102 protein-coding genes and 1 pseudogene (1 of these 103 running past the window's edge) are annotated in these 114,953 nt (G+C 60.3%); 63 read left to right on the top strand and 40 right to left on the bottom strand.

The window, feature by feature from the left end; translation table 11 throughout:
- Positions 1 to 95, bottom strand: the 5' end (the start) of a protein-coding gene (locus KGB07_RS29110) for an antibiotic biosynthesis monooxygenase (protein ID WP_223467469.1). It extends 475 nt beyond the left edge of the window; only the first 95 of its 570 coding nucleotides appear in the window; the start codon lies at positions 93 to 95; its stop codon lies beyond the left edge, outside the window.
- 223 nt (positions 96 to 318) lie between these two features.
- Between KGB07_RS29110 and KGB07_RS29105 the strand changes: the two genes are divergently transcribed.
- Positions 319 to 1,278 carry a MerR family transcriptional regulator gene (locus KGB07_RS29105; protein WP_046040098.1) on the top strand — a complete coding sequence of 320 codons (960 nt, stop codon included), beginning with the start codon at positions 319 to 321 and terminating at the stop codon, positions 1,276 to 1,278.
- Between the two features lie 3 nt (positions 1,279 to 1,281).
- On the opposite strand, the gene KGB07_RS29100 is transcribed toward KGB07_RS29105, so the two are convergent.
- Positions 1,282 to 1,887: a hypothetical protein gene (locus KGB07_RS29100; protein ID WP_223467468.1), complete on the bottom strand. Its 606-nt coding sequence runs from the start codon at positions 1,885 to 1,887 to the stop codon at positions 1,282 to 1,284.
- Between the two features lie 54 nt (positions 1,888 to 1,941).
- The gene (locus tag KGB07_RS29095; RefSeq protein ID WP_046040100.1) at positions 1,942 to 2,418 is read right to left on the bottom strand and encodes a PAS domain S-box protein; all 477 of its coding nucleotides are present in this window, start codon (positions 2,416 to 2,418) and stop codon (positions 1,942 to 1,944) included.
- Positions 2,419 to 2,520: 102 nt separating this feature from the next.
- On the opposite strand from KGB07_RS29095, the gene KGB07_RS29090 reads away from it, so the two are divergent.
- The 4 genes from KGB07_RS29090 (at position 2,521) to KGB07_RS29075 (ending at position 6,100) form a co-directional block, all read left to right on the top strand.
- Positions 2,521 to 2,976: a flavodoxin gene (locus KGB07_RS29090; RefSeq protein WP_046040103.1), complete on the top strand. Its 456-nt coding sequence runs from the start codon at positions 2,521 to 2,523 to the stop codon at positions 2,974 to 2,976.
- Between the two features lie 225 nt (positions 2,977 to 3,201).
- Positions 3,202 to 3,984, top strand: coding sequence for a class II aldolase/adducin family protein (locus KGB07_RS29085; protein ID WP_046040106.1), 783 nt, complete (start codon positions 3,202 to 3,204; stop codon positions 3,982 to 3,984).
- Positions 3,984 to 4,886, top strand: a complete 903-nt coding sequence (locus KGB07_RS29080) for an alpha/beta fold hydrolase (RefSeq protein ID WP_046040109.1) — start codon at positions 3,984 to 3,986, stop codon at positions 4,884 to 4,886. Before KGB07_RS29085 ends, KGB07_RS29080 begins: the two co-directional genes overlap by 1 nt.
- A 302-nt stretch (positions 4,887 to 5,188) precedes the next feature.
- Complete coding sequence (locus KGB07_RS29075) at positions 5,189 to 6,100, top strand: SDR family oxidoreductase (protein ID WP_223467466.1); 912 nt, start codon at positions 5,189 to 5,191, stop codon at positions 6,098 to 6,100.
- 73 nt (positions 6,101 to 6,173) lie between these two features.
- Here KGB07_RS29075 and KGB07_RS29070 read toward each other — a convergent pair whose 3' ends face one another.
- Positions 6,174 to 6,944 (bottom strand): N-acetylmuramoyl-L-alanine amidase, encoded by a 771-nt coding sequence (locus KGB07_RS29070; protein ID WP_223467465.1) that lies wholly within the window; start codon positions 6,942 to 6,944, stop codon positions 6,174 to 6,176.
- 591 nt (positions 6,945 to 7,535) lie between these two features.
- On the opposite strand from KGB07_RS29070, the gene KGB07_RS29065 reads away from it, so the two are divergent.
- From KGB07_RS29065 to KGB07_RS29050, 4 genes are all read left to right on the top strand, one after another.
- A complete protein-coding gene (locus KGB07_RS29065; RefSeq protein ID WP_223467463.1) occupies positions 7,536 to 9,329 on the top strand; it encodes a DUF1302 domain-containing protein in 1,794 nt (597 codons plus the stop codon).
- A gap of 23 nt (positions 9,330 to 9,352) precedes the next feature.
- Positions 9,353 to 10,723, top strand: coding sequence for a DUF1329 domain-containing protein (locus KGB07_RS29060; RefSeq protein WP_046040116.1), 1,371 nt, complete (start codon positions 9,353 to 9,355; stop codon positions 10,721 to 10,723).
- A 141-nt stretch (positions 10,724 to 10,864) separates the two neighbouring features.
- Positions 10,865 to 13,408 carry a LuxR C-terminal-related transcriptional regulator gene (locus tag KGB07_RS29055; RefSeq protein WP_046040117.1) on the top strand — a complete coding sequence of 848 codons (2,544 nt, stop codon included), beginning with the start codon at positions 10,865 to 10,867 and terminating at the stop codon, positions 13,406 to 13,408.
- 173 nt (positions 13,409 to 13,581) lie between these two features.
- Positions 13,582 to 14,271 (top strand): hypothetical protein, encoded by a 690-nt coding sequence (locus KGB07_RS29050; protein WP_046040118.1) that lies wholly within the window; start codon positions 13,582 to 13,584, stop codon positions 14,269 to 14,271.
- Between the two features lie 3 nt (positions 14,272 to 14,274).
- Here KGB07_RS29050 and KGB07_RS29045 read toward each other — a convergent pair whose 3' ends face one another.
- Positions 14,275 to 15,060, bottom strand: a complete 786-nt coding sequence (locus tag KGB07_RS29045; protein WP_046040119.1) for an IclR family transcriptional regulator — start codon at positions 15,058 to 15,060, stop codon at positions 14,275 to 14,277.
- Between the two features lie 165 nt (positions 15,061 to 15,225).
- Between KGB07_RS29045 and hmgA the strand changes: the two genes are divergently transcribed.
- From hmgA to maiA, 3 genes are read left to right on the top strand one after another with little or no spacing between them, the layout of a single operon-like run.
- Positions 15,226 to 16,530 (top strand): homogentisate 1,2-dioxygenase, encoded by a 1,305-nt coding sequence (hmgA, locus tag KGB07_RS29040; RefSeq protein ID WP_223467461.1) that lies wholly within the window; start codon positions 15,226 to 15,228, stop codon positions 16,528 to 16,530.
- Between the two features lie 3 nt (positions 16,531 to 16,533).
- The gene (gene fahA, locus KGB07_RS29035) at positions 16,534 to 17,838 is read left to right on the top strand and encodes a fumarylacetoacetase (RefSeq protein ID WP_046040121.1); all 1,305 of its coding nucleotides are present in this window, start codon (positions 16,534 to 16,536) and stop codon (positions 17,836 to 17,838) included.
- A 12-nt stretch (positions 17,839 to 17,850) separates the two neighbouring features.
- Positions 17,851 to 18,486 carry a maleylacetoacetate isomerase gene (maiA, locus tag KGB07_RS29030; RefSeq protein ID WP_223467460.1) on the top strand — a complete coding sequence of 212 codons (636 nt, stop codon included), beginning with the start codon at positions 17,851 to 17,853 and terminating at the stop codon, positions 18,484 to 18,486.
- Between the two features lie 84 nt (positions 18,487 to 18,570).
- On the opposite strand, the gene KGB07_RS29025 is transcribed toward maiA, so the two are convergent.
- The gene (locus KGB07_RS29025) at positions 18,571 to 19,374 is read right to left on the bottom strand and encodes a SirB1 family protein (RefSeq protein ID WP_046040124.1); all 804 of its coding nucleotides are present in this window, start codon (positions 19,372 to 19,374) and stop codon (positions 18,571 to 18,573) included.
- Between the two features lie 183 nt (positions 19,375 to 19,557).
- Here KGB07_RS29025 and KGB07_RS29020 point away from each other — a divergent pair, with 183 nt between their 5' ends.
- The gene (locus tag KGB07_RS29020; protein ID WP_046040126.1) at positions 19,558 to 20,577 is read left to right on the top strand and encodes a Glu/Leu/Phe/Val dehydrogenase family protein; all 1,020 of its coding nucleotides are present in this window, start codon (positions 19,558 to 19,560) and stop codon (positions 20,575 to 20,577) included.
- Between the two features lie 188 nt (positions 20,578 to 20,765).
- On the opposite strand, the pseudogene KGB07_RS29015 reads toward KGB07_RS29020, so the two are convergent.
- Positions 20,766 to 21,005, bottom strand: a pseudogene (locus KGB07_RS29015) (YebG family protein); the annotation flags it as partial.
- A 276-nt stretch (positions 21,006 to 21,281) separates the two neighbouring features.
- Between KGB07_RS29015 and KGB07_RS29010 the strand changes: the two are divergent.
- The gene (locus KGB07_RS29010; protein ID WP_046040131.1) at positions 21,282 to 21,782 is read left to right on the top strand and encodes a phosphate-starvation-inducible protein PsiE; all 501 of its coding nucleotides are present in this window, start codon (positions 21,282 to 21,284) and stop codon (positions 21,780 to 21,782) included.
- On the opposite strand, the gene KGB07_RS29005 is transcribed toward KGB07_RS29010, so the two are convergent.
- Both KGB07_RS29005 and KGB07_RS29000 read right to left on the bottom strand, forming a co-directional pair.
- Positions 21,779 to 22,096: a DUF3509 domain-containing protein gene (locus KGB07_RS29005; RefSeq protein WP_046040134.1), complete on the bottom strand. Its 318-nt coding sequence runs from the start codon at positions 22,094 to 22,096 to the stop codon at positions 21,779 to 21,781. The genes KGB07_RS29010 and KGB07_RS29005 overlap by 4 nt on opposite strands.
- Positions 22,097 to 22,338: 242 nt before the next feature.
- On the bottom strand, positions 22,339 to 23,715 hold the full coding sequence (locus tag KGB07_RS29000; protein ID WP_223467458.1) for an L-serine ammonia-lyase: 1,377 nt from the start codon (positions 23,713 to 23,715) through the stop codon (positions 22,339 to 22,341).
- A 135-nt stretch (positions 23,716 to 23,850) separates the two neighbouring features.
- Here KGB07_RS29000 and KGB07_RS28995 point away from each other — a divergent pair, with 135 nt between their 5' ends.
- The 5 genes from KGB07_RS28995 (at position 23,851) to KGB07_RS28975 (ending at position 29,914) form a co-directional block, all read left to right on the top strand.
- Entirely contained in the window at positions 23,851 to 24,798 is a 948-nt protein-coding gene (locus KGB07_RS28995; protein ID WP_008046773.1) for a LysR substrate-binding domain-containing protein, read from the top strand.
- 214 nt (positions 24,799 to 25,012) lie between these two features.
- Positions 25,013 to 25,420, top strand: a complete 408-nt coding sequence (locus KGB07_RS28990; RefSeq protein ID WP_223467456.1) for an HPF/RaiA family ribosome-associated protein — start codon at positions 25,013 to 25,015, stop codon at positions 25,418 to 25,420.
- Positions 25,421 to 25,672: 252 nt separating this feature from the next.
- Positions 25,673 to 26,245, top strand: coding sequence for an RNA polymerase sigma factor (locus tag KGB07_RS28985; RefSeq protein ID WP_046040141.1), 573 nt, complete (start codon positions 25,673 to 25,675; stop codon positions 26,243 to 26,245).
- Positions 26,242 to 27,231, top strand: a complete 990-nt coding sequence (locus KGB07_RS28980) for a FecR family protein (RefSeq protein WP_223467454.1) — start codon at positions 26,242 to 26,244, stop codon at positions 27,229 to 27,231. The genes KGB07_RS28985 and KGB07_RS28980 overlap by 4 nt, the downstream gene beginning before the upstream one ends.
- 253 nt (positions 27,232 to 27,484) lie before the next feature.
- Positions 27,485 to 29,914, top strand: coding sequence for a TonB-dependent siderophore receptor (locus KGB07_RS28975; protein WP_223467453.1), 2,430 nt, complete (start codon positions 27,485 to 27,487; stop codon positions 29,912 to 29,914).
- A gap of 72 nt (positions 29,915 to 29,986) precedes the next feature.
- Here KGB07_RS28975 and KGB07_RS28970 read toward each other — a convergent pair whose 3' ends face one another.
- Positions 29,987 to 30,862 carry a helix-turn-helix domain-containing protein gene (locus KGB07_RS28970; protein WP_223467451.1) on the bottom strand — a complete coding sequence of 292 codons (876 nt, stop codon included), beginning with the start codon at positions 30,860 to 30,862 and terminating at the stop codon, positions 29,987 to 29,989.
- Positions 30,863 to 30,999: 137 nt separating this feature from the next.
- Between KGB07_RS28970 and KGB07_RS28965 the strand changes: the two genes are divergently transcribed.
- Positions 31,000 to 31,902 (top strand): DMT family transporter, encoded by a 903-nt coding sequence (locus tag KGB07_RS28965; protein WP_223467449.1) that lies wholly within the window; start codon positions 31,000 to 31,002, stop codon positions 31,900 to 31,902.
- Between the two features lie 27 nt (positions 31,903 to 31,929).
- Here the strand turns inward: KGB07_RS28965 and KGB07_RS28960 are convergent, their stop codons facing one another.
- Together KGB07_RS28960 and KGB07_RS28955 are read right to left on the bottom strand one after the other, a co-directional pair.
- On the bottom strand, positions 31,930 to 32,439 hold the full coding sequence (locus tag KGB07_RS28960; RefSeq protein ID WP_046040149.1) for a DUF2165 domain-containing protein: 510 nt from the start codon (positions 32,437 to 32,439) through the stop codon (positions 31,930 to 31,932).
- 186 nt (positions 32,440 to 32,625) lie between these two features.
- A complete protein-coding gene (locus KGB07_RS28955; protein WP_046040150.1) occupies positions 32,626 to 33,600 on the bottom strand; it encodes a 2-hydroxyacid dehydrogenase in 975 nt (324 codons plus the stop codon).
- Positions 33,601 to 33,792: 192 nt separating this feature from the next.
- Here KGB07_RS28955 and KGB07_RS28950 point away from each other — a divergent pair, with 192 nt between their 5' ends.
- On the top strand, positions 33,793 to 34,050 hold the full coding sequence (locus tag KGB07_RS28950; protein WP_046040152.1) for a hypothetical protein: 258 nt from the start codon (positions 33,793 to 33,795) through the stop codon (positions 34,048 to 34,050).
- A gap of 85 nt (positions 34,051 to 34,135) precedes the next feature.
- Here KGB07_RS28950 and KGB07_RS28945 read toward each other — a convergent pair whose 3' ends face one another.
- The 5 genes from KGB07_RS28945 to norR form a co-directional block, all read right to left on the bottom strand.
- A complete protein-coding gene (locus KGB07_RS28945) occupies positions 34,136 to 34,885 on the bottom strand; it encodes a YkgJ family cysteine cluster protein (protein ID WP_046040154.1) in 750 nt (249 codons plus the stop codon).
- Between the two features lie 83 nt (positions 34,886 to 34,968).
- Positions 34,969 to 35,295 carry a hypothetical protein gene (locus tag KGB07_RS28940; RefSeq protein WP_046040157.1) on the bottom strand — a complete coding sequence of 109 codons (327 nt, stop codon included), beginning with the start codon at positions 35,293 to 35,295 and terminating at the stop codon, positions 34,969 to 34,971.
- A gap of 147 nt (positions 35,296 to 35,442) precedes the next feature.
- Positions 35,443 to 35,928: a GNAT family N-acetyltransferase gene (locus KGB07_RS28935; RefSeq protein WP_046040159.1), complete on the bottom strand. Its 486-nt coding sequence runs from the start codon at positions 35,926 to 35,928 to the stop codon at positions 35,443 to 35,445.
- Positions 35,929 to 36,831 carry a chemotaxis protein CheV gene (locus KGB07_RS28930; protein ID WP_046040162.1) on the bottom strand — a complete coding sequence of 301 codons (903 nt, stop codon included), beginning with the start codon at positions 36,829 to 36,831 and terminating at the stop codon, positions 35,929 to 35,931.
- Positions 36,832 to 37,032: 201 nt separating this feature from the next.
- Complete coding sequence (norR, locus tag KGB07_RS28925; RefSeq protein ID WP_046040163.1) at positions 37,033 to 38,583, bottom strand: nitric oxide reductase transcriptional regulator NorR; 1,551 nt, start codon at positions 38,581 to 38,583, stop codon at positions 37,033 to 37,035.
- Positions 38,584 to 38,739: 156 nt separating this feature from the next.
- Here norR and hmpA point away from each other — a divergent pair, with 156 nt between their 5' ends.
- Together hmpA and KGB07_RS28915 are read left to right on the top strand one after the other, a co-directional pair.
- A complete protein-coding gene (gene hmpA, locus KGB07_RS28920; protein WP_223467447.1) occupies positions 38,740 to 39,921 on the top strand; it encodes an NO-inducible flavohemoprotein in 1,182 nt (393 codons plus the stop codon).
- A gap of 290 nt (positions 39,922 to 40,211) precedes the next feature.
- Entirely contained in the window at positions 40,212 to 40,721 is a 510-nt protein-coding gene (locus KGB07_RS28915) for a disulfide bond formation protein B (RefSeq protein WP_046040167.1), read from the top strand.
- 551 nt (positions 40,722 to 41,272) lie between these two features.
- On the opposite strand, the gene KGB07_RS28910 is transcribed toward KGB07_RS28915, so the two are convergent.
- Positions 41,273 to 41,533, bottom strand: coding sequence for a hypothetical protein (locus tag KGB07_RS28910; RefSeq protein ID WP_046040168.1), 261 nt, complete (start codon positions 41,531 to 41,533; stop codon positions 41,273 to 41,275).
- Positions 41,534 to 41,560: 27 nt separating this feature from the next.
- Between KGB07_RS28910 and cyoA the strand changes: the two genes are divergently transcribed.
- The 7 genes from cyoA (at position 41,561) to KGB07_RS28875 (ending at position 47,996) form a co-directional block, all read left to right on the top strand.
- Positions 41,561 to 42,505, top strand: a complete 945-nt coding sequence (gene cyoA, locus KGB07_RS28905; protein WP_046040169.1) for a ubiquinol oxidase subunit II — start codon at positions 41,561 to 41,563, stop codon at positions 42,503 to 42,505.
- Positions 42,506 to 42,508: 3 nt separating this feature from the next.
- Positions 42,509 to 44,539 carry a cytochrome o ubiquinol oxidase subunit I gene (gene cyoB / locus KGB07_RS28900; RefSeq protein WP_046040170.1) on the top strand — a complete coding sequence of 677 codons (2,031 nt, stop codon included), beginning with the start codon at positions 42,509 to 42,511 and terminating at the stop codon, positions 44,537 to 44,539.
- A 3-nt stretch (positions 44,540 to 44,542) separates the two neighbouring features.
- Complete coding sequence (locus tag KGB07_RS28895; RefSeq protein WP_046040171.1) at positions 44,543 to 45,169, top strand: cytochrome o ubiquinol oxidase subunit III; 627 nt, start codon at positions 44,543 to 44,545, stop codon at positions 45,167 to 45,169.
- The gene (cyoD, locus tag KGB07_RS28890) at positions 45,170 to 45,505 is read left to right on the top strand and encodes a cytochrome o ubiquinol oxidase subunit IV (protein WP_008046747.1); all 336 of its coding nucleotides are present in this window, start codon (positions 45,170 to 45,172) and stop codon (positions 45,503 to 45,505) included.
- Between the two features lie 11 nt (positions 45,506 to 45,516).
- Positions 45,517 to 46,404 (top strand): heme o synthase, encoded by an 888-nt coding sequence (gene cyoE, locus KGB07_RS28885; RefSeq protein WP_046040173.1) that lies wholly within the window; start codon positions 45,517 to 45,519, stop codon positions 46,402 to 46,404.
- Between the two features lie 517 nt (positions 46,405 to 46,921).
- The gene (locus tag KGB07_RS28880) at positions 46,922 to 47,560 is read left to right on the top strand and encodes a DUF6036 family nucleotidyltransferase (protein WP_223467445.1); all 639 of its coding nucleotides are present in this window, start codon (positions 46,922 to 46,924) and stop codon (positions 47,558 to 47,560) included.
- On the top strand, positions 47,544 to 47,996 hold the full coding sequence (locus KGB07_RS28875) for a hypothetical protein (protein ID WP_046040178.1): 453 nt from the start codon (positions 47,544 to 47,546) through the stop codon (positions 47,994 to 47,996). Before KGB07_RS28880 ends, KGB07_RS28875 begins: the two co-directional genes overlap by 17 nt.
- A 100-nt stretch (positions 47,997 to 48,096) precedes the next feature.
- Here the strand turns inward: KGB07_RS28875 and KGB07_RS28870 are convergent, their stop codons facing one another.
- Both KGB07_RS28870 and KGB07_RS28865 read right to left on the bottom strand, forming a co-directional pair.
- Positions 48,097 to 48,375, bottom strand: coding sequence for a DUF3077 domain-containing protein (locus KGB07_RS28870; RefSeq protein ID WP_046040181.1), 279 nt, complete (start codon positions 48,373 to 48,375; stop codon positions 48,097 to 48,099).
- A 499-nt stretch (positions 48,376 to 48,874) separates the two neighbouring features.
- A complete protein-coding gene (locus KGB07_RS28865) occupies positions 48,875 to 50,293 on the bottom strand; it encodes a PLP-dependent aminotransferase family protein (protein WP_046040183.1) in 1,419 nt (472 codons plus the stop codon).
- Positions 50,294 to 50,441: 148 nt separating this feature from the next.
- Here KGB07_RS28865 and KGB07_RS28860 point away from each other — a divergent pair, with 148 nt between their 5' ends.
- The 10 genes from KGB07_RS28860 to KGB07_RS28815 all read left to right on the top strand — a co-directional run bounded on the left by KGB07_RS28860 (position 50,442) and on the right by KGB07_RS28815 (position 59,763).
- Positions 50,442 to 51,542, top strand: a complete 1,101-nt coding sequence (locus KGB07_RS28860) for a hypothetical protein (protein WP_046040185.1) — start codon at positions 50,442 to 50,444, stop codon at positions 51,540 to 51,542.
- A gap of 42 nt (positions 51,543 to 51,584) precedes the next feature.
- On the top strand, positions 51,585 to 52,865 hold the full coding sequence (locus KGB07_RS28855) for a biotin carboxylase (RefSeq protein ID WP_046040188.1): 1,281 nt from the start codon (positions 51,585 to 51,587) through the stop codon (positions 52,863 to 52,865).
- 48 nt (positions 52,866 to 52,913) lie between these two features.
- Positions 52,914 to 53,408 (top strand): RidA family protein, encoded by a 495-nt coding sequence (locus KGB07_RS28850; protein ID WP_046040191.1) that lies wholly within the window; start codon positions 52,914 to 52,916, stop codon positions 53,406 to 53,408.
- Between the two features lie 83 nt (positions 53,409 to 53,491).
- The gene (locus KGB07_RS28845) at positions 53,492 to 53,977 is read left to right on the top strand and encodes a cupin domain-containing protein (RefSeq protein ID WP_223467443.1); all 486 of its coding nucleotides are present in this window, start codon (positions 53,492 to 53,494) and stop codon (positions 53,975 to 53,977) included.
- Positions 53,978 to 54,219: 242 nt separating this feature from the next.
- Positions 54,220 to 54,864, top strand: coding sequence for a glutathione transferase (gene yfcF, locus KGB07_RS28840; protein WP_046040196.1), 645 nt, complete (start codon positions 54,220 to 54,222; stop codon positions 54,862 to 54,864).
- 32 nt (positions 54,865 to 54,896) lie between these two features.
- Complete coding sequence (locus tag KGB07_RS28835) at positions 54,897 to 56,237, top strand: KamA family radical SAM protein (RefSeq protein WP_223467441.1); 1,341 nt, start codon at positions 54,897 to 54,899, stop codon at positions 56,235 to 56,237.
- Positions 56,238 to 56,268: 31 nt separating this feature from the next.
- The gene (locus KGB07_RS28830; RefSeq protein WP_223467439.1) at positions 56,269 to 57,144 is read left to right on the top strand and encodes a branched-chain amino acid aminotransferase; all 876 of its coding nucleotides are present in this window, start codon (positions 56,269 to 56,271) and stop codon (positions 57,142 to 57,144) included.
- A gap of 18 nt (positions 57,145 to 57,162) precedes the next feature.
- On the top strand, positions 57,163 to 57,921 hold the full coding sequence (locus KGB07_RS28825) for a TauD/TfdA family dioxygenase (RefSeq protein WP_223467437.1): 759 nt from the start codon (positions 57,163 to 57,165) through the stop codon (positions 57,919 to 57,921).
- A 67-nt stretch (positions 57,922 to 57,988) separates the two neighbouring features.
- Entirely contained in the window at positions 57,989 to 58,948 is a 960-nt protein-coding gene (locus tag KGB07_RS28820; protein WP_223467435.1) for a diiron oxygenase, read from the top strand.
- A 14-nt stretch (positions 58,949 to 58,962) separates the two neighbouring features.
- Positions 58,963 to 59,763 carry an N-acyl homoserine lactonase family protein gene (locus tag KGB07_RS28815; RefSeq protein WP_223467434.1) on the top strand — a complete coding sequence of 267 codons (801 nt, stop codon included), beginning with the start codon at positions 58,963 to 58,965 and terminating at the stop codon, positions 59,761 to 59,763.
- A gap of 27 nt (positions 59,764 to 59,790) precedes the next feature.
- On the opposite strand, the gene KGB07_RS28810 is transcribed toward KGB07_RS28815, so the two are convergent.
- The 7 genes from KGB07_RS28810 to KGB07_RS28780 form a co-directional block, all read right to left on the bottom strand.
- Entirely contained in the window at positions 59,791 to 61,218 is a 1,428-nt protein-coding gene (locus tag KGB07_RS28810; RefSeq protein WP_223467432.1) for a PLP-dependent aminotransferase family protein, read from the bottom strand.
- A gap of 1,028 nt (positions 61,219 to 62,246) precedes the next feature.
- Positions 62,247 to 62,951: a hypothetical protein gene (locus KGB07_RS28805; RefSeq protein ID WP_223467430.1), complete on the bottom strand. Its 705-nt coding sequence runs from the start codon at positions 62,949 to 62,951 to the stop codon at positions 62,247 to 62,249.
- Positions 62,952 to 63,187: 236 nt separating this feature from the next.
- Positions 63,188 to 64,015 (bottom strand): ABC transporter permease, encoded by an 828-nt coding sequence (locus KGB07_RS28800; RefSeq protein WP_046040210.1) that lies wholly within the window; start codon positions 64,013 to 64,015, stop codon positions 63,188 to 63,190.
- 7 nt (positions 64,016 to 64,022) lie between these two features.
- Entirely contained in the window at positions 64,023 to 64,895 is an 873-nt protein-coding gene (locus KGB07_RS28795; RefSeq protein ID WP_046040211.1) for an ABC transporter permease, read from the bottom strand.
- 10 nt (positions 64,896 to 64,905) lie between these two features.
- Positions 64,906 to 66,018 carry an ABC transporter substrate-binding protein gene (locus tag KGB07_RS28790; RefSeq protein ID WP_046040213.1) on the bottom strand — a complete coding sequence of 371 codons (1,113 nt, stop codon included), beginning with the start codon at positions 66,016 to 66,018 and terminating at the stop codon, positions 64,906 to 64,908.
- Between the two features lie 89 nt (positions 66,019 to 66,107).
- Positions 66,108 to 67,199, bottom strand: coding sequence for an ABC transporter ATP-binding protein (locus KGB07_RS28785; RefSeq protein WP_223467428.1), 1,092 nt, complete (start codon positions 67,197 to 67,199; stop codon positions 66,108 to 66,110).
- 208 nt (positions 67,200 to 67,407) lie between these two features.
- Positions 67,408 to 68,313, bottom strand: coding sequence for a LysR substrate-binding domain-containing protein (locus tag KGB07_RS28780; RefSeq protein ID WP_046040217.1), 906 nt, complete (start codon positions 68,311 to 68,313; stop codon positions 67,408 to 67,410).
- 402 nt (positions 68,314 to 68,715) lie between these two features.
- Between KGB07_RS28780 and KGB07_RS28775 the strand changes: the two genes are divergently transcribed.
- The 3 genes from KGB07_RS28775 to KGB07_RS28765 are packed head-to-tail and all read left to right on the top strand — an operon-like array spanning position 68,716 to position 72,157.
- The gene (locus KGB07_RS28775; protein WP_046040219.1) at positions 68,716 to 70,464 is read left to right on the top strand and encodes an amidohydrolase; all 1,749 of its coding nucleotides are present in this window, start codon (positions 68,716 to 68,718) and stop codon (positions 70,462 to 70,464) included.
- A complete protein-coding gene (locus KGB07_RS28770) occupies positions 70,461 to 71,405 on the top strand; it encodes a CobW family GTP-binding protein (protein WP_223467427.1) in 945 nt (314 codons plus the stop codon). Before KGB07_RS28775 ends, KGB07_RS28770 begins: the two co-directional genes overlap by 4 nt.
- Entirely contained in the window at positions 71,402 to 72,157 is a 756-nt protein-coding gene (locus KGB07_RS28765; RefSeq protein ID WP_223467424.1) for a class II aldolase/adducin family protein, read from the top strand. Before KGB07_RS28770 ends, KGB07_RS28765 begins: the two co-directional genes overlap by 4 nt.
- Positions 72,158 to 72,310: 153 nt before the next feature.
- Here KGB07_RS28765 and KGB07_RS28760 read toward each other — a convergent pair whose 3' ends face one another.
- Entirely contained in the window at positions 72,311 to 73,831 is a 1,521-nt protein-coding gene (locus KGB07_RS28760; RefSeq protein WP_223467423.1) for a sensor histidine kinase, read from the bottom strand.
- Positions 73,828 to 74,547 (bottom strand): response regulator transcription factor, encoded by a 720-nt coding sequence (locus tag KGB07_RS28755; protein ID WP_223467421.1) that lies wholly within the window; start codon positions 74,545 to 74,547, stop codon positions 73,828 to 73,830. Before KGB07_RS28755 ends, KGB07_RS28760 begins: the two co-directional genes overlap by 4 nt.
- A gap of 151 nt (positions 74,548 to 74,698) precedes the next feature.
- Between KGB07_RS28755 and msrB the strand changes: the two genes are divergently transcribed.
- From msrB to msrA, 3 genes are read left to right on the top strand one after another with little or no spacing between them, the layout of a single operon-like run.
- On the top strand, positions 74,699 to 75,217 hold the full coding sequence (gene msrB, locus KGB07_RS28750; RefSeq protein ID WP_223467419.1) for a peptide-methionine (R)-S-oxide reductase MsrB: 519 nt from the start codon (positions 74,699 to 74,701) through the stop codon (positions 75,215 to 75,217).
- 33 nt (positions 75,218 to 75,250) lie between these two features.
- Positions 75,251 to 77,017, top strand: a complete 1,767-nt coding sequence (locus tag KGB07_RS28745; protein WP_223467417.1) for a cytochrome c biogenesis protein DipZ — start codon at positions 75,251 to 75,253, stop codon at positions 77,015 to 77,017.
- Positions 77,018 to 77,047: 30 nt separating this feature from the next.
- Complete coding sequence (gene msrA / locus KGB07_RS28740; RefSeq protein WP_223467415.1) at positions 77,048 to 77,755, top strand: peptide-methionine (S)-S-oxide reductase MsrA; 708 nt, start codon at positions 77,048 to 77,050, stop codon at positions 77,753 to 77,755.
- A 9-nt stretch (positions 77,756 to 77,764) separates the two neighbouring features.
- Here msrA and KGB07_RS28735 read toward each other — a convergent pair whose 3' ends face one another.
- Positions 77,765 to 78,682, bottom strand: a complete 918-nt coding sequence (locus KGB07_RS28735; RefSeq protein ID WP_223467413.1) for a LysR family transcriptional regulator — start codon at positions 78,680 to 78,682, stop codon at positions 77,765 to 77,767.
- Between the two features lie 102 nt (positions 78,683 to 78,784).
- On the opposite strand from KGB07_RS28735, the gene KGB07_RS28730 reads away from it, so the two are divergent.
- Positions 78,785 to 79,960: an aspartate aminotransferase family protein gene (locus KGB07_RS28730; RefSeq protein ID WP_223467411.1), complete on the top strand. Its 1,176-nt coding sequence runs from the start codon at positions 78,785 to 78,787 to the stop codon at positions 79,958 to 79,960.
- Positions 79,961 to 80,087: 127 nt separating this feature from the next.
- Here the strand turns inward: KGB07_RS28730 and KGB07_RS28725 are convergent, their stop codons facing one another.
- Complete coding sequence (locus tag KGB07_RS28725) at positions 80,088 to 80,588, bottom strand: adenylate kinase (protein ID WP_046040287.1); 501 nt, start codon at positions 80,586 to 80,588, stop codon at positions 80,088 to 80,090.
- Positions 80,589 to 80,720: 132 nt separating this feature from the next.
- Between KGB07_RS28725 and KGB07_RS28720 the strand changes: the two genes are divergently transcribed.
- Positions 80,721 to 81,773, top strand: a complete 1,053-nt coding sequence (locus KGB07_RS28720) for a copper resistance protein NlpE (RefSeq protein WP_223467408.1) — start codon at positions 80,721 to 80,723, stop codon at positions 81,771 to 81,773.
- Positions 81,774 to 81,775: 2 nt separating this feature from the next.
- On the opposite strand, the gene KGB07_RS28715 is transcribed toward KGB07_RS28720, so the two are convergent.
- Positions 81,776 to 83,698 (bottom strand): alkaline phosphatase D family protein, encoded by a 1,923-nt coding sequence (locus KGB07_RS28715; protein WP_223467406.1) that lies wholly within the window; start codon positions 83,696 to 83,698, stop codon positions 81,776 to 81,778.
- Positions 83,699 to 83,902: 204 nt separating this feature from the next.
- Here KGB07_RS28715 and KGB07_RS28710 point away from each other — a divergent pair, with 204 nt between their 5' ends.
- The 7 genes from KGB07_RS28710 (at position 83,903) to KGB07_RS28680 (ending at position 90,310) form a co-directional block, all read left to right on the top strand.
- Positions 83,903 to 84,883: a quinone oxidoreductase family protein gene (locus KGB07_RS28710; protein ID WP_046040234.1), complete on the top strand. Its 981-nt coding sequence runs from the start codon at positions 83,903 to 83,905 to the stop codon at positions 84,881 to 84,883.
- A 13-nt stretch (positions 84,884 to 84,896) separates the two neighbouring features.
- A complete protein-coding gene (locus KGB07_RS28705; protein ID WP_223467404.1) occupies positions 84,897 to 85,745 on the top strand; it encodes a TauD/TfdA dioxygenase family protein in 849 nt (282 codons plus the stop codon).
- 99 nt (positions 85,746 to 85,844) lie between these two features.
- On the top strand, positions 85,845 to 86,897 hold the full coding sequence (locus KGB07_RS28700) for a 3-keto-5-aminohexanoate cleavage protein (protein WP_046040235.1): 1,053 nt from the start codon (positions 85,845 to 85,847) through the stop codon (positions 86,895 to 86,897).
- Positions 86,898 to 86,989: 92 nt separating this feature from the next.
- A complete protein-coding gene (locus KGB07_RS28695; protein WP_046040237.1) occupies positions 86,990 to 88,321 on the top strand; it encodes an MFS transporter in 1,332 nt (443 codons plus the stop codon).
- Positions 88,318 to 88,980, top strand: a complete 663-nt coding sequence (locus KGB07_RS28690; protein WP_046040238.1) for a DsbA family oxidoreductase — start codon at positions 88,318 to 88,320, stop codon at positions 88,978 to 88,980. Before KGB07_RS28695 ends, KGB07_RS28690 begins: the two co-directional genes overlap by 4 nt.
- Positions 88,977 to 89,303 carry a Rieske (2Fe-2S) protein gene (locus KGB07_RS28685; RefSeq protein ID WP_046040240.1) on the top strand — a complete coding sequence of 109 codons (327 nt, stop codon included), beginning with the start codon at positions 88,977 to 88,979 and terminating at the stop codon, positions 89,301 to 89,303. Before KGB07_RS28690 ends, KGB07_RS28685 begins: the two co-directional genes overlap by 4 nt.
- On the top strand, positions 89,300 to 90,310 hold the full coding sequence (locus KGB07_RS28680; protein ID WP_223467403.1) for a YeiH family protein: 1,011 nt from the start codon (positions 89,300 to 89,302) through the stop codon (positions 90,308 to 90,310). The genes KGB07_RS28685 and KGB07_RS28680 overlap by 4 nt, the downstream gene beginning before the upstream one ends.
- A gap of 199 nt (positions 90,311 to 90,509) precedes the next feature.
- Here the strand turns inward: KGB07_RS28680 and KGB07_RS28675 are convergent, their stop codons facing one another.
- From KGB07_RS28675 to KGB07_RS28665, 3 genes are all read right to left on the bottom strand, one after another.
- Positions 90,510 to 91,295, bottom strand: coding sequence for a hypothetical protein (locus KGB07_RS28675; RefSeq protein ID WP_223467401.1), 786 nt, complete (start codon positions 91,293 to 91,295; stop codon positions 90,510 to 90,512).
- Between the two features lie 37 nt (positions 91,296 to 91,332).
- A complete protein-coding gene (locus KGB07_RS28670) occupies positions 91,333 to 94,068 on the bottom strand; it encodes a hypothetical protein (RefSeq protein ID WP_223467399.1) in 2,736 nt (911 codons plus the stop codon).
- Between the two features lie 520 nt (positions 94,069 to 94,588).
- On the bottom strand, positions 94,589 to 95,644 hold the full coding sequence (locus KGB07_RS28665) for an AraC family transcriptional regulator (protein WP_223467397.1): 1,056 nt from the start codon (positions 95,642 to 95,644) through the stop codon (positions 94,589 to 94,591).
- Between the two features lie 355 nt (positions 95,645 to 95,999).
- On the opposite strand from KGB07_RS28665, the gene KGB07_RS28660 reads away from it, so the two are divergent.
- The 8 genes from KGB07_RS28660 to KGB07_RS28625 all read left to right on the top strand — a co-directional run bounded on the left by KGB07_RS28660 (position 96,000) and on the right by KGB07_RS28625 (position 107,977).
- Entirely contained in the window at positions 96,000 to 96,566 is a 567-nt protein-coding gene (locus tag KGB07_RS28660; RefSeq protein WP_223467395.1) for an RBBP9/YdeN family alpha/beta hydrolase, read from the top strand.
- A gap of 124 nt (positions 96,567 to 96,690) precedes the next feature.
- The gene (locus KGB07_RS28655; RefSeq protein ID WP_223467393.1) at positions 96,691 to 98,694 is read left to right on the top strand and encodes a DUF1302 domain-containing protein; all 2,004 of its coding nucleotides are present in this window, start codon (positions 96,691 to 96,693) and stop codon (positions 98,692 to 98,694) included.
- Positions 98,695 to 98,735: 41 nt separating this feature from the next.
- A complete protein-coding gene (locus KGB07_RS28650) occupies positions 98,736 to 100,094 on the top strand; it encodes a DUF1329 domain-containing protein (RefSeq protein ID WP_223467391.1) in 1,359 nt (452 codons plus the stop codon).
- Positions 100,095 to 100,249: 155 nt separating this feature from the next.
- Positions 100,250 to 101,341: a WD40/YVTN/BNR-like repeat-containing protein gene (locus tag KGB07_RS28645; protein WP_046040249.1), complete on the top strand. Its 1,092-nt coding sequence runs from the start codon at positions 100,250 to 100,252 to the stop codon at positions 101,339 to 101,341.
- Between the two features lie 16 nt (positions 101,342 to 101,357).
- A complete protein-coding gene (locus tag KGB07_RS28640; RefSeq protein ID WP_223467389.1) occupies positions 101,358 to 103,877 on the top strand; it encodes an efflux RND transporter permease subunit in 2,520 nt (839 codons plus the stop codon).
- A 6-nt stretch (positions 103,878 to 103,883) separates the two neighbouring features.
- Positions 103,884 to 105,662, top strand: a complete 1,779-nt coding sequence (locus KGB07_RS28635) for an acyl-CoA dehydrogenase C-terminal domain-containing protein (protein WP_223467387.1) — start codon at positions 103,884 to 103,886, stop codon at positions 105,660 to 105,662.
- Between the two features lie 24 nt (positions 105,663 to 105,686).
- Positions 105,687 to 107,330 (top strand): fatty acid--CoA ligase, encoded by a 1,644-nt coding sequence (locus KGB07_RS28630; RefSeq protein ID WP_046040254.1) that lies wholly within the window; start codon positions 105,687 to 105,689, stop codon positions 107,328 to 107,330.
- Positions 107,331 to 107,629: 299 nt separating this feature from the next.
- The gene (locus tag KGB07_RS28625) at positions 107,630 to 107,977 is read left to right on the top strand and encodes a potassium channel family protein (RefSeq protein ID WP_046040256.1); all 348 of its coding nucleotides are present in this window, start codon (positions 107,630 to 107,632) and stop codon (positions 107,975 to 107,977) included.
- A 45-nt stretch (positions 107,978 to 108,022) separates the two neighbouring features.
- Here the strand turns inward: KGB07_RS28625 and KGB07_RS28620 are convergent, their stop codons facing one another.
- From KGB07_RS28620 to KGB07_RS28600, 5 genes are all read right to left on the bottom strand, one after another.
- Positions 108,023 to 109,063 carry a DMT family transporter gene (locus tag KGB07_RS28620; RefSeq protein ID WP_046040258.1) on the bottom strand — a complete coding sequence of 347 codons (1,041 nt, stop codon included), beginning with the start codon at positions 109,061 to 109,063 and terminating at the stop codon, positions 108,023 to 108,025.
- A gap of 259 nt (positions 109,064 to 109,322) precedes the next feature.
- A complete protein-coding gene (locus KGB07_RS28615) occupies positions 109,323 to 109,544 on the bottom strand; it encodes a formate dehydrogenase subunit delta (RefSeq protein WP_223467385.1) in 222 nt (73 codons plus the stop codon).
- Positions 109,541 to 112,423 carry a formate dehydrogenase subunit alpha gene (gene fdhF, locus KGB07_RS28610; RefSeq protein ID WP_223467383.1) on the bottom strand — a complete coding sequence of 961 codons (2,883 nt, stop codon included), beginning with the start codon at positions 112,421 to 112,423 and terminating at the stop codon, positions 109,541 to 109,543. The genes KGB07_RS28615 and fdhF overlap by 4 nt, the downstream gene beginning before the upstream one ends.
- Positions 112,420 to 113,979, bottom strand: coding sequence for a formate dehydrogenase beta subunit (locus KGB07_RS28605; protein WP_223467381.1), 1,560 nt, complete (start codon positions 113,977 to 113,979; stop codon positions 112,420 to 112,422). The genes fdhF and KGB07_RS28605 overlap by 4 nt, the downstream gene beginning before the upstream one ends.
- Positions 113,979 to 114,455 (bottom strand): formate dehydrogenase subunit gamma, encoded by a 477-nt coding sequence (locus KGB07_RS28600; RefSeq protein WP_046040265.1) that lies wholly within the window; start codon positions 114,453 to 114,455, stop codon positions 113,979 to 113,981. Before KGB07_RS28600 ends, KGB07_RS28605 begins: the two co-directional genes overlap by 1 nt.
- Between the last annotated feature and the right edge of the window lie 498 nt (positions 114,456 to 114,953).

Raw genomic sequence — 114,953 nt, 5'->3', positions numbered from 1 at the left:
AGTTGTTCGCCTTCGCGCAGCCAGGCGATCAGGTCTTGATAGCGTCCATTGGCAACGCGGCGCGCAACCATCAGCGTGACGGGTGGGGTAGACATTGTGTATCTCCGTAAGGCATTTGCGTCGCTCCGGATAGGAACTTCGCCAGGCACAGCGCCGGGGTGGTGGGCTGCGACTCGAAACAAGCAAGGATTATTCCTGATTCTGCCCGTGGCGTCTGTGACGTTTATCCGCTCATTCGCGGCATCGATTTTTTACGGAAACTTTACGGGGCAGGGGCGTTAGAATAACGCTCGGACGATACAGGGATGTTTCAACAGGATGCCCATACTTACAGACGTCGCTTCAGGCTCCACGCAGGCCGTCGCTCTTGAACAGGAAGAACTCTTCCCTATTCGCGAGGTGGCGCGACTGACAGGTGTCAACCCGGTCACGCTTCGAGCCTGGGAACGACGATATGGCCTGATTGTTCCAACACGCACCGATAGTGGGCATCGCCTCTATTCGATGTCCGATATCGAGCGTGTCCACAGCATCCTCGGCTGGATCGAGCGCGGGGTTGCCGTCAGCAAGATCGGCAAGATCCTGGCCAGGACCGAGCCGCTCCAGCCGTTGTCGCACATCATCCCCAACAGTCTTGTGGAAGCCGATTACGCGCAGTGGCGGCAGCAGGTGCTTGCTGCGGTCAACGGGTTTGACGACATTCGGCTGGAGCAGGTCTACGGTCAGATCTTTTCCAGTTACTCCCTGCCGGTGGTGTTTCAGGACATTCTGATGCCCATCTGGAAGCAGTTATTGCAACGCCAGGACCAGTTCGGTGGAACCAGCGAGTGGCTGTTCCTGGATGGCTTTCTGCGTTCCCGGGTGGTGCAGCGTTTGTTGTTGATTCGCGAAAAACAGCCGCGTCGCGTGGTCATCTGTGCCCTGGTTGGCCAGTGCCGGGAACTGGAACTGCTGGTCGCCGCCCTGTTCCTGAGTTCCGGGCCAGTGGCCGTTCGCGTGCTGAACATGGGCCAGCCATTCGAGGAACTGGCGCTGATGTGTGAAAGGATCAAACCCTTGGCGCTGGTGCTGTTTTCCAATCATGTGCCGGCTCCCGAGTTGCCGCGGCGCCTGAATCGCCTGGCCACGAGTCTGGAGTGCCGATTGTTGTTGGCCGGCGATGCTTGCGACCTGGTACAGGAAAGCCTGGCCGGGTCATCGATCGGTTGCCTGGGCAATGAAGGGGAGGTTATGAGCCAGCGTCTGAAGCAGTTCCTGGCGGGTACTCTGGATACTTGAGGTTCAGAGATGCAGCGCAGGATGAGTCAAACGATGCTGTTGCAGGATGAACTGGCGCAGGCGCTCGGTTTCGTCCGTATCGCTCTGGCTCAGTTGATAGGCGTAGAAGCCCTTTTCGTTTTCTTTCTCGAAGGTGCCGCGCAAGGCAATCCGCTCGTAGCCTGAGGGGCTGAACCACAAGGCGAAATGCTTCGGCGGTTTGGTCTTGTTGCGAGCTTCCAGCAAAACCCCTTTACACGACACTTCGTGTACCCACAGGGTGCCGGGTTGACCCTTGGCGTTTTCCAGGGCTACCGGTTCGTCCAGCACCAGGCGCCAAGGCCGGACCATCGGCCCGTCTTCATAGATGCTTGGCACGCCGAGACGCAAATGCAGCGCATGGAACTCGTCTTCCACCAGGTGCAGGGGGAAGGTCATTTGCTGGTTTTCGAAGCTGGCTTGAATGGTGACCTGCTCATGGGCCGCCAGGCGGGTGAGCAGGTCACGGATTTGCGAACCACCGTTGACGAGCAGGCTCGACGTCGCGTCCCGCACATTGAGTTGCGGGTTGTGTTGCATGGTCTGGATGAAATCCAGCTCATCCTGGGTCAGGAGCGCGTCGCGTTGCATGGCCAGCTCGAAAGATATAGTTACAAAGTCATTGGTGATTGTAGTTACTGACCATTAATTCTGAATTTCGTTTGCGCCGTTCGTCGCCTTGAGCGCGGCAAGCTCGGCCTGAAGTTCAGCCAACTGCCCCTCCAGCTGTGCCACGCGCTGTTGCGCCTTGACCTGCGCGGTGACGTCTTTCTGCACACCGACAAAATAGGTTTGCCCGTCCGCCGGATTTTTCACCGTTGAAAGGGACAATTCGTTCCAGAACGGTGTGCCGTCCTTGCGGTAGTTGCGCAGTATTTCCCGGCAGGATCCTTCACGGTTCAATGCATCGCGAATCAGCGGCAGGGCTTCCTGATCGCGGTCCCCCGACTGCAGGAAGCGACAATCCTGATAGAGGATTTCTTCACTGGAGTACCCCGTCAGGCGTTCGAACGCGGGGTTGACGTAAATGAGGATTTTGTCCTGATCGCCTTCCTTTTCGGCAATCACGATACCGTCATTGGAGGCATTGATCACCATTTGCAGCAGCTGTGCATTAATCATCGGAGTATCCTTTCCTGATTGATTGTCGATTGCATTCTAAAAGAACTATCACGACCGTGCTGTTAATATCCGGGTCTTTTACTCGGATTCAGGATCAGATTGATGAAAGTCGCCATCATTTCCGGCTCGGTGTACGGCACGGCCGAAGAAGTTGCCCGCCACGCCGCCAGCCTGTTGAAAGCCGCCGGTTTCGAAACCTGGCACAACCCCCGAGCGACCCTCGCCGACGTCCAGGCGTTTGGCCCCGAAGCCTTTCTGGCGGTGACCTCCACTACCGGCATGGGTGAGCTGCCGGACAACCTGCAACCGCTGTATTCGAGCATTCGTGACCAATTGCCAGCAGCCTGGCGCGGTTTGCCGGGCGCGGTGATCGGGTTGGGCGATGCGAGCTATGGCGATACTTTTTGTGGCGGCGGCGAGCAGATGCGCGAATTGTTCGGTGAACTGGGCATTCGCGAAGTACTGCCGATGCTGCGCCTGGATGCCAGTGAAAGCGTGACCCCTGAGACGGACGCCGAGCCTTGGCTGGCGGACCTGATCAGCGCACTGCGCGACTGAGCGTTGCCCCGGTACCAACGGCAGTCAGGGATCTGACAGTGCGCTGAAAGCTGCCTGTCAGACCTTTGCTGACGCCGGTCATTTGACATGGATCCAGGGCAGCAGGGCGGCTGACCCGCTGGGCCATCAAGCTGGCTGCCAACGCAACTACACGAACCTCAAGGGCTGACTAGACTCGGTAAACATAGGAAACACTCCATAATAAAAACATCGAGGCTTCTTGCCGTGACCGTCGCTCCCGTCCAATCGCCACCCAGTGTCAAAGACCAGGTCAGTGCTGCCGAGTGGCAGACCCGCGTCGATCTGGCGGCCTGTTATCGCCTGGTCGCCCAACATGGCTGGGATGACCTGATCTTCACCCATATCTCCGCCAAGGTGCCCGGCACCGAAGATTTCCTGATCAACCCGTTCGGGTTGATGTTTCACGAAATTACCGCGTCGAGCCTGGTCAAGGTAGATCAGGCCGGCAACAAGCTGATGGACAGTCCTTACGAGATCAATCCGGCGGGCTACACCATCCACAGCGCGGTGCATGAAGTTCGTCACGATGTCGTCTGCGTGCTCCATACCCACACGGCTTCGGGGGTGGCGGTGTCCGCACAGAAGCAGGGCGTTCTGCCGATAAGCCAACAGTCGTTGTTCGTGCTTTCCAGCCTGGCCTACCATGCCTACGAAGGCGTGGCGCTCAACCATGAAGAGAAAGTGCGTCTGCAGGCCGACCTCGGTGAAAACAATTTCCTGATGTTGCACAACCACGGTCTGCTGACCTGCGGCAGCACCATCGCCGATACGTTCCTGATGATGTTCACCTTTCAGCGTGCCTGCGACATTCAGGTCATGGCGCAAAACGGTGCCGCTGAACTGATCGCCATCGAACCGCAGATTCTGGCCGGCGCCAAAGCCATGATCGCGGGTGTCACCCGAAGTGCTCAAGGAATGGGCGGAGCGCTGGCCTGGCCGGCGCTGCTGCGCAAACTCGATAAACTGGACCCGGGTTATAAACTCTAATGGAACTCGCCGAGATCCCCCTGTGTGTCTGGCGCAAACGCAGCCAGACGTTCGTGTTCCGTGGCCAGAGCATCCGTTACTGGACAGCAGGACAGGGCGAGCCGCTGTTGCTCATTCACGGCTTTCCTTCCGCCAGTTGGGACTGGCATTACCTGTGGCAGCCATTGACCCAGCGTTTTCGCGTGATCGCTTGCGACATGCTGGGCTTCGGCGATTCGTCCAAACCGGTGAATCACGAATACAGCCTGCTGGAGCAAGCGGATCTGCAACAGGCACTGCTTGAACACCTGAATGTCGAACAGCCAGTGCACCTGCTCACCCACGATTATGGCGACAGCGTGGCCCAGGAACTGCTGGCCCGGCATTACGAATCGCGGTTGGAACTGGCCAGTTGCGTGTTTCTCAACGGCGGGCTGTTTCCGGAAACCCACCACCCGCTACTGATGCAAAAACTCTTGCTCAGTCCTTTGGGCTGGATGATTGGCCGCGCCTTCAGTCGTGAAGGCTTGGTGAGAAGCTTTCGGCAGATTTTCGGTCCGCAAACCCGTCCCAGTGAAAGCCAGATGGATGATTTCTGGAGTCTGGTCGAAAGCCAGCGTGGGCCACGGATCATGCACAAATTGATCGCCTACATCCCGGAGCGACGCGTCTGGCGCAACCGCTGGGTGAGCGCGATGCAACGCGGTGAAGTGCCGCTGCGAGTGATCGATGGCGGGGTCGATCCGGTCTCCGGCGTGCACATGGTCGAGCGTTACCGGGAGCTGATCCCGGATGCGGACACAGTGGTGTTGCCCGACATTGGCCACTACCCGCAGATCGAGGCCCCCGGCGAGGTGCTTAAGCACTACCTGGCGTTTCGCGATCAATTGCTCTTGCCGCCGCGCAAGGTGGCATGTTCCTGAACCTTAAAGTGAACTGTTGTGGCGAGGGGGCTTGTCGGATCGCCGCACCGCCCCGTTCGGCTGCGAGGCAGTCGTAAACCTGCTAAACGCGTTATACCTGAATCACTGCGCTGTATGGTTTGGGGCCGCTGCGCAGCCCAACGGGGGCAAGCCCCCTCGCCACAGGGTTTCGTGTCCATTTTCTCTATCAATCATCCCCCAGCCTTATCGCGCACCATTCAGCCTCCCCCGTGTTCATTGTGACCCGCTGCGCCGTGCCTGAAACTCGGACTCACTGTCCATTGGCCTGCTGGAGTCCCCCCATGAATGAGTCTGTGCGCTTCGAAGATAAAGTCGTGATCATCACCGGAGCCGGTGGCGGTCTGGGACGGACGCATGCACTTCTGTTCGCCAGGCAGGGCGCCAAGGTACTGGTCAACGATCTTGGCGGCTCGGCCCAGGGCGAAGGCGCCAATGCCTCGGCCGCTGACCGCGTGGTCGCGGAGATCCGCGAGGCTGGCGGCATTGCCGAAGCCAACCATGACTCGGTCACTGACGGTGACAAACTGGTCCAGCACGCCCTGGACGTCTTCGGTCGCGTCGACGTGGTGGTCAACAACGCCGGGATCCTGCGTGACAAGACCTTCCACAAAATGGATGACGCCGACTGGGACCTGGTTTACCGCGTCCACGTCGAAGGTGCCTACAAAGTCACCCGTGCCGCCTGGCCGCACATGCGCGAGCAGAACTACGGCCGGGTGATTTTCACTGCGTCGACCTCGGGCATCTATGGCAACTTCGGCCAGTCCAACTACGGCATGGCCAAGCTCGGTCTCTACGGCCTGACGCGCACCCTGGCCATCGAAGGCCGCAAGAACAACATCCTGGTCAACGCCATCGCCCCCACCGGTGGCACGCGCATGACCGAAGGCCTGATCCCGCCGCAGGTCTTCGAGCAGCTCAAGCCGGAACTGGTCAGCCCGCTGGTGGTGTACCTGGCCAGCGAGAACTGCGAGGAAACCTCCGGTTTGTTTGAAGTCGGCGGCGGCTGGATGGGCAAGGTCCGCTGGGAGCGCAGCCTCGGCATCGGCTTCGATCCACGGGCCGGTTTCTCCCCGGAAGACGTGGCGGCGCACTGGCAGCAGATTTGCGACTTCGAAGGCGCGGCGCATCCGAAGGACAACATCGAAGCGCTGAAGGAAATGATGGGGAATTTGCAGAAGTATTCGCTCTGATAGCGCCGGCAAGGCCACATTGACTGACCTTGCCGGTTGTTGCATTGTCGGCTGCAAAGCCGTTTGCCAAGGGTCAGCCGGGGAAGTATTTGACAACCAACGCCTTCAAATTGGCGGCTGTCTGTGCATCCATTTTTCCATCGAAGTTTTCCGGGCGAAAATGCATCTGGAATGCCCGCACCAACTGTTGAAAGCCGCCGTCCGTTGACGCGCCCGAAACATCGTATCCATAGGATTTGAACAGCCCCAGCAATTCACTTCGGGCTGGAACCCCCGATCTGTTGTATTGGCGCAGATACTCGTCCCGAGTAGTTTCATCGAACCAGGCGCCGACACCTTTCAAGTAAAGCTCCCGCCAGGGAAACATCGGTCCCGGGTCACTTTTGCGGCCGATCGAAACATCGGAGTGGCCCAGAACCTGCGTCGGCGTGATATCCGGGTAACGCATGAGTATATTCAGCGCCAGTTGTTCAATCGCAGCAATCTGCTCAGGGTGATACGGCGGAAAGGTGAAGTCGCCTTTGTTGTCGGTCGCCAGGTTGACGACTTCAATGCCGATGGACGTGTCATTCAGATTGCTGCGGCTGCCCCACTGACTGACACCCGCGTGCCACGCACGATGAATTTCATCCACCAGGTTGAAAACTTCCTGCCCGGTATAGCCGGCTTTCAGGTAGCTGGGGTCCGTGATATCTGGAACCAGATAGTGCGCGCTGACATTCGGGCCGGTCAGGGCACTGACAGAGTTCGCAAAGTCTGCGGCCGTGTAGTGAAGAATCAGAAAGCGTATTCGACTGTTGAAACTTTTGGTTGAGCGATAGTGGTTGTAGATGATGGGTTTCATGGTTGCACTCGAAATAAGTAAGTTTGAAGCCGGACGAAGATAAAAGTCGTTCGCCGACTTGCTGTTCAACTTAATGACTCGAGTGCTTTTGGTGTTTACCTATGCTTGTAGGCGCTTTCTGAAAGAAATGTAGGAATGCGAAAGTTTGACTGTATGGTCAGGGGTTACCGACTGGCAGCCGTTACTCATCAAGAACCATCGCCCATAAAAAAGGCCGCTGCAAACGCAGCGGCCAAAGTAAGACGTTGGATCAGGAGCTACAAATCAACGTCAGTGAACACGGGGTGATGAACCGAATCTTCAATTCATCTGAAATCTTTCAGTCACGGCGCAGGCCGGTACAGGGTGCCTGCGGTGGTTTACCGTGACAGCCAGACAAGAATAAGCCCTTGGTGTCGTAGGAAAAATACCAATTACGGACATGCACTGTTGCAGCCCCGGCAACAGTCAGGATTCGGCTGCTCGTCGTCCGGGTGATGACCTGTACCAGTCATCCTTTAGAGGTACACCACGAATACCTCCTTGGTGCGCTTATCGGCCCCGATGCCCGGCAGTAGGGTGAGGCCTTCTGTCACTCACCGGGGAAGACGCATGACAAAAACAACAATGCGCGCCATCTTCACACCACAGGCGCTGGCGGCTGCGGTCGCCTTGGGTTGCTGTGCCCAGGCGCAGGCCATTTCGTTCAACATCGGGGAAATCGAGGGGACGTTCGACTCTTCGCTGTCGGTCGGCGCGAGCTGGGGCATGCGTGATGCGGATAGCGCGCTGGTGGGCACCGTCAACGGCGGTTCCGGCCAGTCTTCGACCGGCGACGACGGGCGATTGAATTTCAAGAAGGGTGAAACCTTCTCGAAGATCTTCAAGGGTATTCACGACCTTGAACTGAAGTACGGCGACACCGGTGCGTTTGTGCGTGGCAAGTACTGGTACGACTTTGAACTCAAGGATGAAAGCCGCCCCTTCAAGGACATCAGCGATCACAACCGCAAAGAAGGCGCCAAGTCTTCAGGCGGACAAATCCTCGACGCTTTCGTCTATCACAACTACTCCCTCGCCGATTTGCCGGGCACGGTCCGCGCCGGCAAGCAGGTGGTCAGTTGGGGCGAGAGCACGTTCATCGGCAACTCGATCAACAGCATCAATCCGGTCGACGTCTCCGCGTTCCGTCGTCCTGGCGCCGAGATCAAGGAAGGCCTGATCCCGGTCAACATGCTGTTCGCCTCCCAGGGTCTGACGGATAAGTTGACCGTGGAAGGCTTCTATCAACTGGAATGGGACCAGACGGTCGTCGATAACTGCGGCACTTTCTTTGGTGTCGATGTGGTGGCGGACGGCTGCAACAAGGGCTACACCGTCGCCAACCCGGCCATTGCGCCCTTGCAGCCGATTGCGGCTGCTTTTGGCCAGGGCTTCGAGGTCAGCAAGGAGGGGGTGATCGTTCCCCGTGGCGGCGACCGCGATGCCCGGGATTCCGGGCAGTGGGGTACGGCGTTGCGCTGGCTGGGGGACGACACCGAGTACGGCCTGTACTTCATGAACTACCACAGCCGTTCGCCGAATGTCGGGACCACCACCGCCGGCCTCAGTACGCTGGCAAGCATTCCGGGGATCGTTGCCGCCGCCAACCGCATCGCCCCCGGCAGCGGTTCGGGCCTGGCCCAAAGTGTGATGCTCGGTCGCGGCCAGTATTACCTCGAATACCCGGAGGACATCCGCCTCTACGGCGCGAGCTTCTCCACCACCTTATCCACCGGCACCGCGTGGAACGGGGAAATCAGCTACCGCCCCAACCTCCCGGTGCAGGTCAACACCAATGACCTGACCCTGGCCATGCTCAATCCGATCGCGGGTGGTGCGGCATCGCCCATCGCCACGTCCCCCGGGGCTGACAACAAGGGTTATCGCCGCAAGGAAGTGACGCAGATCCAGAGCACCCTGACGCACTTCATCGATCAGGTCGCCGGTGCGGATCGTCTGACCCTGGTGGGCGAGGCCGCAGTGGTTCGGGTCGGTGGTCTGGAGTCGCGCACCAAACTGCGCTACGGCCGCGACTCGGTGTATGGCCAATATGGTTTCGGCGGCGACACCGGCGGCTTCGTGACCTCGACTTCATGGGGTTATCGCGGCCGGGCCATCCTCGACTACAACAACCTCATCGCCGGGATCAACGTCAGGCCCAACCTCTCGTGGTCCCACGATGTCTCTGGCTATGGCCCCAACGGTCTGTTCAACGAAGGCGCCAAGGCGATCAGCCTCGGTGTCGATGCGGACTATCGCAACACCTACACCGCGAGCCTCAGTTACACCGACTTTTTCGGCGGGAACTACAACGTCCTCACCGACCGTGACTTCGTGGCGTTGAGCTTTGGTGTGAACTTCTGATCTGGCTGAAAAGGATGAATTCAATGCGCAAGATGATTCTGCAATTGGGCACCGTTCTGGCCCTGAGTCTGCTGGCCGCCAATGTGATGGCCGCGGTGTCGCCGGAAGAAGCCAGCAAGCTCGGCACCAGCCTTACACCGCTCGGTGCCGAGAAGACCGGCAATGCCGATGGCTCGATTCCGGCCTGGACCGGCGGCATCTCGAAAAACGCTGGCGCGGTGGATAGCAAAGGTTTCCTGGCCGACCCGTTCGCCAACGAAAAACCCTTGTTCGTGATCACCGCGGCGACCGTCGACAAGTACAAGGACAAGCTCTCCGACGGCCAGATCGCGATGTTCAAGCGCTATCCAGAGACTTACAGGATTCCGGTCTATCCCAGCCATCGCACCGTGGCGTTACCGGCAGAAATCTATGAGTCGGCCAAGCGCAGTGCACTGAACGTAACACCGATCAACGACGGTAACGGTCTGGCCAACTTCACCGGCAATCGCTACTACGCGTTCCCGATCCCGAAGAATGGCGTGGAAGTGATCTGGAACCATGTCACTCGTTACCACGGCGGCAATCTGCGCCGCACCATCACCCAGGCGACACCGCAGTCCAATGGCGACTTCACCGTGATCCGCTTCAAGGACGAGGTCGCCGTGCCGTCGTTGCTCAGCGATCTGAAACCGGGCAGCGACGATAACGTCCTCAACTACTTCAAGCAGGAAGTGACCGCGCCGGCGCGGCTGGCGGGCAACGTGTTGCTGGTCCACGAGACCCTCGACCAGGTCAAGGAGCCGCGCAAGGCCTGGATCTACAACGCAGGCCAGCGCCGGGTACGGCGTGCGCCACAGGTCGCTTATGACGGCGTCGGCACCTCATCCGACGGCCTGCGCACCACCGACAACTTCGACATGTTTTCCGGCGCGCCGGATCGCTACGACTGGAAACTGATCGGCAAGAAGGAGATGTACATCCCTTACAACAGCTACAAGCTCGACTCGCCAGACCTCAAGTACACCGATGTGATCAAGGCCGGGCACATCAATCAGGACCTGACTCGCTATGAGTTGCACCGGGTCTGGGAGGTTGTCGCCACGGTCAAGCCGAGCGAACGGCACGTGTACGCCAAGCGCCACATGTACATCGATGAAGACAGCTGGCAAGTGGCGCTGGCCGACCACTACGACGGGCGTGGCCAGCTCTGGCGTGTCGCCGAAGGGCATGCCCAGTTCTACTACGATCACCAGGTTCCGGCCTATACCGTCGAAGCGCTGTATGACCTGATCGCCGGCCGCTATATCGCCTTGGGAATGAAGAACGAAGAGAAGCGCAGCTTCGAATTCAACATCGATGCAAAAGCGGGGGACTACACGCCAGCAGCCTTGCGTAGCACGGGGGTTCGGTAGGTTTCCTACAGGCTCCTACACAAAAGGGTGACTTTGCGGTCACCTTTTTTATAGCGGTCGATCAGTGTGTTGAATACTTCTTCAACAAGCGCTCGGGAGGGGGCTAGGGTGGCGCCAGAATTATAAAAAAGGCGCACCACAATGACTGCAATGACGCACTGTCTGGACCGCCCTGGCTTTCTGCCCCGACTGTCGTCCCATCATTTGTCCCGCGAGCGGCTGATCGAGCCCATGCTGGTTTCGACCGCGCGGGTGAAGTTGCTTTGCGCACCGGCCGGTAGTGGCAAGAGCGCGTTGCTCACCGAATGCCTGCTACGGGCGCCGGAACACTTCCGGGTCTGTTGGCTGCCGCTGGCGGGGGCGTCCTTGAGCACAGTCGATTTTCTGTTGCGCCTGACGCAAGCGCTGGGCCTGCCCTCGACGGATGAGCCCGGGCTGCTGGCGCATCTGGCCCGATTACAGGCGCCGGTCTGGCTGTTTATCGATGATTACTGCCGGGCACCCAATCCGGAACTCGACCGGATGCTCGATCGCCTGTTGGCCGTCGCCAGCCCGGCACTGACCTGGTGGATGAGTTCCCGTCGACGACCACCCTGCAACTGGCCGCGGCTGCTGCTCGATGATGAGTTGTACGAGTGCGAGGGCCGGACGCTGGCGTTTAACGAGGCCGAGGTCGGGCAGTTGCTCGGTCATGTCGAGCCGACCCTGGCGGCACAAACCGCCAAAAGGGTGGTTCAGCGCAGCGGTGGCTGGTGCGCTGGCGTGCGGATCGCGTTGCTCAATGGTTGTCCGTGGTCGGGTGAGCAAGGGCGTTCGGCGACATTGCTCGATTATCTGCAACACGAGTTGTTCAACACCTTGCCGCCGGAGTTGGTCGAGGTCTGGAAGGTGCTGGTTCATCTGCCACGGTTCAACGCCAGCTTGTGCGAGCATCTTTTCGGTACGGGTGAGGGCGCGCAGTGGCTACACGCGTTGCAGGACATGGGCTGCTTCATTGAACCATGGGAAGACTCCGTCGAGTGGTTGCGGGTCTTCGAACCACTGGCCAGGGAGATGCGTGAAGAACCGACCCCGGCCGGGCGATCCTGGCATCGCCGCGCGTGCCAATGGTTCAGCGCCGAAGAAGACTGGCAGGGGGCCTTCGAGCAGGCGTTGCTGGCGCAAGAGCATGAGGTCGCGGTCAGTCTGTTGCAACACTTCAGTTTTGAGCATCTATTCAAGCGTCAGAACGTCAGCTGGTTACTCAAGCTGCACGAGCAACTGGGTGAACAGTTGACCCTGGGCACGCCGCAACGGGTGGGGTTGATCACTGCAGCATTGCTGTTTGCCGGGCGTTTCGAGCAGGCGGCTGCCTGCATCGGGCAACTGTCCCGATTTGCCCCGCAACCGACGGCATCCTTGCAACGGCAACTGCTGGCGCGTTGGCAGGCGCAACAGGGTTGGTTGCTGCATTTGCAGGGGCGCCTGCCGGCGGCACGGGCTCATTTTATCGAGGCACTGGACGAACTGGCGGCGGAGGCGTGGCCCGCACGGTTGCTGTGTCTGTCCGGGTTGACCCAGCAAGCGCTGCTCAACGCCGACCTCGATGCCGCTCAGGCCTTCAATCGTGACGCACTGTGCTTGGCGCGGGCACAAGGTTCGTTGCTGTTTGAAGGCTTGCTTGAACTCGATCATGCACAGTTGCTGGAACAGCGTGGTGCACCGCGGCGAGCGGGGCAGTTGCTGGCCGACATCCATGAAATGCTCGGACGGCAGGCTGATCGACCGATGCCGTTGCTGGGACGAATCGCCTTGCGGCGTGGGCGGTTGGCCCTCTGCCAGGGCCAGGATGAATTGGCCGGTGAATGTTTCCAGGCGGGCCTTGATGACTGCCTGCACAGTCAGGACAAACACGTGTTGTACGGGTTTCTCGGGCAGGCGCAACTGGCGGCCAATGAACGTGATTACGCCCAAGCATTTGATCGTCTGCGCGAGGCCGAACGGTTGATGCAGCAACGGCAGATCCCCGACACTGTTTATCGCGGCGTGCTGCTGCAAATCAGCAGTCATTTCTGGCTGCAACAAGGGCGACCGGAGCTGGCGCGGGAGGCGCTGACCCGGGTCTTGCGTCATTACCGCGGGGCCCACGCGCGCCAGGCACCGCCGGCTACACTGCAACTGATTGCGCGTATCGAATACCAGTTGGTGTTGGCCGAGACTCAACTGCAACTGGTGCAACGTCCACTGGATCGACTCAAGGCGTTACTCGAGCACGCGCAACAACACGCCATGGTGGCGCTGGAAACGGAGCTGCAATTGGCCATCTGCGAAGTGGCGGACCTGACGGGTGAACCGGACATGGCCCACGCAGCACTGGAGGCCGGACTGGCGTTGGTCAAACGTTGTCAGGGGCAACAGGCATTGCGTGATTTGAACTTGCGTCAGCCGAGCCTGATCAGTCGTTTACAAGGCGAGGAGACGGTGACCGCGCGGGCCCTGGATGCCAGCCTGCTGAGTATTCGGGAACTGGAAGTGCTCGGCCTGATTGCCCAGGGCAGTTCCAATCAGCAAATTGCCGAGCAGTTGTTCATTTCGTTGCATACGGTGAAAACCCATGCCCGGCGCATTCACAGTAAGTTGGGTGTGGAACGGCGTACACAGGCAGTTGCCATGGCGAAGAAGTTGGGGTTGATAATGCAGGTCTGATAGTTGTTGGTTTTTAGTCGGGAAATTAATTAAAACATACTGTCGCGTGCATAAATAACTGTGTTGATTAGTATGGTCAGTGGCGCTGGCAAATAAGCAATTGGTTGCGATGTCAGTACATTGAACGACAGGTCGAGCAGGATGCTCGGCTCTTAACGTGACAGGAAGTCTGTATGAGTGACAGTTTTTTTTCTAACAGTAAGATTGTGCTATTGAAGCGTATTCGTGCGGATTTCGCCGTCGAGGTGCTGTTGACTGAACGCTTGGGGGAACTCGGGATCAACCCGTTCAAGACCTATCTGAATACGCTGGTTGATATTCTTGGCACTGACGTCAGCGAGTCCAGGACGTTATTCGATGAGACGCTGGAGTGGGTTGAGAAAGAGTCACTGCCTAATTATATTCAGGGTATCAATGGGGTCTTCAATCGGCCATATACTTTTGAGCGGGAACATCAGGTTGAAGGACTGGATCTGATAGAGTTTGAAAGAATAGTAATGGATACCGTCCGTTGGTTGATCGATGCGCCCTCAATCAATCTTTCAAAACGCTCGATCAAGGTTTCTGGTCTTGAACAGGTCCATGCAGCGTTAAAGTATCAGATCCCGGAAATCAATATTGATAACGTGTACTTGACCAGCTTTGTGACTGAGCCGGACGGGCGAAAGATACTTCAATCCAGAAGTCTGGCCGAAGATATCTTTGCTCATTTTCAACATGATGAAATTCCTTACTATCACGGCGAAGGACTGGGCGTTTATTCGGTCGCCTACAGTTCCCGGGAATCTGATGTGCATCCGCAACTCACGATCAAGGACATCAGCGACCTGGTGATCGAAATTGCTCCGGATTTCCTGATCTGAAACTCAGGGACTTTCGTAGCCCATTCTCCAACTGATGGCCCGTGTCGCAGCCAGTAACCGCTGCGCCGCCGGGCCGTTTTCATCGGCATGGAACAGCGAGGTCGGCCCGACCACGGTCAGTACTGCCGCGATCCTGCCCATGGCGTTGAACACCGGTGCCGACAGGGCATCCACTCCCGGCATCAACAATCCATGCACATGATGCAGGCCCCGATGGCGAATCTGTTCGCTCATCGTTGTATAGGCCTGATCATCCGCCAGGGCGTGGGCGGTAACGTTTTGCAGTTCCTGTTTACGCAGATCCACGGTTTCACGCGCAGGCAAGTAAGCGCCAAACACCAGTCCCGTCGAAGAACTGAGCAATGGCAACACCGAGCCCAGTTGTGTCACCACAGTCACTGCACGCACCGCCGGTTCGATATGCACCACGGTCGCGCCCTGATTGCCCCACACCGCCAGAAAACAGGTTTCGTTCAAGTCATCGCGCAGTTCAGCCAGGGGCAGGGCGGCGACTTTCAGCACGTCCATACTGTTGAGTGCCGCCAACCCTACGCGCAAGGCTTCGCGGCCCAGGCCGTAATGGTTGGTGGCGGCGTTCTGTTCGGCGAATCCGCTGGCGATCAAGGCCTGCAAATAGCGGTGAACCTTGCTCGCCGGCATCTGCACGTGTTCGGCCAGGCGCGACAGCGAAGTCGAGGGCGACAACTCGGCCAGAGCCTTGAGGATGTCGGTGCCAACCTCGGCCGAGCGGACTTTCTGTTTGCCGTTGCTGTCGCTGGTCTTTTCCATGGTGGTGCTGTGATCCCGGGACGAATGGGCGTCTTTATAGCTTGACGGTCAATACCAATCAAATTACGTTATGCGTAATTAGATTACGATAAAAACAACCCAGGCGTGCCTCGACCTCTGCAACAGAGCGAGCGGCCACTGCCGACTCCCTGTTCAGGAGGCTCCATGAACCCCGATTCAACGACGCCAGCGCTGGCCTACCAGTCAGGCTTCGGCAACGAATTCAGCAGCGAAGCGTTGCCCGGCGCACTGCCTGTCGGCCAGAACTCCCCGCAAAAAGCCCCGTACGGCCTTTACACCGAACTGTTCTCCGGCACGGCGTTCACCATGGCGCGCAGCGAGGCGCGGCGGACCTGGATGTACCGCATTCAACCGTCGGCCAATCACCCGGCATTCGTCAAACTGGACCGGCAACTGGCTGGCGGCCCGCTGGGTGAGGTGACTCCCAACCGCCTGCGCTGGAACCCGCTGGATATTCCCGCCGAGCCGACCGATTTCATCGACGGCCTGGTGAACATGGCCGCCAACTCGGGCGCAGAAAAACCGGCCGGGATCAGCATCTACAACTACCGCGCCAACCGTTCCATGGAGCGCGTGTTCTTCAATGCTGATGGCGAGATGTTGCTGGTGCCTGAACTGGGGCGCCTACGCATTGCCACCGAACTGGGCGTGCTTGAACTGGAGCCTTTGGAAATTGCCGTACTGCCTCGCGGCCTTAAATTCCGCATCGAACTGCTCGACCCGCAAGCCCGCGGTTACGTCGCCGAAAACCATGGTGCGCCGCTGCGGCTGCCGGACCTGGGGCCGATTGGCAGCAATGGCCTGGCCAATCCGCGGGACTTCCTGACCCCGGTGGCGGCCTACGAAAACCTGCAACAACCCACCACGCTGGTGCAGAAGTTCCTCGGCGAGTTGTGGGCCTGCGAGCTCAATCATTCGCCGCTCAACGTGGTCGCCTGGCACGGTAACAACGTGCCGTACAAATATGACCTACGCCGCTTCAATACCATCGGCACTGTCAGTTTCGATCACCCCGATCCGTCGATCTTCACCGTGCTGACTTCGCCAACGAGCGTACACGGCCTAGCCAACCTCGACTTCGTGATCTTCCCGCCACGCTGGATGGTGGCCGAGAAAACCTTCCGTCCACCGTGGTTTCATCGCAACCTGATGAACGAGTACATGGGTTTGATCCAGGGCGAATATGACGCCAAGGCCGAAGGCTTTGTGCCCGGCGGTGCTTCGTTGCACAGCTGCATGAGCGCCCACGGTCCCGACGGAGAGACTTGCACCAAGGCGATCAACGCTGACCTCAAACCGGCGAAAATCGACAACACCATGGCGTTCATGTTCGAGACCAGCCAGGTGTTGCGCCCAAGCCGTTTCGCCCTCGACTGTCCGCAACTGCAAAACACTTACGACGCCTGTTGGGCCACGCTGCCCGCCACTTTCGACCCGACCCGGAGATAACCCATGACGCAGACTTCCATCACTCGCAGCTGGGTTGCATCCGCTAACGGCCACGCGGATTTCCCCCTGCAAAACCTGCCACTGGGCGTGTTCAGCGTCAATGGCTCGGCACCGCGCAGTGGCGTGGCCATTGGCGAACATGTCTTTGACCTGCAAGCGGCCCTTGAGGCCGGGTTGTTCGATGGCGCCGCGAAAGCGGCGGTCGAAGCCACCCGTGGCGGCCAGCTGAATGCGTTCTTCGAACTGGGCCGCGAGGCTCGCGTCGCGTTGCGCGAGCGTTTGCTGGAACTGTTTGCCGAGGGCAGCACCCTGCACGGCAAGATCGAAGCCCAGGGCGCAAAACTGCTGCCGTTGGCGGCGGATTGCGAGATGCACCTGCCGGCGAAAATCAACGATTACACCGATTTCTATGTCGGCATCGAGCATGCGCAGAACGTCGGCAAACTGTTCCGTCCGGACAACCCGCTGCTGCCGAACTACAAGTACGTGCCAATCGGCTACCACGGTCGTGCGTCGACCATTCGCCCGTCCGGTACCGACGTACGCCGCCCGAAAGGCCAGACATTGCCGGCCGGACAGAGCGAACCGACCTTTGGCCCTTGCGCGCGCCTGGACTACGAACTGGAGCTGGGCATCTGGATCGGCCAGGGCAACGACATGGGCGACTCGATTGCCATTGGCGACGCCGCCGATCACATCGCCGGTTTCTGCCTGCTCAACGACTGGTCGGCACGGGACATCCAGGCCTGGGAATACCAGCCGCTGGGGCCGTTCCTGTCGAAAAGCTTCATCACCAGCATCTCGCCGTGGGTGGTCACCGCCGAAGCGCTGGAGCCGTTCCGTCGTGCCCAACCTGCGCGTCCCCAGGGCGATCCACAGCCACTGCCGTACCTGCTCGACAAACGCGATCAGGCCGCTGGCGCATTCGACATCGAACTGGAAGTGTTGCTGCTCACCGAGGCCATGCGCGAACAGAACCTGCCAGCCCATCGCCTGACTCTGAGCAACACCGGGCACATGTACTGGACCGTGGCGCAAATGGTTGCTCATCACAGCGTCAACGGTTGCCAATTGCAGGCCGGTGACCTGTTCGGCTCGGGCACCTTGTCGGGGCCGGAAAACGGTCAGTTCGGCAGCCTGCTGGAAATCTCCGAAGGCGGTAAAAAGCCGATCGAGCTGGCTTCGGGCGAAGTGCGTAAATTCCTTGAAGACGGTGATGAAATCATCCTGCGCGGCCGTTGCCGCCGCGACGGTTTTGCTTCCATCGGTTTCGGCGAATGCCGCGGTAAAGTGCTGCCGGCGCGTTAACAGGAGCGGGGCATGGAACTCTATACCTACTACCGTTCGACATCTTCGTACCGGGTGCGTATCGCGTTGGTGCTCAAGGGCCTGGATTATCAATCCTTGCCGGTCAACCTGATCGCACCGCAGGGTGGCGAGCATCGACAGCCGTCTTATCTGGGCATCAACCCGCAGGGCCGCGTACCGGCCTTGCGTACCGATGAAGGCGAGTTGCTGATCCAGTCTCCCGCGATCATCGAGTACCTGGAGGAACGTTATCCACAGGTGCCACTGCTGTCCAAAGACCTGGCTGCTCGTGCTCACGAGCGCGGCGTGGCGGCAGTGATCGGCTGCGATGTGCACCCGCTGCACAACGTCAGCGTGCTCAATCGGCTGCGCCAGTCGGGCCACGACGAACCGCAGGTGGTGGAGTGGATTGGCCACTGGATCAGCCAGGGGCTGGCCACGGTGGAGCAGTTGATCGGTGATGACGGTTATTGCTTCGGTCCCGAACCTGGGCTGGCGGACGTCTACCTGATCCCGCAGCTGTACGCGGCCGAGCGTTTCAACGTATCCCTTGAGGCTTATCCGCGAATCCGGCGAGTGGCGGCATTGGCGGCGACTCACCCGGCGTTCATCAAGGCGCATCCGGCGAATCAGCCAGATACGCCTTAAGTCAGAAGCAGGATCAAAAGATCGCTGCCTGCGGCATTTCCTACCCCGATCCTCGGAGCTGCCGCAGGCTGCGATCTTTTGCTTTTAATGGACGATGGAATTGGGCGGCAAATGCCCCAGTCGTTCCGTCAGGCGAATCCGCTGGATCGGGTCGTCGCTGAGCAGCAGCGCATGCTCCAGGTCAAAACGCTCGGCGTTCGGGCAGTCCAGCCGTTGGTACAGGCTGGCCCGGGCCAGATAGTCGGCGGCAGTGGCATTGCCCAGTTCCAGGACGCGCTCGGCGTCGATCAAGGCATTGATGAAATCTTCGTGGGACAGGTACAGCTGGCGCAGGTTGCGCGACAGCCGTTGCAGCATCTGCACCGGCTCGGCGGTTACCAGGTGCTCGGCGCTGAGCTTAATGTTCGGGCCATACTGGCGGTGCAGCAGTTCCCGACAATCGTTCGGATAAAGGCGACGGCCGCCGCAGGGGTCGAGCAAATGATCGGCGCCCGGCACCCGCAGCAGGAAATGCCCGGGGAAGTTGACCCCGACCATGGGAATCTCCAGGCCCTTGGCCAACTCCAGCGCAATCAGCCCCAACGTCAAGGGTTGCCCTCGTCGGCGCTCCAGTACCTTGTCAAGCAGTGCCACTTGCGGGCGCAAAGGTGTGAAGTCGTCCTGGGCGAAGCCAATATCATTCATGCGCCGCAGCAGTGGCTGGGCCAGTTCACTGACCGGCAGCATCGGCAAGCCGCCGCTGACTCGTTGTTGCAACTCCTGGAAATCGGCCATCAACGCTTGCGGCTGCACCTCGCTGTCGTGCTCGGCCGCAATCCACAGTGCCGCCTCGAACAGCGCGGGCGGTGAACGTTGCAGGCAGGCGAAGAACGATTGGCGCGGGGTCATCAAAATCTCCGGGCAATGCCTCGTTTTAGCCCCCTCTCCGGCATTCGTCCAGTGCTGCAAAAGGGCGACCACAGGTTATTTCCGAAAGCCTGCTTCGGGGCCGTGCTTATTCCGGTGCGCTTCTGCAATTTTTGGGCGCAAGCCTATACTGGCGTCTACAAGACGTGATTCGGGAGCCTTACGATGTTCGCTCTCATGCAAAGCACTCGCCTTGAATCGCTGCATCTGAGCGTCGACTCGGTCACCGGGTTGAAGGCGGTCATTGCCATTCATAACAGCCGGCTGGGGCCTGCCCTGGGTGGTTGCCGTTACCTTGCCTACCCCAACGACGAATCGGCGGTCGAGGATGCTGTGCGCCTGGCCCAAGGCATGAGCTACAAGGCTGCGCTGGCCGGTTTGGCCCAGGGCGGCGGCGTGGCGGTGATCGTGCGCCCGGCCCATGTGGAAAACCGTGCGGCGCTGTTCGAAGCCTTCGGACGCTGCATCGAACAGCTCGAGGGCCGTTACATCACTGCCATCGACAGTGGCACGTCAGTGGCGGACATGGATTGCATCGCCCAGCAGACCCAGCACGTCACCAGCACCACCTCGGCGGGCGACCCCGCGCCACACGCGGCGATGGGGGTGTTCACCGGCATCCGCAGTACCGCCATGGCCCGGCTCGGCAGCGACAACCTCGAAGGCCTGCGCGTGGCCATCCAGGGCCTGGGTAATGTCGGGTATGCATTGGCCGAACAGCTGCACGCCGCCGGTGCCGAACTGCTGGTCAGCGACATCGATCACGGCAAGGTGCAACTGGCCATGGAGCAACTCGGCGCGCACCCGATTGCCAACGAAGCACTGCTCAGCACACCTTGCGACATCCTCGCGCCCTGCGGCCTGGGCGGTGTACTCAACAGCCATACCGTGACGCAGTTGCGCTGCTCGGCGGTGGCCGGTTCGGCGAACAATCAGCTGACGCATCTGGATGTCGCCGACCAACTGGAACGCCGCGGCATTCTGTATGCGCCGGATTACGTGATCAACGCCGGTGGGCTGATTTACGTGTCGCTCAAGCACCGCGGCGAAGAACTGTCGACCATCACCGCACACCTGTCGAAAATAAGCTCGCGCCTGACCGAAGTGTTCGCCCACGCCCAGGCGGAAAAACGTTCCCCTGCACGGGTGGCCGACGAGTTGGCGGAGAAAGTGTTGTACCGCTGAATCGGGCATGCGTTATCCACAGGCATGAAAAAGGCCCTGGGTCATTCGACTCAGGGCCTGTTCAATTCGGACTTTGCCTACTTGGCGGCTTTGGGGGCCTTGGCAGGCTTGGCCGGGGTGATCTGCTCTGCGGCCTCAACGACCTCGGTCGCTGCAACAGGTTGTGCGACTTCAACCGGTGCGCTGAGCAGTTCGGACAGGGCGTCCGGCTGGCTCTTGAACGCCTTGGCGAACACATCGCGATTCTTCGCCATATAGATCCCGGCTTCTTCCACTTGCTGCTCGGTCAGGGACGGAACGGCTTTTTGCAACACTTCAGCCAGCAGTTCGGCCAGTTCGAGCATTTTGTCATGACGGTCAGCTTCGGCTTTATCCATGAACAAGCGCTCCAGATCTCGGCTGCTGCGGTATACCACTTCGACGGCCATTCACCACCTCACATGCCTTCACATTGGTTGTCGATTTCGACTACTGTATCTATATACAGCTAAAGGATAAGCGAAACCCTGCCTTTTGGGTAGTGGCTTTTTAATGTAGACCGGATTCGAGATTTGTCAGGCGAGGCGCTGCACAGGTGCGACCAAACGCCACGGCGCGTAATCCAGAGCGGCTCGCCATCATGGGCTGGCCTTTTTTCTGCATGCAGGAAAACCGTCACGTCCAACCCGCATCATCCGGTCGAATCGACCTAAGGAAGCAGCATCGTGAAAATCAACTGGGCCGAAAAACTGCGGCAGAACGTGCATGAACTGGCCGAGTCCCTGGGCAATCTGTTTGTCGAAACCTTTCACTACATGGCGCTGTTCGCCATTGGTGCGGTGACCGCGTGGGCGGCGGTGATGGAATTTCTCGGGATGATCGAAGAAGGGCACATCAAGATCGATGACATCTTGCTGCTGTTCATCTACCTGGAACTGGGGGCGATGGTCGGGATTTACTTCAAGACCAACCACATGCCCGTGCGCTTCCTGATCTACGTGGCGATCACCGCGCTGACGCGGCTGCTGATTTCCAACGTTTCGCACCACAACCCGCCGGACCTGGGGATCATCTACCTGTGCGGCGGGATTCTGCTGTTGGCGTTTGCGATTCTGGTGGTGCGTTACGCTTCGTCGCAATTTCCTTCGGTGAAGATCGAGAACCCACACCGCAAGACAGGTGCGGGCTCCAGTGAACATCCGGAAGTAGAAAAGGGCGAGCTCTAAAGCCCCATGGCGGGTCGGGGACGGCCATTGGCTGATGGTGGCGGCAGGCTGCGCGTGCCGTCATCGGTCATGGATTCGAGGATGGCCACGGCGCTGTGGCCCTGCTCGATGGCAATGCCGAACTGAATGCTTTGCACCAGTCGTTTCAGGCGCTCGGGGTCATTGCGTTGTTCGGCGCTGATCATGCGCTTTGCGACTACGTGTCCACTGTTGGACAGGGTCAGCATGATGCTGCCATCCAGGCCCTGAATGCTCAGGTTGATCTGGTAATCCGCTGCAAAGGCATCGGTAATGAGCTGGAAAGGGTTGTCCATGATGCGTCACCGCCTGATTGAACGTGCAGTTGTTGACCAGCCGTGATCGGGTTGGTTCGCAATGCCAGACCACCGGCCATCTCGCCATCATTGTTCCCGCAGGGAAGTAGCAAGGCCCATGCCGGAAAATTGTTGGACAAAAAACCGGTAACAAAAAGGCGGGCACTGAGGCCCGCCTGGTTTTTGTCTGCCTTTTGCCTGCCCGTTTCAGGGCAATAACGGCTGGCGTGCAACCTAAACGGTCAACACTCCACCCAGTTCACCGCCAGGCCGCCCCGCGATGTCTCTTTGTACTTGTCGTGCATGTCGGCCCCGGTATCGCGCATGGTGCGGATCACCCGGTCCAGGGAAATGAAGTGTTTGCCGTCGCCGCGCAGGGCCATTTGCGTGGCGTTGATGGCCTTCACGGCAGCGATCGCGTTGCGCTCGATACACGGCACTTGCACCAGTCCGCCAACCGGGTCGCAGGTGAGGCCGAGGTTGTGTTCCAGACCGATTTCGGCGGCGTTTTCCAGTTGCTCCGGGGTGGCGCCAAGCACCTCTGCCAGGCCGGCGGCGGCCATGGCGCAGGCGGAGCCGACTTCACCCTGGCAGCCGACTTCGGCCCCGGAGATCGAGGCGTTTTTCTTGCACAGGATGCCGACCGCAGCGGCGCCCAGGAAAAATGCGACCACGTCATCGTCAGACGCATCGGCATTGAATTTCATGTAGTAGTTCAGCACCGCCGGAATGATCCCCGCCGCACCGTTGGTCGGTGCCGTGACCATACGCCCGCCGGCGGCGTTTTCTTCGTTCACGGCAAGGGCGTACAGGTTGACCCATTCCATTGCCGACAAGGTGGACGTAATGACGTTCGGCTTGCCGATTTCCTGCAGGCTGCGATGCAGTTTCGCCGCTCGACGCGGAACATTCAGACCGCCGGGCAAGATGCCTTCGTGGCGCAAGCCCTGCTCGACGCATTCGCGCATCACCGACCAGATATGCAGCAGGCCCTGGCGAATATCTGCGTCACTGCGCCATGCCCGTTCGTTGGCCATCATCAGTTCGCTCACCCGCAGCCCGTGCTGGTTGCAGAGCTTGAGCAGTTCGGCGGCGCTGGAGAAATCGTAAGGCAGCACCACATCCCCGGTCGGTGCGATCCCGGATTCGGCTTCGGCCGCTTCGATGATGAAACCGCCACCCACCGAGTAATAGGTTTGCTCGAACAGTTCGCCGGTTTCACCCAAGGCTGTCAGGGACATGGCATTGGGGTGGTAGGGCAGGCTCTCGTTTAGCAGCAGGAGATCGCGTTGCCAGTCGAAGGCAATTTCCACAGCGCCTGCCAGACACAATTTGCCGGTTTCGCGCAGGGTGTGAATGCGGCTGTCGATGGTGGTGGGATCGATGCGGTCGGGCCATTCGCCCATCAGGCCCATGACGCAGGCGCGGTCCGTTGCGTGGCCGACACCGGTCGCCGACAGAGAACCGTAAAGGCGAATTTCCACGCGTCGCACGTCAGCCAGAAGACCGTGATCGACCAGCGCTTGGGCAAAGGTTGCGGCAGCGCGCATCGGACCGACGGTATGGGAACTGGACGGGCCGATGCCGACTTTGAAGAGATCGAAAACACTGATAGCCATGCTAAAGCCTGCACATTCAATGGAAGGGAAATCGCTGCCATTTCTGTAGGACAAGCGCAATTTGGGCGATACTGCCTGTCACGATCCTGCGTGACCAACGAAAATTCCTAAGACATCCTTTAGCAGGACTAAACGATGAGTCGTCAATTACACGCCCAGACGTATGTCTGGCTGAACGTGTTTGCCTGTGCCGCACGGCACCTGTCGTTCACCCGATGCGCCGAAGAGCTGCACATCACACCGGGAGCGGTCAGCCAGCAGATCCGCCAGCTGGAAGAGCGCCTGGGCTTTCGCCTGTTTCACCGCCGCGCCCGCGGAGTTGAGCTGAGCGCAGAGGGCCAGCGCCTGGCCATTACCGTCAACGAGGCCTTTGGCAGCATCGACGCGGAATTGCGGCGACTGGACGCGGGCATGATCAGCGGGATTCTGCGGGTGCGTTCGATTCCGTCGTTCCTGAGCAAATGGCTGACGCCGCGCCTGCCGCGTTTGCAGCAGCGTTTTCCGGACATCCAGTTGCGCCTGGTGGCCGAGGACAGCAGCGTGCCGTTGCATGAAGGCGACTTCGACCTGGCGATCGACCTGAACGACGGCAGCTACCCGGGCCTGTTATCCACCGCCTTGCTGGATGAACAGATTTTTCCGGTGTGCGCGCCGAGCCTGTTGCGTGGTCGTCCTCCGCTGCACGGTCCGGCAGACCTGATGCACTTTCCCTTGCTGCACGACATCACCGCCTGGCGCGGCAGCTATGAGTACGCGGAATGGGAGTTTTACCTCAATGCCATCGGCTTCGAGGGGGCGGATGTGCGACGCGGGCATACGTTCAATCGCAATCACCTGACGATCGAAGCGGCCATCGCCGGGATGGGCGTGGCGATTGCGCGACGAACGTTGCTCAATGATGAGTTGGAGCGTGGTGCCTTGATCGTGCCGTTTGGCCTGGCGGTGCCCAATCACAAGCGTTACATGCTGCTTTACGCACCGGGGGCGTTGAGCCATCCGGGTGTGCGCGCGGTGCACGATTGGTTGGTGGAGGAGGCGGGTGCTTTTCGCAGCCTGCACCCGTTGGGGGAGCGGCAAATGTGAGGAATTTTGGCGGGTAAGCAGGGTGACCCAACTCCCGACAGTAACAGCGCTTTTGCTCGTTGTCCGGCTTTTTTTGCGTATGAATATTTATCTTTTTTCAGGGGTTGAATTGTTCAGCGTACAGACCGATTGTGTAAGTAAGAGGTCACGGTGATGACGCCCAAGGGCTTAGCTGACCGGCCTCTCGCGAGCTAGCTGAAATAAGGGATGAACTATGCAAATCCAAGTCAATAGCGATAACCATATTCAAGGCAGTAAACGACTGGAGGAGTGGGTACGTACGACCATTGAGAGCACGCTCGAACGCTACGAAGAGGACCTGACACGAGTCGAGGTTCACCTGCGGGACGAGAACGGCGATAAGCCCGGTCCCCACGACATGCGCTGCCAACTGGAGGCGCGGCCAAAAGGCCATCAACCGGTTTCCGTCACCCATAAGGCCTCCACCATGGAGCAGGCGATCGACGGAGCGGCCACCAAACTTGAACATGCGCTGGAGCATATGTTCGGCAAATTACGCGGCAAACGAGCCAATGGGGTGCCCATCGAGAGTGACGCCCATGCCGACCAGCTGCTGGAAGAAGAGTTTCTTGAGAACGAACAGGCAGCGCTTAACGGCTGACACCTGATTCACTTTTTTACCTTCCCATGAAAACGGGCCTGCATTGCAGGCCCGTTTTGTTTTCGGTGGCTTTTGGATTCCATGGCCATTGGCTGGCTCCGGGGGCAGCCAGGTTTGCGGTGCAGCCAACGGGCGAAATAGGGGCTACACCCGATCCTTTTGCATGTGAGAATATTTATCATTAGTATTGCGGCCTTGCCGGCCCCCTGACGCTGTCGTGGCCTCACCGGTTTTCAGATCGAAACATGAACGATGATCACTCTGCCCCCCGATTCCCACGATATCGAGTGCGATGAACAGCGCGGCGACCGTGCGCATTTTCTCCAGGTGTTTCTCTCCCAGCGTTCGCAAATGGAAGCACTGGTGAGTCGGCGTGTCGGTTGCCGGGCGACGGCGGCTGACCTGGTACAGGATTTGTTCCTGCGTTTCTGGCGGCGGCCGCTGGTGCAAGTCGAGGAACTCAGCACCTACCTGCTGCGCTGCGCCGGCAACATCGCCATCGACCATTTGCGCAGTGAAGGCACGCGAGTCCGGGCCAGCGAAGGCTTGATGGTCGAGCCGCCGGACAGTCATGGCAGCGGGCCACAAGCGGCGCTGGAGGCGGGCAACGATTTGCGTCACGTCGAAGCCGCGTTGCGCGCCTTGCCGGAGCGTACGCGGCAGATCTTTTTGCTCAATCGCATTCACGGCCGCAAGTACGCCGAGATCGCCAAGGCCATGGGCTTGTCCCAAAGTTCCGTGGAAAAACATATGATGCGCGCCCTCGAAGCCTGCAAGGCCAGCCTTCGGGAACCCGAATCGCGTACGCCAGGGAAAGCATCGTGAACCACCTCGAACGCGTCACCCCGACGCCCGCGCAGGAGCGGGCCGCGCTGGCCTGGCTGAGCCTGTTGCATGACCAGCCCAGCAGTGGTGACCAGGCGACGTTCAGCCAATGGTTGCAGGCCGACCCCGCTCATGCCGAGGCGTATGCCCAGGCGCAGGTCTTGTGGGAGTTGAGCGAAGGGCCGGCGCGCACGCTCGCCGATGAAGACGCTTTTGCCTTGCAGGGGTATCTCAACACCATGGACAAGTCGCGGCGCAGCACGGTCGGGCGCTGGTCCGGTGTGCTGGCGATGGCCGCGTGCCTGCTGTTGATGATCAGTGTCGGCACAGGCTGGCAGCCGATGCGCTGGATTGATGACCTGGGGGCGGATTACGTCTCGGCACCGGGGGAAATCCGCACCGTCACCCTGGCCGATCAGTCGCAGGTGACACTGGATGCCGACAGCGCCATCGCCGTGGATTTCAGTCGCGGTGAGCGGCATGTGCAACTGCGTCGCGGCGCCGGTTTTTTCAGCGTGACGCATACGGGGGAACCCTTTGTGGTGGACGCCGAGAAAGGCCAGGCGCGGGTCCTGGGTACGCAGTTCGAGGTCCGTTTGCAGCCCCACGGCGTGCAGGTCACGGTGCTGTCAGGACGGGTTGGCGTGACGGCGCAGCAGAACGCCGAACAGCAAATTCTCACCGCCGGCCAGCAAGTGGCCTATGGCGAAGGCTCGGCGGAAAAACTCCACGCGGTGGACAGCGAAGCGCAGTTGGCATGGCGCCAGGGCTGGCTCAATTACTACAAGGCGACGTTGGCCGATGTGGTGCAGGATTTGGCGCGCTATTACCCCGGTCGGATTGTGATACTGAACGATGGACTGGCGACGCGCCGGGTCAGTGGCAGCTTTCCGAGCAGGAACCCGCGGGCGGTGTTGAGTTCGTTGCAGGGGGTTTTGGGGTTTGAGCAGCATCAGGTTTTGGGGTATCTGATTATTTTGCGTTGAATCAGTCGGCCCCATCCCGAGCAAGCTCGCTCCCACAGGTTTTAAGTCGGTCACTATATTGGGGCAACACATAACCCTGTGGGAGCGAGCTTGCTCCGGGCGGCGATCCGACGATGGGGCCAGTTCAAACACCACATCACCCTGAACAAAAATATTTTCAAATTTTTGCTGAGGTAAACCCGATTGCCATCCGTGTAGTGACTGAAACTGCGAGTCATTCGCATCCGTTGCGGTTCTACACAGGTCATGAGTCATGAAGTCCAGGGCAATATCGGGTTCGGTCAAACAATGGTTGGGTGTGTCTGCGTTGAGCTTTTCGGCATTGGCCTTGTTGCCGCTGAGCGTGGCGCTGGCCGCTGAGGCGGGCAGCAGTCAGCCCCGTGGGCAGTTCAATTTCGCGCTGGCCGCCAAACCGTTGCCCCAGGCCCTGAGTGATTTCAGCCGGATGACCGGCATCAGCGTCGTCTACACCGACGAAGCGCCGTACGGCGTCAATGCGCCGGCCATCAACGGCCAGATGAGCGCCGAACAGGCCCTGCAACGTCTGCTCACCGGTTCGGGTTTGACCTTCCGTCGCACCGACGGCCACACCTTCGCACTGGAACCGCGGCCAACCGACGGCGCATTGAATCTCGGCGCGACCACCATCACCTCGTCGATGGATGAATCCATGAGCTACCAGCCGCCACCGACCTCTTCGGTGATGCGCTCTTCGGCCCCGATTCAGGAAATCCCGCAGACCATCAACGTCGTCCCGGCCCAGGTCATTCGCGACCAGGCGCCGCGCAATCTCGATGACGCCCTGGCCAATGTCAGCGGCATCACCCAGGCCAACACCTTGGGCAGCACCCAGGACTCAGTGATGGTCCGTGGCTTTGGCGACAACCGTAACGGCTCGATCATGCGCGACGGCATGCCGATCGTGCAGGGCCGTGGCCTCAACGCCAGTGTCGACCGGGTCGAAGTGCTCAAGGGCCCGGCCTCGTTGCTCTATGGCATCCAGGATCCGGGGGGCGTGGTCAATATGGTCAGCAAGAAGCCCGAACTTGAGCAGTACAACGCACTGACCGCGCGCGGTTCGAGCTATGGCGACGGCAAGAACGGCAGCGGCGGCGGTCTCGACAGCACCGGTGCCCTCGGCGGTTCCAGGTTGGCCTACCGCATGGTGCTGGACTACGAAGACGAAGATTACTGGCGCAACTTCGGTGTGCATCGCGAGAGCCTGATCGCGCCGTCGCTGGCCTGGTACGGCGAAAGCACCAGCCTGTTGTTCTCCTATGAGCACCGCGAATTCCTCACGCCGTTCGACCGTGGCACGCTGATTGATCCACGGACCAACCATCCGCTGGACATCTCGCGCAACGAGCGCCTCGACGAGCCGTTCAACAACATGGAAGGGCGCTCGGACCTCTATCACTTCGAGGCCGATCACGAACTCAACGACAACTGGAAAGCTCATTTCGGCTACAGCTGGAACCGCGAAACCTACGATGCCAGCCAGGTGCGCGTGACCGCCATCGACACCAAAAAGGGCATCCTGACCCGCAGCATGGACGGCACCCGGAATGCGATCAGCACCGACCGTTTCACCACCGCTAGCCTCGAAGGCAATGTGAACGTACTCGGCATGCAGCATGACCTGCTGTTCGGCATCGACGACGAATACCGCAAGATCTTCCGCGAAGACCTGATCCGCCAGAAAAGCCGCACCCAGTTCAGCTACGTGAACCCGATCTATGGTCAGGAAGTGCCGGGCACCACCGTCAGTGCGCCCGACAGTGCGCAGACCGATGAACTGCGTAGCGATTCGGTCTTCCTGCAAGACTCCATCCACCTCACCGATCAGTGGACTCTGGTGGCCGGCGCGCGTTTCCAGGCGTACGACCAGTACGCCGGCAAAGGCGTGCCGTTCCACGCCAACACCGACAGCAACGGGCAGAAATGGGTGCCGCGCGCAGGCCTTGTGTACAAGTACACCGATGCATTGTCGTTCTATGGCAGCTACACCGAGTCGTTCAAGCCAAACTCCACCATCGCGCCCTTGAGTGGCAGCAGTACTGTGCTTGACGGCGGCATCGCACCGGAAGAAGCCAAGTCCTGGGAGCTGGGTGCCAAGCTTGATCTGCCGGGCCGCGTCACCGGCAACATTGCACTGTTCGACATCAAGAAACGCAATGTGCTGGTGGCCAACGCCGAAGGCCCGACCACGATTTACAGTGCCGCCGGCGAAGTGCGCTCCCGTGGCCTGGAAGTGGACTTGAGCGGTCAACTCAGCGATCGCTGGAGCATGATCGGCAGCTACGCCTACACCGATGCCGAGGTCACCGAAGACCCTGTTTACCAAGGCAATCAACTGCAAAACGTGGCGAAGAACAGCGGCTCGTTGTCGGCCGTCTATGACTTCGGCAGCGTCATTGGCGGTGATCAACTGCGAGTCGGCGCCGGGGCGCGTTATGTGGGTGAGCGCGCGGGCAACGCGGTGAACGATTTCGACCTGCCGAGCTACACCGTGGCCGATGCGTTCGCCACCTACGACACCAGGGTCGAAGGGCAGACGGTCAAGTTTCAGCTCAACGTGAAGAACCTGTTCGACCGCACTTACTACACCTCGGCGGCGAGTCGGTTCTTTGTTTCCATGGGGGATTCGCGGCAGATTTCGCTGTCCAGCACGCTGGAGTTCTGACGACCGACCGCGTCATCGTTCATCGCGAGCCTGCTCGCGAAGGCGGCAATTGTGGCGCCGAAGATCCCGGGCCTAACGCAAAAACGCCTGCCGATACTCACCGGGCGTCCCGCCGAGTGACTGGCGAAACCGGTTGGTGAAATGGCTGGCACTGGAAAAACCGCAAGCCAGCGCAATCTCCCCCAGTGGCTGCGAGGTCGTGCGCAGCAACTCCCGCGCCCGCTCAAGGCGCCGAGCCAGCACGTACTGGTGGGGTGGCAAGCCGAAGCTTTCGCGGAACATCCGCGCGAAGTGGTATTCCGACAACGCGCACAACGCCGCCAACTGACCGAGGCTGATGGCCTCGTCCAGATGGCTGTCGATGAACTCCACCAGATGCCGGCGCTGATGCGCGGCCAGCCCGCCTTTAAGGCGCAAACCCTGACGCACGTTGACCTGGCTGAGCAGGGCATGGCTGAGCAATTCGTGAGCCAGGCTGCTGGTGAGCAGGCGCTCGCCCGGCTCGTCCCAGTTCAAGGTGATCAACTGCCGAAAGCGCAGCGCCTGCTGCGGATCATCGAGAAAGGTCTGCTCGCGCAGCTGCATTTCCCGTGGTTCGCGATCGAGCAGGGTGACGCAGCCGAGGGCAAACTGTTCGGGGCTGAAATACAGGTGTGCCAGGCGAATATCGCCGTTGATCACCCAGCCTGACTGGTGATCGGCCGGGAGGATGCACAGTTTGTCCGGGCCGCCCTTGTTGGTGGGCTGGTCGCGGCGAAAGGTGCCGGTGCCGCCGGCGAGGTAACAGGACAAGGTGTGATGACTCGGCGCTTCGTATTCCTGGGCGTCGTGGTGATTGCTCCACAAGGCTGCAGACAAGCCGTCACCGAGCTCGGCACTGTGCTCGAGGCGAGCATTCGGCGAGCGGTTGAGGGCTTGAAAGACTTGCAGGTTGTCCAGTGCGGCCATATGGGTTCTCTCCAACGCCTTGCATCCTACTCCGTAGACGTGCGCCTGCCAGCCTGTCGCCAGACAAAAGCGCAAGTTTATGCAAGTGCGCCCAGGCGTTGCGCCGGACACTGGGCTCCTATCGAGGAGCCTTAGTCATGAACCTTTCTTTGTACCTGCTGACCGTGCTGATCTGGGGTACCACCTGGATTGCCTTGAAATGGCAACTGGGCGTGGTGGCCATTCCCGTGTCGATCGTCTATCGCTTCGGCCTCGCCGCGCTGGTGCTGTTCGTGATCCTGCTGCTCAGCCGACGCCTGCAAGTGATGAACCGTCGCGGGCACCTGATCTGCCTGGCTCAAGGTTTGTGTCTGTTCTGCGTCAACTTCATGTGCTTCCTCACGGCGAGCCAGTGGATCCCCAGCGGTCTGGTGGCGGTGGTGTTTTCCACCGCCACCTTGTGGAATGCCCTCAATGCGCGGGTGTTTTTCGGTCAGAAAATCGCCCGCAATGTGCTGATGGGCGGTGCGTTGGGCCTGCTGGGGCTGGGACTGCTGTTCTGGCCGGAGCTGGCCGGGCATACCGCGAGTCCGGAAACCTTGCTCGGTCTCGGCCTGGCCCTGTGCGGCACCTTGTGTTTCTCGGCGGGCAACATGCTTTCGAGCCTGCAGCAGAAGGCCGGTCTCAAGCCACTGACCACCAATGCCTGGGGCATGGCTTACGGGGCGGCGATGCTCTCGGTGTGGTGCCTGGTCAAAGGCATTCCCTTCGACATGGAGATGAGCGCGCGTTACATCGGGTCACTGTTGTACCTGGTGATTCCGGGATCGGTGATCGGTTTCACCGCATACCTGACCCTGGTCGGACGCATGGGGCCTGAACGGGCTGCGTACTGCACGGTGCTGTTTCCGGTGGTGGCGCTCAACGTGTCAGCGTTCGCCGAGGGTTACCAATGGACGGTGCCGGCGTTGTTGGGGCTGGTGTTGGTGATGTTGGGTAACGTACTGGTGTTTCGCAAGCCAAAACCACGCTTGGTACAGGGAAGTAGCAAGCTCGCTTGAAACGATGCTCATTGAGCACTGAAGTCCTCAGTGCTCGACTTTTATCACAATATAAATCAGCAGCGGAAGTATGAAGTCGACAATGTGTCGGGTCCAGTCTTTGTAACTCCAGGCTTGTGATTGGTCCATGTTGAACCATTCCACTCCGATAACTTGAAAGCCGACATAGTAAAGCGAGAGTGCAATGAATAATCCAATGATCGCGGGCTTTTTGGCTTCGTGAAATTCTTCAGCGCTGCTATTCATGTTTTTATAAAGATAACAGGTTCCGATCATGAAGAAGAGCGTATAGATAAGTTCAAGTGTAATGATGAACCAGTAGATTCGGTGATGGAATATGTGCGAGGTAATGGCCCTGTAGCTGTACCTCCCGTCGTCATCAGTGGTCTCCATGCTCAGGATGTGACTGATGTTTTCGTAGTTGGTTGTATAGTCTGTAAAGTTGCTGTACATCACCAGCAATCCAAAAAAGCTAATGAATAACATTAGTGTGGCTTTACTGAAGCGTATGACTTTATTTGTCGTGAGTGGGTTCAAGGTGATGGTCTCCTTTGTTGTTCCCGTTGTTGCTGGAAAAGTAAGGAGAGTCTAGCGCGTGGTTTTATTGAATGTTTATTGACTGAATTGCAGGGTGTGTATCCAGACAGCTTTTTACAGGTTGAGAGTGATATTGTTTTTGTTCTTTGTATTAAAGGGCAGGCGCTTATAACGCCTGCCCTTTTTTTAACCCTTCCAGACTTGCGGGTTGACCAGGTCCTGCGGTCGTTCCCCCAACAGCGCACTGCGCAAGTTGGCCAGGGCACGGTTGGCCATGGCATCGCGGGTCTCATGGGTGGCCGAGCCGATGTGCGGCAAGGTCACGGCGTTTTTCAGCTGGAACAGTGGCGACTCGACCAGCGGTTCTTTTTCGTATACGTCCAGCCCGGCACCACGAATGCGGTTGTTTTGCAGCGCCTCGATCAGCGCCGGTTCATCCACCACCGGACCACGGGAAATGTTTACCAGAATGGCACTCGGCTTCATCAGCGCCAGTTCGCGATGGCTGATCAGGTGTTTGGTCTTCTCGCTGAGCGGCACCACCAGGCACACGAAATCGGCCTCGGCCAGCAATTGATCGAGGCTGCGGTACTGTGCGCCGAGTTCCTGTTCCAGCTCGGTCTTGCGGCTGTTGCCGCTGTAGATGACCGGCATGTTGAACCCCAGGCGACCGCGTCGGGCGATGGCCGCACCGATATTGCCCATGCCGACAATGCCCAGGGTCTTGCCATGCACATCGCAACCGAACAGCTGCGCACCGACAGTGGCCTGCCATTGCCCGGCCTTGGTCCAGTCGTCAAGTTCGGCGACGCGACGGGCGCTGCTCATCAACAGGGCAAACGCCAGGTCGGCGGTGCTTTCGGTGAGCACATCCGGCGTGTTGGTCAGCATGATCCCGCGTTCGTTGAAGTAGGCCAGGTCATAGTTGTCGTAGCCCACCGAGACACTGGACACCACTTCCAGGCTGGCGGCGTTCTCCAGTTGCGCACGACCGAGTTTGCGGCCTACACCAATCAAGCCATGGGCATGGGGCAGGGCTTCGTTGAACTGGGCGTTGATGTCGCCGTTTTTCGGATTCGGCACGATGACGTCGAAGTCTTGTTGCAGGCGTTCAACCATTTGTGGAGTGACGCGGCTGAATGCCAGGACAGTCTTTTTCATAGGGGGGGCTCGTCGGGCGGTGAAGAATGATGAGCACGCTAACATTCTTCACGGGATTTGTGCGAGTCGCTCAGCGGTCGTTGCAAGCTTGCAGCTTGTGCTGCTCCATCCAGTTATACTGCGGCACTTCTTATACTGTGGCATGCGGCCCACTCACCGGGCCCGACATTTCATGCACCACCCGGAGCTTTCATGACATCCCCGAAACAACCGCCGGTAGCCGACGCCTTGAGCGACGCACAGGCAGAGCTGCCAGACAGCGTCGACTCCAGCGCCGACAGCGAATCCAAAGCCGAGATCCCGACCTTCAAATTCCCGTTCAAGCCGGGTGAGCTGGCGGCCGCCAAGGGTTCCAACCAGCCGTGGTACAAGAACGGCGCCAAGAACGGCCACACCAAGACACCGGGCATGGCACCGCCGGGGACTCGTCGGTCGATGGGCAAGCGCTAGGCCTTCATGCTGCGGTGCTTGACCTGGCCCCATCGCGAGCGAGCTTGCTCGCGATGGGGCCATTACAAGTGACGAATCCTTCGGATCAAACCGCCCGCAACGAAATAAACGAGTAATTCGCCGACGTATCCGCCGCCAATTGCGCACCTGCGGCCAACACTTGCTCGGCAATGCCATCGCCGGACACATGAAACAGCCATTCGCTGCCCCACTCTGGCAACGTTTGCCCGGCCAGGTCGTCAATGAGCGCGGCGAACTCCGCCATATCCGGAAGATAGGCGGTAAACCCGTCGCCCTTCAGCGCCGTCGTACGAATCCCCAGCAACGCACAAATCGCATCCTTCATCAGAATGTCATCACGATCCGCCTGACGGGAGCGCTGGATCAACTCCGACAATTCCCGGTCGACCAACTCACCACCGACAATCAGGTCCGGTCCTTTTTCCCACGACTCAGGCGGACATTCCTTCACGGCGGTGTTCAGAGGTATGTGCGGATTGATTTCCATCGGATAGATACGGCACACCAGCGGCCGGCGTTCGTAGATGCGGCAGAGGTTGTCTTCGTCAAGATTCCGGCAGGGGCCGACATTGTAGGCGGCGAAGGTGATGGCCACGTACACCTCGGATTCACCGCTGCGCACCGCCGCCGAACGGCGTTCGGCGTGTTCGCGTTGGTGCATCGGCAGACCCAGGCCATTGCCCAGATACGCTTCCACCAGCACGATCACCTGACCGCCATCGGCTGCCCACATCCGGGCTTCGCCCAGGGTCAGGGGCACATGGTGGTCGTTGCAGCATTTGCCGCAGCCTACACAGGAAAAGGTTGTATTCATCGAGCGTTCATTCGCATCACAGGGCATGAAACGGCGACAGAATGCCGCCGCAAAGGTCGCGATCGAAGCAAGTTATGCGCCACTCAGTTTGCCTTGCCGGCCGGGCGGATGGAGTCCCATTCGGTGACGTACGCGGTTTTGCTCTTTTTGTTGTACAGGCACAACTCGGTGCCTTGTGCGCCTTTCATGTGCTTTTGCGGGTACTGACCCTGGAGCAGGAGCGCGGTATAGCCGACCCGGTCATCGAACTGCGCGGCGGTGCCGACCGGTTTGCTGTCCTTCAGGCCACTGGCTTTGGTGCAGTTGGTGAGTACGGCTTTATCGTAGGTGGCCCAGGCGCCGGGGCTGGAGGCGTGGGCCTGGGTGGCGAGGGCAGTGAGGCAGAGAATAGTCAGGGTTGCTGCTTTCATGGTTCAGGCATCCTTGGTGCTGTGACCGAAAGGTGAGTATGCCTGAAGGTTTTGAGGTGGTTGTGCCGGCCCCATCGCGAGCAAGCTCGCTCCCACATTTGGAATGCAATCCCCTGTGGGAGCGAGCTTGCTCGCAATGGCGGTTTGTCAGAGCGGAACCGGTTCCCGGCGGACGGCGCGCATCCCGACGCTTTCATACAAGCGCCGCGCCCGAAGGTTGTCTTCACGTACCTTCAGGTCCACGAAACCTTCACGTCGCTGCTGGAACACCTTGAACGCCTGTAACAGCAGCGCACGGCCCAACCCCCGGCCCTGAAACCGCGGATGCACCACCAGGTTCTTGATATAGGCACTGGTCCAGCACTGGCAAACGCCCACCACTTCCCCGGCATCCAGGGCAATGAAGCACAGGGCCGGGTCATATTCCGGGTCGGTTTCGAACTGCCGTTGCCACATCTCCAGCGCAGCTACGCGACCACCGCCGTCGAGATAACCGAACTCCATCAACCGGTGCACGGCGGCGCCCAGTTCGGGACGGTATTCGCTCAGTTGCAGGCCGGCTGGCCACTCGGGGGAGGGCACGACAACAGAGAGGTCGCGCCGCATCAGCCAGCAGAATTCTTCGGTCAACATTCAATAACCCTGTTCGGCGACAGCCTTGGCCGCGGTGATCAGGCACTGGGTCAATTCCGGCGAAGAGAATTTGGTCAGCACCGCGTTCGCCCCCGCCAGTCGTGCTTTCTCGGCGTTCATCGCACTGTCCAGCGAGGTGTGCAGCAGTACATAAAGATGCGCGAAATCCGGGGTTTCCCGCAGGGTGCGGGTGAAGGCGTAGCCGTCCATCTCCGACATTTCGATGTCCGAGACGATCAGGTTGATCTGCTGCGCGGTGCCTTGCAGGTCCAGCAGGCAGTCGATGGCTTCCTTGGCGCTGCGGGCGGTATGGCATTGCAGGCCAAGGTTACGCAGGGTGTGCACCGATTGCTGCAAGGCGACCTGGCTGTCGTCGACCACCAGGATGCGCGCGTTGCCGAGCAGCTCGGCGTCTTCCATGCTCAGTTCGGTCGGCGCCATTTCGATTTGTGCCGGGGCGATGCCGTGGATGACTTTTTCGATGTCCAGCACTTGCACCAGGGTGCCATCGACCGACGTCACGCCGGTGATATAGGCACGCAAACCACCAGAGCCGAAGGGCGGTGGGTGGATGTCGGTGGTCAGGCAATGGACGATCTTGCTCACGGCCTGCACGTGCAGGCCCTGCTTGGAACGGCTGACGTCGGTGACGATCAGGCAGCCGCCGTTCGGGTCTTCCAGCGGACGCTCGCCAATGGCACGGCTGAGGTCGATCACCGACAGCGAGGCACCGCGCAGGGTGGCGATACCTTTTACGTGAGGGTGCGACTCCGGCAGCCTGGTCAGCGGCGGGCAGGGAATGATTTCACTGACCTTGAGCAGGTTGATCGCCATCAGCTTGCCGCTGCGCAAGGTAAACAGCAGAAGCGAAAGTGAGTCTGCGCGGGCTTTGGTGGAGGACATAGGAACCTTCTCTGGAAAAAGGTGACGGGCAATCCCGGGATCGCCAATGACTTCGATGCCGGGTTATCGACTTGTCGGGGGCAGGCTTTAGGGTGAATTCCCATCTTGGACCAAACGGTGGACCTTTGTGGCGAGGGAGCTTGCTTGTGGCGAGGGGGCAAGCCCCCTCGCCACAAAGACTCCACTCACCCTATAGCGACGCTATTTCATCCCCAACCGCTTGGCCATCCGCCCCAGGTTCGCCCGATCCAAGCCTAGCTCACGGGCCGCGCTTGCCCAGTTGTTGTTGTGCCGCTCCAGGCAGGCACCGATCAATTGGCGCTGATAATGCTCGGTGGCCTCGCGTAAATCGCCGGTCACCGCTTGCGTGATGGTGGCGACGGGTTGCTCGGCGGCGGCTTCAACGCTGGCGTTGGGCAAGTCGAAATCGGCTGCGCTCAAGCTGAGAATCTTCGGCCGTTCCTTGCAATTGCCCAAGGCCTTCAAGGCGCTACGGCCGATCAAGTGTTCAAGCTCGCGCACATTGCCGGGCCAGTCGTAGGCCAATAGCGCGGCCTGGGCGTCGCTGTTCAGGCGCAGGCTGTTGAGGCCCATGCGTGAGCGGTTCTGCTCCAGGAAGTAACCGCTGAGCAGCAGCACATCACGCCCGCGATCGCGCAGGGCCGGTACCAGCAGCGGATAAACGCTGAGGCGATGGTAGAAGTCGGCGCGGTAACGGCCGCTGCGCACTTCTTCGGCGAGGTCACGGTTGGTCGCCGCGATCAGGCGCACGTCGACCTGATGCTCCTGGTCCGAACCCAGTCGCTGCAGTTGACCGCTCTGCAACACCCGCAGCAACTTGGCCTGCACGGTCAGCGACAACTCACCGACTTCATCGAGGAACAGCGTGCCGCCGTTGGCCAGTTCGAATTTGCCGCGGCGGTCGTTCATCGCCCCGGTAAAGGCGCCGCGGACATGGCCGAACAACTCGCTTTCCACCAATGTGTCGGGCAGCGCGGCGCAGTTGAGGCTGATGATCGGTTTGTCGGCGCGGGGCGAGGCGGCATGGATGGCCTGGGCCACCAACTCCTTGCCGACCCCGGTTTCGCCAGTGATCAACACGGTCAGGTCGCTGCCGCCCACCAGGCTGATTTCTTCGACCAGACGCTTGTGGGCCTTGCTCTGGCCGATCATCTCGCGATTCTGCTGGCCGCTGGCCTGGCGGTAGACCTCGGCGCGTTGATGTTCATCTTCGACCCTGTTGTTCAGCCGCTCGATGCGCTCGGCGGCGTTGACCGTGGCCGCCGCGAGGCTGGCGAAGGCTTGCAGGGCATCCAGTTCGATCGGTTCGAAGCGCTCTGGGTCTAGGGCGTCGAGGGTCAGCAGACCCCAGGGGCGCTCGTCGATGAACAACGGGCAACCCATGCAGTCGTGGACTTCCAGATGATCATCGAGGCCATCGACCAGACCGTCATAGGGGTCCGGCAAGTCGCTGTCGGCAGCGAAACGGGTCGGGCCGGGGCCGCTGAGCAGCGCTTCGAAACGCGGGTGCTCGCTGACCTTGAAGCGCCGACCGAGGGTGTCGGTACTCAAGCCGTCGACGGCCAGCGGCACCAGCCATTCACCATCAAGGCGCAGCAGGGCGGCGGCGTCGCACGGGAGCAGGGCGCGCATGGCTTCCAGCAGGCGGCGATAACGTTCGCCCTCGGGCAATTCGCGGGACAGGTCGGAGACCAGGGGCAGCAGGGCAGTGAGCAGGGATTTTGCAGTCATAGTGACTCCGTGTAGTCGGTATGACTATAAGGCAGGTCGTGTCGAAATGACTATTGAGTTATTAACTTATTGATTTATAACGATTAAATAGTTGGCACGAAAGCTGATAAGCATAGGGTAATCCGTTAGCAATCCAAGAAGACCAGGAGTCACCTTATGCTGAGCGCTCAAGACCGTGCCATCGTCAAATCCACCGTGCCGCTGCTCGAAAGCGGTGGTGAGGCGCTGATCACGCACTTCTACCGCATGATGCTCTCCGAATACCCGGAAGTCCGCCCGCTGTTCAACCAGGCCCACCAGGCTAGTGGTGATCAGCCGCGTGCGTTGGCCAACGGCGTATTGATGTATGCGCGCCATATCGACCAGCTCGACCAGTTGGGCGACCTGGTGGCCAAAATCATCAACAAGCATGTGGCCCTGCAGATTCTGCCGGAGCACTACCCGATTGTCGGCACCTGCCTGCTGCGGGCCATCGCCGAAGTATTGGGCGAAGAGATCGCCACCCCGGAAGTGATCGCAGCCTGGGGCGCGGCCTACGGCCAACTGGCGGACATCCTGATCGGTGCCGAAACCAGCATCTACGACCAGAAGGAACAGGCACCGGGCGGCTGGCGCGGGGCGCGGGAATTCATCGTGACCGGCAAGGTCGAGGAGAGCGCCGAGATCACTTCGTTCTACTTCGAGCCCGCGGACAAAGGCCCGATCCTGGTGGCAGAACCCGGCCAGTACATCGGCATGAAACTGATCCTCGACGGTGAAGAGATCCGTCGTAACTACTCGCTGTCGGCGCTGGCAAACAAAGGCCAGTACCGTATCAGCGTCAAACGTGAGGACGGTGGCCGCGCTTCCAACTTCCTGCACGACCAGTTGCAGGTCGGCGCCAGCATCCAGTTGTTCCCGCCATCGGGCGAGTTCGTCCTGACCGCCAGCGACAAGCCACTGGTGCTGATCAGCGGTGGCGTCGGCATCACCCCGACCCTGGCGATGCTCGAAGCGGCGCTGGAGACCCAGCGGCCGGTGCATTTCATCCACTGCGCGCGCAACGGCAGCGTCCATGCCTTCCGCGACTGGATTGATGGCCTGGCCGAGCGTCACCCGCAACTCAAGCGTTTCTATTGCTACTCCGAGGACGACGGCGTGAGCCCGGCGGCGCACAAGGTCGGTTTGTTGAGCCAGCAGCAGTTGCATGCATGGCTGCCGGAGCAGCGTGACCTGGATGTTTACTTCCTGGGGCCGAAAGGTTTCATGGCCGCGATCAAGCGCCACCTCAAGGCACTGGGTGTGCCGGAGAAGCAAAGCCGTTATGAGTTCTTCGGGCCTGCTGCGGCGCTGGAGTAAGGGGGGCGCGGTGAGCCAGCCTCACCGCGTCGCTTTCATCGCGGGCAAGTCGCGCTCCCACAGGGATTTGTGTCGATCCAGATTGATGTGAACGACACAAAACCTGTGGGAGCGTGGCTTGCCCGCGATTGTTTCACCTCGGTTCTGAACTGAAAAAAGCCAGAAAGTTAATCCCTCCTTAACCGCCTTATCGTCTATTCCCCCCGAATCCCCCTCACATGCTCCAGACTCTCAAAGGTCCGGGCCAGCGTGTAGACTGGCGGGCAATCGAAATCTTGAAGGGAAACGCGATGAGCGATGAATCCATGCGGTTGGGGCGTGAACGGCGCTACCTGGTGTTGTTGGGCATCATTTGCCTGGCGCTGATCGGCGGTGCGCTGTACATGCAAATTGTTCTGGGCGAGGCCCCTTGCCCGCTGTGCATCCTGCAACGTTACGCGTTGCTGCTGATCGCGATCTTCGCCTTCATCGGCGCCGCCATGCGCACCCGCCGCAGCATCACAGTGTTTGAAACCCTGGTGGTGATCTGTGCAGTGGCAGGTGCAGGCGTTGCCGGGCATCACGTCTTTACGCAGTTCTATCCGGCGGTCAGCTGCGGCATCGATGTGCTGCAACCGATTGTCGATGACTTGCCGCTGGCGAAGATCTTCCCGCTGGGTTTCCAGGTCGATGGTTTCTGCTCCACGCCCTACCCGCCGATCCTCGGTCTGTCGCTGGCGCAGTGGGCGCTGGTCGCCTTCGTGCTGATCGTGGTGCTGGTGCCGTTGCTGACCTCGCGTAACCGCAAAGCGCTGCGCTGAGGTCATCTGCCGCTACGCATTGTCGGACAAAAAAGCCCCGTTCCTCGAAGAGAGGACCGGGGCTTTTTTTGGCTTGCAGAGCACATTTCAGAGGCTGGGTAAAAAGACTGTGACGGGCGGCAATCAAGGGTGCGACACATGTGCGACATGTTGTCACAGAGCGAGTGTCGCAGGGCGTTCGAGGAAGCCGGATTGGTGCATGGAAACGTAACGAAATTGGGCTGTTTTGCAGGCTTGCGGTTTTTTCCGTTGCGAGCACGAACAGGCAGTTTTAACAGGCTCTGGCGAATGGCCAGAGCCCCCGTCATATCGGGCCTTGGGCAAGGTCAGGGGCAGAGAGGAGGGACAGGATACTGTCTGAACCGTGGGTGGAAGACCTACTTATTTTGGTGTTTTTGTTGAGAATGAATTTCGATAAGATGCGCCACTTTTGCGAAAACGGTTAATGATTGTTGCCGGTTCGGATAAAAATTATTTCGGGATGAGACATGGTTTATAAAACATTACATATCTACAATCGCCCGCACTGAATTCCCGGCACTGCTCAAATCTTAACCAGGGGTGAGCAGAAACAGGGTGTCGAGAGGTCTGGTGGCTTCATGCGATTCCCAGGTGTCGGAGCCTCCAACTACCCGCACCAAATGGAATTGGTCTGTAACAAGGCCTTTGACCACGTATTCGAATAAGAACTCACCGCAGGCCCGGGATTTGTCGTACAGCGTCTGACGCGCGACGGGCATGCCCTTATTCAATCCAAGAAAAATGCCAACCCTTGGCAGGGTGAAGTGTTGGCGATCAAAACCCAACTGCATTGCGCAAGCTGCTTTAGAGGTCGTGAGATGAGTAAAAACAGGTACCCCAGACTACTAGGCTTATTGCCGCTGATCGGCACGTTGTTGCTGTCAGGCTGCAACATGACCTTGCTCAATCCCAAGGGCCAGGTTGGTCTGGACGAGCGAAACCTGATCATCACCGCAACGCTGCTGATGCTGTTGGTCGTGGTTCCGGTCATCGTGATGACCTTCCTGTTCGCCTGGAAATACCGCGCGTCCAACACCAACGCCACCTACACCCCGAAATGGAACCACTCCACCAAGATCGAGATCGCGGTGTGGGCTGTTCCGGTGCTGATCATCATTGCCCTGGGTTACGTCACCTACAAGTCGACCCACGCCCTTGACCCGTACAAGCCGCTGGAATCCGACGTCAAGCCTGTGACCATCGAAGTGGTCGCGCTGGACTGGAAGTGGCTGTTCATCTACCCGGAACAAGGCATCGCCACGGTCAACAAGATCGTGTTCCCGGCGCACACCCCGATCAACTTCAAGATCACTTCCGACGCCGTGATGAACTCGTTCTTCATCCCTGCGCTGGGTGGCCAGATCTACGCGATGGCGGGCATGCAGACCAAGCTGCACCTGATCGCCAACGAGAACGCTGAAATGGACGGTATCTCCGCCAACTACAGCGGCGCGGGTTTCACCGGTATGAAATTCAAAGCGATCGCAACTTCCCAGGAAGATTTCGACGCCTGGGTAAGTGAAGTCAAAAAGGCACCTAAACAGCTTGAACAAGCTGAATACGCAGCCCTTTCCAAGCAGAGCCAGAACAACCCAGTCGAGCTCTACTCCTCGGTGACGCCGAACCTGTTCCAGACCATCGTCGACAAGTACGAAGGCATGAAACCTGGTCCGAAAGTGAAGCACGAGAAAGAAGAGAAAGAAGTGGCCCAGATGGAAGGGATGGACTCGAGTTCGCATTCAGCTGCCGGGGCAGAGGAGTAAACGATGTTTGGTAAATTAAGTTGGGAAGCGATCCCGTTCCACGAACCGATCGTGATGATAACCATCTCCATGATCGCGCTCGGTGGTCTGTCGCTGTTCGCTGCAATCACCTATTTCAAGAAGTGGACCTACCTGTGGACCGAGTGGCTGACGTCGGTCGACCACAAGAAAATCGGCGTGATGTACATCATCGTCGCCATGGTCATGCTGCTGCGCGGTTTTGCCGACGCCATCATGATGCGTACCCAGCTGGCCATGGCCACCGAGGGTTCGCCTGGCTACCTGCCACCTGAACACTATGACCAGATCTTCACCGCCCACGGTGTGATCATGATCATCTTCATGGCGATGCCATTCTTCACCGGCCTGATGAACCTTGCAGTGCCGCTGCAGATCGGCGCGCGTGACGTTGCCTACCCGTTCCTGAACTCCCTGAGCTTCTGGCTGCTGGTTTCCGGCGTGGTGCTGATCAACCTGTCCCTGGGCGTCGGCGAATTCGCCAAGACCGGCTGGGTTGCCTATCCGCCGCTGTCGGGCCTGCAATACAGCCCTGGCGTGGGGATGGACTACTACATCTGGGCGCTACAGCTATCGGGTCTGGGGACAACGCTGACGGGGGTCAACTTCCTGGCCACCGTGCTGAAAATGCGTACCCCTGGCATGAAACTGATGGACATGCCGATCTTCACCTGGACTTGCACCTGGGCCAACGTCCTGATCGTGGCTTCGTTCCCGATCCTGACCGCTACCCTGGCACTGCTGACGCTTGACCGTTACATGGATTTCCACATTTTCACCAATGAACTTGGTGGCAATCCGATGATGTACGTGAACCTGTTCTGGGCATGGGGTCACCCTGAGGTGTACATCCTGATCCTGCCAGCGTTCGGTATCTTCTCCGAAGTCATCTCGACCTTCACTGGCAAGAAACTGTTCGGCCACCACTCGATGGTCTACGCATCGGGCGCGATCTCGATCCTGGGCTTCATGGTTTGGCTGCACCACTTCTTCACCATGGGTTCGGGTGCCAGCGTCAACGCCTTCTTCGGTCTGGCGACGATGCTGATTTCCATCCCGACGGGTGTGAAGCTGTTCAACTGGCTGTTCACCATCTACCAGGGCCGTCTGCGCTTCACCAGCCAGGTGATGTGGACCCTGGGCTTCATGGTGACCTTCGCCATCGGCGGCATGACCGGCGTACTGTTGGCCATTCCGGGTGCCGACTTCGTTCTGCACAACAGCCTGTTCGTGATCGCGCACTTCCATAACGTGATCATCGGCGGTGCGGTATTCGGTTACATCGCCGGTTTCGGTTTCTACTTCCCTAAAGCGTTCGGCTTCAAGCTGCACGAAGGCTGGGGCAAGGCAGCATTCTGGTTCTGGATCAGCGGCTTCTTCGTCGCGTTCATGCCGCTCTACGCTCTGGGCTTCATGGGCATGACCCGTCGCCTGAACGCCACCACCAACCCTGAGTGGGTGCCGTACCTGTACGTCGCCATGTTCGGTGCGGTGATGATCGCCGTGGGTATCGCTTGCCAGTTGATCCAGCTGTACGTCAGCGTGCGTGACCGCAACAAGCCGGAAAACATCTGCGAACACGGCGACCCGTGGAATGCACACACCCTGGAATGGTCGACCTCGTCGCCACCACCGTTCTACAACTTCGCCGTGCTGCCGAAAGCCGATGGCGTCGACCCGTTCAGCGAAGCCAAGGAAAACGGTACCGCATACAAGGCTCCGGCCAGGTACGAACCGATCCACATGCCAAACAACACCGCGACCGGTGTGGTCATGGGTGCTCTGTTGACCGTGTTCGGCTTCGCGATGATCTGGCACATCTGGTGGCTGGCAATCGCTGGTCTGGCCGGCACCGTGATCTACTTCGTGATCCACGCGGCCCGTGATGATCAAGGCTATATGGTGCCGGTCGACGTGATCGAGCGCATCGAAGCCGAGCAGCACAAGCGTCTGGTAGCGGCAGGGAAGATCCCGGCCACCGCCACCCGTGTTGAAACCTCGTTGGAACAGGCTTAAACCATGTCGAACTTAGTGACCAATGCTGGACACACCCATGTCGATGGACATGGGCATGATGACCATCACCACGACTCGGGCGAGATGACCGTATTCGGTTTCTGGCTCTACCTGATGACCGACTGCATTCTGTTTGCGTCGATCTTCGCGGCGTACGCGGTACTGGTTAACAACGTAGCGGGTGGCCCGTCGGGCCACGACATCTTCGAACTGCCATACGTACTGGGCGAAACCGCTCTGCTGCTGTTCAGTTCGATCACCTACGGCTTCGCCATGCTGGCGTTCTTCCGTGGCAACAAGAAGCAGGTCCTGGGCTGGTTGGCCATGACCTTCGTGTTCGGTGCCGGCTTCATCGGCATGGAGATCAACGAGTTCCACATGTTGATCTCCGAGGGCTACGGCCCTAGCCGTTCCGGCTTCCTGTCCGGGTTCTTCACCTTGGTCGGCACCCACGGTCTGCACGTGACCAGCGGTCTGATCTGGATGGCGATCATGATGTATCAGGTGCAGAAAAACGGCCTGACGGCGACCAACAAGACCCGTCTGAGCTGCCTGAGCCTGTTCTGGCACTTCCTGGACGTCGTGTGGATCTGCGTATTCACCGTTGTTTACCTGATGGGGACTATGTAAATGGCTAACACACACTCCCATGACAGCCACGACGCCGGTCACGGCAGCGTCAAGTCCTACGGCATCGGTTTCATCCTGTCGGTGATCCTGACCCTGATCCCGTTCGGTCTGGTGATGTACCCGACGCTGCCGAAGTCGATCACCCTGATGATCGTCGTCGCGTTCGCCGTCATCCAGGTGCTGGTGCACCTGGTGTACTTCCTGCACCTGGACCGTTCGGCCGCGCAGCGTAACAACGTGATTGCGTTTGTCTTCGCCGCGATCGTGATCGTCCTGCTGGTTGGCCTGTCGCTGTGGATCATGTTCAGCATCCACACGTTCATGATGGCGAAGTGAGGTAAGTCCGCATGTCCCTCAAGCACTTTATCCAAATCACCAAACCGGGGATCATTTTCGGTAACGTGCTTTCTGTGGCAGGCGGATTTTTCCTGGCCTCCAAAGGGCATGTCGATCTGGCCATCTTCCTGGCCGCCATGATCGGCACGTCCCTGGTGGTTGCCTCCGGTTGCGTGTTCAACAACTGCATCGACCGCGACATCGACCTGAAGATGGAACGCACCAAGAACCGGGTGCTGGTCCAGGGCTTGATCTCCCTGAAACTGGCCCTGATCTATGCGACCGTCCTGGGTGTCGCCGGCGTTGCGCTGTTGTACAAGGTGGCCAACCCGTTGGCCGCGTTGTTCGCGGTGATCGGCTTCGTGATCTACGTTGGCTTCTACAGCCTGTACCTCAAGCGCAAGTCGGTTCACGGCACGCTGGTGGGCAGTCTGTCGGGCGCCATGCCGCCGGTGATTGGCTACGTCGCAGTCAGCAACACCTTCGACATGGCCGCGCTGACCCTGCTGGTGATGTTCAGCCTGTGGCAGATGCCGCATTCCTATGCCATCGCGATCTTCCGCTTCAACGATTACCTGGCCGCATCGATTCCGGTGCTGCCAGTGAAGCGCGGCATCCAGGTGGCCAAGAAGCACATCCTGATCTACATTCTGGCCTTCCTCGTGGCGACCTTGATGCTGACCTTCAGCGGCTACGCTGGCATGAGCTACCTCGCCGTCGCCTCGGCCATGGGCATGTACTGGCTGTACATGGCCTGGACCGGCTACAAGGCAGTGGATGACACGGTCTGGGCACGCAAGCTGTTCGTGTTCTCGATCTTCACCATTACCGCGTTGAGCGTGATGATGTCCCTGGACTTCAAAGTGCCGAGCGAGTTGCTGCTGACGTACGCGCCTTAAGCGTCGGATGCTGTAAAGAAAAGCCCCGCCTTCGAGAGAAGCGCGGGGCTTTTTGTTAGGTGCTTCCTGCTGGACCGAGTTGCCGCCATCGCGAGCAGGCTCACTCCTACATTGGATTGAGTGCACACCGATCCCTGTAGGAGTGAGCCTGCTCGCGATGGCCGCGACGCGGACTAACAGGCGAATTCGATATCTGTCCGCTTAAGAAAAAATTGAGAAAATCCCAAATTATTAAGATTTTCTTGGCCCACTTAAGAAAAAATGCGCGGTCAGACCCAATAAATGGGGTAAGGCGGATGGTTCCGAGGTCTTGGGGGGATTTGTCATTGGGTTTCCATCTCCTGTGTTTCGTCCGTTGCCGCCATCGCGACCAAGCTCGCTTACGATAGGGCGACCTGACCGGCAAAACTGCCTACGGATTTGCCTGAACTTTCCCACGAGTTTTTCAGGTTGAGGGTCGGAAGTTGCCTATCTAGCCTCGGGATGCCGTTATTACAAGCATCCCAGAGGATCTACGATGGAACTGCCAGAGGTAATCACCCCGCGTGTTAATACGAATACAGCGTTGGGGCAGGCTTTGATTTCGATGTTCAAATCTGTCGAAGCGGAACTGGAGCTTGAGAACGCAGTACCAGGGGCGGTCAAAATTATCCTGTTCGGTGGCTGCGCGGTTCACCTTTATACCCATCATCGCGTTTCCACCGACGTCGATGCAGAAATTTATGAGGCTAATGTTCCCAAAGGTCTTCACTTACAAACAATGCTCGCAGAGATACCCGAACAGTTTGTTGATGAGCGATCCGGTCGCTTGATGGAGCTGAACTACGACCTGCAATACAACACCAGTTTTGGCCCAATTCATGAGGGCTATTGGGAACGGAGCCTTCCCTTTACAGAGTTCCCGGTTGAGTCCCCGCTGCACGTTCATATCGCGGCACCTGTCGACATTGCCATTTCCAAGCTGGGCAGAGCGACCGATCAGGACATTGGTGATATCAAGGCACTTCTCAGGGCTGGTTTCATCCTGACTACCGAGTTTCGTCGACTGGCATTGCAGGCGATTGATGTATATGTTGGCAACAAGGAGTCACCAATCTCCGTCCTCACGAATATTTTGCATGATTATCTGGAGAGCACAGATGACGAAGCCCCATAGCGGCCACGTCCTCTCATCCGCCTTGGACACGCTGGTAAAAAGACCTTTGAATCAAGCGGATGACGCTGCCTTGGTGAGCGCCGCCAAGGCTGTCTGGTACTCGGACTCAAATCTTGAAAGCGAGATAAGCGTTTTTTTGAATCGTCATTCTGACGAAGTGGAGGTTCGGCGTGCTGGCTATCTGCTCGAGCGATTCACTCGATTTACTTGCTTATCCGATCTCCGGGTGTCGGAAACTCTCAATGTCCTCGAGCTTTTTGCTCATTCGACTTGCGTGCAAGCCGTGACGCTACAAACCGTCACGCCATTGCGTCGACGCCGTGATGAACTCGCTGTCTCTTGGGGGTTAAGTGAGGGCCTCGGCCTGAAAGCCCAAGCCCTCATGCCTTTCCAGACCCGGCATTACGAAGCTGAGCAACGCGCCATGTTTTCCTGAACGCTGGTTGCCGCGAAGAGGTCGCATCGTATGGTCCAAACGCTGTAACGGCCTGCATCGTAAAAGCCCCGCATTCAAAAGAATCGCGGGGCTTTTTCATTTACGCGCGGTTGTTACACGGTGCGTCGAGCACTTTCACCACGTCATCGATGATTGCCTTGCTCATGTCCTGCAAAAAGTGCGAGGCCCAGGCGTGTCGGTCGGAGTCGCGGACCATGGCGGCGTCTGAGGCGAGCAGTTTGGCGAGGTGGAGCAGGTCGGAGGCGTGGGAGAGGGCCTGAATGATCGAGACTCCACGGTTGATGCGGAACAGTGGTTCGTTAGCGTGGTAGGAGAAGGGGGTGAGGCCGATGGTTTTCAGGTCTTGGGGAATGGTCATTGGACTTCACCTCCTGTTGGTTGGTAGGTGGTGAATGACGTTTGAAGCAGACAGACCAATAGCATTCATGAGTAAAGCTCCCGAATCAAATTGAGAGCTACCACGTTCGTTCTCAGGCGAATGGGTGGCAGCTATGCGCGGGCTGAGAAACCGGAGATACAGGAATCCGGCAGACCCGAAGGTCTCCCACGCACAGCCGCCATTGCACGAATGTACTGGCATAAAAAAAGCGCCGGCAATCGTGATTGGTGGCGCTTGTGCGCCCGTATCTTACCCGGGTTCTCAGGCCCGGTCGCTGAATTGGCAGCGACCGGGCGAAGTTAGCCGGCAAGGATGAGGTCGGCAATCGTAGCGATCTGGTGGCCGGGGATGGCCGGGACACCGCAGACCCTGTGGGAGCGGGCTTGCCCGCGATGGCAGTGTGTTAGGCGACATTGATGCTGGATGTGACGGCCCCATCGCGGGCAAGCCCGCTCCCACAGGATTTGAGGCGTGTCGGTTATTTTTGGGCAGTGTCGAGCAACCGGAAAAACCGCTCCCGCACCTGCAAGCTGTCGCTGTGAGCCACGTTGAATCGCAGGAACTGGCTGGCATCCGGCCCTTTGCTCAGCAAGGTGCCCGGCGCCAATACCATATTGTTCTCCAGCCCCTGGCGAGCCAGGTTCTCGGCGTGTAAACCCTCCGGCAACCGCGCCCAGATAAACACGCCTTCGCCGGGCAACGAGGAAAGCGAACACCCAGCCTCCGCAAGCCAACTCGCCACACGACTATTGGACTCATACAACCGATCCACCGTGCGCCGCGCATGCTTGGCATAGCTGCCGTCGCTGAGCATGGTGCAGGTGATCTGCTCTGCCAGCTCCGACGTCACCCCGCCGCAGGCCATTTTCAGCGCGACCATGCGTGCCGCCAGTTGCGGTGACAGCACGGTGTAGCTGACGCGGCTGTTGGCGGTCAGGGTCTTGGAGAAGCCCGACACATAACTCACGTTGTCCAACCCGCTGGCCGCCAAACGAGGGGTGCGACGTTGCTGGATGTCGCAGTACAGATCGTCTTCGACGATGTGGAAGCCATAACGGTGGCTCAGTTCCAGCAAACGGTAGACTTGGGCCGGGGTGAACGAGTGTCCGGTGGGGTTATGCAGCGTGCTGTTGGTCATGTACAGCACGGGTTTGTGGGCGATCAACAGTTGCTCGAACGCGTCGAGGTCCATGCCGTCGCAATCCCGGGCGATGGTGATGACCTTGGCCCCGTGCAGCGCCAGGTTGGCGTGCATGTTGAAGTAGCAGGGGTCGTCGAGCAGCACGGTGTCGCCGGGTTTGACCAGCAGGCGCATCAGCAGGTCGATGGCCTGCATGGTGTTGGCGGTGGTGATGATCTGGTCCACCGGCGCTTCGATGCCGAAGGTCGCCAGTTTCACCCGCAGGGCCTGGCGCAACGGCAAGTAACCGCCGGCCACGCCGTACTCGCCCATGCGCAACGACGTAGCTCGCAAGGTGCTGCGCACGGCTTTCTGCAATTCTTCGGCGGGTAGCCACGAGGTTGGCAGAAAACCGCAGCCGGGGCGCAGCGTGCCGTTGTCCAGTAGCAAGGCGCGACGAATTACGCTCAGGGTGTCCTGGGGTTGCAGGTCCGGGCCGGTGCCGCTTTTCAGCGCCGCTTCTGAGCGATGCACGTAATGCCCGGAGCCCTGGCGAGACACCACCAGCCCCTTGGCCCGCATGCGGTCCAGGGCATCGACCACCGTGGACTTGCCCACGTTCATCAAGTCGGAGAGTTCGCGAATCGGCGGCAGCTTGACGCCGTGGGGCAGGCCACCGGTGCTGATCGCCTGGGTCAGCTGATCGACGATCTGTTGCACCAGCGGCACGCCGGGCTGGAATTCAATGGCGGCGATGACTGCGCGTTGAACCTGCATTTTACTGGTCTCTCCGGCAGTAAAGTTCGTTGGATTCTATACGAACTTGCCCTGATCAGGACAAGCCTCTCTCTCTACCATGCCCTTACAGACTTTTCTGGATGTCGGCCTTTGTCGGCGGGCATTCACCCGGTTCCTGAGGTGCTGCATGAGTGTCGAAACAACGGTCGCGGTAGCCAAACCGGTCATTAACCTGCGGTTATTCACGATCCGGATCATCACTGCTGTCTCGCTGTTCGCGGTGCTGGGCAAGGCCAACGTCTGGCTCGACACGGCCACCAACAGCATCCTGGCCCTTGGATATCGCGCCTTGTTGCTGTTGTTGCCCCTGACTTTACTGGTGCTTGGCCGCCGTTCCCTGAGCGTCACGCTGCTGTGTGCCGGCCTTGGCCTGGTGCTGCTGGCGCTGACCAGCCATCAAGGCATGGTGATGTTTGCAGCCGCGTTGTTTGCCTACGGCATTGCCATTGCCGGTTACCTGATCAAGAGCGAAGCGGCCCAGACCAAGGAAGGCGCGGCCTACAACCGCGTGGCCATGAACATGGGCAGCCTGGTGGCCGGTTTGATCCTGCTGTCGCCGCTGCTCACGCCGACGATGTTTTTCCTCGGCGCGGCAGCGTTCGTGTTGCTGTGCCTGCCGATCGCCCTCGGCGCGACCTTCACCACCGAGCCGGGTGTAGCCCGCCCGGCCACCCAGGCCGGCAGCAACTGGGGCAGCAAACTGCCGTGGGTGATCGCCGGCATCATTATGGGCATCAAGCTGTTCGGGGTGTTCTCGATCCTGCCACAGGCGATCCTGCTCAAGACCGGCGAGTTGCCGGCCTGGTACGGCTTGATGCTGATCCTCAACAGCGCCGTGGTGGTTTTCGCCCAAGTGCCGGTGATGAAGCTGATCGAGCGCACCGGGCGCTTCAAGGTCGTGGCGGTGATCGGGATCATCGTCGGCGGTTTTGCGGTGCTGTCTTCGCCTGCCGCGTTCCACGTCGAAACCCTCGCCGGGGCGCTGGTCTGGGTGGCGCTGCTGTCCATTGCCGAATGCGCCTTCAGTTACCTCGATTACTTCTCGGTCAAGCAAAACAACATGTTCGTCAAGGAAGTGTCCCTGGGAGTGGGGGCCGGGCTGACCGTGTTGATCATGCGGGTGGTGCCGGCGCCGTACAACGCGCTGGTGCTGGCCGCCATCGGTGCCGCAGGGATCCTGGCCTGGTATTGGCTCAACCGTAAATCCAATGCGTCGTTGCATGACTGAGTCATCGCCGTTGCGGTTTTCACTTTGCAGGTCGGGGGCAATATGAATACGACTTCATGCGTAATAGTGGTCGGTTACAACGGCAATCGGGTTCACGACATCCAGAAGCTGCGCGAGCTGTGCAAGTCGCTCTACAACGCCAGGCTTATCCTGCTGGTCGAGAAAGTTCAGCCCCATGACGACCAGGTGGCCGATCACGTCTGCAGCACTTCACTGGCCGAAGACGATGTGGCGACGTCCCTTGAACTGGTGGTGGGGTGCTTGAATGCCGACAGCTGGAAGCTGATCGGCGTACTGCCGTTCTCCGATCGCGGCGTACTGCTCGGTGCAGCGCTGGCCAGTCATTTCGGCCTGCCGGGCATTACCCCGGGCGAAGCGCGGGCGGGCCTGGACAAGCAGATCTTCCGCCAGCTCGAAGCTGCGGCCAGCACCGCTCCCGGAGAATACCGACCGGTGTTTTCCGCGCGGGTCGAAAGCCTGTCGGAACTGCGCCAGCGCGTCGTCGAACTGGGCGGAAAAGCCTTCATCAAGCCGGCCTGCGAAGGCGCGAGCCGGGGCTGTCGCGTCATCCATCACCCTTCGGAATGCGATGACGCCTGGCTCGCCCTGAAGCCTTACCGCGAAGGCGGTATCGTCCTTGAAGCGCTGGTGCAGAACGCCCGCGAATACAGCTGGGACTACGTGGCCGGAAGCACCTGGGTGACTGAAAAAACCACCACCGAAGGCGCCTACCGCGCAGAGATCCAACAAGTCGTCCCCGCGCCGCTTGCGGCTGAGGTACAGGCACGTTTGATGGCAGCCGGTCGGCATATGTCGGGCTTGGTATCCCAGGCCAATGGTGCCTGGCACAACGAAGTGTTCCTGCGCAGCGACAACCTGACCTCCGCCGTGGAAACCAACATGCGCCCCGGCGGTATGCACATCTGGGACCTGGCGAAACGCGCCTTCGTCAATTTCGATCCGTGGGAACGCTGGGTGCGCTGGGCGGTGGAGGGCAAGACCGAACAGCATGAGCCAGTGGCCCGCGGCTACTGCGGCATTCGCCTGCTCCGGGCGCCGGCCGGCGGCATCCTGCGCGCGACGCCTGACATCGAGGCCCTGGCCAGCGCCCTGCGTATCGACCTGGTGGAGGGCCAGTACGCCAAGCGTATCGGCGACTCGGTCAGCGCACTGGTCAAAGACAATTTTTCATTCATCGGCCACATCGTGTTGTTCAACGAACACTACGGACAACTGCGCAACGACCTGTTGCGTCTGGCCGAGGTGATTGAGTCACGCATCGAGGTGACTTGCCTGGCACCGGCCACCCGCGCCGTGTGCTGAGCCCGCAAGCACCCGTTTTTTGCATTACCGATCAAGAGGGTTCGATCAATGATCCAGCACATGACCTGCGATGAACGCTTCATCGCCCTGGCCAAAGAGTTTGGTTATGACATCTACGGCGAAAACACCGCAGGCGGGCATTACGCGCCGCTGATCCGTCATCACGATGAGCTGTACATCAGCGGCCTGGTGCCGCGCATGAACGGCAAGATCCATTACCCCGGCCGCGTCGGGCTGGACCTCAGCATGGCCGATGCGCAAGCGGCCGCCAGCATCAGCGCGATGCGCGGGCTGGCGTTGATCGTCGATGCCATTGGTTCGCTGGACAAGATCAAGTCATTGATCCGGGTAACGGTCTATGTGAAGTCCACGGCGGACTTTGTCGATTTGAGCGAAGTAGCCAACGGTGCCTCGGATGTGTTCAGCCATGTGCTGGGCGATGCCGGTAAACATACCCGCACCACGGTGGGTGTTTATCAGCTACCCAAGAACGCCGCGATAGAAGTGGACATGATCGCCGCCTTGCGTCCATCGGTTTTGTAAGTTGTTTCCCGACTTTACAGCGCTGAACCCTTAACTTAAGGTTTAGCGCTAAAGTATGGGGAATAACAAGAGAGGACGTGCGAATGGATAACTTTCAAGGTGCGTTTTTTTCATATAAGGACTTTCGTCAGAGCCTGCATCATCGAACGCCAGGTCCCAAGGTATGGAAAGGCACTGAACTGGCGGGTATGCGTCAGACCCTTGAAGCCAGCGACGTTGATATTGTCGCGTTGGCTCACGACAAGAGCATTGAAGGTTGTGAGGTGACGCCTGGCATGGCGATCGCCATGCAATGGCTGAACCCCGGCGTGACGCTCAACGGTCATGCCCATTCCTGGTGGCATCTGTTTGTCATCCAGTGCGGCAGCGGCGTGTTGACCCTCGGCGATGCCGATGGGGTCAACGTCAGCTGCGGCGACGTGCTGCTGGTGCCGGCGTGGACCAGACACGGCTTCGTCAACGCCAGCAGACACGAGCCTTTGGCGATGCTGAATATGAGCAACATGCCGCAAATGGCACTGCTTTCGAACTTCGCCGACAGCCATGGCCTGATCACCACCCAGCCGTAATTTCCCACTGCAACAGCCCAGGGAGCCAACTTTCGTCGGCTCCCTTTTTTTGTTTTTCAGACCTGCTCCGTAGCTCTTTTTGCAGCAGTTTTGCCGAGATTCTGGCTGCGTGTCTGCCGGTGAAAAACAACTTTCTGTATCGATAGAAACGGACAAATTCTGTATCTATTCAGCCTTCATTCAACTAACTACGATCACTTCCAATGCATGTCAATTCCTGCAGTTGGTCAATGGAGTGTTCTATGGAAAACAGGAAGCTAAAACTGTATGTCGGCGCCGACCATGTCAGCGCTTTTGCGATGTCGGCTTTTGTGGCGCTCAAGGAAAAGCAACTTTCATTTGAACTTGTTACGGTTGATCTAAAAGCACGCGAAAATTATCTGGTGAGTTATCGCGAGCTTTCGCTGAGCTGCAAGATTCCAACGTTAGTTCACGACGATTTTGCCTTGTCGGAATCATCGGCGATTGCCGAATACCTCGATGAACTCGCCCCGGGGGATAAAAAACTCTACCCGCAGGACCTCCAGCTGCGCGCCCGTGCCCGTCAATTGCAGGCCTGGTTGCGCAGTGACTTGCTGGTGGTGCGCAAGGAGCGCCCGTTTGACCTGGTGTACTTCGGCAAGAAAAACACCGCGCTGTCCGACGATGCCCAAACCGCCGTCGAGCGCTTGTTCTTCGTCGCCGACCATTTGCTGGAGGAGGGCGCCGAGCATCTGTTCGGTGACTGGAGCATTGCCGACACCGACCTGGCAATCATGCTCAACCGATTGGTTGCCAACGACGATCCGGTGCCGGCGCGGCTCGCGGCGTATGTGCACCGCCAGTGGGGTCGCGACAGCGTCCGGGCGTGGATGGACATAGAGCGCAAAGCGCCGGCCATCGCGTAACAACACTCAGGGCAATCACCAGGAGCGCGGCCATGCAAGGACTGTCGGAGCACGAACGCTACAAACCCTATAACTCACGCACCATCCGCGACTCACCCTACTGGCACAAGCTGACGCCGGCGTTGCAGGAGGCCATGACCGTGGTGGCCCGGGTCATGCCGTTTCGCACCAACGAATACGTGCTGGGCACGCTGATCGACTGGAACAACATTCCGGACGACCCGATTTTCCGCATGACCTTCCCCCACAAGGACATGTTGTTTCCGGAGGAGTATGCCTCGCTCAAACAATTGATCGAACTGGATGACAGCGCGGCGATCAAGCGTCGGATCGAGGCGATCTGGCGGCGCATGAACCCGCATCCGGCCGGGCAGTTGACCCACAACGGAGTCACCCTCAACGGCAAAGTCCTGCCAGGCATCCAGCACAAGTACCGCGAGACCGTGCTGTTTTTCCCCGGTGCCGGTCAGACCTGTCACGCGTACTGCACCTTCTGTTTCCGCTGGGCGCAGTTCATCGGCGAGGAAGAACTCAAGTTCAACGCCCGCGAGTCCCAGGAGCTGGTCAGCTATCTGAGGGTGCACAGCGAAGTGACCGACGTGCTGATTACCGGCGGCGACCCGATGATCATGAACACCCGCTCCCTGGCCGGTTACATCGAGCCGCTGCTGGCGTTGCCACACCTGAAGAACATCCGCATCGGCACCAAGTCCGTGGCGTACTGGCCCCAGCGTTTTGTCAGCGACAAGGATGCGCCTGAGCTGCTGGAGCTGTTCCAGCGCATCGTCGCGGCGGGGAAAAACCTGTCGATCATGGGCCACTACAACCACCCAGTGGAGATCCGCCAGGCCATCGCCCGCCAGGCCGTCGAGCGCATTCGCTCGACGGGCGCGACGGTGCGCATGCAGGCGCCGCTGATCCGCCATATCAACGAAAACCCCGCCGATTGGGCCGCGCTGTGGACCGAAGGTGTACGGCTCGGGGCCGTGCCTTATTACATGTTCGTCGAGCGCGATACCGGCCCCAGTCACTACTTCGCGATGCCGCTGGCCCGGGCCTTCGAGATCTTCCAGGCGGCGTACCGCACGGTGTCGGGGCTGGCGCGCACGGTGCGCGGGCCGTCCATGAGCACCTTCTACGGCAAGGTGTTGATCAACGGCATCGAGACCGTCGCCGGGGAAAAGGTCTTCGTCCTGCAGTTCCTCCAGGCACGCGATCCGCAATGGGTGTTGCGCACGTTCTACGCGCGCTTCGACCCGCAAGTGACCTGGTTCGATGACCTGCAACCGGCCTTCGGCGAGCGAGCGTTTTTCTTTCAGACCGAGCTCACCGCTGTGCCGGAATTGATACCCGTGTTGCTGGAAACGGCGTAGGAAAATTCATGAACAATGGGGAGATATGGATATGAGCAGTATCCCGTTTGATCGGCGCGAGGGCGTTATCTGGCTCGACGGCGAGTTCGTCGAGTGGTCCCGGGCGCAGTTGCATGTGTTGACCCATGGCCTGCATTACGCGAGCACCGTGTATGAAGGCGAGCGGGTCTACAACGGCAGGATCTTCAAGCTGCGCGAACACAGCGAGCGCTTGTATCGCTCGGCGCAACTGATGGACTTTGCCATCCCCTTTGAGCTGGCTGACCTGGAGGCGACCAGCCACGAACTGCTGCAACGCAACAAGGTCGTCGATGGTTACCTGCGCCCGGTGGCCTGGCGCGGCAGCGAGATGATTTCCACCTCGGCGCGTTTCAACCGTGTGCACGTGGCCATCGCGTGCTGGCAGTGGCCGAGCTATTTCGACCCGGCGGCGCGCATGGCCGGCATCCGCTTGAAAACCGCGACCTGGCGTCGTCCGCCTCCCAGCAGTAGCCCGTTCGAGGCCAAGGCCTCCGGGCATTACCAGATTGCCACGCTGAGCAAGCACGACGCCGAGAACACGGGTTACCACGATGCGCTGATGCTCGACTGGCGCGGCCACGTGGCCGAAGCCACCAGTGCCAATGTGTTCTTCGTCAAAGGCCGAATGCTGCACACCCCGGCACCGGATTGCTTCCTCAACGGCATCACCCGCCAGACGGTGATCGAACTGGCCAAGGCACTGGACTACCAGGTGGTCGAACGCACGATTTTGCCTGCAGAGCTTGGCGACTTCGACGAGTGTTTTCTCACCGGTACCGCCGCCGAAATCACCCCGGTGCAGAGCATCGACGAGCAGCGTTACCGACCGGGCGACGCCTGCCGCGACTTCATTGCCGCGTACACCTCAACCGTCAACGCCGGATAACCCGCCAGGAATGTCGCCATGTCAGATCAAGGGATAGTTGCGTCTCAACCTTACATTTCTCTCGGCCATCGTCATGAAGAACTGTCGACGTTGGGCTGGACAGTGCTGACCCCGGACGAATTTTCCGATGATGTCGTAGGCACCTTGTGCGAATTCGGCCCGATCATTCCGCAGTTCAACGGCCAGTTGGCCTTTCCCATTACCCGCAAGCCGGGTTACGAAGACTTGCCGTATTCCCAGAGCATGAACGGCATCGGCCCGCACACTGAAGCGCCGGTGTACGGACCGCCGCCGCGCTACCTGGCGTTGCATTGCCATAAACAAGCCACGTGCGGTGGCGGGCATACCGGGCTGGTGGATGGGTACGAGTTTCTCAAGTCTCTGGAGCGTAGCGAACCGCAACTGCGTGAGTGGCTGGATGACACGCCGGTAGAGTTTGTCGCCACCGCCAAACCCGGCGAACCGGCGCAACGGCGGGTCAAGGAATACATCCTCACGCCTACAGAGGACGGGGATATTTTCCGCTTCAGCTACAACCAGTTTCACTACGGCGACGTGAACCCGTCCAAGGAAGCGTTGCAGCAATCGCTGGTGACCAACAGCACCTCACCGCTGGCCAGGTTTGCCGTGCTTGGCGAAGCGTACTTCGTCGAGCACAACGTTCCGGTGCTGATTCCCGACGGATGCCTGCTGATTTGGGACAACTGGCGAATGATCCACGCCCGCAGTCGTTACACTGACCCGGCGCGCAACCTGACCCGCTATTGGCTGGCCTGAATTTTCCGGCGCCCTTCATTCTTTTGGCGTACCCCTTGGCGGGTACGCGTCTTACAGGTATCGCGTCATGCAAACAGCAATCGAGATCGCCCAGGTCGATCATCAACTGATCGTGCGGCTCAACCAGGCCTGGACCAAGCGCGCCACGGTGTGTTCGCCGGACAGGGGCCAGGTCAACGAAGCATACGACCCGGCGCGCCCGGATTACCCGGAGTGCATGGTGCCGTTCTTCCATCATCCGAAATTCCAGGCCTTGAGCGACGAGCTCAAGAGCCGCGTGGTGACCTGGGGCTGGATCGGCTACAACCTGCGCACCGTCACAGCCGAAGAACATGTGGTCAATCCGGCGCTGAGCGTCATCGCCAATCAGTACCTGGGCAAGGACGACTGGCATTTTCGCGAGGCCATGCAACAGACCCTGATCGACGAGCACTACCACACGCTGATGCACCTGCGCGCCATCGAGCGGACCAAGCTGGACCGGGCGCTGGATCAGGACCTGGACTTGCCGCCCTCCGTCACTTACCTGCGGCTGAAAGCCCAGCGTGAAGCACTGCCCGAGCAATGGCAGCGGGATCTGGCGGCGATCACTTTTGCGGTGGTGGCCGAGATCAGCGTCAACGCCTATCTGGACCTGCTGGCAGACGACCAGACCATCCAGCCGCAGAACCGCCGGGTGGCCGAACTGCACAACCGCGACGAATATGCCCACAGCAAGGTGCTGGCCGAAGTGTCCAAGGTCATGTACGCGAACATGCAGCCCATCCAGCGGGAATTTTTCGCACGCAATCTGTCGGTGGCGCTGAGTGCTTTTATCGCCCAGGACTACTCGATGTGGGAGGCGATTCTGACGCAGCTCGGGGTCGAGGATGCGGCGCTGATCATTGCCGACACCCGCGAGAGCAACAAGAACGCGACCATCATGCGCGACTACAGCGGTCTGCATAAGCTGGCTAAGGACCTGGGCATCAGCGACCAGATCGATTTCGATTTCCGCCCGACCCTCAAAACCACGACGGTCGCCTGAACCCGGAGGTGTCCATGTCTGCTCCTGTGTACGAAGTGTTCGCTATTCGTGTCGGCGCAAATGCCCAGCGCACCGCCAGGGAGAACTTTCTCTACGACGCCTGCTGCGGTGATCCGAATGCGCCGATGCCGCTGGACTACTATTTCTGGGTTATCCGCAACGAGCAGCAGGTGATCGTGGTCGACACCTGTTTCCAACCGGCCACGGCGGACCGGCGCAATCGCCAGATGTATCGCCTGCCGGAAGAATCCCTGCGGCAACTGGACATCGATCCGGCGCAAGTCGAGCACCTGATCCTCACCCATTTGCACTGGGATCATGCCGGCAACCTCGGGCTGTTCCCGAAGGCGACCGTGCATTTGCAGGAAGCGGAACTGCGTTTCTGCACCGGGCCGAAAATGGCCCATCGCACGGTGAACAAAACCTACGAGGTCGAGGACGTGATGTCGGCGCTGCCGCCGCTGTTCGAGGGGCGGATGCGTTTGCACAACGGTGTTGTCGAGGTCGTTCCCAGCGTGACCCTGCACCCGGTGGGCGGGCATACGCCGGGCAGCCAGGTAGTGCGGGTGAATACCGGACGCGGCTGGATTGTGCTGGCCTCGGATGCCGCGCATTTGTGGATCAATATTCGCGAGCGCAGTCCGTTTCCGATTCTCGATGACCTGGCGCAAACCCTCGAAGCCTTCACCGAGATCGACCGCCTGGCCGACAGCGAAGACCACGTCATCCCCGGCCACGACCCGCTGATCGCCGAGCGCTTCCCGCACTGGAATGACGACCCGCATATCATTTGCCTGCACCAGAATCCGCTCTGATGATCACCCCAAAACCTGTGGGAGCGGTCAACCCTGATGTAGCAAGCGGCCCAAGGTCTGCAAGGCCTCATCAATCCGCGGCGAATATGGTGCGCCACAGCCAATGCGCACAAAATGATCGAAATGCTTGGCGTTGGAAAAGATATCCCCAGGGGAAATCTGGATGCCGACCTTCAGCGCCTCGTGAAAAAACGCCATCGATGAATGCCGGCGAGGCAACTCCACCCATAACAGCGTGCCGCCTTGCGGGTGGGTCACGCTGGTGCCGTTGGGAAAATAGCGGGTGATCGCCGCGCTCATCTGCTCGCGTTGTACGGTCAGGGTTTTCCTCAACCGCCGCAGGTAACGCTCGTAGGACGGTGTACGCATGAATTCGCTGGCCGCCAATTGCGATAACGCCTCGCACCCCCGTGACTGCGCATGCTTGAGCATCTCCACGCGGTCGTGCCATTTGCCGGCGCTGATCCAGCCCAGGCGCATGCCCGGTGCCAGGGTTTTGTTCAGCGAGGCGCAATAGATCACGTTGTCGGTGCTATCCCAATGTTTGAGCGTGGACAGCGGCTGCTCGGTGTCCACCAGGTCGCCATAGGTGTCGTCCTCGATCAGTACGGTTTCGTGCTCGGCACACAGTTTCACCAGCCGTGCCTTGTTGGCGTCGGGCATGATGCTGCCCAACGGGTTTTGCAGGTTGGGGATGACGATCAGCGCCTTGACCCGTTCGGGGCCTTGCAGCAGTAGTTGCAAGGCCGCCAGATTGAGCCCGGTGTGGGCCGAGGCCGGGACTTCCAGCACCCGCAGGTTCAGGCTTTCGAGAATTTGCAGCAGACCGTAGAAGGTCGGCGATTCCACCGCCACGGTGTCGCCGTGGCGGGTGACCGCACGCAAGGCCAGGTTGATCGCTTCGGTGGCGCCGTTGGTGATCACGATCCGCTCGGGGGGCAGGTGGGTCTTGCTGGCCAGTGCCCGCCGGGCCAGGATGTTGCGCAGTGCGCTGTTGCCACAGGCGCCGCCTGCGGTGCCGAACAGGCAGGCGTCGTAGCGCAGCGCCTTTATCATGTGGTCTTGCAAGGTCTTGAGTGGATAAAGCTCCGGCGCGCAGTAGGCGCTGGCGAAGTTGACCTTGATCGTCGCGCGCTGACTGGCCTTGAGCACCGCGCAGACCTGTTCATGAATGCCAATATACGCGCGGGTATCCAGCGCTGGCGCCAAGGCAATCGGGGCGGGCCTGGGCAGGGTGTCGGGCTGGCGAATGTAGTTGCCGGAGCGCGGCCGGGCTTCCAGCACACCGCAGTCTTCCAGTTCCCGGCACACCTGCACGGCGGTCGACAGGCTGACGGCGTGTTTTTCCATCATCAACCGGATCGAGGGCAGGCGCTCTCCGGTTTTCAGGGTGCCACTGCGGATAGCGTCCAGGTAGTGGTTGGCCAACTGGCGATACAAGGGGGGCGTGTTCATGATGACCTCGGCAGTTGCACCACTGAGGTCTGGGCTGGAAAGTGAGTTGGCGCTCCCCGCAGGCGGACCCGTGGTGCTCATGGGTGAAGGGAAGTGGTGTTCTGCGTCGATACTGGAAGAGTAATCGCGGTTTTGCCCGAATCACGGAATCGAGTAGGAGGCGGGGTTGCCCCCGCCGTCCTCTCACACCACCGTACGTACGGTTCCGTATACGGCGGTTCCTGCCTACTGACAAACAACGTCAGCGAGCTTGGTTCCGTTGATGTGTCGCCTGCGGTATCTAAGCGCCCAGACCGGCCCTCGGAGCTTCCGGCTCCTACCTCCTAATGGTCTTGACCTCCGCTACGCGGAGTTTCTGCTTTACGCTCCAACAGAGATCACACCCGACTATCCACTCATGGCAGGTTCAGCCCTTCATTACTCCGGTTTCGAGCAACTACTACGGCCTCTGCTGACTTCTGTCGCCCATCCCGTCATCTCGCGACGCCGGTAGCACATGGCAGGCTAAACAGATCTCCCAGGGTAATTCGCGCGACCTTCCTGCTTATGCCTGTCGGATCTACGTCGCAGCGTTCCGTGCAAGTATCGGGCTTTGAAGATATTGGCCTTCTTACCCCGCTGCGCCGCCTCTATCCGCTTCCTGTTCGTCAGGCCAGCATTTTGCCTCGGGCTTCCTTCGGATTCGCAGTCACCCGCGACACCCTTGCCTCTGGCTAACACTTCCCCTTGCCGGGTGTGTAGAGGACTTTCACCTCCAAGTCACCAGCGTGGCCACCACAGCCAAGCTGGTTGCGCTTACGCGCAACGCGCCATGCCTGGCGCACCAATAAAAAGCCCCGCTCAGATGGCGGGGCTCTTGAGTGGGGCTGTGAAGTATCTGTGGCGAGGGAGCTTGCTCCCGCTTGAGTGCGGAGCACTCACAAAATGTCGGCAAGTGTTGTCAGATTTTTGGGGCCGCTACGCAGCCCAGCGCGAGCAAGCTCGCTCGCCACAGGCAGCCCACTCACCACGGATCAGGGTGGGTCGCCTTATTGCGCGGCGATGCTGTACCCATCGAACGCAGTCTGCTGCTGCAAGGCGGTGATGATGTTCTTGCGGTTGACCGCTTGCTCGGCGCCGCTGTTGTCCAGGAACGTCTCGCTTTCCAGCTCCGCTTCCTCTCCTTCGCCAACGAAGGTGAAACCGAGGAATTCCAGGGCTTCACGGTCGACGTTCAGGCGCGAACGCGGGGTGCGCAACGGCAGGGTGACGCTCATGCCGTCCTTGCTGATGGTGAACACTTCGACTTCTTTCTTGGCCTTGGCGGCTTTGCTCTTGCCGCCGCTCGGGTTGCTGATGGCCAGGTGGGTCTGGTTCAGCACCTTCAGGGCCAGGCCGTAGACGATTTCCTGGAACGCCGGGTCGTCCTTGAAGCTGGACAGGATGCGGCTGATCGGGAATTTGCTGCTCAGGTCTTCGAGGGCGGCGATGTCCGCGGCCTCGGCGTCCTTGAGCTGCTTGAGCTGGCCCATCAGCTCGTAGGCTTTGTCATCGTCGAAGCTGTCGTGGGCCTGGCGGATCGCGGCACGCAGTTCGCGGATCTGGTCGCTTTCGCGGGTGGACTGGAAGGCGTCCAGCACCATCTCGCTGATGTTTTTTGCCTGAGGCACGTGTTGTGAAAGATTGATGGAGTTTTCGTATTCCGCTTTGGACGACAAGGTGACTAGGGTTTCAGCGGTATTGGAATCGGACATTGAAATTTCACTACTTCTATAACTTGAATAGGGGCGAGAAAGCCCGGGGGCTTTTTCAGGTCGCCTAATCTATTGGACCGGGGCGGCGTTGTCACGGATCAACGGGCGGCTGGTCATTTTTTTGCTCCCTGTAGGAGCGAGCCTGCTCGCGATGGACGTTAACGATAACGCATTCATTCTGTATGAACACGTTGCCCTTGAGACCATCGCGAGCAGGCTCGCTCCTACAGGGTGTGTCAGGAATGCTGCAGCTTTTGCGCCCGCTTATCCGCCAGATGCTGAACCACCAGCCTGCCGATCAGCACCAGCAAGGTCAGGCTGATCAGCAACACCGAAATCGCCGCGACGCTCGGGTCGACGTTATCGCGCAAGCCGCTCCAGATGCGTTTGGGCAAGGTGTCGACGTTGACGCTGGTGATGAACAGCGTCACCGCCACCTCTTCCCAGGACAGGGCGAAACCCAGCAGGGCGGTGGAGGCCAGGCCCAGTTTCAGGTTTGGCAAAATCACCATGAACGTAGTCTGCATCAGGCTGGCGCCGAGGTTGCGCGAGGCCAGTTCGATGCGCCGGTCGATCTGGCTGAGGGCCACCAGCATGGTCACCACGCCGTACGGCACCACCATGATCACGTGGGCAATCACCACGCCGGTCAGGGTGTCGTAGCCCATGCCCGGTGCGAAGCGGCCGAGCTTGGTCTCCATGAAGTACAGCACCAGTGCCGAAATCACCGGCGGAATTGCCATCGGCAACAGCACCAGGCCCATCAGCGCCGTGGCCCATTTGGAGCGCATGTACCAGATGCCGAGGCTGAAACTGGCCGCCAGCAAGGTGGCGATAATGCTGGTGGCGAAGGCGATGGTCAGGCTCTGGCTGATGGCGTGGAACCAGTCAGGGTTGCTCACCAGCGCCTCGTAGTGGCGCAGCGACCAGTTGCCTTCGGGCATCGACAGGAAGCGTTTGCTGGTGAACGACACCGGAATGACCGTCAGCAGCGGGAACAGCATGAAGGCCATGGCGACCACGGCCAGCAGCCGGGTACTCAGGCTTGTGCGATGGGTATTCATAGTGATCTCAGCCTACCAGTCGGTTCACGCGGGTCATTTTCAACAGCACCCAGATCAGCGCGCTGACCAGGGCCAGCAACACCACGCTGAGCGCAGCCCCCAGGCCCCAGTTGCTGGTCTGGAACATTTGCAGGAACACGTATTCGGCGATCATCACCGTTTGCCCGCCACCCAACAGCACCGGGGTGATGAAGAAGCCCAGGCAGAACACGAAGACCATGATGAACGCGCCAAGAATGCCCGGCAGGGTCTGAGGCAGCAGCACTTGCCAGAAGGTGCGCAAGGCACCGGCACCCAGGCCCCGTGACGCCATGAGCACACGCTGATCCAGTTGACGCATGGTCGACAGCAGCGGGAACACCGCATAAGGGATCATCACGTGGAGCATGCCGATGACCACGCCAATTTCATTGCGGCTCAGTTGCAACGGTTGATCGATCAACCCCATGCCCATCAGTCCGTTGTTGAGTACGCCGTTGCTGCGCAGGGCGATCAACCAGCCGAAGGCCCGCACCAGCACGGAGATCCAGAACGGGATGAAGATGCAGATCTCCACCACGCGCTGCCAGAACGGCGGGCTGAACACCCAGCAGTAGGCCAGCAGATAACCGATCACCAACGCCAGGCAGCTGACGGTCAGGCACAGGCGCATGGTGCGCCAGAGCATTTCGTGGATCGCCGGGTCCGTGGCGATGCGCTGGTACTGCTCGATGCCCGGTGTCGGCAGCGAGAAGCTCCAGCCGACCACGCCGAGAAACGGCAGCACGTAGAAGACCAGCAGCAACACCGGCAGCGGAAACAGCAGCAGGCCGCGCTCCAGGCCCGGCGAGCTGAACCGGGGCTTGGGGTGGGTCAGGGTTGAGGCCAGGGTGGTAGTCATGGTCACAGGCTCACTTGGACAACCGCGTCAGGTACTCTTCCAGGGCTTTGGAGTAGTTGTCGGCGTACCACTGGGCGTTGAGGGCGATCTGCTTTTTCAGGTTTTCTTCGGAGGCGCAGTTGGCTTCCAGTTGCTTGGCCGACATCAGTTTTTGCGTGGCGCTGTTGGAAGGCCCGTTGCCCAGCAGTTCGAACAGCTTGAGCTGGCCTTCGGGTTGCAACGCTTGCTGAATGAACTGCATGGTCGGTTGCGTGCCGCCGGGGTTGCCGTTCAACACCGCCCAACTGCTGGAGTTGATGAAACCGTTGTCGAAGCTCCAGCGCACGCGGTTGTCGGTGTCTTCGCTGAGCAGCTTGGCGCGGGTGTGCCAGATCGCGCCGATCGACACTTCGCCTTCGACCATCAGTTGCTGGCTCTCGGCACCCGAGCTCCAGAACGACAGGACGTGAGGCTTGATCTCGTCGATCTTCTTCATCGCCCGTGGCACGTCCAGCGGGTACAGCTGATCAGGCGGAACGCCGTCGGCCAGCAGTGCGGCTTCGAGCATGCCGTTCATCCACTTGTACAGCGTGCGTTTGCCGGGGAATTTCTTCACGTCCCAGAAATCGGCCCAGGTCTTGGGTCCGTTTTCGCCGAACTTTTCGCTGTCCCAGGCCATGACGTAGCTGAACTGATAGCTGGCGATACCGAAATCGGAGGACAGCGCCGGGGCCACCTGATCGCGCTTGATGGTGTTGTAGTCCAGCGGTTGCAGGATCTTTTCCCGGCCCAGCACGAGGGCGCTGTAGCTCTCGACATCGACCACGTCCCAGCTCGGTTGCCCGCTGGCCAGTTGCGAGCGGATCGCGCCTTCGGTCGGGCCGGCGCCATCGATGCGCACCTGGATGCCGGTGTTTTTGGTGAAGGTGTCAGTCCACGCCGAACGGAACGCGTTCAGGGCATCGCCGCCCCAGTTGACCACCACCAGCGGCTTGTCCGCCGACCAGCTGATGCCGCTGCGCAGCGCCAATGGCACCGCGGCCAGCAGGCCCATGGCCTGGATAAAGGTGCGGCGGTTGATCTGACCGTCACGGGTCTTTTCGATAAGCACTTCGATGCAGTCTTGTTGGTGATCCTGGCGCATGGGCAAGTCCTCAAGCGGCGGGTGTGGCAGCGCACACCGACCTTTTTTGTTGTCGTTGGAAGAGAGCTTTGTGACGCAGTTTTTTGGGGTCAGGCCTGCAGCAGGAAGCTTTGCTGCACCGGCCAGCTCAGCCACACCGGCGCGCCGCTGGGCATCAGCGCGCCCGGGTGATTGCCGGGCACGGACAGGTTGATCGGCAGCGTATCGCCGCCGACCTTGAGCGCCAGATGGGTACTGGAGCCCTGGTAGACCTTGTCGGTGAGTTGCGCGGGCATCACGTTGTAGCCCTCCGTGGTCGGGCACTCGCTGTGCAGTTCCATGTGCTCCGGGCGCACGGCCAGCACGATCGGTGCCGCGCTCAGTGCGTTCGGGGCCTGGGCGTGCAATACGTTGGTGCCGCAGCGGCCGCTGGCGGTCTGGCCGTTGCGGGTCAGGTTGTCCAGCGGGAACAGGTTCATCTTGCCCAGGAACTCGGCGACGAAACGGCTCTCGGGGCGGTTGTAGATGTTTTCCGGGGTGTCGACCTGGGTCAGCTTGCCGTGGTTGAAAATCGCGATGCGCGAGGACAGGGCCAGGGCTTCGTTCTGGTCGTGGGTGACGAACACGAAACTGGTGCCGACCTGACGGTGGATGCGTTGCAACTCGGTTTGCAGTTGTTCGCGCAGGTTCTTGTCCAGCGCCGACAGCGGCTCGTCGAGCAACAGCAGTTCGGGTTCGAACACCAGCGCCCGGGCAATCGCCACACGCTGCTGCTGGCCGCCGGACATCTCGGCGGGCTTCTTGTGCATGTGCGCACCGAGGCCGACCACTTCAAGAATGTGCTTGACCCGGCGATTGCGTTCTTCGGCCGGGACTTTACGGATGCGCAGCGGATAGGCCACGTTGTCGGCCACGCTCATGTGCGGGAACAGCGCATAACCCTGGAACACCATGCCGTAGTTCCGCTTCTCGGCGGAGCGCCGGATAATGTCGACGCCTTGCTCCATCAGCTTGCCCGAAGTCGGGCTGAGGAAGCCGGCCAGTATCATCAGCAAGGTGGTCTTGCCCGAGCCGGACGGACCCAGCAGGGTCAGAAACTCGCCTTGGCGAACGTCGAGGTCGACGTTATCCAGCGCCGCGAAACGGCCGTAATACTGGCTGATACCTTGAGCGCTGAGCTGGATCGCTGAACGGCTGGACACAATGAGGTTCCTCTTTTTATTGCCCATAGACGTGCGAGGACGGATGTGAATCCGAAATGGGCTTTGGGTTCATTATTGTTAAAAGTATCGCTACATCAATGGAATTATTTTGCCCGTATTGGTTAGTTTTATTGAACAAATGGGCGGCATATTCAGCTCTGGCCAAATGTCCCGAAATAGAGCCCTGCCCTGTGGGATGTGGTGTGTTTTACAAGGTGTCCTGCCAGGTCTGGCGGGACGATTGCAGCTGTGTCTTGACCCAGTTGCTGAAGGCCTGGACCACCGCGCGGTCAGCTTTCTGCGGGTCGGTGGCCAGGTAATAACCACGGTGCAGATCGATGCCGATGTCGAACGGCCGCACCAGCAAACCCTTGGACAAGGCATCGCCGCTGATCAGGTTGTCGCCGATGGCGATGCCCTGGCCGGCAATGCAGGCGGACTGTGCGCAGTGGGCATCGGAGAACAGGATGCCGCTCAACGCATTGACCCCCGAAGCGCCGGCGGCGGTCAGCCAGATGCGCCAGTCCGAGTAGTCGGTCATGTGCAGCAAGGGGTAAGTGCTGAGCTCCTGAGGGTTTTTCAGTCCGCCCAGGGCGTTGATCAGGCGAGGGCTGCATACCGGGAAGAAGCGCAGAGCCACAATCTCTTCAACATTCATTTCCGGCCAGTCGCCAATCCCATAGGCGATGAACAGGTCGACGTTGGGGTTGTTGGTGTCGTCCGGTGTGCGTGGGGAAATCAGCTGCAACTGCACTTGCGGGTACTGCCGCAAAAATGCACCGATGTGGTGGCACAGCCAATAGGTGGCGAACCCCGGCGCACAACTGACGCACAGCCGGCCGGAGATTTCCTGATCGTCGATCAACTGCCCGGCATCGAGCAGGTTCAGCAGAATCCCGTGCACCTCCCGCGCATAGCGCTCGCCTTGGTACGTCAGGCCAATGCCACGGCCAATCCGTTCGGTCAGGGCGAAGCCGACGCATTCCTCCAGCTTGCTGATCTGGTGGCTGATGGCGCTGCGGGTCAGGTTCAGTTCACGGGCCGCGACCGACACGCTGCCTGTGCGGGCAACCGCATCCAGCGCACGAAGGGCTGTCATCGAAGGAAATCGCATAAATCATCCCGTTCAAAGGTTAAAGGAACACGAAAGCACGACGCTGCCCCTGTGGCGAGGGAGCTTGCTCCCGTTGGGTCGCGTAGCGGCCCCAATTACATCGGTTGTCGAGCTTTGCGCCTGCTGCGCAGTCGAGCGGGAGCAAGCTCCCTCGCCTCAAGGTCAGTGTTTGTTCTCATATATGGTGACGTAAATCGAACAGTCAGGCCAAAAAAAATCGATTGTTGTATCGGTTGATTCAACAATACTAGCGCTAATTGTCATCGAAATGCTCCGGCCCACAATCAAAAGGTGCTGCCTGCGACATTGCCGGTTGACTAGAACAACAACAGTTATTTCAGGTTCCCGACCCGCCTGGCGCCCGGTGGACCTTTCAATCTCCTGAACTCAAAGGTGGCTTACATGGCTGAGTCCGATAACTTTTCCTCTACCCATTCCGTGCAGGGGACCTACGCCGACCTGATCCTCGCCAACGGGCGTATCTACACCCAGGACCCCGCTAATCCATGGGCCGAGGCCGTGGCCATCCGCGACGGCAAGTTGATCGGTGTCGCCAGACTCGGCCAGATCGAGATGTTCAAGGGCCCGAACACCCGCGTGCATGACCTGCAAGGCGCGTTCTGCATGCCCGGCCTGCACGATATGCACACGCATCCCGACCTCGCGTTGGCGCCGCGCTACAGCGACGACCTTGACGTCGGCATCGAAGACCCGACCCCGGAACAACTGCGCGAAAGCATCCTCGCTTATGCCGACAGCCATCCCGGCGACGGCTGGATCTACGGTCAGTACTGGGTGCGCTACACCTTCCGCGAAGCCGGTTTGACCCCGGGCCGCGCCTGGCTCGACAGCGTGATGCCGGACCGCCCGGTAGCGCTGCTCGACCGCATGTGGGGCACCATGATGGTCAACTCCAAAGCACTGGAACTGGCCGGGATCGATGGCAACACCTCCGACCCGCGCAACGGCTATTTCGAGCGTGATGAACTGACCGGCGAACCCACCGGCCTGATGATCGACGGCGCCTACGCGATGATTCACGCCGCGATGCCACCGACCCCGGTCAGCGTGCTGCGCCGCGCCTATCGCGATGGCGTGCACTTCCAGAGCTCGCGCGGCGTTACTGCGAGCAAGTATGTGCACGTCTGCGAACAGCGCTTGCAGGCCCTCAAGGAACTGGACGACAGCGGCGAACTGACGGTGCGCATCGAAGCGGCGATCAGTTGGCAGGACGACATTTTCCCGGTGCGTCGTCGCTGGGAACTGCTGGCCGGTGAGCGTCACTACTACCGCAGCGCACGCCTGAGCGCCAACGCGGTGAAGTTCCACTTCGACGGTACCGTTGAGCCGAAGTCTTCGTACCTGCTGACCCCATGGCCGCAGGAAAAAAGCTGGCGCGGCAAGCTCAACCTGACCCCGGAACACATCACCGACATGGTGGTGGACATGGACCGCAAGGGCATCCGCGTGATTGCCCACTGCACCGGCGACGGCGCGTCGGACGTGTTCCTCGATGCCGTGGCCGAGGCCCGTCGTCGCAACGGTTTCAGCGGTGTGCGCCACCAGTGCGCCCACAGCACCTTGCTGCATCCGGGCAACTTGCCGCGTTTCAAGGAACTCAACGTTATCGCCGAGTTCTCCCCGGCCGCCTGGTACCCGACGCCATTCGCCAGTGGTGCGCGTTCCGGCTACGGCCAGGAACGTCTCAAGCGCATCTACGATTTCAAAGGCGTGCTCGCCGCCGGTGGCACCGCGGTGATGGGCACCGACTGGCCGGTGGCGTCCATCGACCCGTGGCTCGCGCTGGAAACCATGATCACTCGGCAGAATCCGTGGAACGACGACCCGGCCTGCTTCGGCGACCCGATCAGCCTCGAACAGGCACTGACCGTGATCACCAGCAACGGCGCCGTTGCCATGGGCCTGGAACACAGCACCGGCAGCCTGCAAGTGGGCAAGGCGGCGGACCTGATCGTCATCGACCGCGACCTGTTCGCCAAGCCTGCGCGTAACTACATCCACAAGACCCAGGTGCTGCTGACCTTCGTTGAAGGGCAACTGGTCTACGACCGCCATTCGACGCTCGAAGCCGTCGGCCTCAAGGCCGTGTGGCAGGGCGAGCCACCGGTGCTGGAGGGCAAGGCAGAATGACGTCCCCACGCATCGCCGTGACCGTCGTCTCGGGGTTTCTCGGCGCCGGCAAAACCACGCTGCTCAACCGCATGGTGCGCCGTGCCGAAGGCAGTCGGCTGGCGGTGATCGTCAACGATTTCGGCGAGCTGAACATCGATGCAGCCATCGTTTCCGAAGTCACCGACGCGGTGTACAGCCTGCAGAACGGCTGCATCTGCTGCACCGTACAGGAAGACCTGCTGGCGCAACTGGGCAGCCTGGCACAGTTAGAACCGCGGCTGGAGCGCATCGTCATCGAGTGCAGCGGGGTGTCCGACCCGCAGCGCATCGTGCAGACCCTGGCTTATCCACAGCTGCGCAGCCAGATGCAACTGGACATGGTCATCACCGTGGTCGACGCCACCCGTCATCTGCAACTCGACGGCGAATACGCGCGGCTGGCCAGGGCGCAGGTGGCGGCTGCCGATTTGCTGTTGTTGAACAAGACCGATCTAGTCGACGAGACGCAATTGCGGGCGTTGCGCGAAGCTCTGGGACTGCGGACACGAATCCACGAAAGCGTGCAGGCGCAGTTGCCGGATGCGCTGTGGCTCGACACCGATCTGGACCTTGAGCCGCGCACAGTGAAACCGCTGACACGGGTGTCCGATGGCGATCACGGAGAGATGTTCAGCAGTTGGCTGTGGCAGAGCGACCTGGCGCTCGATGCCGAGGGATTGCGTGGCTGGTTGCAGGCGCTGCCCGGCGATGTGTTCCGGGTCAAGGGGCTGGTGAAGCTGGCGCAGGGCAACAAGGCGCATTGGCTGCAACACGTCGGCACCCGCAGTCAGTTTCTGCCGGCCACGGATGAAGCCCAGGCAAAGACCACACGCCTGGTGTTTATCGCCCGCCGTGGTTTCGACGGCTGGGAAGCGTTGGGGCAGGGGCTTGAGGCCTGCACCGTGAAGGTGAGCGCATGACTGCGACCGAACAACGCTTGCGTGAAGAACTCGCTGCCTGCTATCGGCTGGTGGCGCACTTTCGCATGACCGATCTGATCTTCACTCACATTTCGGTGCGCATTCCGGGGCCGGAGCATCACTTTCTGATCAACCCCTACGGGCTGATGTTCGATGAAATCACTGCGTCCAACCTGGTTAAGATCGACCTCGATGGTCACGCCGTGGAGCTGTCGCCATACCCGGTGAACCCGGCCGGTTTCGTGATCCACAGCGCCATCCACGGCGCCCGCGAAGATGCGCAATGCGTGCTGCACACCCACACCAAATCCGGTTGTGCGGTGGCGGCGTTGAAGTGCGGGTTGTTGCCAGTGAACCAGATTTCCATGGAGTTCTATGGTCGGGTCGCTTACCACGACTACGAAGGTGTCGCGCTGGACCTGAGCGAGCAAAAAAGGTTGGTGGCGGACCTGGGCGACAAGTCGGTACTGATGCTGCGCAACCATGGTTTGCTGACGGTGGGCGAGACCGTGAGCCAGGCATTCCTGCGCATGTACTACCTGGAAAAAGCCTGTGAAATCCAGTTGGCCGCCCAAGCCGCCGGTGAAGTTGTTCTGCCGTCGCACGAGGTCTGCGCGCATACCGAACGGCAGTTCAATGATCTGGGGCGGCCGTTGGAGGAGGGGGAGCTGAGTGATCCGGATGCCATGCAACTGGCCTGGGCGGCGTTGTTGAGGATGCTGGATCGGGTGGCGCCGGGTTACCGCGACTGATCTGAGTCCTGTGTTGTTTCGGCTGGCCCCTTCGCGGGCAAGTCGGATCGCCGCACCGCCGCTCCCACAGGGTCAGTGGGTGGATGAAAAATCCGCGAACAACCGAGAACCTGTGGGAGCGTGGCTTGCCCGCGATGCAGGCGCCTCGGACTGTCAGGCCTGTCGCGGTGTATTCAAGTTCATCGACCGCACCGCCAACGCAGACGCTGTCTCTTCATCAATCGGCAACGAAAAACGAAAGGTCGCACCCCGCCCCGGCACATCGATCAACTGAATCTCGCGCCCATGCAATTGCAGGATGCGATGCACGATCCGCAGCCCCAACCCGCCATCACGCCGTGCGCCGCCGATATTGAACGGACGCAGGAACAACCCTTCGCGCAGTTCCGGGGCGATGCCGGGGCCGGTATCGCTGACCGTGACTTCGATGAATGAACCTTGCGGGCGCAGGCCTAGCTCGACTTCGCCACCGACCGGGGTATGGCGCAGGGCGTTGTCGAACAGGTTGGTCAGCACCCGCTCGATCAACCCGAGGTCCGCGCAGGCCGCCGAGGCATTCGGCGCAAAGGTGGCCTTGAGTTCGACTTTGCGCGCCTCGGCGGTGAGTTCGAATTTCTGGAAGATGTCCTGGGCCAGGTCGGTCAGGGAAAAGCGTTCCAGCACCGGTTGCACGAAGCCGTGCTCCAGCCGCACCAGTTCCAGCAGAGACTGCGCCAGACCACCGACCTTGCGGCTCTGGTCCAGGGCGATGCCGAGGTAGCGACGGCGGTCGGCAGGGGACAGCGTGGCGTCCTTGAGCGACAGGGTTTCCAGATAACCGTGCAACGAGGCCAGCGGCGTGCGCAAGTCGTGGGAGATGTTCGCCACCAGTTCGCGGCGTTCCTGATCCTGGCGGGTCAATGAGCGCCATTGTTCGCCCAGGCGTGCCTGCATCTGCCGGAACGCCGCATCGAGCACAGCGATTTCATCGTGGCTGGCGGCTTTTTCCACCGCGACGGGCAGGGCTGGTGTGACCGGGACGCCATCGATGTCGAACTGGCTGACAGTTTCGGTCAGGCGACGCAACGGCCGGGTAATCAGCGCAAACGCCGTGAGACCGGCGATCAGGCACAGCAGCGCCACCAGGCCGATGGACAACAGCGCTGTGTTGAGCGCCGCGCTGGTCGCACCGCGTTCGGCCAGGCGGTCGTGATCCTCGCCGAGCAACACCACGTAGAGATAACCGGCAGGTTTGCCATCGACCTTCAGCGGCGCAGCGCTGAACACCTTGCGCGCATCGACGCTGCGCGGGTCGTCGCCGAGAATCGGCAGGGCATCGCCCCGCAGCAGGCGCTGGATCGGCGCCAGGTCGATCCGCTCACGACGGATCCGGCCCTCGGGCGCGGCGCTGCCGACAATCTTGCCTGCGGAATCGAGCAGGTACACCTCGACGCTCGGATTAACCTGCATCAGTTTGCTGAACAGGTCACGCACGGCATTGGGCATCAGGCCCTGGGTGTCCATCAGCACCGTGTCGCTGGCGATGTGCTGCGCCAGGTCCCGGGACAAGCCTTGCACCACTTCCTGCTCATGCATCTGGTTGGAGCGCACCTGCAACCAAGCCGACGTGCCGCAGCACACCAGCAGCAGCACGGCGAACACCAGGGACAGGCGTTGCGTCAGGGTCAGCCTCATGGCTGCGGCTCCTCGCCTGTGGCGAACTTGTAGCCGCGGCCCCAGACCGTGAGGATGCGCACCGGTTGCGCCGGGTCGGTCTCGATCTTGGCGCGCAGGCGGTTGATGTGGGTGTTGACCGTGTGCTCGTAGCCTTCGTGGCTGTAGCCCCACACAGCATTGAGCAGGTCCATGCGCGAAAACACCTTGCCGGGCTGGCGGGCGAAGAAATACAGCAAGTCGAACTCCCGGGGCGTGAGGTCCAGGCGCCGTCCGTCGAGGGACACATCGCGGGTGATCGGGTCGATGGCCAGGCCGTCGGTGAGCAGGCTGCCGGCGTCCATCTTCAGGTTGCGCGCCATGGCATCGACCCGGCGCAGCAACGCCTTGACCCGGGCCACCAGTTCGAGCATGGAAAAGGGCTTGGCCAGATAGTCGTCGGCACCCAACTCCAGGCCGAGAATCCGGTGCACTTCGCTGGATCGCGCGCTGGTGATGATGATCGGCGTATAGCGGGCCATGGCCCGGGCGCGACGGCAGATCTCCAGGCCGTCGACACCGGGCAGCATCAGGTCGAGGACCAGTGCGTCCCAGTTGCCCTGTTGCAGCAGGCGCATGCCTTCATCGCCATCGGCGCTGTGCACCACCTCGAACTGCTCATCGCGAAGATGCAGGCAGATCAGGTCGGCGATATGCATATCGTCCTCGACCACCAGGACGCGTTTGGTCTGTTCCATACAGCTCAATCCTTCGGCGCAATGGGCGCATTGTGCGGGTTTTTCGGCGCCCGAGTTATCACGAATTGTTTAACTTCCTGTGAGGATTTGGCGATCACCCAAAGCCTAGGCTGTGTTCCATGAAACACCCCTGGATTTTTTGGAGACGAGCATGTTTTCACGACGGCAATTTCTTCTAGCGAGCGGCGGGCTGGGTGTGGCTGCCCTGGCGATCGGCATGTTGCCGAAGTTTTCCACAGGCAGCGCATTAATCAGCGAGGCCAGCGCAGCGGAGGCATTCGAAGTGACCCACAGTGACAAAGAATGGCACGCCATCCTCAGTGACGAGCAGTACGACATCCTGCGCGAAGAGGGCACCGAACGGGCCTACAGCAGCCCGCTGAACAACGAGCACCGCGATGGCACCTTCGCCTGTGCCGGTTGCGACCTGCCGTTGTTTTCTTCGGCGACCAAATTCGACAGCCGCACCGGCTGGCCGAGTTTCTGGGCACCGCTGGACAAGGCCGTGGCGACCCGCCAGGACCGTGCGTTCGGCATGGTCCGCGAAGAGGTTCACTGCCGGCGTTGCGGCGGGCATCTGGGGCATGTTTTCGACGACGGCCCGAAACCCACCGGCCTGCGTTACTGCATGAACGGCCTGGCGATGAAATTCGTGCCCAAGACGGTGTGATTCCCTACCACTCACTTTTTGCAGGTAATCGCCATGTGGCTGCTGGTCCTCGCTTATCTCGGTGGTGTGCTGACGATTGTCAGCCCGTGCATTCTGCCGGTGTTGCCATTTGTCTTCGCCCGCACCGGGCAACCCTTCGTCAAAAGCGGATTGCCGCTGCTGGTGGGCATGGCCCTGACGTTCGCGCTGGTTGCCACGTTGGCGGCGGTGGGCGGTGGCTGGGTGGTGCAGCTCAACCAGTACGGGCGCTGGCTGGCGCTGGTGTTCGTGGCGTTGTTCGGTCTGACGTTGTTGCTGCCGCAATTGGCTGAACGCCTGACCCGGCCGCTGGTGGCGGCGGGCAGTCGTTTGTCGGAGGCGGCGGGCGCCGACGCGCGGCCACGTCCTGGAGCTTCGTTCTTGATCGGCGTGGCCACCGGCCTGTTGTGGGCGCCCTGCGCCGGGCCGATCCTCGGTTTGCTGCTGACCGGTGCGGCGCTGCAAGGCGCGAGTATTCAAACCACCTTTTTGCTGTTGGCGTATGCCGCGGGTGCTGCCACGTCCCTGGCGTTGGCCCTGTTGCTGGGCGGCAAAGTCTTCGCGGCGATGAAGCGCTCGATTGGTGCCGGCGAATGGGTACGTCGCGGTCTCGGCGCGGCGATGCTGGCCGGAGTGGCGGCGATTGCCCTGGGGCTGGATACCGGCGTTCTGGCTCGGTTTTCCACGGCGTCGACCGGCGGAATCGAGCAAGCGTTGGTGGAGAAACTAAGCGGCAAGTCGCCGCGTAACAGTGCGGCGCCGAATACGATCGCCGAGGGTGCGGTGCAAGTGGCTGACAAAACCCCCGGCACCTTGCCGGTCGAAGGCAACCTGCCGCCCCTCGACGGCGCCGTGCAGTGGCTCAACTCGCCACCCCTCGATGCGCAGGCCTTGAAAGGCAAGGTGGTGCTGGTGGATTTCTGGACCTACTCCTGCATCAACTGCCTGCGTTCGCTGCCCTATGTGAAAGCCTGGGCCGAAAAATATCACGATCAGGGCCTGGTGGTGATCGGCGTGCATGCGCCGGAGTTTGCCTTCGAGCGCGACGTCAACAACGTCACCAAGGCCATGAAAGACCTGGGCATCACCTACCCGGTGGCCATCGACAACGAGTTCAAGATCTGGCGCGCCTTCAACAACGAGTACTGGCCGGCGCATTACTTTGCCGACGCCCAGGGACGCATTCGTTATCACCACTTCGGCGAAGGCGCGTACGACGAGTCGGAGCGGGTCATCCAGCAATTGCTGCGCGAGGCGGGGGCGGCCAAGGTCGCCGATGGACTGATCAGTGCGCAGGCCGACGGCGTGCAAATGGCCCCGGACAACCTCGCCGTGCAGTCACCGGAAACCTATGTCGGCTACCAGCGCGCGGAACACTTCGTACCGGAAACCGCGCTGGTGCCGGACAAGGTTGCGGCCTACAACCCACCGGCGCAACTGTCCCTCAACGACTGGAGCCTGGGCGGCCAGTGGCATGTCGGCCCGGAGCGGGCCACGGCCAGCGCACCGGCCAGCCGCATCGTCTATCGCTTCCACGCCCGTGATCTGCATTTGGTGCTCGGCCCTGGCGCCGATGGCAAGCCGGTGCGCTTCAAGGTGCTGATCGACGGCAAGGCCCCCGGTGATGCCCACGGTATGGACGTGGCACCCGATGGCAGCGGCACCGTGACCGACCAGCGCTTATATCAACTGGTGCGCCAGAGCGACGGCGTGACCGACCGGACTTTCAGTATCGAGTTTCTTGATCCGGGTGCGTCGGCTTACGCCTTCACCTTCGGCTGATTACTTTCCAACGCTTCAGGAGTTCGCCCCATGAAAACCCTCTTTACCTGGCGTCGTACCCTGCTGGGGCTGGCGGCTGCCGGCATCATCAGCCAATGCTCGGCCTTCTCCTTCGGTGGTGCCGAAGAGGGGGTAGTCCTTCCACCGCCGGCCATCGACGAAACCACCCAGGCCCGCAGCGAAACCGCGGTGTTCGCTGGTGGCTGCTTCTGGGGTGTGCAAGGGGTGTTCCAGCATGTCAAAGGCGTGAAGAACGCCGTCTCCGGCTACGCGGGCGGGGCGGCCAATACCGCGCAATACGAGCGTGTCAGCAACGGCAATACCGGCCATGCGGAATCGGTCGAAGTCACGTTCGATCCCGCTCAGGTCAGCTACGGCACCTTGCTGCAGATCTACTTTTCGGTGGCCCACAACCCGACCGAACTCAACCGTCAGGGGCCGGACAGCGGCACCCAGTATCGCTCGGCGATCTTTACCAAAAGTACCGAGCAGCAGCGGGTCGCACAGGCCTACATCACCCAGCTCGACGCTGCCCATGCCTTCGACAAACCGATCGTGACCAAGCTGGAAACCTTCAACGGTTTCTACCCGGCGGAGGAGGAACATCAGGACTTCCTGACCGAGCATCCGACCTATCCCTACATCGTGATCAACGATTTGCCAAAGGTCGCGCAGTTGAAACAGCTGTACCCGAATCGTTATCAGGAACAGCCGGTGCTGGTGAAGGCGGGGATGTAAATGCATGGCCTATTCGGCCGACGGGTGCTTGCCCCACCTCTGTACGGCGAATTCGACGAAACGCCGCAGCTTCGGCAAACGGTGGCGATCCTGGGCATAGACCAAGTGCATCGGCCGGCTGGGCGGGCAGTAATCGGGCATCAAGGCCAACAGCTTTCCGTCCTTGAGGTCCTGCTCGACCAAGGCGTCGGGCATCATCACGATGCCCATGCCGGTGCGCGCCGCTTGATGCAGCCCCGCCGAACTGTTGATCAGCATCGGTCCGCTGACCCCCACGCTGACTTCGCCATCGGGACCGGCCAGGCGCCATTCCTTTTGCACCGATTGCCAGTCATCCCCGGCCGGATAGGCAAAGGACAGGCAGTCATGGTGTCGCAGGTCTTCGGGTGTCTGCGGTGTGCCGCGTCGGGCCAGGTACTCCGGTGACGCGCACATGGTCAGGGTGTAGTCGATCAGCGGACGGGCGATCAGGTTGGAGGGCTCCAGCGCGCCGAGGCGAAACGCAACATCGAGTCCATTTTCCAGCAGATCCGGGCGTCGGTTGGTCAGGACCACGTCGAGTTTCACCCGCGGGTTTTGCAGGCTGAACTCACTCAGTGCCGGCGCCAGGCGTTCGGTACCGAAGGTCAGGGGCGCGGTGATGCGCAAGATGCCGCTCGGTTCGTCCAGCGCCTGCTCGGCCAGTCGCTCGGAATCGGCCACCAACCCCAGCACTTCCAAGCAGCGCTGGTAATACGCGGTGCCGAACTCGGTCAGCCGCTGGCGCCGCGTCGTGCGGTTGAGCAGGCGCACACCCAGCCGTTGCTCCAGAGCTTTGAGGTGGTTGCCGACCATGGTCGTGGACATATCACACTGCAAGGCGGCGGCGGTCATGCTGCCGGTCTCCACCACTTTCACGTAGACGGTCATTGCCTGGAACAGATCCATTATCAAGCTCGGCTTTTAAATGATTGAAGTTTTACGGTGTTTATCCAGCTCGGGTGGCTAACCATACTGCAAAAACACCGACCCTTGCTGGAGCTTGATGTCATGACCGCCGCCTGCCTGATGAGCACTTACCAACCCTTGGCCTTGAGTTTCAACAAGGGCCTGGGCACTCGCCTGTGGGATCAGGCCGGTCGCGAATACCTGGATGCGGTCGCCGGAGTGGCTGTGACCAATGTCGGCCACTCCCACCCGAAAATCGTCGCCGCCATCACTGAACAGGCCGGGCTGCTGCTGCACACCTCGAACCTCTACAGCATCGACTGGCAACAGCGGCTGGCGCAGAAACTGACACGGCTGGCGGGCATGGACCGGGCGTTCTTCAACAACTCCGGGGCCGAAGCCAACGAAACCGCACTGAAAATCGCCCGGCTGCATGGCTGGCACAAGGGCATCGAGCAGCCGCTGGTGGTGGTCATGGAGAACGCGTTCCATGGCCGCACCCTCGGCACTTTGTCGGCCAGCGATGGCCCGGCGGTACGCCTGGGTTTCAACAAGCTGCCGGGGGACTTCGTCAAAGTGCCGTTCGGCGACCTCGACGCGCTAGACAAGGTGCAACAGGTTCACGGTTCGCGGATCGTGGCGATCCTGATGGAGCCGATCCAGGGCGAAAGCGGCGTGCAACTGGCGCCACCGGGCTATCTCAAGGCCGTGCGCGAACTGTGCAACCGGCGCTCATGGTTGTTGATGCTCGATGAAATCCAGACCGGCATCGGCCGCACCGGCCAGTGGTTCGCGTTCCAGCACGAAGGCATCGTCCCGGACGTCATGACCCTGGCCAAAGGCCTGGGCAACGGCGTGCCGATTGGCGCGTGCCTGGCCCGTGGCAAGGCGGCCGAACTCTTCACGCCGGGCAGCCACGGCAGCACGTTTGGCGGTAATCCGTTGGCCTGCCGGGTCGGATGCACCGTGCTGGATATCGTTGAAGAACAAGGCCTGCTGGAAAACGCCCGGCTTCAGGGGGAACGCCTGCTCGAAAGATTGCGCACAGAACTGGCGGGCAACCCGAACGTCTCGCAAATCCGCGGCCAGGGTCTGATGATCGGCATCGAACTCAAGCAACCGATCCGCGACCTGAGCCTGATCGCGGCCCGGGATCACGGCTTGTTGATCAACGTCACGCGGGGCAAAACCATCCGCCTGCTACCGCCGCTGACCATTGATGAGCGGGAGGTGGAGATGATTGTCAGAGGGGTGAGTGGGGTGGTGAAAGAGGCTTGAAATACGCTCCTTGGGCACCGCAATACCTGTGGGAGCGAGCTTGCTCGCGATGGCGATTACACAGTCAATATCGTCGTTGACAGACACTCCGCTATCGCGAGCAAGCTCGCTCCCACAGGTTTGCGTCTTAACTGATCGGTATCACTCCGACTTGCGAGGCGAAGTCGGTGATTTCTTTCCGATCCATCAGTTGAATCCTGGAATCGGCAAATTCTTCGAACAACCGCTGATGCGCAGCAAATCCACTTGAGTCATCACGCGTGCGATAGCTGCCCGCCCACTCCAGCAATGCCTCCAACCGTTCACCATCCTGTGTTTCCCGTTGGTGAATGTTGGCGACGCAATCCTCGTCATCGATATACAGCCAAATCAACGCTGTGGCGCGGTGGAGGATTTCGCTGGCGATCCAGCCGTAAACCCCTTCGATCACCCAGCGCTCCTCTTCGGCCGCGATCCGCGCCAGGCACAGTGCCTGTGAGCGGGGGCGGGCGAGGCTATGTTCGTCCGACAGCCAGTGAATCGAATCCAGATCGATCCATGGCGCCTGCAACTGTCTGGCCATTCGCTCGGCCAGCCAGCTCTTGCCAGAACCGGAGTTGCCGATGATCAAAGTCCGAGTCAGATCCACTTCATGTGCATTGAGAAATTTCATCTTCATTCGCTGGCGTCCCACCGAGAGAACCCACAGAATCGACCCTCACTCAAGGGGAAGGAGCTCCATCAGGTGTGGGTTCGAATTGCGTTATTCATGACGTTGGGCATGGTTTCAGGCGTAAATGCTGCAACGCAGACACCGGGTATTGCCGGGCATTACACGCTGCAGGCCAGGGAAATCGTTTCCAGGCTATTGCTCAAGCCTGACAACACCTTTGAAGCCATGATCGAGTATGCCGGTGCCGAAGGCTCCGCCAAAGGGCAGTGGAAGCTGGTCGACAACACCCTGACCTTGAGCAGTGACGCGGTCGAGCCGCCCGCTGAAAACCTGCTGTTCAATTTAAGTCGTACCCACAGTCTGGCAGACCTGCAGGACGCGCATCAGCCCGACGGCGGCGGCCAGTTCAAGCAGGCGCAAAGCAACTATGTGCTGAACCTGCGTTATGCCCGCTCCAGCCCCGTGCCGAGCATCGCACCGGTGATGGTGTCGTTCGAGTTCAACCAGGGGCCAGCCGCCCAATTGTTGTGGAATAACGCGGTGGGCCGGCAGCTTTACCTGCCATATTCCGACCAGCGAACCCTGACCCGGGTTGGCCTGCAAAGCAGTGCCGAGCAACCGCCACAATGGTTTGCCATCGCCCCCCAGACACGCACTCTTTCCTTGAGCTGGAAGGTTGATCGCACGACCGGGCAAATGACGTATGACAAGCCGGATGAGCTTGGCCTGAAGCAGTCGCAACAGTTCTTTCGCAACGCCCCCAAAGCGCTGGCGCAGATTGATCACAACTACATCTTGACCCTGCTCTACGGAGTAACTGCCGAACCGCCGGCGATCAAGCCTGTGGATATCTATTGGTCGTTCGATGACGGTTCACAAACGTCGCAACGCTGGACGGATTCTCGGCAACAGCAACTGCTCATGCCGGCACCCGCGGGCAAGACCCTGAAAAAACTCGGTGTGAAGTTGAGCAACGAACAGAGCCCGCAATGGTTCGAGGTCGCGGCAGACAGCCGGGCAATCGACCTGATGTGGGATGAACGCGTCAACCCCGCGCAGATGCGCGATTTGTCCGGGGTCTTCAAAACCCTGGAGCTGGACGTCAAGGGCGACTGCCTGGCGGTGGACCTGGGCAATGGCATGGCGTGTTATCGCCAGTAGGTTCAGTCGCTGTGCTCGGGGGCAATCATCCGGGTCTTCGGTGCGCCGTTCGAGTTGTGCTGATAGATGGTCTGCGGCTGCCCCAGGTCATTGAAATACACCTGGCCGATCCCCGCCGAGTTCCATAGCCGCTCACCGGCTTCGGCATGTTCGGGCACGTGGGGCACGATGCGCATGAGTCGACGCTTGGTCAGCCAGTTCAACGGTGAGCGTGGCGAGTACAGCCAGCGGTTGAGGCGGTCGAACCACTCGAGCAGGGTGGCGGGGAATTCATTTTTGATGCCGCTGCTGGTGATCTGCCAGATGCGCGGCCCGGCCTTGCGGTGGCGGATCAGCACTTCGTAGACGAAGGAATAGTGCACATCGCCCGACAGCACCACGTAGTTACCCGGCGTGCGCGAGTGCCGGAAAATGTTCAGGATCACCTGTGCCGCGCCGCGATGGGCCATCCAGTTTTCCGCGTCCACCAGCAGTGGATAACCGCACCAGCTGAATACCCGCTGCACGGTTTCAATCAGCTTGACGCCGAAGATCGGCGCTGGCGAAACGATGATCGCACTCGGGTGGTCCAGCAGTTCCTGTTGCAGCTCGCTCAGGGCTTCCCAGTCGAGCAAACCGGAAGGCTGCTTGAGGTTCATCTCGCTGCGCCAGCGTCGGGTGCGGGTGTCGATCACCACCACGGCCGGGGTGGTCGGCAGCACGTAATGCCAGTGCTGAAACTTCAGCAGATCACTGATCAAGTCATCCTGAACGGTGCTGTCGAGGTGACGGTCGCGTGCGCTGTCGCTCAACGCGCCGGCCTTATCCAGCACAGCGGCGAAAGCATCCGGATTGTTGCCCCAGCCCTGGCACAACATGTACGCCAGCAGCGCGTTGCCGATGATGCGCCGGGAGAACGGATGGCCGTAGGCCGTTTCCTCCCATTGCGCGGAAAGGTTCCAGTCATCGGTGATGTCGTGGTCGTCGAAAATCATCAGCGTCGGCAGATGCGCCAGTGCCCGCGCGACGTTGCCAAGGCCTGCCTTGAAGGCATCGATGCGCGTCTGTTCAAGGGCGTAGCGCTTGAGCTGTTCCGGCGTCAGCGTCGGTGCCTGGGGCGCGATCAGGGTCCAGGGCACTGGCGACCAGACCAACAAGTACATGGCCATGACTTCGGCGAAGGTCACCAGGTGATTGTCGGCACTGCTGCTGGTGAAAATCGGCTTGCGCGCGCCACCGAAAAATCGCTCGCGCAGGGTTTCATTGCTTTGCAGTGCCGGCAGCAGATCCGCGCGGTGGTAGTAACTGGCCGGATGCTCGTAGAGCCTGGCGCTGTCACTGACCACGGCGCCTTCGAGGTGTTCTCCGAACAGGCCCAGGCGCTCGATCAAGGCGTGAATCGCCCGCAACATCGGCCCCGCGACATCGTCGGCGTAGACCTGATCGCCCGTCATCATCAGCAGTGCCGGGCGGTCCTTTGCCACGTGTTCCTGCGCCAGCAACTGGTCGACGCACAGCAAGCCGTCTGTCGCCGGGTGATGCGGCTTGCGGCAAGAGCCATGCAGCAACTGATCGACCCGTGCGCGCAGGACGAAGTTCGGGCAACGGGCAGCGCCATACAGCAGGTGCGGCGCCCAGTCGGCGATGCCTTGTTCTGTGCCATCGATCAGCAGGTCATAGTCGATCGACTCATCCCAGGGCAGGGCGCCATCGAGTTGCACATCGATCAAGTGCACAAAGGCATGAGCCCCCACTGCAATCACCGTGCATTGCCCGGCATCGAGACGGATATCGCCGACGCCCTGCACGCGCAAGGTCAGCGCCAGCGCCCGGGATCCCACCAGCCACAGCACCAGCCGCGTGGGCTCCAGACGCCGCAACAGCGGGCCGGCCAGGACCGGCGGCAGGGCTGGGTGATCGTCGGGCAGTGGCAGCGTGTCGGGCATCCGGGTTCAAGACTCTTGGGGCGTGGAAGCGGGCGATGATAGCGCAGGTGACGGCGGGACCGGCTAGACGATCCCGTTTCTGCCTGTCACCAAATGAAAAGCCATTGTCGTCTGATGAGAAGCGTCTCAACAGGCCTCGTCCTACAGTCCAATCAGCGCAATTCGATGCAACACGCCCATATTGCAGATTGGAGAATAAGAAAAATGGCCAAAGCCGTACGCTTCTACGAAACCGGTGGTCCCGAAGTTCTACGTTATGAGGACGTCGAAGTCGGCGAACCCGGTCCGGGTCAGGTTCGCCTTCGTCATGTGGCGGTTGGCCTGAACTATGCCGACACCTATTTCCGTAACGGTACCTACCCGATTCCGATGCCCAACGGCATGGGCGTCGAGGCCTCTGGCGTAGTCCAGGCCGTTGGTGAAGGGGTCACCAACGTCGAAGTCGGTGATCGCGTCACCTACACCGGTTTCCTCAACACCCTCGGCGCCTACAGCACCGAGCGCCTGATCCCGGCCGCGCCGCTGATCAAGCTGCCGGAAACCATCAGTTTCGAAACGGCCGCCGCGATGACCATGCGTGGCCTGACGTCTTCGTACCTGATGCGCCGCATCTACGACTTCAAGCCGGGCGACAGCATCCTGTTGCATGCCGCCGCTGGCGGTGTCGGCCTGATCGTTTCGCAGTGGGCCAAACTGCTGGGCCTGAACGTGATCGGCACGGTTTCGACCGAGCAAAAGGCGGAAATCGCCCGGGCTCACGGTTGCGACCATACGATCAATTACAGCCATGAAGACGTCGCCGCTCGCGTTCGCGAATTGACCGACGGTGTGGGCGTCAACGTGGTGTTCGACAGCGTTGGCAAGAATACCTTCATGGGTTCGCTGGATTCGTTGAAGCCCCGTGGCCTGATGGTCTGCGTGGGTACTGCATCCGGTCCGATCCCTGCTTTCGACCCTGTGATGCTAGCGATGAAAGGCTCGCTGTTCCTGACCCGTCCGGCCCTGGCCAACTACATCAGCGACCCGGCCGAAAAAGCCGCCCTGGCCGGTGAGTTGTTCGACCATGTCGGCAGCGGCCGGATCAAGATCGAGATCAACCAGCACTACGCCTTGCAGGATGCCGTGCAGGCCCATCGCGACCTTGAATCTCGCAAGACTACCGGCTCGTCGATTTTCGTCGTTTAAGGAGCGGCCAGCCATGAAAGTCGAACAATTGACCTGCAGCATTGGTGCCGAACTGATCGGCGTCAACCTGGCCGACGCGGTGCATGACGACGGTCTGTTTGCCGAGATTCGTGCCCAGTTGCTCAAGCACTGCGTGGTGTTCCTGCGTGACCAGGACATCACCCGCGCCGAGCACGTGGCCTTCGCCCGGCGCTTCGGCGAGCTGGAAGATCATCCGGTGGCCGGCAGTGATCCGGATCATCCGGGGCTGGTGCGGATCTACAAGAATCCGGACCAGCCGATGGACCGCTACGAAAACGCCTGGCACACCGATGCTACCTGGCGTGAAGCACCGCCGATGGGCTGCGTGCTGCGTTGCGTGGAATGCCCGCCAGTGGGCGGCGACACCATGTGGACCAACATGGTCCAGGCCTATGCGAACTTGCCGGAAGACGTAAAGGTCAAGATCGCCGACCTGCGTGCCCGCCACAGCATCGAAGCGAGCTTCGGTGCCGCCATGCCGATTGAAAAACGCCTGGCGCTCAAGGCGATGTACCCGGACGCCGAACACCCGGTGGTGCGCACCCATCCGGAAACCGGCGAGAAGGTGCTGTTCGTCAACGCCTTCACCACCCACTTCAGCAACTACCACACCCCCGAGCGGGTGCGTTTCGGCCAGGACGCCAACCCCGGCGCCGGCGAGTTGCTGCGTTACCTGATCAGCCAGGCGTACATCCCTGAGTATCAGGTGCGCTGGCGCTGGAAGCCCAACAGCATCGCCATCTGGGACAACCGCAGTACCCAGCATTACGCCGTCATGGATTACCCGCCGTGCCATCGCAAGATGGAGCGTGCCGGGATTATCGGCGACAAGACGTTCTGATCGAACGCCACCTGCATTCGCACTCGTAAACACGTCTGCCCGGCACGACCCCGGGTGGGCGAGACAATCATAAGAACTGGCATAAGAACTGGAGTAACCATGCAATTTTTCGACGATTCTCTGCACCCGGAAAACATGGAAAAGGTAGTCATTACCGTGGCCCCGTACGGCCCGGAGTGGATGCCTGAAGACTTCCCGGAAGACATCCCGTTGACCATGGATGAGCAAGTCCAGAAAGCGGTCGAATGCTACGAAGCCGGCGCCACCGTGCTGCACCTGCATGTGCGTGAACTGGACGGCAAGGGCTCCAAGCGCCTGTCGAAGTTCAACGAGCTGATCGCCGGTGTGCGTGAAGCCGTGCCAGACATGATCATCCAGGTCGGCGGCTCGATTTCCTTCGCCCCCGAAAGCGATGGTGAAGCGGCCAAGTGGCTGTCCGACGACACTCGCCACATGCTGGCCGAGCTGACGCCGAAACCGGATCAGGTCACGGTCGCGATCAACACCACCCAGATGAACATCATGGAGCTGTTGTATCCGGAGTACCTGAAAGGCACCTCTCTGGACAACCCGTTGATCCACGCCGCCTACAGCGAAATGACCGTACCGGCAGGTCCGGGCTGGGTTGCCGAGCACCTCAAGCGCCTGATGGACAACGGCATCCAGCCACACTTCCAGTTGACCGGCATGCATGCCATGGAAACCCTCGAGCGCCTGGTGCGCCGTGGCGTTTACAAAGGCCCGCTGAACCTGACCTGGATCGGCATCGGCGGCGGTTTCGACGGCCCGAACCCGTTCAACTTCTTCAACTTCATCCACCGCGCGCCGGACGGTTGCACCCTGACATCCGAGTCGCTGCTCAAGAACGTCATGCCGTTCAACACCATGTCGATGGCCATGGGCATGCACCCGCGTGTGGGCAATGAAGACACTATCATTGACCACAAGGGCGACCGTTTCGGCTCGGTTGCACAGATCCAGCAAACCGTGCGAATTGCCCATGAACTGGGCCGTGAAATCGCCACCGGCAAAGAAGCCCGCGAGATCTACCGCATCGGCGTGCAGTACGAAACCATCGAAGAAACCCTGTTGGCCAATGGCATGGCCCCCAACCGCAAGGCTGGGCAGAAAGGTACTCCGCAACGCGGTTGACCGAGGGTCGGGACGAGAGGCCGTGACCTCTCGTCCGCCTGACCGTTACACGCTTGATAACAAAAATAAAACAAAGCTCTTGAGGAGGCTGCATGGCCTTTCACCCAATCGCCGCTGACGATGACGACTCCAGCGGAGTCGGCGTTGCGCGCCAATATGCCTGGATCGTCTTTGCCTTGACGTTCGGCCTGTTGATTTCCGATTACATGTCGCGTCAGGTACTGAACGCGGTATTCCCCCTGCTCAAGACTGAGTGGTCGTTGAGCGACGGACAGCTCGGTTTGCTCAGCGGCATCGTTGCCCTGATGGTCGGCCTGCTGACGTTTCCCCTGTCGTTGATGGCCGACCGTTTCGGCCGGGTCAAGAGCCTGGCACTGATGGCGTTCCTGTGGAGCGTGGCGACCCTGGGTTGCGCGCTGGCCCAGGACTACCAGCAGATGTTCATCGCGCGATTCATGGTCGGCGTCGGCGAAGCCGCCTACGGCAGCGTGGGCATCGCGGTGGTGATTTCGGTGTTCCCCAAACACATGCGCGCCACCCTGGCCAGTGCCTTCATGGCTGGCGGGATGTTCGGTTCGGTGTTGGGCATGGCTTTGGGCGGTGCGATTGCCGCCAAGCTGGGCTGGCGCTGGTCGTTCGCCGGCATGTCGCTGTTTGGCCTGTTTCTGGCGGTGCTCTATCCGCTCATCGTCAAGGAAGCGCGCATTGCGCCACAACGTGCCGCGCAGATTGCGAACAAGACGGCCGCGGCGGTCAAGCGCCCACTGCGCACGCTGTGGTCCAGCCGTTCGGTGGTGGCGACCTACATCGGCAGCGGCTTGCAGTTGTTCGTCGGCGGTACGGTGATGGTGTGGATTCCCAGCTACCTCAATCGCTACTACGACATGCCTACCGACAAGGCCGGTGGCATGGCGGCGATCATCGTGTTGTGCAGCGGCGCGGGGATGATCCTGTGCGGCATGCTCAGCGATCGGCTGTGCCGCAACTCGCCGGAGCGCAAGGTCAGCCTGGCCATCGGCTTTTGCCTGGGCAGTTGCCTGTTGCTGTCGGCGGCCTTTGCCTTGCAGGCAGGGCCAGTGCAACTGCTGCTGATCTGCCTGGGCATGCTGATTGCCACCGGTACCACTGGCCCCGCCGGTGCGATGGTCGCCAACCTGACCCATTACTCGGTGCACGGTACGGCGTTCGCCACGCTGACCCTGGCCAACAACATGCTGGGGCTGGCGCCGGGGCCGTTCATCACCGGCCGGGTGTCGGACCTCATCGGTCTGCATGCCGCGTTTCAACTGGTGCCACTGGTCAGCCTCGCGGCGGCAGCGGTGTTCTTTTATGCCAAGTGTCATTACCACAAAGATATTGCCCGCCTTCAGGGTCAGAGCGTGCCTGACCCTGTCAGTGAAGCCGGGATAGAGGTGAAGTTGTGAGTCGTCGTTTACGTATTGATGTGTTTTTCGATTTTATCTGCCCCTGGTGCCTGATCGGCAAACGCCAACTGGAGCATGCGCAGGTGCAGTTTCGCAGTCGCCACCCGGATGTGCAGATCACCACGGTGTGGCATGGCGTGCAGTTGCTGCCCCAGATACCGGTAGAAGGTGAACCTTTCGCCGATTTCTACCGCAAGCGTCTGGGCAATGCTGACGCCGTGGCCATACGTCAGGCCCAGGTCCAGCAGGCGGCTTCGGCAGTCGGGCTGGCCATCGACTTGACCCGCATCGCGACGATGCCCAACACCGCCGACGCCCATCGTTTGCTCGAGCGTGCCAGCACGCTAGGCAATGTTGTCCAGCGTGACGTCTTGCTCGAGCGCCTGTTCGCCGCTTACTTCCAGAAGGGCGAAGACCTCGGCTGCCGTGAGACCTTGCTCGCCATCGCTCGCTCCTGCGGCTTTGATGCAGAGACCATGGCCGATTGCCTGATGGGCGACACCACGCCGTTTGAAGGCTTGCCTGGGGCGAGCAGTGGCGTGCCTAGTTTTCAGTTCGACCGCCGCATGACGGTCGTGGGCGCGCAACCTGCCGAGGCATTGCTCGGGGCCATGAGCCAGGCACTGAAAGAAAGTGATCGCGAGCGGCAGCCAGCATGACCCGGCGCATTCCCGTGCCAGCCGGCAAGCACCCGCAGGCCGGTGGCCGGGCGCTGTTCGAGTTCGAAGACAAAAGCCTGGCGCTGTTCAACGTCGACGGGCAGTTGTTTGCCATTGACGACAGCTGCCCGCACCAAGGCTCCTCGCTTTGCGGAGGGCGTCTTGAAGGCCGGGTGATTCAATGCCTCGCCCATGGTTTGCGCTTCGATTTGCACAGCGGTTACCTGCTCAATTCCAGGCAGGTCAAAGTCACCAACTACCCGGTCGAGATCATCGACGGCCAGGCGTTTATCATCATCGCATCCGAGGAGTCCGCGCCATGAGCGCCATTGCTCTCACCCGTATCCACAGTCGCACGCGCGAACTGGCACCGGGGTTTATCGTCAGTCTGATTGTCGCGGCCGCCGCGTCGTTTCTGTCCGAGCACTACGGTGCGCCGGTCATGCTGTTTGCCTTGCTGCTGGGCATGGCCCTGAATTTTCTCGCCGATGACGGCCCCTGCAAGGCCGGTATCGAGTTCACCGCCCGCACGGTGCTGCGCATCGGCGTGGCACTGCTGGGCATGCGCATTACCCTGGAGCAAATGGCGGCGCTAGGCTGGAAGCCGATAGCGCTGGTGGTGATCCTGGTGGTAGTGACCATCAGCGTGTCTGTGATCGCCGCCAAGGCCCTGGGCTTTCAGCGGCTGTTCGGCATGCTCACCGGTGGCGCGACGGCCATCTGTGGCGCCTCAGCGGCCCTGGCATTGGCAGCGGCGCTGCCGAACCATCCGCAGAAAGAGCGCGCCACACTGTTCACGGTCATTGGCGTATCGGCGTTGTCGACGATGGCGATGATCGTCTATCCGATGATCGCCAACTGGCTGGAGTTGTCACCGCAGGTAGCGGGCGTGTTCCTCGGCGCCACGATCCACGACGTGGCTCAGGTGGTCGGCGCCGGCTACAGCATGTCGACCGAGACCGGCGACACGGCCACGGTGGTCAAGCTGATGCGCGTTGCGATGCTGCTGCCGGTGATCGTCACCGCGGCAATGATCACCCGCATGCAAGGCGCCGACCCGACCGGCAAACGCCCGCCACTGTTGCCGTGGTTCGCCGTCGGCTTTCTGATCCTGGCCTGCATCAACAGCACCGGCTGGATCGCGCCGGCGGTGCAAGGCGGGGTCAATGAGTTGTCGCGCTGGTGCCTGGTGATTTCCATCAGTGCACTGGGCATGAAGACCCGGCTCAGGGAACTGGCAGCGGTCGGTATCAAGCCGATTCTGCTGATGGTCGGGGAGACGGTGTTCCTCGTCGTGCTGGTGCTGCTGTTGCTGCGCTGGGGGCTCTGAACGACGTGTTATGGCAGGGCCACGCGGCGTTGACTCCTCATGCCGTGGGGCTCCAGATCGGTGTCACAAACATCGGTCTTTCGCGGCGACTGCCCCAGCAGTCGCCGTTTTTTTAAGTCTTGGTTGGTTCGTAATATAAAGTTTGTATTTTTGCGTTATTTCAATCGTTCTGGTCAAGCTCGTACAGCAAAGTTAATAACTACTGGTTTTTGATCAATAAAAATTTTTGGCTTTCTCTGTCGAATTTATAATTGTTGGAAATGTCGCTTTTTGTGCTGTAGCAGTTAAGTCGAACCTGAGGTTGGCTTTTTTCGCTCTCTATATTTTGGTATATGCTGGTCATATAAAATCCAAACTCGCAAGTTTGGGATTGAGGGTTAATGGCCTGATCTGTTTTCCCGGTTGTTTTGTTTAGTATGTTTATTTTGTCGATGTAAATTCCATTTTCATTTTTTTTATATATGCCGATAAAGCTATGTGTCGCTGTCTGTCCCCAATAGGGTATTTCTATGCCTTCTTGCCTTTTTATTTTATTTGATTCGCCGTTTAGTGAGTTGCTGTGCTTCAATAGTACCTTGTACGTACTCTCCTTGTATTGCCAAATCCCCTTAAGTCCATCATCGCTTTCTGTCAAAGTAAACGGGCAGGGATGCATTTTATCTTCATTCTCGAGGCCTGCATCGAGTTCATACTCCCAGTCGCTATGAACTTCGCAAAGTTTCATGGTTGTAGGTGTGCGTTGTCCATACAGCGGGATTGGAGCGGAGTATTTGTCATAGTAATAGCTGCCTCTTATGTTGTTGCTGCCAAAGTGTTCATATGTCTGTAGCGAAACATGAACATTGGTCGAGCCTATTTTACCTTCGTAGTTATCAATTACGTACCAGTTTGCATGAGCGCTGACGGATGTCAAAAATAAAGAGATTGTAATGAGTTTAATTTTTTCATTAAAAAATCGTCTTGCGGCTATGGATTTATGCTGCATTCCGTTCAACCCCTCATGGTTGGTAAATAAAGCTTACTCAAGTAATAAGCCATTTTTCGCTCCATATTTTTTTGAAATTTTCTCGTCGCTCAGGATAGCTGGCCGTATGCTTATTGATAATGGCCGTTATTCTATCTACAACATCTTCAGTTGGCCCGCTATCTGCAATGTCATACAAGCAATGCTTCACCCAAAAATACGCTGCAGACCTTACTGCGTATTTGGTCTCTAGAAGTAAATTCGGGTGCTCCTCAAAGTTTGCCGGATCATTGGGCCAGTGTGCTTGATGCCAGCTATGAAACATATTGTAATTGCTTCTTCCTGTCAGTTGTTTTAAACCGCGCCCTCTATACTTCCAGCCATCACCACTAGCGTAACCCCCATTCCCAAGTCTTCCCCCATAGGCATAATTCGCTATTTTTTCGTAATCTGTGCTGGTGATTGGTTCGCCGGCTGCATTAATAGTTTTTTGATTTCTATTCGCATATCCTAAAACAGCAGCCTTTTCAGGTTGATTGCCGAAATAGCCAAACGTCCCAATCAAGCCTTGTTTTGAATAAACAAACGATTCCTCTATGCTTATTTTTGGTCCTGTCTCCTGCATAACTTGCGCCCAAAAGTGGGCGCGTCTGAGCTCAGTGTCAAGCTTGTAAAGCTCGATGTGTTCGTTCAGTTCATCGGCTATTGATTGCATCGTTGGAAGTGCAGACGGACTAACTTTCGAATATATTTTTTTCATCATTTCAATAGTGAAGAGATAGGCAATGCCGCCGATGAAATGTCCTACCATTCCCACCGGATGAAAGTGATACGGCCTCCCCCACGCCGGCAACCCCACTTTCTCCGCCACCTCACTCCACCAACTGATCTGCTCGATCCGCTGCTTCTCCGCCTCCCAATTCCAGTGCGGCGTCGAGCCGCTGTGGCCAAGCAGTTCATCCAGCGCGTCCCACTTCTGCGTCTGGTGAAACCATTCGCTTTCCTTGCGCAGGACCATCTGCGAGATGGCTTGCGCCAGAGCAGGGAGTCGCAGGGCCGCCTGCAGTTCGTCGGCAGTGATCTTGCCGTCGCGGTTGCGGTCGATGATGGCGTACAGGCGATTTTTCATCGGCCCGTGGTTGTTTTTCTCGGCCAGGGGCCGAAAGCGCTCGCGTTGCTCCTCGTTAAAGCGGCCGACAGCACTGAAAAACGACGCCATTTCCTGTCGCGGCGTGCTGTAGTCGAAAATCACCTCATAACCTTCCCACGACCACGGGCTGAGCCACGGGGTGACGTCGACTTCTTCGCACACCCAGCCGTCGAGCAGGTTGTGGTCTGCACCGTGCAGCAGCCCGTCCAGGCGATACCAGTTGCGGGCCTTGCGGTACTCGGTCGCCGGCACGTGGATTTTTCTTTCGGGCGGCAGACCATCCAGGAGGCTTTTGGGGACTAACAGGTCGGCGGCGCTGCGTGGGCTGGCGTCACTCGACGCCTGCAGGCGCGCGCCCGTGACCCATTCTTCATGGGGTACCACCGGCGTGCCCTTGACCAGCTTCATCCAGGTGCACTCTTTCGCCGGCAGGCGCTTGGCCCAGTCTCGACTGGCGTCAAAGAACAGATCGACGTCATCGCCGGTGAACACTTCCAGGTGCAGTTTTTCCTCCGGTCGATCTGCGCCCATGCTCTGGTACTCGCCGAAGTGCCCTATCAAGGCACCCGCCTGGATCGGCACCGGTTGGTCGAGTACCACGATGCGGTCCGTGGCCAGCGGAGCGAACTCGCCTTGCAGCGAGGCAAAGTGCACGTAGAGGTGGACACGCTCCAGCTTGCGGAAATCGCCCTCGCCGCTAACGGTGACGACAGAGCCGGTCGGCAATTTTAAATGGACATCGCTCGTCAGGTTCGGCTCGACGCGAACATTCACCGCCGGTTCCGACGAGGTGATGCGGTACTCGTTGTCCCCGAGGGGGCGCAGCAGCTTGGCGGCGATGTAGCCCGCCAGCGCCCCGTCGTCGGTGATCAGGACATCAGGGCCAAGGCGATTTTCCAGTTTGCGGTAGGCCCCCGTGCCACTAACGGTCACCGGCGCACCCCGCGGCAGGAAGTCGATGATCTTGCCTTCGGAAGGCTGGTGACGCACATTCAGGCCGCGCTGTTCCAGCGAGCCCGGGCGAATGTCCTTGGCGTTTTGCGGGACCCGCAGGGTCGGACTGGCGGGCCAGAAACCGGGGCGCTCGATGGCATCGTTTTGCTCGTACTTCGCCCAATCCTGAAGGTGCATGTACAGGCTGTAGAAGGTCAGGCTGGGCGGTATGTCCGTGCTGCCGACAATCTTCGGCGGCTGCAGGCGATGACGCACCAGCACGAAATTGCGCGAGAACGGTTTGTTGATGGTCATCTCGCCGATGAAATAACGTGTGGTCGGCGCGTGCGTGTCAATGCGGTACGCCACCACTTCACCGTCGGCCAGGCAGCGGACGCTGGATTGATCCAGGGTGCCGGCGGTGCCCCCGTCGAAATGGATACCGCCGTGGAACAGACCGCTGCGACCGATTGGGTAGTATCCGCCGCCGGCCTTGGCCAGGTGGGTCAGCTGCCGCAGCGGGTTGGGGTTGTCCTTGGACGCATCCTTGTCCTTGAACGGATGGCACCAGTTTTTCAGCGGCGGCGGGCTCGCAGGCGTTGGAGGGAGCCGGGTATCGGGCGTCGGCAGGATCGGCGCACGGGGTACCGCAGGCGGCGAGGTCTGTTGAGGCTCGCGTAAGCCAAACAGTCGGGCAAGCAAACTGGCCATGTTGAATGTCGCTCCTTGCTATGCAAACGGGATTGCGCAGGAACGAACTCCGGTCGACATTTCCAGTGATGTTGGGCGTCGGGTGCTGTGCCAACAGTAGCTGTTTGGCCGCTGGTCAGGGGGAGACCCTGGGACTGGAAAAGTCATCCTCGTTCAAGCGCTCGCAAGCTTTAACGAGGGCGACGAGAATGGATGTAGGGGATTTCTGGTAATGGCGTAGGACGCTTCCAAAGTTTGAAAGTTTGGAGTTTTCGGCCCGCCGAAGCATGCGAAAGCCCGCTCGAAGCGATATCAAGTTAGCGCAATGATTGATTCTGCGAGATTTTACAAATCGGGTTCGCTGGCCGCGTCGGTGCGCAGGAGGCAGTTACAGGACTAAACAGCCGAACAAAATCATCAAGCGGGGAGGGGAAGGGCGATAGCGAGTTATTTTTCAGGAAGATCAATAGCGACCTTCCCGATTTTTCGTGAACAATTTTTTTTGCCTGGCACTCAAGGCATTTATGCAGCGCCTGCCTTTTCAGGATTGTTCCTGATCAGACTGCCCCGCAGCATCTGCCTGAAGCTTTGCAGCGCCTGGTTTATGCGTGCTGCGCCACACCGCCGGCGGCATGCCGAACTGGCTGATGAACCAGCGGGTAAACGAACTCGCCATCGAGTAGCCGAGCATGTCGGCAATGCGGCTGAGGGGGTAGTTCGGGTTGTCCAGGTAACGCAGCACCAAGTCGCGGCGTACGTCGTTGATCACGTCGTTGAAGGCGCAACTGTCGTCCTTGAGGCGGCGTTGCAGGGTGCGCACGTTCATGCCCTGGCTCTGGGCGACCTGCTCGATGGTGGCGCGGCCCATGGGCAACAGCAGGTAGATGGCCTTGCGCACCTCGAACAGCATCGAGGCGCCCTCGTGGTTCTGCAGCGAGTCGAGGTAGCCCTGGGCATAGCGGGCCATGGCCGGGTCGGCGTTGGGGTTGGTCATGTCGAGGCTGATGTCAGGGCAGACGATGCCGTTGAACTCGCTGCCGAACTCCAGGTTGCAGCCGAACAGGCGGCGGTGCAGGTGCAGGTTGTCCGGTGGCTGGTGCATGAAGTTGACGCTGTAGGGATGCCAATGCGAGCCCAGCAGGGCCGAGCACAGCCGGAACATCACACCGATGGCCAGCTCCGTGGCCTGACGGCTGGGCATCGGCGTTTCGGTGACCACCTCTTCGCGAATGATCACCATCTTGCCGGCCTCCTCGATGAAGATGGCCAGCGAGTCATTCATCAGGTGTCGGTAATCCACCACGACCTGCAAAGCATCGCGCAGGGTGCGCTGGTGACTGAGCAGCAGGCTGACCACGCCGAAGTCCGAGAGCTGACGCGACTCGGCCATGCTCAGGCCGAAGGTCTGGCAGCCGCTGGCGGTGGCCGAGTCTTCCAGCAAGCGCACGGCGGCATCGATCTGGATACGGTGTTCAGGGGCTTGCAGTTGGGCCCTGCTCAAGCCGACAGCGGCCAGCACGTCGCGCGGGTTGAAACCCAGGTATTGGGTGACCTCCAGGTAGTTGGTCAAGACGGCGGCGCGAACAAGCTTGGTCATGCAAAGTCTTCCCTGGGCCGATGGCGATTGGCGTGAGCGTGGCGACTATATCCAGCGTATCAACAGTTGAACAGTTGTCATGTCGTTGATGGATTTCATGCTGTCCGGTCACCAATCTTCTACGCTGCATGGAACCACCGGCGCTCATCCGTTGATTACAGTGACCTTGCGCCAACCTGCGGGATTTTTCGACCAGTGGTCGCGCTGTCCTAGTGTCCGACAATTTGTCATCAAAAGAAAAGTGCATGACGTCCAATGTAAAGCGCTTCGGGTGGGCGCTCTTTAATGTCGACCCTACAAAAAGCCCCTGGCGAAAACAGCCAGTCGAGTTATCGAGAAAGCGAAGGTGTTGACCGTGGACAAACTGCAAACAGCCGCCACCATTCTGATCGTTCCGGGTCTGCGCGAGCACGTGGCCGAACATTGGCAAACATTGCTTGCCGCCAGGCTGAGCAACGTGCGCAGTGTTGCGCCGCTGGAGACCGACAAACTCGATTGCATGGCCCGTGTGCGGGCGATTCAACACGAACTCGAACAAATCGACGGCCCTGTGATTCTGGTGGCCCACAGCGCCGGCGTGCTGATGGTCGCGCACTGGGCCGCGCACTACAGCCGTCCGATCAAGGGCGCCTTGCTGGCCGCGCCACCGGACCTCGATGCGGTCTGGCCGGCAAACTATCCGTCTTCCGAAACCCTGCGTAACCAGGGCTGGAATCCACTGCCACAAGGCCCGCTGCCATTTCGCAGCATCGTGGCCGGCAGCACCAATGATCACCTGGCCAGTCTTGCTGCGGTCACCCGCATGGCAGAAGGCTGGGGCGCCGAATTGCTCAATCTGGGCGATGTCGGCCATCTCAATCCGGCCGCAGGATTTGGCCACTGGCAGCAAGCTGAAGCACTCATCCTGGAGCTGGATCGCTAGTACAAGGAGCTGGACTGGCAGTACGCCAACCGGCTTTTGCCCTCATTCCTTAAACGCAAACCCGAAGAGGTTTGTGCGAGGGCGGCTGCGCTTAAAACAAAGACAAAAAGGCGGAGACAACGCAATGCACAACAATAAGAGTCACGGCTTCACCGCTCCACGCTGCACCTTGCTGGCCTCAGCCATTCTCGCGGCAATCGTACCGGTGGCCCATGCGGCCGAGATCGAGATGGGGAATCCGGACTGGAACGTACGCGTGGATAACACCATCAAGTACAACTACGGCGTGCGCACCGAAAGCGCCGACAAGCGCATGTTGGGAACGCCGAACAACAACGACGGCGACTACAACTTCCGCAAGGCCGGTACCAACATCACCAACCGTATCGACCTGTTGACCGAGATGGACGTGGTCTACAAGAACGCCATGGGCTTTCGCGTCAGCGCCGCCAGCTGGTACGACAAGGCCTATGACAACACCGGCTCCAACTCCAACCCGTTCGTCAACGGCAATGGATCGACCTCGGGCCTGATCGCCAACGACCCGCGCCTGGCAGGGGTCACCCATGACAACGTCGGCAACGGCAGCCCGCACCTGAGCAATTATGCCCAGCGCTACTACAGCGGCCCTTCGGGCGAAATCCTCGATGCCTTCGTGTTCTACAGCACCGAAGTGGGCGAGGAGTCGATGTTCAGCGTCAAGGCCGGTCAGCACAACGTGTTCTGGGGCGAGACCATTCTCAACCCGGTGCACTCGGTCAGCTATGGCCAGTCCGGCCTCGACCTGGCCAAGCTTGCCGCGTCGCCGGGCACCGAAGCCAAGGAACTGTTCGTTCCGCGTAACCAGTTGTCGATGTCGTTCACCGTCAATCCCGAGCTGACCGTGGGTGCCCAGTACTTCCTCGATTGGGACGCCGCGCGTCTGCCGGAAGCGGGCACTTATTACGGTGGTTCCGATCTGATCGGCTTTGGTGCGCAATCGTTCCTGCTCGGCAACACCAACGCCGTGGTGCCTGGCAGTCCGCTGGGTTGTGGCCTGGCGCCGTGCAACGCGTTGACCAACGTGCGTCGCGGACATGACCTGACACCGGGCAGCAGCGGCGACTGGGGCATCATGGCCAAGTGGTCACCGGCCTGGCTGGATGGCACCCTCGGCGTTTACTACCGCGAAACCTCGGAAATCCTGCCGCAAGCCTTTCTGGACGCCAGGGGCATTACCTCGGCCAACCCGAACGGCACCCGTCCGGCGGGGCAAGTGCCTGCGGTGATCAACACCCTCAATTCGCTGGACACCGCCACCTATCAACTGGCCTATGCCGACAACATCAAGATCCTTGGCCTGAGCTTGTCCAAGGACGTGGGTGGAATCAGCGTGGGTTCGGACCTGAACATTCGTCACAACATGCCGCTGGCCAGTATCCCGGCGATCGTCAGTACCCGCAGCCCGCTGGGCCTGGGTCAAGGGCTTGGTCTGCTGCCTGCACGTACGGACGCTACCGGTGTGGTCTATGACACCCCGAGCCGTGGCGACAGCATGAGCGCCACCGGTGACACCCTGCACTGGACGCTCAACGGTCTGATGACCCTGCCGAAAACGCCGGTGTTCGATCAGGCCACCGTGCTTGCCGAGCTGTACTACAGCAACCTGCTCAAGCTCGATAGCAAGAACGAAGCGCTCTACAAGGGCAAGGACAGCTATCGCGGTATCGACGCGCCGACCCGTGACAACTGGGGTCTGGCAGTCAACTTCACACCGACCTGGTACCAGGTATTCCCGGGTGTCGACCTCAACGCACCAATGTCCGTCAACGTCGGTCTCGACGGTGTGTCGCCGGTCTCCGGTGGCGGTGCCAAGGACACCGGCAACTATGCCGTGGGCGTGGGCGCCGTTGTGTACAACAAATACTTTGTCGACCTGAAGTACGTGGACTCCTTTGGCCAAACCGACAAGTGCAACACCAGCGGTGTGAGTACCGGCCCAAACGGCGGCGACGGCTCCACCCCGAACGCCTTTAGCGGCAACGAAAACTACGCCTGTTTCGCCGGCGGCTACTCGTCCTTTTCCGGAGGTGGTGCCACGACTGAGGACCGTGGCGCCGTGTACCTGACGATGAAAACTACATTCTGATTCACCACTGATTTGCTCAATGCAAGCAGGAGAATAACAACATGAAATTTGTAAAAACCGTGTTGGCCGCTTCGCTGGCCATGGTCTTCGCCGCTCAGGCACAGGCTGCTGTTTCAACTCAGGAAGCTGCCAAGCTCGGCACCAGCCTGACCATGGTAGGGGCTGAAAAAGCCGGGAACGCTGATGGTTCCATTCCTGCCTACAACGGTGGCTTGACCACTGCGCCGGCCAGCTTCAAGGCCGGCGACAGCATGCGCCCGGACCCGTTTGCCAGTGAAAAGCCGGTACTGGTGATCGACGGCAAGAACGTCGATCAATACAAGGGCCTGCTCACGGCGACCACGGTAGAACTGGCCAAGCGTTTCCCGACGTTCCGTGTCGACGTGTTCCCGACGCACCGCACCGTGTCGCTGCCGCAAGCGATTCTGGATAACGGCGTGAAGAACGCCAGCGGCGCCAAGTCCCTGGAAGGTGGCCTGGCCATCGACAACGTGCTGCCGGGCATTCCGTTCCCGATTCCGCAGTCGGGCAATGAAGCGATGTGGAACTTCCTGTTGCGCTACCAAGGCGTCAGCATCAGCTCCAAGTACGACTCCTGGAACGTCGACTCGGCCGGCGTGGCGAGCCTGGCGACCACCGGGCAAGCGAACATCTCCTACCCGATCTACGAAAACCTCTCGCAGCCGATCAGCAGTTCCGATGTGTACTACCAGATGAAGCTGGCATACACCGGTCCAGCACGCCGGGCCGGCGAGGCGATCATGCTCAAGGATGCCGCCAACCCGTTGCAGCAACCGCGTCGCGCCTGGCAGTACTTGCCGGGGCAGCGTCGAGTCAAGCTGGCTCCGAGCCTGGCCTACGACACGCCTAACCCGGGTACCGCTGGCGCGGGCACCTACGATGACGTGTTCGTGTTCAACGGTGCGCTGGATCGCTACGACTGGAAGCTGGTGGGCAAGCAGGAAATGATCGTGCCTTACAACACCTACAAGCTGACCTACGTGCAGGATCCGAAGTCGCTGACCACTGCCAATCACCTGTCACCGGACTTCGTACGCTGGGAAAAACACCGTGTATGGGTCGTCGAAGGCAACCTCAAGGCCGGTGCTCGTCACATCTACCAGAAGCGCCGCTTCTACCTCGACGAAGACAGCTGGACCGCTTTGGCCTCGGATCAATATGACGCCCGTGGTCAGCTCTATCGCGGTTCCTTCGCCTTCCTGAGCCAGAGCTACGACAAGCAGGTTCCGGACTCCACGCCGTTCATGATCTACGACCTGGTCGGCGGTTCCTACAACATCAACGGTGTAGTCGGCCCTTACGGCGGCATCAAGTACATCGAGCCGCTCTCCAAGGCCCAGTGGTCTTCGGAATCCCTGGCCGGCGCCGGTATTCGCTAAGCCAACCGCGTTGTAGGAGCGAGCAAGCTCGCTCCTACAACGGCATTACCTGCACGGTCCACGGCTCACGAGGCGGTGGAACCGGGTGGGCGCAAGGTTTGAACGTCAGGCACACGGATGTGTGCCCCGGCGCGGTTTTCCGAAGAGGACGCAGTATGTGTTCGTATAAAAATAATATGTTGCAGCTCGCGTTTGGCGTTGTGCTCGGCCTGTCGCAGGGTATCGCCCAGGCGGCCGATTACGTCGATGTGCTGGACCTGCCCGCCAGTGTCAGTGCCTTGGCCATCAACAGCCCGTTGTCCGGCATGACCCGCGCCGGTGGGCGTGTGATTACCGTCGGCCAGCGTGGCCATATTCTGTTTTCCGATGATTCGGGAAACCACTGGCAACAGGCCGCCGTACCGGCCAGTGCCGACCTCACTGCGGTGAATTTTCCGACCACCACCCAAGGCTGGGCGGTGGGTAATGACGGCGTGGTGCTGCATAGCAGCGATGCCGGCGCGACTTGGCGCAAGCAGCTCGACGGTCGTCAGATCGGCGCCTTGCTGGTCAAGCATTACACGGCGCTGGCCAGCGCCGAACCTGGCAATGAGCAATGGCCGCTGCTGGTCGCCGAGGGCCAGAAGCTAGTCGATCAGGGCGCTGACAAACCGCTGCTCGACGTCTGGTTCGCCAACGACAAGACCGGCTATGTGGTCGGTGTATTCAACCTGATCCTGCGCACCGACGATGGTGGTTTGACCTGGACGCCATTCCAGGATCGCACCGACAACCCCCAGGGTTTCCACCTCAATGCCATCGCCTCTACCGGCGACAGCCTGTACATCGCTGGCGAGCAAGGCCTGCTGCTCAAGTGGGACGACAGTGCCCAGCGCTTCAATGCCGTGCCGACGCCTTATCAAGGCAGCTTCTTCGGCGTGCTCGGCAAGCCAGGCGAAGTGCTGATCTACGGCCTGCGCGGCAACGTGTTGCGCAGCACCGACGGCGGCCAGAGCTGGACCGCACTGGACACCGGCCTGCACGTCAGCATCACCGCGGGCCTGATCGACGCCCGTGGCCATTATCGCCTGTTCACCCAGGGCGGGCAGATGCTGGTCAGCCAGGGCACGGGCGCGCAGTTGCATCTGGTGCGGCAACCGGCACCGACCCCGGTCGCCGGTGCCACCCAGTCCGCCGCTGGCGCGTTGGTGGTAGCGGGCAGCCGTGGCGCCCGGACGCTGTCCGTCGATCCAGCCCTCGAACCCTAAGAGCGAGAACCCAGACATGGGCAATATCAAACAAGACGCCATGCCGGTGATCCGCGATCTGCGGGATTTCGACCAGCGCTCCGGCAACCTCCTCGAGCGGCTGGTGTTCAACTACCGCCCGCTGTTCATGCTGCTGATGGCGCTCGCCACCGTGGTGCTGGGCTTCATGGCGGTGACTCGCCTGGAGTTGCGCCCAAGCTTCGAAAAAATGATTCCCCAGAGCCAGCCCTACATCCAGAACTTCCTGGAAAACCGCGCTTCGCTGCGTGGCCTGGGCAACTCGGTGCGGGTGGTGGTCGAGAACACCCAGGGCGATATTTTCGACCCCGAATACCTCGACGTGCTCAAGCAGGTCAACGACCAGCTGTTCCTCACCGAAGGCGTCGACCGCGCGTGGATGAAGTCGCTGTGGAGCCCGGCCGTGCGCTGGACCGAAGTCACCGAGGACGGTTTCCAGGGTGGCCCGGTGATGCCCGACAGCTATCAGGGCTCGCCCTCCGACATTGAACAGTTGCGCCAGAACATCTCCCGCGCCGGTCTGGTGGGCAGCCTGGTGGCCAGCGATTTCAAGTCGACCATGCTGATCGTGCCGCTGATGGACAAAGCCGCCGCCGGCGGCCAGCGCATCAACTACCACGCCTTCTCGCAGATGCTCGAAGAGCAGTTGCGCGACAAGATCGAATACGCCGGCGACAGCGCTGCGCGTAAATCCGGGGTCGAAGGCACCGGCCACTACAAGGTGCGGGTGATCGGCTTCGCCAAACTCATGGGCGACCTGATCGACGGCCTGATCCAGGTGATGATGTTCTTCGGCCTGGCCGTGGTCACCTCGCTGATCATCATCTACGCCTACACCCGTTGCGTGCGCAGCACCTTGCTGGTGGTCGGCTGCTCGCTGATCGCGGTGGTCTGGCAACTGGGCATCGTCGCCTGGCTCGGCTACGCCATCGATCCGTATTCGGTGCTGGTGCCGTTCCTGATCTTCGCCATCGGCGTGTCCCACGCCGCGCAGAAGATGAACGGCATCATGCAGGACATCGCCCGTGGCACCCATAAACTGATCGCTGCGCGCTACACCTTCCGCCGCCTGTTCATCGCCGGAGTTACCGCGCTGCTGGCTGACGCCGTGGGCTTCGCCGTGCTGATGCTGATCGACATCCCGGTGATCCAGGACCTGGCAATCACCGCCAGCATTGGTGTCGCGGTACTGATTTTTACCTCCTTGCTGCTGATGCCGGTGGCGCTGTCTTACATCGGTGTCGGCGCCAAGGCCGCCGAGCGTGCACTGAAAATCGACACTCGTGCAGAAAAGCACAAAGGCTTCGGCAGACTGTGGGACACGCTCGATCGCTTCACCACGGCCAAGTGGGCCACGGGCGCAGTAGTGGTCGCGGTGTTGATGGGCATTGGCGGTTACATGGTCAGCCAGAACCTGAAGATCGGCGACCTCGACAGCGGGGCACCGGAGCTGCGTGCCGACTCGCGCTACAACCGCGACAACGCCTACATCACCCAGCATTACGCGCTGTCCAGCGACCTGTTCGCGGTGATGATCAAGACCGCGCCGGAAGGCTGCCTGAACTACAAGACCCTGGTCCTCGCCGACCGCCTGGCCTGGGAACTGCAACAGTATCCGGGCGTGCAGGCGACCTCGTCCCTGGTCAACGCGGTTCGCCAGATCACCGCCGGCACCTACGAAGGCAACCCCAAGCTCAACAGCATCCAGCGCAACCAGGACGTGCTCAACTACGCCGCGCAACAAGCCTCGGTCAACTCGCCGGAGCTGTTCAACACCGACTGCTCGCTGATGCCGGTGATTACCTTCCTCAAGGATCACAAGGCCGAAACCCTGGATGCGGTGGTGGCGATTGCCGACAAGTTCGCCAAGGAAAACAGCACCGCGGATCGCCAGTTCCTGCTCGCCGCTGGCACCGCCGGTATTGAAGCCGCAACCAACATCGTGGTCCGCGAAGCCAACCGCACCATGCTGCTGTACGTGTATGCGGCAGTGACGCTGTTCTGCCTGATCACCTTCCGCAGCTGGCGCGCCACGCTGGTGGCGCTGTTGCCGCTGGTGCTGACCTCGATCCTCTGTGAAGCCTTGATGGTGGCCATGGGTATCGGTGTGAAAGTCGCGACCCTGCCGGTGATCGCCCTCGGCGTGGGTATCGGCGTGGACTACGCCTTGTACCTGCTCAGCGTGCAGTTGCACTTCCAGCGCCAGGGCCTGCCTTTGTCCCAGGCCTATCGCAACGCCGTGTCCTTCACCGGCCGTGTGGTCGGGCTGGTGGGCATCACCCTCGCTGCTGGTGTGGTGTGCTGGGTCTGGTCGCCGATCAAGTTCCAGGCCGACATGGGCATCCTGCTGACCTTCATGTTCCTGTGGAACATGCTCGGCGCGCTGATCCTGATTCCGGCCCTGTCCTACTTCCTGCTGCGCGAACGGGCCCCTCAGCCCGGTTCTGTCGCGGCAACCGAAAACGCTGAACCCACTGAACGTCCCGGCATGCCCCATGCCGTGACCACTTCCGAGTAAGCCAAGATGTCTGATTACAAAGCTCCCCTGCGCGACATGCGCTTCGTACTCAACGAGGTTTTCCAGGTGTCCCGGCTCTGGGCGCAATTACCCGGCCTGGCCGACGTGATCGATGAAGAAACCGCCGCCGCCATTCTCGAAGAGGCCGGCAAGATCAGCGGCGAAGTGATCGCGCCACTGAACCGCGCCAGCGACGAACAGGGCTGTACGTGGAACGACGGCGCGGTCACCGCCCCGGACGGCTTTGCCCAGGCCTATCAAGCCTTCGCCGAAGGCGGTTGGGTGGGTGTCGGCGGTGATCCGCAGTACGGCGGCATGGGCATGCCCAAGGCGATTTCGGCCCAGGTCGAAGAGATGGTCAACTCGGCCAGTCTGTCGTTCGGCCTGTACCCGATGCTGACCGCCGGCGCCTGCCTGTCGATCAAGGCCCACGCCAGTGAAGAACTGAAAGCGGCTTACTTGCCGAACATGTACGCCGGCATCTGGACCGGTTCGATGTGCCTGACCGAAGCCCATTCCGGTACCGACCTGGGCCTGATCCGCACCAAGGCCGAACCCCAGGCCGATGGCAGTTACAAGGTCAGCGGCAGCAAGATTTTCATCACCGGTGGCGAGCACGACCTGACCGAAAACATCATCCATCTGGTACTGGCGCGACTGCCGGACGCACCGGCCGGGCCGAAAGGCATCTCGCTGTTCCTGGTGCCGAAAGTGTTGGTCAACGCCGACGGTTCGCTGGGTGAAAACAACGCGCTGTCCTGCGGCTCCATCGAACACAAGATGGGCATCAAGGCCTCTGCCACCTGCGTGATGAACTTCGACGGCGCCACCGGCTGGATCGTCGACGCACCGAACAAAGGCCTGGCGGCCATGTTCACCATGATGAACTACGAGCGTCTGGGCGTCGGCATCCAGGGCCTGGCCCAGGGCGAGCGTTCGTACCAGAACGCCGTCGCGTACGCCCGTGACCGCCTGCAAAGCCGCGCACCGACCGGCGCGCAGCACAAGGACAAAGCGGCCGACCCGATCATCGTGCACCCGGACGTGCGCCGCATGCTGCTGACCATGAAAGCCTTGAACGAAGGCGGCCGTGCGTTCTCCAGCTACGTGGCCCTGCAACTGGACATCGCCAAGTACAGCGAAGATGCACCGACACGCCAGCGCGCGCAGGATCTGGTATCGCTGCTGACCCCGGTGGCCAAGGCCTTTCTCACCGACATGGGCCTGGAAACCACCATCCACGGCCAGCAGGTCTTTGGCGGCCACGGTTACATCCGTGAGTGGGGCCAGGAGCAACTGGTGCGCGATGTGCGCATCACCCAGATCTACGAAGGCACCAACGGCATCCAGTCGCTTGACCTGGCCGGACGCAAGATCGTCGGTAGCGGCGGGGCGCTCTACCGTTTGTTCGCCTCGGAAATCCGCAACTTCACCGCGACTGCCTGCGCGGACCTCGGCGAGTTCACCCAGCCGTTGAACGCCGCCGTCGACACCCTCGACGACCTGACCGCGTGGCTGCTGGACCGGGCACAAAACAACCCGAACGAAATCGGCGCGGCCTCGGTCGAGTACCTGCACGTGTTCGGCTACACCGCGTACGCCTACATGTGGGCACGCATGGCCAAGGCCGTCATGAGCGGCGATGCCGAAGACGATTTCTACACCAGCAAACTGGCCACCGCGCGTTTCTACTTCGCCCGGTTGCTGCCGCGTATCCACTCGTTGAGCGCATCGGCCAAGGCCGGCAGCGACTGCCTCTACGAGCTGCAAGCCGATCAGTTCTGATCGAAAGGACAAGGAACCTTAAACATGATGGCGACAAAAATAATTCCGCCCGCCGACGGCGCCTATGCCTATCCCTTGCTGATCAAGCAATTGCTGCTGTCCGGCGTGCGCTACCAGCCGGGCCGGGAAATCGTCTACGCCGACAAGCTGCGCTACAGCTACGAGACCCTCAACAAGCGTATTCGCCGCCTGGCCAATGCGCTGACGGCGGCTGGGGTCAAGGCCGGTGACACCGTGGCCCTGCTCGACTGGGACAGCCACCGTTACCTGGAATGCTTCTTCGCCGTGCCGATGATCGGCGCGGTGCTGCACACCGTGAATATTCGCCTGTCGCCGGAGCAGGTGCTGTTCACCATGAACCACGCCGAGGATGACCTGGTGCTGGTGCATGACGATTTCCTGCCCCTGGTCGAGCAGATCCACGGACGGCTGGAAACCGTCAAAGGCTACCTGCAGCTCACCGATGACGAGGCAACCACGACCTCGCTGCCGGTGCTGGGCGAATACGAACACCTGCTGTCCTTGGCCCCGGACCAGTACGACTTCCCCGATTTCGACGAGAACTCGGTCGCCACGCTGTTCTACACCACCGGCACCACCGGCGACCCGAAAGGCGTGTACTTCAGCCACCGGCAACTGGTGCTGCACACCCTGAATGCCGTCGGCACCCTGGGCGTCTATCAGGGCCAGCCGCTGCTGCGTTCCGACGACGTGTACATGCCCATCACGCCGATGTTCCACGTGCATGCGTGGGGCGTGCCTTACGTCGCGACCCTGATGGGCATCAAGCAGGTCTATCCCGGCCGCTACGAACCCAATAGTCTGGTCAAGCTGTACCGCGAAGAGAAGGTGACCTTCTCCCACTGCGTGCCGACCATTTTGCAGATGATCCTCAACTGCGAAGAAGGCAAGGCGACCCGATTCGACGGCTGGAAAATGCTCCTGGGCGGCAGCGCGCTGACCCTGGGCGTGGCCAGCGAAGCCAACGCCAAAGGCATGGTGGTGCATGCCGGCTACGGCATGTCCGAGACCTGCCCGTTGCTGTGCCTGACCTACCTGCGCGATGAAGACCGCCAACTGTCCGCCGAGGCCCAACTGCCGACGCGCATCAAGACCGGCACGCCGGTGCCGCTGGTCGACCTGAAGATCATCGACGCCGAGGGCAACGATGTGGCCCATGATGGCGAGTCCCTCGGTGAAATCGTCGTCCGTGCACCGTGGCTGACCCAAGGCTATTTGAAAGAGCCGGAAAAAGGCGCTGAGCTCTGGCTAAACGGCTGGCTGCACACCGGCGACATGGCCTCGATCGACCCATTGGGCGGAGTGGAAATCAAGGACCGCATCAAGGACGTGATCAAGACCGGCGGCGAGTGGATCAGCTCCCTGGAACTGGAAAGCCTGATCAGCGAACACCCGGGCGTGATGTCCGTCGCCGTGGTGGGCATCGTCGATGAACAGTGGGGTGAACGCCCGATGGCCATGGTCGTCTGCGAACCGGGGCAATACCTCGACCGCAAGATCCTGGAGGTGCATTTGCAAGCCTTCGTCGACGGTGGGCGCATCAACAAATGGGCGATCCCCAAGCAGTTCAAGTTCGTGACCGAAATCCCCAAGACCAGCGTCGGCAAGATCAACAAGAAGCTGATCCGGGACACTGAAGCGAACTGAGGGGTAAACCTGCCACCATTGTTGTAGGAGCGAGCTTGCTCGCGAAGGTCGTTAACGATAACGCATGCTCACTGGTTAAACGCCGCGTTCTCGAGTCCATCGCGAGCAAGCTCACTCCTACAAGGAATTTAGCAGCAGGCGGTTTCTGGATAGTTTGCGGGGCGTCATCTTTGTCATAGTCCTCGGCAAAGATAACGCCCCGTCGGTCGCAGTTTTCAGCGCTTGTGCCAAGCTGAACGGGGTATTGAACCGCCGTGCATTCAATTGCCGGTCAGGCAAACCCCACGGAAGCCCACGACATGAACTTCACCCGTGCATCCAACGTCCGCAAAGAGTTCTACAAAGCCGTCTGGTTCTATTTCAAAGTGGTGTGGCCGATCTTCTCGATACTGCTGTTAGTGATCGTTGCGATTGGCCTCATCATCGCCCAGCTGGAGGGGTGGAGCCCTGATGACGGTGTCTACTTTGCCTTCGTGACGGGCCTGACCATTGGCTATGGAGAGCTGGTGCCAAAACTGGGTGTGTCGCGAGTGCTGGCGATCCTGCTGGGTTTCAATGGCGTGCTGATGACCGCGACATTCGCGGCGATCAGTGTCCGGGCGATTGAAGTGACCGTGACGGCGTCACGGCAGAAGGACGTCGAGTAGGGCGGTGATGGCCACGGCCATTTAAATGGCCGCAGCCTCCGGGGCTCAATGCGAGTGCCGGTGATGGATGTCGGGAAAGTGCGGATGACTGTGGACGATCGGTGAGTGTTGGTGAACATGGCGGTGCGGTTGTACACCATCCCACTCAAAGTCATGTTCATGCTGATGATGCTCATCATGGACGTGCTTGTGGTCATGGATTTGCGGTTCGTGCTGATGCTCGTGTAAGTGACTCTCGGTCAGATGAATCCAGACGCCAAGCCCCATCAGGCCGGCAGCGATCCAAAACACCCAGGTCACGGCTTCACCGAAAAACAGGATCGCTATCGCGGCTCCCAGGAACGGCGCCGTGGAAAAGTACGCCCCGGTCCGCGCCGTACCAAGCCCCCGCAACGCCAGGACGAACAGCACCAGACTAACGCCATACCCCAAAAAGCCCACCAGCAGGGTTGGCCCAAGAAGCGACCACTCTGGCAGGTGCATACCCAGCGCGATCCCCAGCGTGCAATTGACGGCCCCTGCCACCAGCCCTTTGGTGCCAGCAATAAACAACGCATCCGACGCAGACACCTTGCGGGTGAGGTTGTTATCGATGGCCCAACAAAAACACGCCACCGCCACCGCAACAGGCCCCAACCAGCCATGAGCCTCTGCCGAAGTGCGAGGCCACGCCAACAACACGCCACCGGCAACAATGGCCACCATCCCCGCGACAATGCGCCGGTCAGCGTTCTCCCTGAAGACCACCCACGCCATCAGTGCGGTCAACACGGCTTCCAGGTTCAGCAACAGTGATGCGGTGGTGCCAGAGGTGAGGGTGAGTCCAAACATCAATGAAACCGGACCCAGTACGCCACCGAACACAATGGCCCCGATGAACCACGGCCATTCAGGGGCTGTAAGGCCTGTCGGCTGCCAGCCACGATCACGGATCAGGCGGGTGAGCGTCAGCCCGACGCCGCTGCCCAGGTAAAGCAGGCCGGCGAGGAGGATGGGGGATACGTTCAAGCCTAGCCACTTGGCCAAGGGCGTGCTGGCGCCGAACAGGGCAGCAGCGCCGAGTGCGTAGAGAATGCTTTTGGTCATTGTGGTTCCGGGGCTCAGGGGAGGCAGTCGTGAACAGGATACGCTTAGTGCCGCAAATGAGCGCCTGTGGCCTGTCCACACAACACAACCCCCTGACACAACCCCCTGTGGGAGCCTAATGCTGTTCACTTAAGGACGAACACTGTATCTGTGGCGAGGGAGCTTGCTCCCGCTGGGGCGCGAAGCGGCCCTAAAATGGGACTGCTGCGCAGTCCAGCGGGAGCAAGCTCCCTCGCCACAGTTTTTTTCAGCCAGCAGGCTAAGCCTCCCAACCCGTCCCAGTCACCGCCGCCTGCACCAGCGGGTGCAAGTCCGCCCCCTGGTGTTCCGTCTGCCAGGCCAGCAATTCCTTGCGCATGCTCGGCGCCCAGTACATCTGCATATGATTGCGCACGCTGAGCACCGCCTGTTGCTGGTCCGGCTGGCTGGCAAAGTACTGGGCGATCTGGTTGGCCATCTTGATCAGGTTGTCAGTGCTCATCGGCGTACCTCGGCTTTGGTCCCGCGTTCATGGCGACGAGCGTCAAGCAGGCGCTGTTGTTCGTCGCTGAACTCCTGGAAGCGCTTCTGCCACTCCGAAGGGTGATAAACCCGGCTGACTTCCACGGCGGTGACCTTGTACTCCGGACAGTTGGTGGCCCAGTCGGAGTTGTCGGTGGTGATGACGTTGGCGCCCGATTCCGGGAAGTGGAAGGTGGTGTACACCACGCCCGGGGCGACCCGTTCGGTGATCCGCGCCCGCAATACGGTCTGCCCGGCGCGGCTGCCGATGCCGACCCAGTCACCTTCATTGATGCCACGGCTCTCGGCGTCGGTCGGGTGGATTTCCAGGCGATCTTCGTCGTGCCAGGCGACGTTGTCGGTGCGCCGGGTCTGGGCGCCGACGTTGTACTGGCTGAGGATGCGCCCGGTGGTCAGCAGCAGCGGATAGCGGCTGTTGACCTTTTCCTCGGTGGGCACGTAGCCGGTGAGCATGAAGCGCCCCTTGCCGCGCACAAACTCTTCGATGTGCATGGTCGGCGTGCCGTCCGGTGCCTCGGCGTTGCACGGCCATTGCAGGCTGCCGTGGCGGTCCAGTTCGGCGTAGCTGACGTTGGTGAAGGTGGGCGTCAGGCTGGCGATTTCATCCATGATTTCTGACGGATGTTTGTAGTTCATCGGGTAACCGAGGGCATTGGCCAGGGCCACCGTGCCTTCCCAGTCGGCCTTGCCGCCCAGAGGGTCCATGACCTTGCGCACCCGGGAGATGCGTCGCTCGGCGTTGGTGAAGGTGCCGTCTTTTTCCAGGAACGAGCAGCCCGGCAGGAACACGTGGGCGAACTTGGCGGTTTCGTTGAGGAAAATGTCCTGCACCACTATGCATTCCATGGCCGACAGAGCCGCGGTGACGTGCTGGGTATTGGGGTCGCTCTGGGCGATGTCTTCGCCCTGGCAATACAGGCCCTTGAAGCTGCCGCCCAAGGCTGCCTCGAACATGTTGGGGATACGCAGGCCCGGGTCGGGTTGCAGGGTGACGTTCCAGGCCTGTTCGAACTGCGCTCGTACCACCTCGTTGGAGACGTGCCGGTAGCCGGGCAGTTCATGGGGGAAGGAACCCATGTCGCAGGAGCCCTGGACGTTGTTCTGCCCGCGCAGCGGGTTCACACCCACGCCTTCGCGGCCGATGTTGCCGGTGGCCATGGCCAGGTTGGCGATGCCCATCACCGAAGTACTGCCCTGACTGTGTTCGGTGACGCCCAAACCGTAGTAGATCGCCGCATTGCCACCGGTGGCATACAGGCGCGCAGCGGCACGGATGTCGGCAGCGGGTACACCGCAGATTGGGCCAAGGGCTTCCGGCGAGTTATCCGCACGGCTGACGAACTCGCTCCACTGGGCGAAATCGCCAGGCTCACAACGGGCGTCGATAAAGTCTTGTTTGAGCAGTCCTTCAGTCACGATGACGTGGGCCAGTGCGTTGAGCATGGCGACGTTGGTACCGGGGCGCAGGGCCAGGTGATACTCGGCGCGGGCATGCACCGTATCCACCAGATCAATGCGCCGTGGGTCGATGACGATCAGCCGCGCGCCTTCACGCAGGCGGCGTTTGAGTTGGGAGGCGAACACCGGGTGGGCGTCGCTGGGGTTGGCACCCATCACCAGGATCACGTCGGCCTGCATCACCGAGTCGAAACTCTGGGTGCCGGCGGACTCGCCCAGGGTTTGTTTCAGGCCATAGCCGGTGGGCGAGTGGCAGACCCGCGCACAGGTGTCGACGTTGTTGTTGCCGAAGGCGGCGCGCACCAGTTTTTGCACCAGATAGGTTTCTTCGTTGGTGCAGCGGCTGGAGGTGATGCCACCGATGGAGTCGCGACCATATTTTTGCTGCAGCCGACGGAATTCACTGGCGGCGTAGGTCACCGCTTCATCCCAGCTGACTTCCTGCCAGGGGTCGCTGATGTTTTTGCGGATCATCGGCTTGGTGATGCGATCCGGGTGGGTCGCATAGCCCCAGGCAAAGCGCCCTTTGACGCAGGAGTGGCCGTGGTTGGCCTGGCCGTTCTTGTCCGGAACCATGCGTACCAACTGGTCGCCTTTCATCTCGGCGCGGAACGAGCAACCCACGCCGCAATAGGCACAGGTGGTGATCACACTGCGTTCGGGCTGGCCCAGTTCGACCACGCTTTTTTCCATCAGAGTCGCAGTAGGGCAGGCTTGCACACAGGCGCCACAGGACACGCATTCGGAGTCGAGGAAGTTCTCGCCACCGGCAGCGGCCACCCGGGATTCAAAACCACGCCCAGTAATCGTCAGGGCGAAAGTACCCTGGGTTTCTTCACAGGCGCGCACGCAGCGGTTGCAGACGATGCACTTGCTCGGGTCGTAGTCGAAGTAGGGGTTGGAGGTGTCCTTCACGTCGGCCAGATGGTTCTCGCCTTCATAGCCGTAACGCACTTCCCGCAGGCCGACCTGACCGGCCACGGTTTGCAGCTCGCAGTTGCCGTTGGCCGAGCAGGTCAGGCAGTCCAGCGGGTGATCGGAGATGTACAACTCCATGACGTTGCGCCGCAGGGTCGCGAGCTTGGGCGTCTGGGTGTGTACGCTCATGCCTTCGCTGACCGGCGTGGTGCAGGACGCCGGATAACCGCGCATGCCGTCGATCTCCACCAGGCACATGCGGCAGGAGCCGAAGGCTTCCAGGCTGTCGGTGGCACAGAGTTTGGGAATGGTGGTGCCCAGCAGCGCGGCGGCGCGCATCACCGAGGTGCCTTCGGGCACGCTGATGCTGCGGCCGTCGATGTTCAAGGTGACTTGCACCTGGCTGTCGCGGGCCGGCGTACCCAGGTCAATGTCGGTTTTCGGGTCGAAGAGAGTGATCATTGTTCGGCCTCCGAGGCTTGCAGACCGAAGTCAGCGGGGAAGTGCTTGAGGGCGCTGGCCACGGGATAAGACGTCATGCCGCCCAACGCGCACAGCGAACCGTATTGCAGGGTGTCGCACAGGTCCTTGAGGATGATTACCTGCTCATCGCGACTATTCTGGTCAGGCGCGGCCAGCAGACGGTCGATCACCTCGACGCCGCGCGTCGAGCCGATACGGCAAGGCGTGCATTTACCACAGGATTCCTCGGCGCAGAACTGCATGGCGAAGCGCGCCATGCGGGCCATGTCGAGGGTGTCGTCAGCCACCACCACACCACCGTGACCGAGCATCGCGCCGATGGCCATAAAGGCTTCGTAATCCAGCGGCGTGTCGAATTGCGAAGGCGGAACCCAGGCGCCGAGCGGGCCGCCCACCTGCGCAGCCTTCAGCGGCCGACCACTGGCGGTCCCGCCGCCGTAGTCTTCCACCAGCTCCCGCAGGGTCAGGCCAAAGGCACGTTCCACCAGCCCGCCGTGACGAATATTGCCCGCCAGTTGAAACGGCATAGTGCCCAGGGAGCGGCCCATGCCGTAGTCGCGGTAGAACTGCGCGCCCTTGGCCAGAATCAGCGGTACCGAGGCCAACGTCAGCACGTTGTGCACCAATGTTGGTAGACCGAACAAACCCTGCAACGCCGGAATCGGTGGCTTGGCGCGAACGATCCCGCGCTTGCCTTCGAGGGAGTCCAGCAGCGCGGTTTCTTCACCGCAGATATAAGCACCGGCCCCGACCCGCACTTCCATATCAAAGGCCAGTCCGCTGCCGCCAACATCGGCGCCCAGGTAACCGGCATCTCGGGCGATGTTCAACGCTGCACGCAACGTGGCCACGGCATCCGGATATTCCGAGCGCACATAGATGTAGCCGAAAGTGGCGCCGACGGTAATGCCGGCAATCGCCATGCCTTCAATCAGCAGGAAAGGGTCGCCTTCCATCAACATGCGGTCGGCAAAGGTGCCGGAGTCGCCTTCGTCGGCGTTGCACACGATGTACTTCTGCACAGCCTGAGTGCCGCGCACCGTGCGCCATTTGATCCCGGCGGGGAAGGCCGCGCCGCCACGGCCACGCAGGCCCGAATCGAACACCGCCGTCGCGGTCTGCTCGCCGCCAATGGCGATGGCCTGGGTCAAACCCTCGAAACCGCCGTGGGCCCGGTAATCCTCCAGGGACAGCGGCCGGGTAATGCCGGCACGGGCGAACAACAGGCGTTGTTGAGACTTGAGATAAGGCAATTCTTCCACCAGTCCCAAGGCCAGCGGATGAGCGGACGGCACGCCTTGCAGTGCATCAAGCACCGACGGCACATCGGCCGCCGTCAGCGGGCCGAAACCGATCCGGCCTTGCGGGCTGTCCACCTCCAGCAACGGCTCCAGCCAATACAGGCCGCGCGAACTTGTGCGCTGCATCTCCAGCGGCAGATTGCGTTCCCGCGCCTGAGTGATCAGGGCCACCGCCACCTCATCGGCACCCACGGCACGGGCAAGGGAATCACAAGGCAGATAAAGAGTCGGCATCACGCGTCCTCCCGGCAAGCGTCGAGCAACGCATCCAGACGCTCGGCACTGAGCCGCGCATGCACCCGGCCATCCAGTTCCAGGGCAGGCGAACAGGCGCAGGCTCCAAGGCAATACACCGGACGCAAACTGATGCTGCCATCAGCACTGCTACCGTGATCGTCCAGTTGCAGACGCTCGCGCAACTGCGCGGCAAGCTGCTCCGCGCCACGGCTCTGGCACGACTCGGCCCGGCACAGCCGCAGGATATGCCGCGCAGGCGGCGCGGTACGGAAGTCATGGTAAAAACTGATCACCCCGCGAACCTCGGCCTGGCTCAGGTTGAGGGCATGGGCAATCTCGGGAACGGCGACATCGGGGATGTAACCGATGCGCTCCTGAATATCATGAAGAATGGGCAACAGCGCACCCGGGGTGCCCTTATGGCGCTCCAGCAGACTGTTGACCACAGGCAGGTGCAACATCTCATCAGGCATTCAGCAATCCTCACGGTCACGGACAAACCAGGCGGTCGTCGGTTGTCCGAAAGTGTCGGCTGCGGCATTCACACCACGTCACGGTATCGTGGCATCTACAGACCGTCGGCCAGGGCACCCTGAGCGGGCATCTTGTTGCGCCCGGCACGGTCTTCGCCGCGCCTCAATAGGGGCATAAAAGCCAGATTGCCACGCGGCCCTTGATTCGGCCGCACCAGAGCGACGTGTTTGGTTCTGTCTACGACCTTGTATTGAGTCTAGAAGAATGAGGCATCAGGCGCTGTAGCGGAGGGGAGGTTGCAGAAGTTATGCACAGCGGATTGCCTGTGGAGAAGGTGACGATCAAGCCCACTGGAAGCACCCGGAGGCTGGAGGGTGTCCTAGATTTTGTGTAAACGGGATTTTTATTAAACCGTTAACAGACGATCTTCGAACTGGATACTGAAGCGATTCAAGGCCGCTTTCCAGTCCCGGATCGGCATCGTCCACTTCTTGCTG

The sequence above is a fragment of the Pseudomonas sp. GL-RE-26 genome, assembly GCF_019956275.1.
GTDB classification, from domain to species: domain Bacteria; phylum Pseudomonadota; class Gammaproteobacteria; order Pseudomonadales; family Pseudomonadaceae; genus Aquipseudomonas; species Aquipseudomonas grandcourensis.
Note: the sequence above shows the minus strand (reverse complement) of the source record. Positions and strands in the feature narration are given on the sequence as shown.

Bases quoted from the DNA above. Each gene is read 5' to 3' on its own strand.
- KGB07_RS29105 (WP_046040098.1), top strand. From the start codon at position 319: ATGCCCATACTTACAGACGTCGCTTCAGGCTCCACGCAGGCCGTCGCT.
- KGB07_RS29100 (WP_223467468.1), bottom strand. From the start codon at position 1,887: ATGCAACGCGACGCGCTCCTGACCCAGGATGAGCTGGATTTCATCCAG.
- KGB07_RS29095 (WP_046040100.1), bottom strand. From the start codon at position 2,418: ATGATTAATGCACAGCTGCTGCAAATGGTGATCAATGCCTCCAATGAC.
- KGB07_RS29090 (WP_046040103.1), top strand. From the start codon at position 2,521: ATGAAAGTCGCCATCATTTCCGGCTCGGTGTACGGCACGGCCGAAGAA.
- KGB07_RS29080 (WP_046040109.1), top strand. From the start codon at position 3,984: ATGGAACTCGCCGAGATCCCCCTGTGTGTCTGGCGCAAACGCAGCCAG.
- KGB07_RS29075 (WP_223467466.1), top strand. From the start codon at position 5,189: ATGAATGAGTCTGTGCGCTTCGAAGATAAAGTCGTGATCATCACCGGA.
- KGB07_RS29070 (WP_223467465.1), bottom strand. From the start codon at position 6,944: ATGAAACCCATCATCTACAACCACTATCGCTCAACCAAAAGTTTCAAC.
- KGB07_RS29065 (WP_223467463.1), top strand. From the start codon at position 7,536: ATGACAAAAACAACAATGCGCGCCATCTTCACACCACAGGCGCTGGCG.
- KGB07_RS29060 (WP_046040116.1), top strand. From the start codon at position 9,353: ATGCGCAAGATGATTCTGCAATTGGGCACCGTTCTGGCCCTGAGTCTG.
- KGB07_RS29055 (WP_046040117.1), top strand. From the start codon at position 10,865: ATGACTGCAATGACGCACTGTCTGGACCGCCCTGGCTTTCTGCCCCGA.
- KGB07_RS29050 (WP_046040118.1), top strand. From the start codon at position 13,582: ATGAGTGACAGTTTTTTTTCTAACAGTAAGATTGTGCTATTGAAGCGT.
- KGB07_RS29045 (WP_046040119.1), bottom strand. From the start codon at position 15,060: ATGGAAAAGACCAGCGACAGCAACGGCAAACAGAAAGTCCGCTCGGCC.
- hmgA (WP_223467461.1), top strand. From the start codon at position 15,226: ATGAACCCCGATTCAACGACGCCAGCGCTGGCCTACCAGTCAGGCTTC.
- fahA (WP_046040121.1), top strand. From the start codon at position 16,534: ATGACGCAGACTTCCATCACTCGCAGCTGGGTTGCATCCGCTAACGGC.
- maiA (WP_223467460.1), top strand. From the start codon at position 17,851: ATGGAACTCTATACCTACTACCGTTCGACATCTTCGTACCGGGTGCGT.
- KGB07_RS29025 (WP_046040124.1), bottom strand. From the start codon at position 19,374: ATGACCCCGCGCCAATCGTTCTTCGCCTGCCTGCAACGTTCACCGCCC.
- KGB07_RS29020 (WP_046040126.1), top strand. From the start codon at position 19,558: ATGTTCGCTCTCATGCAAAGCACTCGCCTTGAATCGCTGCATCTGAGC.
- KGB07_RS29005 (WP_046040134.1), bottom strand. From the start codon at position 22,096: ATGGACAACCCTTTCCAGCTCATTACCGATGCCTTTGCAGCGGATTAC.
- KGB07_RS29000 (WP_223467458.1), bottom strand. From the start codon at position 23,715: ATGGCTATCAGTGTTTTCGATCTCTTCAAAGTCGGCATCGGCCCGTCC.
- KGB07_RS28995 (WP_008046773.1), top strand. From the start codon at position 23,851: ATGAGTCGTCAATTACACGCCCAGACGTATGTCTGGCTGAACGTGTTT.
- KGB07_RS28990 (WP_223467456.1), top strand. From the start codon at position 25,013: ATGCAAATCCAAGTCAATAGCGATAACCATATTCAAGGCAGTAAACGA.
- KGB07_RS28985 (WP_046040141.1), top strand. From the start codon at position 25,673: ATGATCACTCTGCCCCCCGATTCCCACGATATCGAGTGCGATGAACAG.
- KGB07_RS28975 (WP_223467453.1), top strand. From the start codon at position 27,485: ATGAAGTCCAGGGCAATATCGGGTTCGGTCAAACAATGGTTGGGTGTG.
- KGB07_RS28970 (WP_223467451.1), bottom strand. From the start codon at position 30,862: ATGGCCGCACTGGACAACCTGCAAGTCTTTCAAGCCCTCAACCGCTCG.
- KGB07_RS28965 (WP_223467449.1), top strand. From the start codon at position 31,000: ATGAACCTTTCTTTGTACCTGCTGACCGTGCTGATCTGGGGTACCACC.
- KGB07_RS28955 (WP_046040150.1), bottom strand. From the start codon at position 33,600: ATGAAAAAGACTGTCCTGGCATTCAGCCGCGTCACTCCACAAATGGTT.
- KGB07_RS28950 (WP_046040152.1), top strand. From the start codon at position 33,793: ATGACATCCCCGAAACAACCGCCGGTAGCCGACGCCTTGAGCGACGCA.
- KGB07_RS28945 (WP_046040154.1), bottom strand. From the start codon at position 34,885: ATGAATACAACCTTTTCCTGTGTAGGCTGCGGCAAATGCTGCAACGAC.
- KGB07_RS28940 (WP_046040157.1), bottom strand. From the start codon at position 35,295: ATGAAAGCAGCAACCCTGACTATTCTCTGCCTCACTGCCCTCGCCACC.
- KGB07_RS28935 (WP_046040159.1), bottom strand. From the start codon at position 35,928: ATGTTGACCGAAGAATTCTGCTGGCTGATGCGGCGCGACCTCTCTGTT.
- KGB07_RS28930 (WP_046040162.1), bottom strand. From the start codon at position 36,831: ATGTCCTCCACCAAAGCCCGCGCAGACTCACTTTCGCTTCTGCTGTTT.
- norR (WP_046040163.1), bottom strand. From the start codon at position 38,583: ATGACTGCAAAATCCCTGCTCACTGCCCTGCTGCCCCTGGTCTCCGAC.
- hmpA (WP_223467447.1), top strand. From the start codon at position 38,740: ATGCTGAGCGCTCAAGACCGTGCCATCGTCAAATCCACCGTGCCGCTG.
- KGB07_RS28915 (WP_046040167.1), top strand. From the start codon at position 40,212: ATGAGCGATGAATCCATGCGGTTGGGGCGTGAACGGCGCTACCTGGTG.
- KGB07_RS28910 (WP_046040168.1), bottom strand. From the start codon at position 41,533: ATGCAGTTGGGTTTTGATCGCCAACACTTCACCCTGCCAAGGGTTGGC.
- cyoA (WP_046040169.1), top strand. From the start codon at position 41,561: ATGAGTAAAAACAGGTACCCCAGACTACTAGGCTTATTGCCGCTGATC.
- cyoB (WP_046040170.1), top strand. From the start codon at position 42,509: ATGTTTGGTAAATTAAGTTGGGAAGCGATCCCGTTCCACGAACCGATC.
- KGB07_RS28895 (WP_046040171.1), top strand. From the start codon at position 44,543: ATGTCGAACTTAGTGACCAATGCTGGACACACCCATGTCGATGGACAT.
- cyoD (WP_008046747.1), top strand. From the start codon at position 45,170: ATGGCTAACACACACTCCCATGACAGCCACGACGCCGGTCACGGCAGC.
- cyoE (WP_046040173.1), top strand. From the start codon at position 45,517: ATGTCCCTCAAGCACTTTATCCAAATCACCAAACCGGGGATCATTTTC.
- KGB07_RS28880 (WP_223467445.1), top strand. From the start codon at position 46,922: ATGGAACTGCCAGAGGTAATCACCCCGCGTGTTAATACGAATACAGCG.
- KGB07_RS28875 (WP_046040178.1), top strand. From the start codon at position 47,544: ATGACGAAGCCCCATAGCGGCCACGTCCTCTCATCCGCCTTGGACACG.
- KGB07_RS28870 (WP_046040181.1), bottom strand. From the start codon at position 48,375: ATGACCATTCCCCAAGACCTGAAAACCATCGGCCTCACCCCCTTCTCC.
- KGB07_RS28865 (WP_046040183.1), bottom strand. From the start codon at position 50,293: ATGCAGGTTCAACGCGCAGTCATCGCCGCCATTGAATTCCAGCCCGGC.
- KGB07_RS28860 (WP_046040185.1), top strand. From the start codon at position 50,442: ATGAGTGTCGAAACAACGGTCGCGGTAGCCAAACCGGTCATTAACCTG.
- KGB07_RS28855 (WP_046040188.1), top strand. From the start codon at position 51,585: ATGAATACGACTTCATGCGTAATAGTGGTCGGTTACAACGGCAATCGG.
- KGB07_RS28850 (WP_046040191.1), top strand. From the start codon at position 52,914: ATGATCCAGCACATGACCTGCGATGAACGCTTCATCGCCCTGGCCAAA.
- KGB07_RS28845 (WP_223467443.1), top strand. From the start codon at position 53,492: ATGGATAACTTTCAAGGTGCGTTTTTTTCATATAAGGACTTTCGTCAG.
- yfcF (WP_046040196.1), top strand. From the start codon at position 54,220: ATGGAAAACAGGAAGCTAAAACTGTATGTCGGCGCCGACCATGTCAGC.
- KGB07_RS28835 (WP_223467441.1), top strand. From the start codon at position 54,897: ATGCAAGGACTGTCGGAGCACGAACGCTACAAACCCTATAACTCACGC.
- KGB07_RS28830 (WP_223467439.1), top strand. From the start codon at position 56,269: ATGAGCAGTATCCCGTTTGATCGGCGCGAGGGCGTTATCTGGCTCGAC.
- KGB07_RS28825 (WP_223467437.1), top strand. From the start codon at position 57,163: ATGTCAGATCAAGGGATAGTTGCGTCTCAACCTTACATTTCTCTCGGC.
- KGB07_RS28820 (WP_223467435.1), top strand. From the start codon at position 57,989: ATGCAAACAGCAATCGAGATCGCCCAGGTCGATCATCAACTGATCGTG.
- KGB07_RS28815 (WP_223467434.1), top strand. From the start codon at position 58,963: ATGTCTGCTCCTGTGTACGAAGTGTTCGCTATTCGTGTCGGCGCAAAT.
- KGB07_RS28810 (WP_223467432.1), bottom strand. From the start codon at position 61,218: ATGAACACGCCCCCCTTGTATCGCCAGTTGGCCAACCACTACCTGGAC.
- KGB07_RS28805 (WP_223467430.1), bottom strand. From the start codon at position 62,951: ATGTCCGATTCCAATACCGCTGAAACCCTAGTCACCTTGTCGTCCAAA.
- KGB07_RS28800 (WP_046040210.1), bottom strand. From the start codon at position 64,015: ATGAATACCCATCGCACAAGCCTGAGTACCCGGCTGCTGGCCGTGGTC.
- KGB07_RS28795 (WP_046040211.1), bottom strand. From the start codon at position 64,895: ATGACTACCACCCTGGCCTCAACCCTGACCCACCCCAAGCCCCGGTTC.
- KGB07_RS28790 (WP_046040213.1), bottom strand. From the start codon at position 66,018: ATGCGCCAGGATCACCAACAAGACTGCATCGAAGTGCTTATCGAAAAG.
- KGB07_RS28780 (WP_046040217.1), bottom strand. From the start codon at position 68,313: ATGCGATTTCCTTCGATGACAGCCCTTCGTGCGCTGGATGCGGTTGCC.
- KGB07_RS28775 (WP_046040219.1), top strand. From the start codon at position 68,716: ATGGCTGAGTCCGATAACTTTTCCTCTACCCATTCCGTGCAGGGGACC.
- KGB07_RS28770 (WP_223467427.1), top strand. From the start codon at position 70,461: ATGACGTCCCCACGCATCGCCGTGACCGTCGTCTCGGGGTTTCTCGGC.
- KGB07_RS28765 (WP_223467424.1), top strand. From the start codon at position 71,402: ATGACTGCGACCGAACAACGCTTGCGTGAAGAACTCGCTGCCTGCTAT.
- KGB07_RS28760 (WP_223467423.1), bottom strand. From the start codon at position 73,831: ATGAGGCTGACCCTGACGCAACGCCTGTCCCTGGTGTTCGCCGTGCTG.
- KGB07_RS28755 (WP_223467421.1), bottom strand. From the start codon at position 74,547: ATGGAACAGACCAAACGCGTCCTGGTGGTCGAGGACGATATGCATATC.
- msrB (WP_223467419.1), top strand. From the start codon at position 74,699: ATGTTTTCACGACGGCAATTTCTTCTAGCGAGCGGCGGGCTGGGTGTG.
- KGB07_RS28745 (WP_223467417.1), top strand. From the start codon at position 75,251: ATGTGGCTGCTGGTCCTCGCTTATCTCGGTGGTGTGCTGACGATTGTC.
- msrA (WP_223467415.1), top strand. From the start codon at position 77,048: ATGAAAACCCTCTTTACCTGGCGTCGTACCCTGCTGGGGCTGGCGGCT.
- KGB07_RS28735 (WP_223467413.1), bottom strand. From the start codon at position 78,682: ATGGATCTGTTCCAGGCAATGACCGTCTACGTGAAAGTGGTGGAGACC.
- KGB07_RS28730 (WP_223467411.1), top strand. From the start codon at position 78,785: ATGACCGCCGCCTGCCTGATGAGCACTTACCAACCCTTGGCCTTGAGT.
- KGB07_RS28720 (WP_223467408.1), top strand. From the start codon at position 80,721: ATGGTTTCAGGCGTAAATGCTGCAACGCAGACACCGGGTATTGCCGGG.
- KGB07_RS28715 (WP_223467406.1), bottom strand. From the start codon at position 83,698: ATGCCCGACACGCTGCCACTGCCCGACGATCACCCAGCCCTGCCGCCG.
- KGB07_RS28710 (WP_046040234.1), top strand. From the start codon at position 83,903: ATGGCCAAAGCCGTACGCTTCTACGAAACCGGTGGTCCCGAAGTTCTA.
- KGB07_RS28705 (WP_223467404.1), top strand. From the start codon at position 84,897: ATGAAAGTCGAACAATTGACCTGCAGCATTGGTGCCGAACTGATCGGC.
- KGB07_RS28700 (WP_046040235.1), top strand. From the start codon at position 85,845: ATGCAATTTTTCGACGATTCTCTGCACCCGGAAAACATGGAAAAGGTA.
- KGB07_RS28695 (WP_046040237.1), top strand. From the start codon at position 86,990: ATGGCCTTTCACCCAATCGCCGCTGACGATGACGACTCCAGCGGAGTC.
- KGB07_RS28685 (WP_046040240.1), top strand. From the start codon at position 88,977: ATGACCCGGCGCATTCCCGTGCCAGCCGGCAAGCACCCGCAGGCCGGT.
- KGB07_RS28680 (WP_223467403.1), top strand. From the start codon at position 89,300: ATGAGCGCCATTGCTCTCACCCGTATCCACAGTCGCACGCGCGAACTG.
- KGB07_RS28675 (WP_223467401.1), bottom strand. From the start codon at position 91,295: ATGCAGCATAAATCCATAGCCGCAAGACGATTTTTTAATGAAAAAATT.
- KGB07_RS28670 (WP_223467399.1), bottom strand. From the start codon at position 94,068: ATGGCCAGTTTGCTTGCCCGACTGTTTGGCTTACGCGAGCCTCAACAG.
- KGB07_RS28665 (WP_223467397.1), bottom strand. From the start codon at position 95,644: ATGACCAAGCTTGTTCGCGCCGCCGTCTTGACCAACTACCTGGAGGTC.
- KGB07_RS28655 (WP_223467393.1), top strand. From the start codon at position 96,691: ATGCACAACAATAAGAGTCACGGCTTCACCGCTCCACGCTGCACCTTG.
- KGB07_RS28650 (WP_223467391.1), top strand. From the start codon at position 98,736: ATGAAATTTGTAAAAACCGTGTTGGCCGCTTCGCTGGCCATGGTCTTC.
- KGB07_RS28645 (WP_046040249.1), top strand. From the start codon at position 100,250: ATGTGTTCGTATAAAAATAATATGTTGCAGCTCGCGTTTGGCGTTGTG.
- KGB07_RS28640 (WP_223467389.1), top strand. From the start codon at position 101,358: ATGGGCAATATCAAACAAGACGCCATGCCGGTGATCCGCGATCTGCGG.
- KGB07_RS28635 (WP_223467387.1), top strand. From the start codon at position 103,884: ATGTCTGATTACAAAGCTCCCCTGCGCGACATGCGCTTCGTACTCAAC.
- KGB07_RS28630 (WP_046040254.1), top strand. From the start codon at position 105,687: ATGATGGCGACAAAAATAATTCCGCCCGCCGACGGCGCCTATGCCTAT.
- KGB07_RS28625 (WP_046040256.1), top strand. From the start codon at position 107,630: ATGAACTTCACCCGTGCATCCAACGTCCGCAAAGAGTTCTACAAAGCC.
- KGB07_RS28620 (WP_046040258.1), bottom strand. From the start codon at position 109,063: ATGACCAAAAGCATTCTCTACGCACTCGGCGCTGCTGCCCTGTTCGGC.
- KGB07_RS28615 (WP_223467385.1), bottom strand. From the start codon at position 109,544: ATGAGCACTGACAACCTGATCAAGATGGCCAACCAGATCGCCCAGTAC.
- fdhF (WP_223467383.1), bottom strand. From the start codon at position 112,423: ATGATCACTCTCTTCGACCCGAAAACCGACATTGACCTGGGTACGCCG.
- KGB07_RS28605 (WP_223467381.1), bottom strand. From the start codon at position 113,979: ATGCCGACTCTTTATCTGCCTTGTGATTCCCTTGCCCGTGCCGTGGGT.
- KGB07_RS28600 (WP_046040265.1), bottom strand. From the start codon at position 114,455: ATGCCTGATGAGATGTTGCACCTGCCTGTGGTCAACAGTCTGCTGGAG.